Below are 115,343 nucleotides of genomic sequence, written 5' to 3'. Positions count from 1 at the left end.
TTTCAGAATAACAAAATTCATCAGTCCAATGAATATCAATTTGTCTCCATTGATGCATCATTCATTATAATGCATACTCCTTTTAAAATTAGATGATTGTAATTTTAATTAGGTAAAGCGCTGAGGCCTTATTCATATATCTGAAAAACCGTACATTTGCCTGAACTTTATTTTAATTTTTTACGGCTAGGGATTCCCTAAGTTCCGTTATATACCATACTTAATGAAAACTTATTTTCGTTTATTATCATTTGCGAAGCCGATTGAAAAATTTGCAATACCTTATCTGATTACGACATTATTTGCGATTTTTTTTAATACATTCCTTTTTACATTACTCGGCCCGCTTATGCAGGCGCTTTTTTTAGGGAAATGTGATCCGGCTAAAGTTGCAGAACAGAAAAGTAGCTGGGATTTACTAGGCCGCTTTAATGAATATATCAATGGAATTATTGCAGATGATAAAATTCTGGCGCTAAAAGTAATCTGCATAATAATTGTTGGAACCGTATTTCTTGCCAACTTTTTCCGTTATTTTTCGCAGCGTTTTATGGAAGATTTACGTGTGCATACCCTATTAAACATACGTAAAACCGTTTTTAACAATGTAATGAATTTACATGTTGGCTACTTTAATAACGAGCGTAAAGGCGATATTATCTCAAAAGTAGCATCCGATGTGCAGGTTGTTCAGTTTACCGTAACAAACACCTTGCAGGTTGTATTTAAAGAACCTTTACAATTGCTGTTCTTTATCGGCGTGTTGATTTCTATCTCTGCCAAACTAACCTTATTTTCATTATTAGTTATTCCTGTTTCTGGTTTTATCATCAGTAAAATCGTAAAAAGACTAAAACAACAAGCGACTCAGTCACATGAATCTTTTGCAAAAATGATTGGTTTTTTAGATGAATCGCTAAGTGGCATAAAAATTATTAAAGCTTTTAACGCTACTGAACGGGCAAAGGAGAGATTTGATTCTGAAAACAAGTTTTACTCATTTTTAAACAGGAAAATGGCCAGAAGGCAGCAATTAGCCTCTCCGGTATCGCAAACTTTAGGCGTTTTAGTTGTTGTATTTATCCTTTTGTATGGTGGTACGTTAATATTAAGTGGAAAAGGAGATTTGGAAGCTGCAGAATTTGTAGTTTATTTAGCTACCTTTTCTCAGGTACTACAGCCTGTAAAAGCACTAGCTGACTCTTTTAGTGGCATTCACTCGGGTATTGCAGCTGGCGAACGCGTACTAGACTTAATTGATACTGAACCGGCACTTAAAAATAAGACTGGCGCTGAAGTACTGGCTGATTTCAATAATGCATTAATTTTAAAAGATGTTTCATTCTCATACGGAGATAAACAGGTTTTAAAAAACATCAGCATTGATATTGAAAAAGGAAAAACTGTAGCTTTGGTTGGTCCTTCAGGAGGAGGTAAAAGTACTTTAATGGATTTGCTACCACGTTTTCATGATCCAAAATCAGGGAGTATTAAAATAGACGGTCACGATTATAGAGATCTTACTGTAGAAAGTATCCGCTCACAAATGGGAATCGTTAACCAGGAATCTTTTCTATTTAACGACAGCATTTTTAATAACATCGCCTTTGCTAAATCTGATGCTACTGAGGAAGAAGTGATTGCAGCAGCAAAAATTGCCAATGCACACGATTTTATTTTGAATACGGAAAATGGTTATCAAACCAATGTGGGCGATAGGGGCAATAAATTATCTGGCGGACAGAAACAACGGGTTTGTATTGCCCGTGCAGTTTTAGCCAACCCTCCAATTATGCTTTTAGATGAAGCCACATCAGCACTGGATACAGAATCTGAAAAATTGGTACAGGAAGCTTTAAATAATTTAATGAAAAACCGTACTTCAATTGTTATAGCACATCGCTTAAGCACCATACAGCATGCTGATAAAATTGTGGTGATTGATAAAGGTGAAGTTGTAGAAAGTGGAAGCCATAACGAATTAATGAATAAAAATGGTTTATATAGACGTTTAATCGACATGCAGGCCTTTAACGACTAAATATCGGATGAAAAAAGTATTATTCTTTATGCCCGATAACCCGCTTAAAAAAAATGCGGGGAACAGAACCAGGGCTTTAAGCATGTTGGGCTACTTTAAATCAAGAAATTTTGAAATTGATTTTGTAAGTGAATACTACACCGGACGCTGGAATGAAGCAGATATTAAAGCGTTTGAACAAGCTAACCTTACTGATAATACCTACGTAATTAAAAAAAAACCTGCAAAAAAAAATATCCTCTATTACCTGCTTTTTTATAAGCTGCCAAATTTTTTCTATTCAAATAAGGCTTGGTTTTTTCCACTTCAATTCCCAGAGTTGGTTACTTTAAGGTTTAAGCGGGCTTTCAAAAAAATCTTAGAAAAAAACGACTACGATTATATCTTTATTAACTATGCCAGCTGGGCTACTTTGGTAGAGCACAATCCTTTTACAAAAAAAGCAGTAACAGTAATCGATACGCATGATTTTATAACAGCTCAACTTCAAAGAAAGGTTAATATCGGGCAGTCTTTTAAAGAAGAAATCAGAAGAATTTCCTTATTTGATATTGCTTTGGCTATTTCTGTTGAGGAACAGTATGTATTTAGCCAGTTCTGTAAAAATAAGGTTGTGTTAGCTCCAATGATGCTGGATAAACCTAAAAATGTTGGTACTATTGAAGAAAAATCGTTCGATTTGATATATGTTGCGAGTGATAATATCCATAATCAAAAATCGGCCAATTGGTTTTTTAATGAAGTGTATCCTTTGTTACCAACCAATGTGCAGATATGTGTTATTGGGCAGATCAACGAGCATCTTTCTATCAAAGCATCCAATATTACCTCGGTAAACTTTGTTGAAGATCTATCAACTTATTACCTTGATGCTAAAGTTGCATTATGCCCCATGCTAACGGGTACCGGCACTAAAATAAAAGTAGTAGAAGCACTATCTTATGGTATGCCGGTTGTTTGCAATACCAGAGGAATAGATGGATTGATTGACAAAAACAACAATGGTTGTTTAGTGAGTGATGATGCGGTTGAGTTTAAGAATAACATTATGGAACTGTTAACAGATGCAGCTGCATATCAAAAACAGGCAGAAAATGCGTTGGCGACATTTAACATCAGTTACGAGAAGGAAATTTGCTATAAAAATCTTGATAAAATATTTCAGAAATGACCCTATTTTTTACTGTAGTCACTACAAATTATCTGCCTTTCGCCGTATCATTATTAGATTCAGCTAAACATTTTCATCCGGAATTTGAGTTTTACATCTGCCTTGCAGATTACCTAACCAATGAAGAAATTGCATCAAATGATCTGATGCAAAAATATCCAATTATTCAACTTCATGAACTGGGAGTTGAGGAGTTCGACTTCATTACTCATAATTACAATCCAATGCAGTTAGCAAACTGCTCAAAAGTATTATTTGCAAAATATTTTCTTGATCAGAAACAAATCGATCAGGTTATTTTTTGCGATTCAGACACTTACTTTTTTGGGAAACTGCCATCCAGTACAATTAATGAAGGAGAGATTGTTCTCAGTCCACATTTTACACATCCACCAAGTGTTGATATGAAACGCCAGGAACTGGAAGTATTAAACGCGGGATTGTATAATGGTGGTTTTTTTAAATTGAAAAAATCTTCTGAAACCGACCGTTATATTTCTTGGTTAAGGGAACGATCGGTTAAAGAGTGTATATATGATTTTAAAAGAGGTTTTTATGGCGAACAATTGTGGTTAAACCTCGTTCCCTTGTATTTTAAAAATGTAGCTATAGAAAATAATGTAGGCATAAATGTTGCCTACTGGAATCTGCACGAGCGAAATATCTCATGGCATGATGGAACATTTTTCGTTAATGATAATGTACCGCTTTGTTTCTTTCATTATAGCGGATGGGATTATAACAATCCATCAGAAATTTCTAAATGGGCCCTGTTTACATCTAAAATGCGCCCAGACATTAAACCTTTACTACTAAAATATCATGTGGCGCTTCAAGCCAACGAATACGAACACTATACTAACAGGATCAACTATTATACAAGTAAAAACAACTTAAATAAAAAATCTTTTTTTAGCACCTTAAAAAATAAGTATTTTAAACGCTAAATGCTTTAATTAAGCAGTCTTTGAATCGTATTTATAAGTCATTTCATCCAAAATACCTTCTAAAATTGCAACTTGCTTTTTTACTTCGTAGCTAAGTGCCTGTTTCTTAATTTCTTCTTTATTGAAAGCTAAAAAATCATTTTCAATCTCTTTCATTGCATTAGCTAAATCCTCAATTCTCCACGAATTAACAACTCTACCAGTATGCGGCTGTACAAATTCACTAATCCCACCCGAGTTAAATCCTACAATTGGTTTGCCTAACGTAGCTGCCTCTAGCATTACCAATGGGAAAGAATCTTCTCTTGATAGCAGCAAGAAGGCATCGGCTGAGTTAAGATAATTATAATATTCCTCCCTTTGAACACCTAAGAATTTAACCCTATCAGGGAAATTAGTTTGCAAAGCTTTCTCCGCATAGTAATATAAGCCAGTATGTTCATCTCCTCCAATCCATATAAACTTAAAATTTTGAGGAACTACTTTAAGCAAAGCAACTAAAAAATCAATCCCTTTTATTAAAGATGTTTTTCCTGAAATTGCCCATACAAAGTCATCGCTACTAAAGCCAGTAGCTATTTTTACCTCTGGAGCTAATTTTGTATAAGTTATTTTATCAGTATCAACAAAACCATATAATAGTTTCACGTCCGTTCTCCCCATATCCCTTATCTTATTACATACAGCTTCAGAACAGCCAATAAGAATTGATGAATAGTCGATAATTCTTTTTAAATCATTATAGGTAATGAAATTATACGCAATTGTTAATTCGTGTACATGAGTTATAATTTTAACCCCTAATTTTTGTGCTATTTCATAAACCTCAGGAATTATAATGGTATTAACATACCAAAAATCAACTTGATTCTTTTTATGAATTTGTTTTAACTGATATTCTAGTGGATTAACCTTAAAAGCTTTTAAAATTACTCTAAATGCCTTGTGAAATAAATTTTTACTCTTTTTGTATGGTAAAAAATATTTAATGTCTGTGGGTAAAACATCAATAAACTCTCCCCTTTCTTTACAGAATATTAAAGGGGTAAACTTATTTTTATTCAGATGATTTAAGGAATACCACAAAAGCATTTCTGAACCTCCTCTACCTAAATTTTGTGTTATAAATAATATTCTTTTCATCAAAAAATAATCAATTGAATAAAAATAAATCAACTAATCTGTATAGTTCTACTCAAGACGCAAAATAAAGAATAAATAATTTAAAAAATTTTATTTCGCCTTATTTAGGTTATTTTATTTCGCTTTCGTGGTATCTTCGCAACTTAATAAATTCATAGTTCGGATTAAAAAATGGCAATTTTATTCAAAAACACAACTAATACTTATTAATGAAAATTGTAAAATTATTGGGTGGTTTAGGTAATCAAATGTTTCAATATGCTTTCTACAGATCGTTACAAAATAATGGTCTAAAAGTTTATGCAGATTTATCTGATTTTGAAGAATATCCGCTACATAATGGCTACGAACTGGAAAGGATTTTTAATCTAAACCTGAAAACTCCTAGCGAATTTATTTTGAACCTGTTCATACCCAATCAATCAAAATGGATCTTTAGAAAACTGAAAAGAATTTTAAATTTAAAAAACACCTACAGGGCAGAGGAAAATGAATTTACGTTCGATGCATCTTTTTTAAACAATGCCAATAATTATTATTCGGGGTATTGGCAAAATGAAGGTTATTTTCTGAATATAGCAGACAAAATAAGATATGATTTCAAATTTCCAGAAATTAAGGGAGTAGAAAATCAAACTGTAATGCAACAGATTATAAATAATGAAAGTGTAGCAATCCATGTAAGAAGAGGAGATTATTTAAAAGATCCTTTACTCGGTAATATTTGCAATTTAGATTATTATGAACAGGCAATATTGAGCATAAACTCAAAAATTAAAAATGTCCAATTCTTTGTCTTTTCGGATGATATAACTTGGTGCAAACAAAATCTAAAATTAGAAAATGCCACCTATATCGATTGGAATAAAAAAAACAATAGCTATATCGATATGCAGTTAATGAGCAACTGCAAACATAATATTATTGCAAATAGCAGTTTTAGTTGGTGGGGAGCATGGTTAAATAATAATACCGCTAAGATGGTTATTGCGCCAAAAAAATGGGCAAACAACCGCTCTGTTGATGATACTGACATTTGTCCACAAAACTGGATTAAGCTATGAAAAAACCTAAAATAACGGCTTTTATGGCTGCGTACAATGTTTCAGACTACATAGCAGAATCGATATCAAGCGTTTTAAATCAAACATTTAAAGATTTCGAATTTATTATTATCGACGATGGATCAACAGATGATACGGCTTTAGTTGTTAAAAAATTTAACGATAGCCGGATCCACTTTATTCAAAATGACGGCAATAAAGGAATACCTTTTACAAGAAACAGGTTACTGGATTTAGCCCAAGGTGAATACATTGCCATTTTAGATAGTGACGACATTGCCTATCCCGACAGGTTTCAGTTACAGTTGAATTTTTTTTCTTCACATCCAGAAGCTGCATTGTGCGGAGGGCATGGCAAAATCATTAATAAAAATGGGATCGAGACTGATAAAAAAATAATTGTACCAACCGATGATTTGGTAAATATGCGCATGTTATTTGGCAATCCTTTCATAAATTCGAGTACAATGTTTAAAACTGAAATTTTTCGAGAACTTAATGGCTATAGAAATTTTGCATTAGCAGAAGATTTTGACCTTTTTATAAGGATTTCTCAAAAATATAAAGTAGCAAATATTGACACATTTTTGGTTAAGTATAGAATACACGGCGAAAATATAACCATAAAAAGATCGAAAGATCAAGAAAAGCATGAATTGGACATCCTTGAAAACATGCAGGAAAACTTAGGTATTTCGTTTAACAGAAACACCTTAAACCTGCATAAAGAGTTATTTACGAATAATTTAAGTGATATCCACTTCCCCGCATATTTTGAACTATTGGTAGCGATGAAAACTGCAAATATGAAATCTAAAAGATTCGATGTAGCTAAAATGAACCAATTTTTATTTAATAAATGGTATGAAATATTATTATCAAAAAGATCAAACATTAAGGCGTTAAGCTGGTATTTCAAAAAAGAACTATACTGTTGGGAGTATTCTACTTTCAAACAGTTCCGAAAAATGTTTAAAAGCAGTTTTAGAGGATTGATCAATTAATTCCCTACCATCCACTTCATTTTTGTTTTGCCGATAGCTTTAGTCAAGAAAAAACTTACGCTATAAACAACTAAAAATCTAAACAACAGTATTCCGATATTTTGCCACACGCTAAACTCAAGAAAGTTCAACTTTAAGGGTTGAAAAATTAAGGGGAGCCCTCTGCCAATGATGACCACATGGATCAGGTAGATACCGAATGTGGTTTCCCGAGGTCGTAAATTTCGCTGGAGCCAGTTTAAACTACCTACTTTTAACAATAATGCAAACATTACTAAAGAGTATATAATATTACTTAAGCGTAAGGTATTGTATGCATCTTCTATACCAATGCTATTAAGATATGTAGATTCTCCAACGGCAATACAAAAGGTAACAACTGCTAAAAGTATTATTTTAAACCACGAAGTAGCCTTAATTATCGCCATTACCTTATCATAGTACTCATTAAAATAAACACCCAGCCATAAATAAAATACAAATCCAAAAATTGCGGTAGTATGGGTTGTGGCAATCCAGCCTTGATAAATGTTTACGCTATAAAACAGCGAAAATAACGCCAGAACCAAACCGAACCAAAGGTTATATAAATATTTTTTAAATAGCAATAAAATGGTAATACAGATTAGAAAATTAAGAATGAACCAATACGGGCTAATGAGTACAAGCTGTGTAAAGGTTTCATAGAGATATAGGAAAAAATTACTCCCTACCAGGCCCATAGCGCTTCCTCTGCTGTGCGCAATGAAACGATCCAAAATCCCTAACATAATTAAAATAAATATCCAAAATAACCATGGCCCGATGGTTTTCTTAAATCTGTTTTTCAAATATTGAAAAGGTGTATATTCATCAAACTTATGGTTAATTAAAAAACCACCAATTAGAAAAAAAGCTATTGTACTAAATTTAAAAGATTGTATAACACAGCTTTCAATAATGTTTTCGAACTGCCTGCTATACTGGTCTGGAGGAACAACCCCGCAATGCTCAATAACAATACCAATCATAGATATGCATCTAATTGAATCGACAAAAGAAAAATTCTTAGTTTTAGGTTTTGTTACTTTTATTGGCTCGGCGTTCATTGAGTTCTTTTAAATAGTTTGCGAATATCCACAAAAAATGATCTTATATAAAAAATCGATCGTGTTTTAACATCTGTGTATAAAGAATATTACGCGTATATTAAATCATTATCAAACCGGCAAGATCACGAAAACATGCTATAATTTTAAAGAAACTAATTCGGCGCTGTTAAAAGATTCCGTTAAATAATTATCTTATCTTAGTTACTCTAATAATTAAACTTTTGTGATTAAAAAAATAAGAAAAATATTTTCGCGGGAAAATTCCAATATTATAAAATTCAAAACAGAATTTAAGCAACTGCTTGATCTGGAAAAGCGTTCAACAAAACGTTTCTCTTTGGAGGAAGAAAATCTTTATCCATGTTTATCAGATAGTACAGCACAGACAGGCTTTGATAGGCACTATGTTTATCATCCTGCCTGGGCAACAAGAATCATCATAAACAATGCACCTGCCAAGCATATAGATATCTCGTCTACGCTGCATTTCTGTTCTACACTCTCGGCAATTTTACCTGTTGAATTTTACGATTACCGGCCGGCAAAATTAGAGTTACCAAATTTGAAATCGTTGCCTGGCGATCTTATGAATTTACCTTTTGAATCTAATTCGATCGAATCCCTATCATGCATGCATACTGTAGAACATGTAGGCTTAGGCAGATATGGAGATCCAGTGGATTATGATGGCGATATAAAAGCAATAAATGAATTAAAAAGGGTACTTGCTCCTAAAGGAACGTTATTATTTGTAGTGCCTCTTGGATTTAAAGATACAATCTGTTTTAATGCCCATCGAATTTATTCAAAGGATCAAGTTTTGAAATTATTTTCAGATCTGGTGCTTAAAGAATTTACCTTAATACCGGAAGACGAAGCAGATGGTGGACTAGTAGTTAATCCATCAGATGAATTACTTAAAAAACAATTTTACGGGTGCGGGTGCTTTTGGTTTACGAAAGAATAAAACACCGCAATGAGGAGAAAGTGCGTAAGCAAAGTCTTTTTTTATTGCTCTTCACCGAAATCTACTTCATTACCATTCGCGTGAGCTAAAAATGCAAACGACCAGTATCATACAACTGCCTTAACCTAAAGTAAACATAATTCTCGAGCAATTCACCTTTATCTGCTCTATTGTTTAACTTCAAACTTTTAAATGCCCCCAAATATTATCGGATAATTTTAAGATGAACAGAATAGTATTAACAAAAAAGTGGCCTTTGAGGGGCCACTTTTTATTCTATGTTTAAGAAATCTATTACAATTTTCTAGCTACTTCTACTTGTTCGTAAGCTTCTACGATATCGCCAACTTCGATGTTGTTAAAGTTTTGGATGTTTAAACCACACTCGTAACCTTTCGATACCTCTTTCACATCATCTTTAAAGCGTTTTAATGAGGCCAGTTCACCTGTGTATACTACAACACCATCTCTAACGATACGGATCTTGCTGTTACGGGTAATCTTACCGTCTAATACCATACAACCTGCAATGGTACCCACTTTAGTGATTTTGAAAGTCTCACGAATCTCAACGTTAGCCACAATTTTCTCTTCAAATTCTGGATCCAACATACCTTCCATTGCCGATTTAATCTCGTTGATTGCATCGTAAATGATAGAATATAAACGGATATCAATCTGCTCAGCTTCTGCTAGTTTACGTGCACCTGTTGATGGACGAACCTGGAAACCAATAATAATCGCATCTGAAGCCGAAGCTAGCAATACATCAGACTCTGAAATCTGACCAACACCTTTACTGATGATATTGATCTGGATCTGCTCAGTTGATAGTTTCAACAATGAATCGGCTAATGCCTCAATTGAACCATCCACATCACCTTTAACAATGATATTAAGCTCTTTAAAGTTACCGATAGCTAAACGACGACCGATCTCATCCAATGTAATGTGTTTCTGTGTACGTAATCCCTGCTCGCGTTGTAACTGCATCCGTTTGTTTGCAATATCACGTGCTTCGGTTTCACTTTCTAAAGCATTAAATCGGTCACCTGCTGTAGGTGCACCTTGCATACCCAAAACCTGTACCGGTTGTGATGGGCCTGCTGATTCTACTTTAGCACCACGCTCATTGGTTAATGCTTTTACACGCCCGCTATAACTACCTGCTAAGATTGGATCTCCAACTCTTAATGTACCTGCCTGAACCAATACTGTAGTTACAATACCACGTCCTTTATCTAATGCCGACTCAATTACAGTACCTGTAGCTCTCTTATTCGGATTTGCTTTCAGTTCTAATAATTCAGCTTCTAATAATACTTTATCTAAAAGTAAATCAACATTTAAACCGCTTTTGCTTGAGATTTCCTGTGATTGATATTTACCACCCCAATCTTCAACCAGGATGTTCATTACTGATAATTGCTCGCGTACTTTATCTGCATTTGCACCTGGTTTATCTACTTTAGTGAAAGCAAATACCAATGGTACTCCTGCTGCCTGCGCGTGATTAATCGCCTCTTTTGTTTGAGGCATCACTGCATCATCCGCAGCAATAACAATAATGGCAATATCTGCCGCCTTAGCACCACGTGCACGCATCGCAGTAAAGGCTTCGTGACCTGGTGTATCTAAGAAAGTTACTTTTTTACCAGAAGGAGTAGTTACCATATAAGCACCAATGTGCTGGGTAATACCACCCGCCTCGCCAGCTACCACATTCGCTTTACGGATATAATCCAACAATGAGGTTTTACCATGATCTACGTGACCCATGATGGTAACAACCGGAGCTCTTTCGATTAAATCTTCTTCGTTATCTTCTTCCTCAATTACATTATCTTCTTCTTCATCTGGTTTAACGAATTGAATTTCGTAGCCAAACTCATCAGCAACAATGGTTAAGGTTTCAGCATCTAAACGTTGATTAATAGAAACGAACATACCAAGGCTCATACAAGTACCAATAATTTTGGTAACCGGTACATCCATCATGCTCGCTAACTCATTAGCCGTAACAAATTCTGTTACTTTTAATATTTTCGATTGCGATTCAAGCTCATTTGCGGCCTCTTCTGCGTTTGATGCTACATCATCACGTTTCTGACGACGTAATTTAGCACGCTGTGCAAATTTACCCGATTTACCCGCCCCACTTAAACGGGCAAGTGTTGCTTTGATCTGATCTTGAATTTCTTTCTCAGTAGGCTCTTCTTTAGGTCCGCTTGGTGTAGCATTTCTATTTTGGAAACCTGGTCTGTTATTGTTGTTATTCCTATTTCCTTGATAAGGAGTTCCGCCCTGTCCGGCTGGTCTGTTACCTTGGTATGGTGTACCACCAGCTGGTCTGTTACCTTGATAAGGTTGACGAGGTTGTCCTGGTGCACCACCTTGGCCCTGACCTTGACCTGCAGGATTATTCTGTCCTTGCTGGCCTTGACCACCATGTTGGCCTGGTTGACCAGGAGCTCCAGGCGTTTTTTTGCGTTTACGCTTACGTTTAGCCGCTTCACTATCGCTAGATGATGCTACTGGACCGTTTCTTCTATCCGGAGTTGTTGGTAAAACAATTTTACCAATAATATTCGGACCGGTTAATTTAACGGTACGCGCTTTAATAACCTCAGGTTCGTTATTTACCGGTTTTTCTTCAGTTGGTTTTTCTTCCACTTTAGGTTGTTCAACTGGTTTTACTGGCTCAGTTGCTTTAACCACTGGTGTTTCTGCAACTGGTGCAGGCGCAGCAGGTGTTTCTTCCTTTTTAACCTCAACCGGTTTTTCTTCCACTTTAGGTTGTTCAACTGGTTTTACAGGTTCAGTTGCTTTAACCACTGGTGTTTCTGCAACTGGTGCTGGTGCAGCAGGTGTTTCTTCTTTCTTAGCCGGGCGTGTTTTCGAGTTAAGATCATTTAAATCGATCTTCCCTACAATTTTAACTCCTGGTAGTCCGGTCTCTTCAACCTTATCTTCTGCCTTAGTTTCTTTTACTGGCTCTACTGCTGCCGCAGGTGCTGGTGTTGGCGTCTCTGCCTTGGGTGTTTCTACAACCTTTGGTTTCTCTACCGGAGGGGTAAATGATTGAGCATTTTTAATTAAAATCTCTTCATTTTTCTCAAAATCGGTATTTTTCTTCGGCGCTTCTACTGGCTTTTCAGTCTCAGGCTCGTCACGACGTATTTTACCAATCACTATTTGTTTGGCTTCTTCTCTTACGATCTTATCTCCCTGATACTCTTTTAATAAGGCATTATACATGTCTCCCGTAAGTTTAAACATAGGGCTCTTCTCGGCAGAGAATCCCTTTTTGTTTAAAAACTCAACGGCCGTACCCATGCCTATATTAAGTTCTTTAATAGCTTTAATTAAAATGATTGGTTTGTCGTCTGACATTTAGCTCCTGTTATTGTTTTTTATTTAATACAAAAGTAGTGTTTATTTGGCAATTACACCACTTATTCAAATTCTGACTTCAAAATTTGAACCACTTCTTTAATGGTTTCCTCTTCAAGGTCGGTGCGTTTTACCAAATCTTCCACTGTAAGTGCTAATACACTTTTAGCAGTATCGCAACCGATAGCCTTTAATTCATCGATGATCCAGCTATCAATCTCATCTGAGAATTCTTCTAAATCAACGTCCTCATCGCTTTCTTCTCCTGCTTCACGGTATACATCAATTTCGTAACCGGTTAATTTACCAGCCAGTTTAATATTGTGTCCGCCACGTCCAATTGCCAATGAAACCTGATCTGGTTTTAAGTAAACCGATGCATGTTTGGTTTCATCATCCAATTTAATGGAAGTGATTTTTGCCGGGCTCAAAGCACGGGTAATGTATAATGAAATATTATTAGTGAAGTTAATCACATCAATATTTTCGTTTTTCAACTCGCGAACGATACCGTGGATACGTGATCCCTTCATACCCACGCAGGCTCCAACCGGATCGATGCGGTCATCGTACGATTCAACGGCAACTTTAGCACGTTCTCCTGGTTCGCGAACAATTTTCTTAACGGTAATTAAACCGTCGAAAATCTCCGGAACTTCCTGTTCGAACAGGCGCTGCAAAAATTCTGGTGCTGTTCTCGAAATAATAATTTTCGGGTTGGCATTGATCATTTCTACTTTAGAGATTACCGCTCTCACAGAATCTCCTTTTTTGAAATAATCAGCAGGAATCTGCTCTGTTTTAGGCATTAAAAGTTCGTTACCTTCATCATCTAAAACCAAAGTTTCTTTCTTCCAAACCTGATAAACCTCACCTGTTACAATTTCGCCTACCCTGTCTTTATATTTTTTGAAGATTTCGTCTTTCTCTAACTCCAATACTTTAGATACCAAAGTCTGGCGGGCAGCTAAAATTGCCCTACGGCCAAAACTTTCTAAGGTAATCTGTTCAACATAATCATCGCCAACTTCTAAAGTATTATCCAATTTAGAAACTTCAGCAAGCTCGATCTCTAAATCATCATCCTCAGAAAAACCATCCTCCATTACTTTTCTCGTTCTCCAGATCTCCAAATCTCCGTTATCCGGATTCACGATCACGTCACAGTTTTCGTCTGTTCCGTATTTTTTACGCAACATGCTACGAAAAACTTCTTCCAGCACACTGATCACCGTTGGGCGATCTATATTTTTGAAATCTTTAAACTCTTGAAAAGAGTCGATCAAATTAATTGTTGTAGTACTCATTTTTACTTAAATGAAATTAACACACTTGTTTCTAATATATCATTAAACGGAACATCTGTTTGAATTGCTACCGCCTTTTTCCCTTTTTCTTTAACCGATTCTTCAATCAGCAGATTATTTTCTGTAACCGCCAGCAGTTTCCCTTCCTTTTTCAACCCTTCTTTCAGCTTAATGCTTACCGTACGACCAATATTTTTATTGTATTGACGGATTAATTTCAAAGGCTCTCCAACACCAGGCGAAGAAACTTCTAAATTATAGGCCTGCTCTATCACATTTTCTTCTTCGAGATGAAAACCAACATGCCTACTAATGGCTACACAATCCTGTATGCTAATACCTTCGTCGCCATCAACATGGATAATTAGTTTATTGTTTGGTAACATCTTCACCTCTACCAGAAACAGCTCTGGCCGATCTGCTATTTTTTCCTCAACGAGGGCTGCAACTCTCTTTTCTACCTGCATATTTTAACCTGATTTCATAGAAAAAGGGGACACTGTCCCCTTCTCTTTTCTTCGATTACGATGCAAATGTAGTAATTTTTTAGAAAAAATCAAACACCTGTACTAATTATTATGCTGATTATTACCGTTTAAGTGTTTGTCGCTGTGCTTTTAAGTTCTGCTTGCCATTCCCCATAATCAAATCGCCAGCAGTTGCAAATTTTACCCCTATATAACTCTCCACCAGGTATTCTTTGCCTTTAAGAAAAGGCTGACCGGGATTAAATACAACCGAATCGCCTAGTATCTTAACCTTGCCAGGCACTTCCAGTTCATCCTGTATACTGTCCAAATCGCCCGGTTTTATCAAAACAGAAACCAAATTAAGTGTATCCGCATTAGCCTTATAGGCATTTTTAACCTGTAAGAGGCTTGCCTCATCAATATTTTTAATTATTATTGATGAACTATCTCTCGAAAACTTAATTATTGGTCTGTTGTTTGTATTTGAACATGAAAGCGCAAATAAGACAACAATGATTACGACCTGATATTTAAAAAAGCATTTAAACATTTACAAAAATAACAATTATGAGATTTATTATCGAAATCCTTTTAACAGGACTGGCGTTTTTTATAGGCGCAAAACTAGTACCAGGGGTAAATATTGATGGCTTTGGAAATGCCATTATAGCCTCAGTGCTGATTGCACTTGCAAACGCAACCATCGGATTCATCCTAAGGCTGTTAACTTTTCCGATCAATTTCTTAACGCTTGGACTGGTATCATTTATCATTACCGTTTTAATGATTTTATTGGTTGATAACATGATGACCTCTTTTAACACTTCAGGTTTTATCGCTGCTGCATTCCTGGCAATAGTTGTAGCCTTAATTAAAGCCGTGTTTAGCGCTGTAGTTGGGGAGAAGGAATAGTTCAGTTTTCAGTTGGCGGTTTTCAATTCGAACTGCCAACTGAAAATTGATAACCGGAAACTACCGAATTACTTCTCTCGATATCACCATTTTCTGGATCTCAGAAGTTCCTTCGTAAATCTGGGTAATTTTAGCATCGCGCATTAAACGCTCTACATGGTATTCTTTTACAAAACCATAACCGCCATGCACCTGTACAGCTTCAATAGTTACATCCATAGCCACTTTAGAAGCAAACAGTTTGGCCATAGAACCAGCCTGAGTGTAAGGTAATCCCTGATCTTTTAACCATGCTGCCTTATAAACCAATAATCTGGCAGCTTCAATCTGCGTAGCCATATCGGCCAGTTTAAAAGCAATGGCCTGATGTTCGGAAATTGGTTTCCCGAATGACTTACGTTCTTTAGCATACTGTGTAGCTAACTCGAAAGCACCTTGCGCAATACCCAGGGCCTGGGCAGCAATACCTATCCTTCCCCCTTCTAATGTTTTCATGGCAAATTTGAAACCAAAACCATCTTCGCCAATTCTATTTTCTTTCGGCACTTTAACATCATTAAACATCAATGAATGTGTGTCGGAGCCGCGGATACCCAATTTATTTTCTTTTGGTCCAATGGTAAAACCCTCCACTCCCTTCTCTACAATAAAAGCGTTTATACCTTTATGCTTTAATTCAGGGTGAGTTTGTGCAATAACCAGGTAAGTTGATGCAGTACCGCCATTGGTAATCCAGTTTTTTGTACCATTCAGCAAATAATAATCGCCTTTATCTTCTGCGGTTGTGCGTTGCGAGGTAGCATCAGATCCGGCTTCGGGCTCCGACAAACAAAAAGCACCGATTTTTTCTCCTGCAGCCAATGGTTTTAAATATTTTTCTTTTTGGGCTTCACTGCCGTAATTTTCCAATCCGTAGCAAACCAAAGAGTTGTTTACTGAAACCACTACAGAGGCAGAGGCATCGATTTTAGATAGCTCTTCCATTACCAAAACGTAAGAAATAGCATCGAGTCCGCTTCCGTTATATTTTTCGCTCACCATCATCCCCAAGAAACCAAGTTCTCCAAGTTTTTTTACCTGCTCTGCCGGAAATTTCTGATGTTCGTCTCTTTCGATTACGCCAGGTTTTAATTCTTGCTGCGCAAAATCGCGGGCAGCCTGCTGGATCATTAATTGCTCTTCACTTAATTCAAAATGCATAACATTTATGTATAAAAGGTTAGTAAATCAAATGTAGCATTTCTGATCGAAATTACTATGGCTGCATAGTAATTTATTTTATCTCATGGTACTTTTATAATTTATTAAACAATCCTAAAAAATATTATCATATTTAAAATGAAAGTATTAGCTAGAGTACACCCTGTTTAATGTAAGATTATTATTTTTGTTAAATGAACCTAGAGCAACAAATATTATTTTTCTTTAGTGCCCTGGGCGCATTTAATGGTTTTATCATTAGTGCGTATTTGTTATTCTTCAAAAAACCAAAATCCACATCTTCTTTTTTTCTTGGGCTTTTGCTTGTGTCTCTTTGTTTAAAGATCAGCAAGTCGCTTCTTTTTTATTTCTATCCGGCCTTACCTGGCATTTATATTCAAATTGGCATTTTAGGAAGTTCATTGGTTGGTCCATCTCTTTTTTATTTTGTTCAATCGGCTTTGGGGCAAGATTTAAAGTATAAAACTACAATGACGGGAACATATCTCTTTTGGTTTTTTGCAATTGTAATTGCCAGTATCATTGCGCCGTATGACAGTAAATCTGATGTATGGGAAAATTATATCGGAAGAATAATTTCAATACAATTTACCGTTTATATTGTATTATCTGCCTGGTTGCTCAGAAATGTTTTCGGCAAAATTTTCAGCAAAGGGGGCAAGATTTCTACAACAGAGACACTATTGCTATCTGCACTTATTGGAAATATAATAGTTCCTGTGGCATTTAAGTTACCTATCTTATCATTTTTTAATGGTCCTTGCATAAGTGGGGCTTTATTTTTCTCGGCCGTTCTTTACTTAAACACTTTCTTGTTTATTAGCAGAAGAAAAAACAACAATCTTTTTTCGGGCAGCCAGAATTTGGTTCGTTATGCCAACAAGAAGATAACCGAAGAACAGGCCGCGACACTAACTGACAGACTACAGAAGATTATTTTGGAAGAGGAGCTATATAAGAATTCTGATCTTAAGTTAAATGATTTAGCCAAAAAAATTAACATTTCGGGTCACCAGCTTTCGCAATTGCTCAACGACAACTTAGGCAAAAGCTTTGCTGCTTACATCAACGAATTTAGAATAAACGAAGCTTGCGAATTAATTGTTAACGATAGAGGCATTAAGCTCGAAGCCATTGGATATGAAGTGGGATTTAATTCCAAATCTACTTTTTACACCGCTTTTAAAAAACACAAACAAACAACCCCGATGCATTATAAGGAACAACTATTAGTTGTTTCATCAAACTAAATTTGGTCTCGTTTTATAATTCCGAACGCCTAAATCTGAGATTCAAAACCCCTTATCTACCCTTCTCTTCTAGTTTTGGAGCATTCCGCAAAATCCAAATACACGAAGATGAAACCGACATTGTTATTCTGCCTATTCTTATTTATACCTCTATTTCTAAATGCACAAACGATTAAAGGCAAACTGATTGATCACAGAAGCAAACAAGCTATACCCTTAGCCAATTTGGCTTTGGCCGATAAAGACCATCCAACAATGATCAAACATACCAATAGCGATACCACCGGATTTTTCGAATTTAGAGACCTGCCAAATGGAAAATACATTTTATCGGTTACTTTAGTCGGTTACCAAAAAACACAAAAAGAGTTATTGATAAATGCGAACAGCCTGAAAACAATTGATGTGGGCGACATTTTAATAAAAGAAGACACTAACCTACTCCAAGAAGTAACCATAACAGGGGGAGTACCAAATTTTAGCACAAAAAATGGTCAGATTAAAATCGGTATTGCCAACAATGTATTTTTCAAGTCCGCCTCTAATTTGTTAGATGTGTTTAAGAAACTACCTGGCTTGCAGGTTAACGAGGACGGAACAATCTTAATGGCAAGCAGGGCAACTCCAACCTTATTTGTTGATGGCAAGCCGGCAAACATGAACAATAATGAAATCATTTCCTACCTCAGCAGCTTGTCGCCAGATATGGTTGAATCGATTGAAATGATTAACCAGCCTTCATCAAAATATGATGGAGAATATCAGGGAATTATCGACGTAAAACTGAAGCGAAACCAGTCTTTAGGCTTAAGAGGCACCTATAATGCTCGTTTTCAACGAAACAATTACAGTTTATTGGATAATAATTTATCCCTGGTGCTTAAAACAAACCGGTTTGTGTACGACTTAAGGCTAGGCCATACAGGCGGTAGCACGTTTTATCAGTATTATTCCCTGCAGTATTTAGCCAATACAAACGCAATGACTACCGATACCAAAACCATTACCTCCAACCAGAACTTTAATGTGCAGGCAAAAGTAACTTATGAGGTAAAAAAAGGGCATAACCTAGAGGCTTTTTTACGCACTTACCAAATGGACAGAAATGCGGTGTCTGGCAATCAGTTGCTTACCCAAACCATTAACTTAGATCACACAATTGCATTCGTTAAAAGCGATAATAATGCCTTTCCTAAGCAACATAATTATTCAGCCGGGATCAATTATGATGCGCAATTTAAGAATAGCGAACTTCACGTAATTACCTCTTTGGCCCAAATTGACAATCGACAAACCGAAGATATCCGGAACCGTAACGTACTTAACAATCAATTGTTAAATTACTGGAAAACAGGCTCCAGAAATAATATAATGATTCATGCCGCACAAACTGACTACAGCCAAAAAATAGGTAAAGGAAAATTAGAATTCGGCGGAAAATTTGCATATACAACTACGGAGAACGACCTCCGTTATGATACATTAGCCAATGATGTTTTTAACTTAGATCCTAACCGGAGTAACCAGTTCCGCTACCAAGAGTATATTGGCGCAGGCTACATTTCTTATATTGGTCAATGGAGTAAGTTTAGTTACAGTTTAAGTTTAAGAGCAGAACATACGCACACCATAGCCAATTCGATTACTACTGGCAGTATTACAGAAAAAAAGTATATAAAATGGCTCCCGAGTTTGAACATTACTTATGATATTAACGAAAGCGAACAGCTCAATTTCAGTTATACCAGACGATTAACAAGGCCAACCTTTGCCATGTTAAATCCTTTTCGTTTTTATTACAGTCCACGGCATTATTGGATCGGCAATCCCTACCTACAACCCTCTACAACTAGTCTTTTCGCTTTATCTTACAGTAGAAAAAGCCTTAATATTTCGCTAAATGCGGGAAAGGAAACAGATCCAATGGGGCGTTATCCCGAATACAATCCAGTAACTAATGAGTTGATTTTTCTGGGTAGAAACCTACCCTACCGAAAATTTGCAAACCTGCAAATAAGTTCTCCTCTTACTATAAACAAATGGTGGCGAATGAACAACAACATTGCCTTCTATTACAATAAAGAACTAACGCCTTACTTTGGAGCTACCTACGAAATACCCATATATAATTATATAATTAATGGCAGTCAGGTTTTTACCTTAAAAAATTGGATTTTGGATGTAAGTTATACCTATGAATCGAAAAGTGGTAATGGACTTTATATTATGGCTCCAGTGTATGGAATTGATTTTGGTGTGCAAAAAGCCTGGTTAAAAAACAGGATCAATACTAAACTTACGCTTTACGATGCATTTGATAACATTAAAAGAAGGCTTATTTTTAGAGAGAAAAGTATTATCAACAACGATTTCTACCACTATTTCGCTTCGCAAAGACTGGTTTTTAGTTTAACTTTTAATTTCGGAAATTCGACTTACAAGGCTAGGGAAAACAAAAAAAGTGATGAAGAGAATAGAGCCAATTAAAAGAAATCGACTATCCGCTTTGTTTCTTAAACAAAATTAGCATTAGGCTCAAACAGCCCAAAATCAATATAAGCAAAACCTGTGAAGAATGAATAATGGTTGAGTATGCTAACCCATCTTTAAAAGAAATGGAATAAAGTACCAGTGACTGGGCAACCATCCAGTGGAAAACACCAATACCACCCTGAACAGGGGCTGCCATAGCAAACCCGGAGAAAACAATTGCGGTAAATGCAGCGTTAAAATGTAATTCTGAAGTAGCTTGAATGGAAGAAAAAGCGAAATACATGGAAAGTGAATAGAAAAGCCATATTCCTAGTGTATAAGTTAAAAATAATCCTTTTTGTTTTAACTTGCTATATGAGCCAAATCCCTGGCGCAGACTTACAAAAATGCGCAAGAATTTTTTACTGAATTTTTGACGGAGAAAATATATTGCAACAGCAATGATCAACAAAATAATGATACCCAAGCCAACCAACCACAAATAGTTAATCGCACTTAATTTTTTAACAAGATTGAGATATATGGTTTGATAAAGAAAACCGGCTACAATATCATACTGAAAAATTAGCATTGCCAAACTAGTGAGAAAAAGCGTCAGTATATCAAAAAGCCTTTCGGTAATTACAGTGCCTATGGAGGCAAACATCGGTACTTTTTCGGCTTTATGGATTACCGAACATCGGCCAAGCTCGCCAAAACGCGGCAATGCAAGGTTTGCCAGGTAGCCGATCATTACCGCATGATAGGTATTCCAGAAACTTACTTTGTAGTGGATAGACTGATAAAGCATCTGCCAACGCAGTGCCCGTAATACGTGGGCAATCCAAACAGCAAAAGCTGAAATGATTACCCAAAAATAATTTGCGGTTTTAATTTCCTGCCAGATCTTTCCTAAATCCTGACCCCGAAACGCTAAATATAGTACCCCAATCCCGATTAAAAACAGGATGATATACTTTAGCACTGTTTTAAGGTTGAATATCACAAGGTTATTTTAGCAAGTGGTTGTTATCGTCAGGAAAAACAAGAATCGGGTTGTATTTTTTGGCTTCTTCTATAGGTAATGCACCGTACGACATAATGATCAAAATATCGCCAAGTTGTGCCAAACGCGCTGTAGCACCATTTAAACAGATGGTTCCGGTGCCGCGTTCGCCTTTAATTACATAAGTTTCGAAACGTGCACCGTTGTTATTATTTACAATCTGCACCTTTTCATTCGCAATAATGTTAGCTGCATCCATTAAATCTTCATCTATCGTAATACTGCCTACATAATTCAATTCGGCCTGTGTTACCCTAACACGGTGTATTTTCGATTTTAATATTGTGATAACCATTTGGCAAAGTTAGTAATCAGTTTGGAGTTTTGTGTCATCAGTTTGGAGTTTCAAGAAAACTTAAAGGCCAAAGCTTAGGGAGGTAAGAAACTTTAATCTTGATTCTACTTAATAATCATATTATCGATGAGCCTGGTCGTCCCTACTTTTGCAGCAACCAGGGCTACTAAGTTATTTTCGTCTTTTGATTTGGCTGGTTCGAGTGTATTGCCATTAGCAATGGTAAAATAATCGAGTTCAACACCTTCAATATCCTGATAGAATGCTCTTGCCTTATCTATCAATTCTCCGAGTGAGTATTCATTAAAATGATCGACAACAAACTGCAGCGATTTACTCAATACGAGCGAATGGATGCGGTCATCGGCTGATAAATGGACATTCCGGCTGCTCATCGCTAAACCATCATCTTCACGGATAATCGGACAGGTAATAATAGTGATAGGCAGCTTAAAGTAAGCCAACATATTTTTAATCATTAATACCTGTTGGAAATCTTTCTGCCCGAACATGGCCACATCGGGTTCTACGGCATCAAACAGTTTTTTTACAATCTGCGTTACGCCCTGATAATGGCCTTTCCTAAATTCTCCTTCCAATAGAAATTCGGCATTGCCTAAATCAATGTGCCAGGCTTCGTCAGCACCTGTTGGGTACATTTCATCTACATTAGGCATAAACACACCATCACAACCTGCATCGGCCAACATGGCTAAATCGTGTTCTATAGGGCGCGGATATTTGTCTAAATCTTTAGGATCTGTAAACTGCGTTGGATTTACAAAAATGCTACAGATAATGATATCGGCATTCTGTTGAGCCAGTTTTATCAACGATATGTGGCCATTGTGCAAGGCACCCATGGTAGGCACAAGTGCTATTTTTTTACCTGATGCTCTTAAGGGTTTTAAAAAAGCCTTAAGTGCTGCTTTGGTTTTAAATATTTCCAATTTGGACAAACTAAATTAAAGCCGTAAAGGTGTAAATTAATCTAAACGAAACCAAACAAATGCTTGCTATATTGATAAATAGTATTATTATGCTTACCTTTGCAGCTCATTATCTTTTATTTAACTTAATATTTTCTTAGAATATGGAGATGGCAAAAACGAAGCTGCTGATTGTTACACACGAGATGTCGCCTTTCCTCGAGCTTACTAAAATTTCTGAAATCACGCGCCAATTACCACAAGCAATGCAAGAAAAAGGATTCGAAATCCGTATCTTGATGCCTAAATTTGGCAACATCAACGAAAGAAGAAATCGTTTACACGAAGTAATCCGCTTATCAGGAATGAACATCATTATCGATGACAACGATAATCCTTTAATCATTAAAGTAGCCTCCATCCCAGCTGCACGCATGCAAGTTTATTTCTTAGACAACGAAGAATATTTCCAGCGTAAACAAGTATTTAGAGATGCAAGCGGAAAATTCTTCGACGACAATGACGAGCGTACGATTTTCTTCTGTAAAGGCGCATTGGAAACTGTTAAAAAATTAGGCTGGGCACCAGATATCGTTCACTGTCATGGCTGGATGAGCGCATTAGTTCCTGCTTATATTAAAACAACTTATAAAAACGATCCTACTTTTAAAAACTCTAAAGTAGTATATTCTATTTATGAGGATGGCTTTACGGAGAAATTAAATGCTAATTTTTCTAAGAAAGCAGTAATGGCCAATATGACTGAAGATGATACGAAAGCATTCTTACCATCTGATTGCGACAGCATGCACATTGGCGCCATAACACACTCTGACGCAGTAGTTTTAGCAGATGAAAACCTAGATAAAGATGTGTTAAAATTTGTTAAAGATTCCAATAAGCCAACATTAGCTTTTAACTTAACCGAGAATTTCGAAAACTTCTATACTTTTTATGAAGAAATTTCGAATGACGAACTGGTTTCACTTGCTTAATTAAGGTATTATTATTTTAAATATGAAATTTACAAAACAAGACTTATTAACCCTGTTGATAGGTCTTTTTCTTTTTGCATCATGCAAAAACCCTGATGGTGTGGGTTTAGACGTTGATCCGGCTACAACCATTACCGGAACGTTGGTGGTATCTCCGGTTAAGTCTCAACTTGTACTAGAAGATCCTGCCAATACCTATGGATTAAACCGTTATCCGTTGGGATATATGACAGACCCTACCTTTGGAAAAACTGAAGCCGCTTTAGCATTAACGGTTTATCCGGTGAGTACGAGTTACGATTTCGGTACTTCTCCTGTATTAGACTCTGCAGTTTTGGTATTAAAAATTGATACAACTTCTACATTAACCAAGTTTTACGGTGATACCACCAATTCTAAATACAGTATCGATGTTTATCAGTTAGCCAATAAAGTTACAACTTATAAAAGCACCGATGTACAATCGATTAACAACACGCTTTTAGGCAACTTTACAGGTAAGCTGGCGCCAAACACCAAAAGGAAGATACTGGATATTGTTCCTGGCAAAGCTGATACCTTAAAAACCGTACCTGCGCAGATTAGAATTCCTTTAAACAGGGCGTTTATACAAAATGCCATATTAAACTTAGGTACTGCAGGAACAGCAACAGACACTAAATTTATAGAATCGTTTAAAGGTTTATATGCACAGGTTAATAAAACCTCTTCTACAGGTGTTGGAGGGATTGCATTTATTAACTTTTCAGGAGCTGACTCTTACCTTCAACTGGTTTGGAAAAAAACTAACTCATCAAACGGCATAGATACTGCTAGTGTGAATTTCCCTATCGGAAGGATGGTTACGAATGCTACGCAAACGGCAAATGTAATTTCTGGTATTGCTGCGAATATTAAACACGATTATACCGGAACACCAGTACAGGATCAAATTGCAACCCCAAATCCTTCAGCTCCATATAGCGTAACTTATTTACAAGGTTTAGCTGGTGTAAAAACCAAGTTAACGTTCCCTGAATTGACAAATTTTAAGAGTACTTACGGGAAAGCAATTATCAATAAGGCAGAATTAGTAGTAGAGCTTGGCGAAAGCGCACCAGCATATCCTTTTAATGCCGCACAGCGCCTTTCTTTATATCGTTGGGATATTGCCCACCAAGCTGCCGATATACCTGATTATACCACATTTTCGAGTAGTGCTTCAGGTGGTGCAGCACTATTTGGCGGTTATTTCGATTCGTTAAAGAAACGTTATATCTTTATTGTAACCAGCTATGTTCAGAGTTTGATTGATAAAAATGTTGAAGATTATGGCACATTTTTAGCACCTACGTCTTATACCGACTTTCAGAGAGTACCTAGTGCCACATCGGCTGAAAGATCGATTATAGGTGCCAGCGATGCAACTGCAAATAAGATAAAGCTAAATATTTACTATACTAAGATTAATTAGCTATTTTAGTATTGATCAAAAAAACTCCTGCCAACAAAACTGGCAGGAGTTTTTTTTTGCACCTTATTTTAGGACGGGACAGCTGCATAAAAAAAGCCACCTCTCATCAGGCAGCTTTTTTATTCATTTTAAGCCCTTAATTAAAACGGAAGATCTCCATTTTCATCTGATGGGCCGATGGTAAATTCATCATCAATTTTAGTTTCAGCGCTTTGATGCGTTGGCGTTGTAGGACTTTGCTCGAAATCACTTTTTCTACCCAACATGGTAAAGTTTTCTGCTACAATCTCTGTTACATATTTTTTAACCTTTTCTTTATCTTCAAAGGATCTTGTTCTCAGCTTGCCTTCTATATAAACCAACTTTCCTTTCTGCAGGTATTTGGAAGCTACTTCGGCCAATCCACGCCATAACACAATATTGTGCCATTCTGTTTGTTCTACTCTCTTACCGTCTTTGTTGTATGTTTCCGATGTAGCTAATGGAAAGCTGGCTACCGTTACGCCACCGTCTAAATGTCGCACTTCAGGGTCTTTGCCTAAGTGGCCTACTAAAATAACTTTGTTAATCCCAGACATAAATATTTTTGGTTAGTTGTTTCGTTTTGTAAATGCGCACCGAATAAGATGGTTAGTTACTCCATTTTGTCCATATAAAAATATTCCAGAACAAAATCATGGATTACTTTTGGTTGCGGTAACTCATCTAACTTAGTTAAAGAAACCCAATTAAGTTCCTTTTGCTTACTAAAGTTAAATATATAATTTTTTAATGCAAAAAATTGTATATGGATTATTTGGTGTGTTAATATATGTTTTTGGGCTTTTATAAATGCAAAATCGGCCTTATTTCCGAATACAGATTTTACCTGATCGATGAATAATGGATTGCTCCACTCGTATTTTTCTGTTGTTTCTAAGCTAGGGAAATCATATAAATGCTGCCATATATCTCCCGCTTGTCTCTCCCTGATTAATACTTTATCATTTTCAAAACAAATAAAATAATTAAGATGCCGGTGTTTTTGCCCAGCTTTTCGGATTTTAACTGGAAGTACATTTACCAGATTATGGTTATAAGCATAGCACTCCTGACTAAGCGGGCAAATGCTGCAATTGGGCGATTTTGGCTTACACTGCATGGCCCCAAACTCCATAATCGCTTGATTATATAAGGCAGGGTCTTCTTTATAGAGCAAATCATTGGCTAATGCATAAAACTCTTTTTTTCCGGCCGGGGTGTTTATTGGTGTTGCCGAGCCATAAAATCTGGAGAGTACCCGAAATACGTTTCCATCTACCACAGCGCGTGCTTCACCAGATGAAAAAGAAGAGACTGCAGCAGCTGTATATTCACCAATTCCTTTCAATTTTAGGAGTTCATCATGTAGATTTGGGAAGATTCCCTGGTAATCTTTCACTACAATCTGAGCAGTTGCGTGCATATTTCTCCCTCTTGAGTAATAACCCAAGCCCTGCCAAAGCTTTAAAACTTTGGCCTCGGTAGCATTGGCAAAATCTGCAACAGTAGGAAAATTCTCTAAAAACCTATTAAAGTACGGAAGTCCTTGTTCTACCCTTGTTTGTTGCAATATAACCTCTGATAGCCAGATGGTATAAGCATCATTGGTATGCCTCCAGGGCAAATCTCTTTTGTTTACCAGGTACCAATTGATGAGTTCATTTTGAAATGTCATTGCTGCAAATTACGGTCTATTTATCCGATTAAAAAAAAACTTGCAATTGCCTGATAAGTCTAGTGATAAAAAAATCATCTTTTATTTCCCTATCTCATTAAAAAGCAATACTTTTGCAACCCCAAAACAGTAGTAATATTAAAACATAATAATATAATAAATAATAAAATATGACTAAGGCAGATATTATTTCAGAAATATCAACAAAAACCGGAATTGAGAAGGTTGATGTACAGGAAACAGTTGAGGCATTTTTCAAGGTTATCAAAACCAGCATGATTGGCGGTGAAAATGTATACGTTAGAGGCTTCGGAAGCTTTGTTGTTAAAAAGAGAGCGCAAAAAACTGCGAGAAATATCTCAAAAAACACTGCAATAATTATCCCAGAACACTTCGTACCGAGCTTTAAACCAGCAAAAGTATTTGTTGATAAAGTGAAAAGTAATTCAAAAAAAATTAACGTAGAAGCCTAAGTCTTAATATGAGTAGCAACATCAGATCTAAACAAACCATTGTTATTGGAGCGATTATATTGCTTGTTGCATTCTTATTTACAAGAGACATTAAGGGTTTGGTTAAACCAACGGAAGAAAATGGGAAAATGCCTTCAAGTGGCCCAATGGCCGGAGCAGGCTCTCCATCAACAACCTCGGTGCTAAACCTCGAAACTTCGTCTACTGCTGCAAAAAATGTAATCAATAAAAATTTGGCTACAGATATTACAGCTTTAGAAAACAGCTACAAAGGCGCAAATGGCGCAGAAAAGATTGAACTTGCCAAACAACTGGCTCAGAAATGGGACGATGTTGAACAAATTACTCCGTCTGCACTGTATTTAGAAATTGTGGCCGAAGGCGAACCATCATCAAAATCGTGGTTAGCTGCCGGTAATCAATTTATAAAAGCTTTTGAAAGCACACAAGATAGCATTGCGCAGCCTGTTTTATTGCAAAAAGCCAATCTATCTTATAAAAAAGCGTTAGAGAAAGACTCTACAAACATTGAAGCCAAAACAGGCTTAGGTGTAACTATTGTAAACGGCTTAGGCGCACCAATGCAGGGTATTGCAATGTTGTTAGAAGTTGTTGCTAAAGAACCTAAAAATGTAAAGGCAAATATGAACTTAGGGTTATTCTCGATAAAATCAGGTCAGTTTGATAAAGCAATTCCTCGTTTTAATACAGTAATTGCCGCTGCTCCAACCCCTGAAGCCTATTTTTATTTAGGAACAGCTTTAGAAAATTTAGGCAGAAATAAAGAAGCAGTAAATGCTTACCTATCAAGCAAAAAATTAGCGGCTAACTCAACCTTATCTTCATTCATTGATAAGAAGGTGGCTGAACTAAAGAATAAAAATTAATTAACAGATTAATAAAAACATTTAAAACTTAAAACTATGCCAAGCGGTAAAAAAAGAAAAAGACATAAAATGGCTACCCACAAACGTAAAAAACGTTTAAGAAAAAACAGACATAAGAAAAAATAGTTTCTTATTTTGATAAAGCCAGTTAAACCTCATAGTAAACACTATGAGGTTTAAACAATTTATATGATTTTTATTATATATGTTTTTGGCAATATCATTGTTTTTATTTACTATCCATTTGTTAATAGGCGAAAGCCTTAAATCTGTAGCTGTTGGTAAAAGAATTAATTATCAATTCGACTCCTGCCGGAGTTACCATAGCGTTGATTGAAGACAAACAACTTGTTGAGCTTCACAAAGAACAAATCAATACTAACTACGCCGTAGGCGATATTTATTTAGGCCGCATTAAAAAAATTATGCCTGGCCTGAATGCTGCTTTCGTGGATGTTGGTTATGAAAAAGATGCTTTTTTGCATTACTTTGATTTGGGCCCTCAGGTGCAATCTTTAATTAAGCTAACGAAGATCAAGCGTAATGGCTCGGTTACAGGCACATTATTAGATAATTTAAAGCTGGAAGCCGATATTAATAAGGCAGGCAAAATTTCTGATGTGCTTAGTAAAAACATGCTCCTACCTGTACAAATTGCTAAAGAACCAATTTCTACAAAAGGTCCGCGTTTAAGTTCCGACATTTCGATTGCCGGCAGGTATGTGGTACTGGTGCCATTCTCCAATACCATATCTGTATCAAAAAAAATTAAAAGTAATACCGAACGTAATCGTTTAAAAAAGATTATTGAAAGTATTAAACCTCAAAACTTTGGGGTTATTATCAGAACCGTTTCTGAAGGCCGAGGGGTTGCCGAAATGCAAAAAGATCTTTTAGATTTAATTGCTAAGTGGGAAAACTTCGTTAAAAAAGTGCCATCTACCGAACCTTCAAAAAGAGTTTGGGGAGAAATGGACAGATCATCAACGTTAATCCGTGATATTCTGAACCCTGATTTTACAAACGTTTACGTAAGTACGCCAGAGCTGTATGATGATATCCGTTCTTATGTTCACGATATTTCTCCTGAAATGGAAAAAATCGTTAAGCTGTACAAACAGAAAGAACCTATCTTCGATCATTTCGGTGTAGAAAAGCAAATTAAAAATGCTTTCGGAAAAACAGTAAACTTACCAGGTGGTGCTTACCTTGTTGTAGAGCACACTGAAGCACTCCACGTGATAGACGTGAACAGTGGAAACCGTACTGCCAGTAAAGAAAATCAAGAAGAGAATGCTTTACAGGTAAACAAAGAGGCGGCTAAAGAAATTGCCCGTCAACTGCGCTTGCGCGATATGGGCGGTATTGTGGTAATCGATTTTATCGATATGCACAAACCAACAAACCGTAAAATACTATTCGATTATTTGCGTGAGCTGATGTTATTGGATAGAGCCAAACATACTATTTTGCCTCCAAGCAAATTTGGTTTGGTACAAATTACCAGACAACGTGTTCGTCCGGAAATGAATATTGTTACGGTAGAAAAATGCCCGGCCTGCGATGGGACCGGAGAAATTAAAGCGAGTATCGTTTTAATGGATGATATTGAGAACAACCTTAATTATATTTTAAGAGAGCAGAATGAAAAAGGCGTAACGCTTTGCGTACACCCATATATCGAAGCTTACATTACAAAAGGCATTTTCAACCTTCAACGCCGCTGGTTCTTTAAATATGGCCAATGGATTAAAGTTAAGGCACAATCATCATATTATTTAACCGAGTTTCACTTTATCTCCGCAAAAGATGAAGAGATTAAATTATAACTCAAAACTCATTTAACAGAAAGCCTGGATTAAAAAATCCAGGCTTTCTTGTTTTGAGATAAAACCTCACAGGTTTTTGAAACCTGTGAGGTTTATCAAGGAGAAAGGTTAAATTCGTAATCTAAAATTTTAATCAATTGGCAAAATCAAAAACTGCATTTTTCTGTCAGAGCTGCGGCTACGAATCGGCAAAATGGTTGGGTAAATGCCCATCATGTAACCAATGGAATACCTTTGTTGAAGAAATCGTAGAGAAAAGCCCTGCATCGGTACCTACCTGGAAAACCGACAATACCAGCCGAAAACTTAGTAAACCGAGTAAGGTAGACGAGATTCAATCCTCAACAGAACGCCGCATACTAACAGGCGATAAAGAACTCGATCGCGTATTGGGCGGTGGACTGGTAGAAGGGTCACTTGTTTTAATTGGCGGCGAACCGGGCATCGGCAAATCGACCTTAATGTTGCAACTGGCTTTAAACTTAAAAGGCAAAAAGCTGCTCTATATCTCTGGCGAAGAAAGCGAACAACAGATTAAAATGCGGGCCGAGCGGATTAAAGAAAGTCCATCATCTGATTGCTATATCCTAACCGAGACGTCGACCCAAAATATTTTTAAGCAGATCGAGATCCTCGTGCCTGAAATTCTGGTGGTCGATTCAATTCAAACATTGCATTCCGCACATATCGATTCAACTCCGGGCAGTGTATCACAGGTAAGGGAATGTACCGCTGAACTATTGCGTTTTGCAAAAGAAACCGGTGTGCCGGTTTTCTTAATCGGCCATATCACTAAAGATGGCGCCATTGCAGGACCTAAAATACTCGAGCACATGGTTGATACGGTTTTGCAATTTGAAGGCGACAGGCACCACGTTTATCGCATTTTAAGATCTATCAAGAACCGATTTGGTGCAGCAGCAGAATTGGGGATCTACGAAATGCAGGGCAGTGGCTTAAGAGAAGTCTCTAATCCTTCTGAAATTTTGTTGTCACAGCGAGACGAAGAGTTGAGTGGAATTGCTATAGCTGCCACTTTAGAAGGCGCCAGACCGATGTTAATTGAAACACAAGCCTTAGTAAGCTCAGCTGCATATGGAACCCCTCAGCGCTCTGCAACAGGCTTTGATACTAAGAGAATGAATATGCTCCTAGCCGTTTTAGAAAAACGTTGTGGCTTTCGGTTAAGTACACAAGATGTTTTCTTAAATATCGCCGGTGGAATTAGGGTTGAAGATCCTGCAATTGACCTGGCTGTATTAATTGCCATTATATCATCGCATCAGGATATCCCTGTATCTTCAAAAAATTGTTTCGCTGCAGAGGTAGGTCTATCAGGGGAAATAAGAGCAGTAAATAGAATCGAACAACGTATTGCTGAAGCAGATAAATTGGGTTTCGAAACCATTTACATCTCTAAGTACAATTTGAAAGGCATTGCAACAGAAAAATACAACCTTGAGATTAAAGCAGTAAGTAAAATAGAAGAAGTATTTGGTCTCGTTTTTGGATAAAAAAGGTGGGGAAATAACTCAACAACATTCCTCGTAAAAGAGGATAATATTCTACGTTTCTACAACATCATTAATTATTAATAAAACCAGCATAAAAAAATAACTTACTGAATACAAGGATATTAATTACAACCAAAACAAAGATTAAAGTTTTGGTTTTTTGTTTGCCTATAAAATTAATAAGATGTAAATCATAGAATTTGATTTATACAATTATAGGGATGATTTTCCTCGTTAACGGATGTTAACGAGGTTTTTTTTGCCTTCATTATTTAGAAAATTTTTAGATAACTTTGATTAGATCATAACTGGATAATTATAAAATCATGAAAAAAATCATTCTAAGCCTGGGCTTTTGCCTATTTACGGCACTTTCATTTGCTCAAACCGCATATACAGGTCAAAAATTTGGAGAAGAGGTTAAACCTGGCGATGTAAAACCAGCTGCAAAGATGGAAACTGCTATGGATGATAAAAAAACTGTCGATATGAAAATCGAAGGCAAGGTAGTAGATGTATGTAAGAAAAAAGGCTGCTGGATGACGTTAGAAATGCCTAATGGCGATCCAATGCGGGTAACTTTTAAAGATTACGCTTTCTTTATGCCTATGGATATTATTGGCAAAAAAGTAGTTTTGGATGGCTTGGCGAAGAAACAGACCATCTCAGTAGAAACTTTACGCCATTATGCCGAAGACGCCAAAAAATCTCCTGAAGAAGTAGCTAAAATTACCGATCCTAAAAAGGAACTGGCATTCGAAGCCAAAGGCGTGGTAATTTTGGATAAATAAGAATATCCTTTTGCCTCTATTCGTTACCCTGAATTTATTTCAGGGTCTTTATCGCATGAAAGATGCTGACCGCGAAGTAAGCTATTAGACCTTTAAAGACAAAATAATCGGCTAATAAAAAATTCAGCATGACGATAATAAAAAAAAAAGAAACCCCGGTACAGGATCTGCATCGGGGTTCCCTATTTATATAGATTTCTTATTATAAAACCCAGTTCCAACCAAATTCATCAGGCGCTAAGCCGTAACGGATATCGTTCAGTTTTTTAGCAATACCATTAGAAATATGTCTTGTTGATGGATCAGTCAATTTATAGAGCTGACCGTTATAACCCAATTCGCCAACATGAGTTACTGTAGCTGCAGTTCCTGCGGCAAAAGCTTCGGTTAAGCTGCCGTTTTCGATTCCTTCAATTACTTCTTTAACAGAAACCCTACGCTCTTCAACTTCTACTCCAGCATCTTTAGCCAATTTAATAATGGTATCACGCGTTACACCATCTAAAACAGTACTGCGCACCGACGGGGTAACCAATTTACCGTTAATTACAAAAAGTAGGTTAGCTGTTCCAGCTTCTTCAATAAACTCATGTGTTACCGAATCTGTCCAGATCAATTGATCGTAACCTTCTTTTTTAGCTTGCTCGAAAGGATATAACGAGCGTGCATAATTTCCAGCAGTTTTGGCAAAGCCCACACCACCTTCGTCTGCACGTGTAAATTCAGTTTCGATTTTAACTTTTAATGCATTGCTATAATATGGGCCTGTTGGGGTAGTTAACAAAGCAAATTTATAGGTATCAGAGGCTTTAACCCCTAAATATGGATCCATAGCAAACATTACCGGACGAATATATAAAGCATAATCTTCCTGATTAGGCACCCATTTTTCATCAACACTGATTAATGCGGCCAAACCCTGCATAAAAATTTCCTCAGGAATGGTCGGCATCGACATTCTTGCTGCTGATTTGTTAAAACGTCCGAAGTTTTTATCAGCACGGAATACACTAATTTTTCCGTTTGGCTGACGATAAGCTTTTAATCCTTCGAAAATTGCCTGTCCGTAATGAAGCGCAGAAATTGCTGGGCTCATCGGAATTGGGCCATAAGGAAGAATCTGTAAATTTTTCCATTCGCCATCTTCGTAGTCGGCAGTAAACATGTGATCGGTAAAAACCTTACCGAACGGTAATTGCGAAAAATCAGTAACAGTCAAACGTGTTTGATCTGTTTTGGTGATTTTTATATCTAATGTCTCGGTCATTGTATTTGAATTTTGAATGGGTGAATTATCTAATGATTGAGTATTTTTCCCCGCTCATGCTCTAATTCAATAATTCACTCATTCTGTCATTAATTATTTCGCGCAAATTAAGAAAAAACAGGCTTTTTTAATAGCTTTTTGCAATATTAATCTTTGTTTTTGAGTGTTTTAAGTACACTAAGTACCCAGCCTTTGCCCCACTCTTCCATTTGCTCATCGGTCCATAGAAACGGATAAAAGATTCTCTTCTGAAAACGCGGAGGCAGATACTTTTGCCAATTGGTTCCACCTGTTGCAGCAATATCAACAGGATCTTTCTCTAAATAACGTACAGCCGATTTGTAATGCGACAACGGCCATTCTACATTTACATACAGATCCAGCTTACGTAATTCTTCGGCAAGGTCAGAAACATCGGCTCCATTGGCCTGTAATTGATGATATAAAGCCGAGAAATTAGTTAAAGTACGATCTTTGGCCAATTGCAAAAATTGAACTGAATATTTTTTAATAAATTGCTTTAGGGTTAAAGTTTGCTTGCCCGAAGCCAGTTCAGTTGCACCAAATTTCCAATAAATATTTTCGAATTGTTCTTCTATTGTTGCAGTGCTTAATTCTTCACGTTTTGTTTTGTCTACTAATCGGATAAAATCTGTAGCGCAAATCTCGATCATCCTATACTGGCCTGACTGAAATCCACTTGCAGGTAATAACGACATTCGGAATTTCAGAAACTGTTGTTTCTCCATACCATCAACCATCACCTCAAAAGAGCTAGTTAAGGCATTGAAATAAGCATTGATCCGTTTTACCCTTGCAGTAAAAAATTCGACAGTTAAATTTTCATGCTCCGCAATCTGCCTGCATTCGTGCAGTGCAAGTTTAAAATAAAGTTCGGTAATCTGGTGGTACATGATGAAAATCTCTTCATCAGGGATCGATGTTTTAGGATTCTGCAGGCTCAGCAAAGTATCCAAATGAATGTAATCCCAATAGGTTAAGAAATCGGCATATAAAAGCCCATCGAGGTACGATGCCATATCTTGCCCCATTGCTGTATACTTCTCTTGTAGTTGGTGTAGTTTGTCTTTTATTTCGGGTGTAAAATCCATGGTTTAAAGTTAGCTGCACAAAGGTGATAAAGATTTTGCAACAAATAACTAAATTTTATACATTTGGAACAATGGCGATGGAGTGCCGCCAAAACCGCCAAAACAGGCTGATGACTCCTACGATTTTGGTTTAAAATTGATTTCAATGCCTGTTAAAAAACTAACAGAAGGATTTCTTCTGTCTATCAAACACTTTATTAAACTCGACTTCGGATTACTCTTAATTAGCACTTTAAAGTGGCTGTTAATCTCTGCAATATTGGGTGGAATTATTGGCTCTGCCTCTGCCCTGTTTTTAGAAACTTTAAACTGGGCAACTAATTACCGTGAACAACACCTCTGGATTATCGTCTTTTTACCAATTGCAGGTATAATTATTGGTCTTGCCTACCATTATTGGGGGGCAGCAGTTGTAAAGGGCAATAACCTCTTAATTGAGGAATTACAATCGCCCAAGAAGGTGATTCCCCTGATTATGGCGCCGCTTATTTTTGCAGGAACCATTATAACCCATTTATTTGGCGGATCAGCTGGAAGAGAAGGTACAGCTGTGCAAATTGGAGGAGCCTTTGCAGACCAGTTTACGAAACTGTTTAAACTTAAAGCCAGAGATCGAAAAGTGATCCTCATCTGTGGAATCAGTGCTGGCTTCGCTTCTGTTTTTGGAACACCTTTGGCTGGTGCTATATTCGGATTGGAGGTTTTTGTGATTGGAAGTTTAACCTACAGTTCAATTCTTCCTTCATTTATCACGGCAATTATTGCCGATTATGCCTGTAAGGCTTGGGGCGTTGGGCATACGCATTATTCTATAGCTGCTATACCAGAAATGGATTCGATCAATTTATTGTTATCGTTGGGCGCGGGAATATTATTCGGGCTGGTGGCAAGGTCTTTTTCGGCCCTAAACCACAGTTTATCCAGGCTTTTCAGCATTATTAAATACGCGCCATTACGCCCATTTATTGGCGGATTAATTTTAGTTGCCATTATCTATCTGATTGGGAATACACGATATATCGGTTTGGGCATTCCGGTTATTTCAGAATCCTTTGTAAAACAAGAAGCGTATTACACATTTGCAATCAAATTGTTTTTAACTGCATTTACCTTGAGTGCAGGATTTAAGGGTGGAGAGGTTACTCCTCTTTTTTTTATAGGGGCCACCTTAGGAAGCTTTTTGAGTTTTGTTATCCCTTTACCGCTCAGCCTGTTGGCAGGAATGGGTTTTGTAGCTGTTTTTGCAGGGGCAGCGAACACGCCTTTGGCTTGTATTTTTATGGGTGTAGAATTATTTGGCGCTTCATCCGGAATCTATATCGCCTTAGCCTGTGTTACTGCTTACTTATTTTCAGGCCATACGGGAATTTACCGGTCACAAAGCATAGGTGCACCTAAACATTTGCTATTGAAGCGGCATCAGTTTTTGAGGTAGGGCGCGTGGGGCGTACAGAGAAAAATGTTATTGTCATTCTGAACGCAGTGAAGAATCTACAACAAACGAAGCACTAAAAGGCAGCACTCTAAAAAAGATTCCTCGTTGCACTCAGAATGACAGATTTTAACAGGAAGGTGGCCATCTCGACTGAAGCACAGTTCCGAATTTTCGGGAGAGAGATCTTTTAAGATAGACTTCTCGACTGCGCTGCACTCCGCTCGAAATGACGATACTGATTAATACAACACCCTAAACTTTATCGTATGCTCAATCTTTTTAAGCGATTTAAACAATTGTTTATCGTATTCTGTATTGATATCGGTAATGGCATAGCCAATTTCAGGATTGGTCATTAAAAACTGGCTCACAATATTAATATCGTGTTTGGCAAAAACAGTATTGATTTTTGCCATAATACCCGGAACGTTTTTGTGAATATGAATTAAACGATGCGATTTTTCAATCTTTGGCAATTGCAAATTTGGAAAATTATTACTTAAATAAGTTGCGCCAGTATTCATAAAATCGGCAACCCGTTTCGGGATAAAGCTGATGTTACGTGGGTTATTTTTCGGATCATCAAAAACAACAATACCTTGTGTGGTGCATAAACTGAGATCTATTTTATTTTTTGCATTACCTAAATATCCAATAGTTTTTAGCTTAGCTGCACTTTTTAACTGTTCCTTGTTTATTTTTTCTCCGTCAGCTAACAGGATAATTCCCACGTCTTTTACATATTTATCTTCAAAAGAAGTTTTATGTCTAATTGATAGACCATCATTTTTGAGGATAGAAATGGTTATGGGGTCAACCTCACCAATTACCAGGCAAAGGATTCTGTTTTTAGGATAAGAAATTGCACGCGGCAGATCATTTACGTACAAAAACTCGTCGAAACTTGGTGTTACATGGTCAGCTTTCGAAACAATGCTTTCACGGGCTATATTCTCGGTAAATGCAAAAAACTTATTAATGATACCGCTTTCACGCAGCTGGAAATCAGAATAACCATCACCTATACCAAATAGTTCTCCTTCGAGTTTTAAATGCTGCAGTAGTTTTACTTTACCACCTTCTTCACTTAAAGGATTGGCATGATCATAATCTATAATTTTACCATCGCCAGTAGTTACAAAGGTATTGGCATAAATATTTTCCTTTTTAATGTGGTACTGGCTCACTACAGGGGTAATAAACTCTTTAAATCCACCAGATACAATTAAAACTTCATCGGCATGTTTCTTAAAAAACTCGGCATTACGCGAAAAAGAAGTAGATACTTTCTTTTTCAAATGTTTGATGAGTTGTTTTAAATGATCTTCGTTAGCCTCAAGAAGCTTAACACGTTGTGCTAAACTTTCGGAGAAGGAAAGTTTTCCTTCCATGGCAAAATTGGTATAATCTTCAATTTTTTGGAAAATCGCCTCTTTATCTGGGTGGTTCTTTAGCGAAATTCGGGCTAATTCATCAAGTGCTTCTACCTGTGTAAAGGTACTATCAAAATCGATGATGTAGTAGGCTTTCTGTTTGGGCATTATCTTAAATGTTGGGTAATTTCTTTTATGCTTTCGGCAACCGGCTTAAAGGTAATGCCTGTTTCCGCTTTTACTTTATTATTATCGTAATAACTTAAGGTTAAACTGCTCTTAGCTGCATCTTTGGTGATGGAAGGTTGCTTACCAGTAAATATAGATGCGAATTTTAGCGCCCTCCAGGCAATTCCAAGCATCCATGGTTTTGCTTCTTTTGCTGGCGCTTTAACACCAAAACCCTGTGCAATTTCGCTGAACAGCTCTTTGTAATGATAATCATCGGCAGAAATGATATACCGCTCTCCCGACACCTCGGTATCCATTAACAGGATCATTACTCTGGCTACGTCCTCAACATCAACAAAACCCGAAGCTCCATCTGTATAAAATGGAAAACCACCTTTTACCAGTTTAAAAATTGCCCCACTCCCTTCAAAACCAGCATTTTTACCGATAATTACCGACGGATTGACAATAACGGCATCTAAACCTTCAGTAATACCACGCCAAACCTCCATTTCCCCTTCATATTTAGACAAACCGTAGGCATGTGCTTTTGCATCGTACTCCCAAAAGTCTTTTTCGGTAATTTTATGGCCTTTTTTTGCATTACCCAGGGCAGCAACCGAACTCACATGCAATAGCCTGCAATTATTTTCGGCACAAAGGTTTACAATATTCGAAGTACCTTCTATATTTACATGAAAAAGCTGCTTTTTATCTTTCGGGTTAAAGGATACAAATGCAGCACAATGGTAAACTTTTGTAATCCCTATAAAGGCATCTTCTAAAGTAGAAGGCTCATTAATGTCGGCCTCAAACCATTCAATCAAAGGAATATTTTCGATCAACGCGGGGATTTTAGATTTTTCCCGCCTCAGTGCCCGAACAGTTAAACCACTGTTGGTTAACTGCTTAATTAATTCAGATCCTAAAAATCCAGTTCCTCCGGTTACCAGTATCATTTTATTTTTTTCGAGCTATATGTGGAAATACGCATTCAAAAATAGATATTTGAGCCGAGAGTTTTAAATATATGTCATTAACGGATTTCTTTTCCCCTATAAACCCCGATAGTTTTACACCTAAGCAAGGCTTTTTTACAAGCCAGCTGGGGTTAAAAGCGCAGATATACACCGAATCGTTTCCCGATTTTGAGGAACATACTTACGATCTGGCAATTTTTGGGGTACTTGATGGAAGAGGTGCCGTTAATAATGAAGGCACTGCCCTGGCACCCGATTATTTTAGAGAGAAATTCTATAAACTGAATGAAGGCGCTTTTAGCAGCCGAATTGTCGATTTAGGCAATATTAAACACGGCGCAACCATTGCCGACACTTACATTGCCATCAAGATGGTGGTTTCGGAATTGATTAAAAAAGATATTATTCCGATCATTATTGGTGGCGGGCAAGACTTAACCTATGGCCAATACCTTGGTTATGAAGATTTAGAGCAAAAAGTAGACCTGGTTATTATTGATAATCAATTTGACATTGGAGATGATGACCATGAGGGAATTGCTACCCGATCGGATTGTTACTTGAATAAGATTTTCTTACATCAACCCAATTACCTTTTCAATTTTAGCAATGTAGGCTATCAAACTTATTTTGTAAATCAAGAAAGTTTGAGTGTAATGGACAAATTATATTTTGATGTACACCGTTTGGGCGAGTTTGCCCAGGATATTACTTTAACAGAGCCCATTATCCGCAATGCAAACATGATTAGCTTTGATATTGGTGCTATCCGATCTGCCGATGCTGCTGCAAATGCGAATACTACCCCAAATGGTTTTGATGGCGAAGAGGCCTGTCGCATTGCCCGTTATGCAGGCATGAATGATAAGTTAACCTCAATTGGTTTTTACGAGTTTAATCCTGCCTACGATAATAACGGACAAACAGCCTTTTTGCTCGCTCAAATGGTATGGTATTTTGTGGATGGATATTACGCCCGTAAAAAGGATTTTCCGCTTACTCCGAAATCGCAGTTTATGATCTACCGAACCAGTTTAAAAGATGGTTCGGGAGAAATGATGTTCGTAAAAAGCAAAAAATCAGACCGTTGGTGGATGCAGGTTCCTTATCCATCAGGGCAATCTAAAAACGAACGTTACCATCTAGTACCATGCAGATATGATGATTACCAGACTGCTGTTAATGGCGAGATGCCCGATTTGTGGTGGAGAACCTATCAAAAGCTGAATTAAAATTGTGTAATTTCAAAATAGAAGCCGTGTAATTTCAAAGTAGGTATTGTATCTTAATACTTTTTGCCTTTTTTTTAACAGCTAACTATGCAAAGCGTAGCCAACATAAAATATCGAGTTGGAAATCGATAGCATAACAGACTAAAACGGTATAATAATTACGAAAGTGATGTTCTGATACAGAATCTATCATAATTTTACACAGCTATTTACGTTTTAGCCGTACAGATTTCTATATTTGAAAAACGATTAGCTAATTCACATGAAAAAAATATTATTATCTGCAATGGCCCTATTGCCCCTTGCAGCTTTGGCACAAAAGCCATTTACAGTTAGTGGCGACATAAAAGGATTGAAAACCGGAGATAAGGTTTATCTGATCTATCAAGGTGACGGCAAAAATGTCACCGATTCTGCAACAGTGACAAATGGTGCCTTTGCATTTAAAGGATCATTGCTGAGCCCTGCGCAAGGAAGTCTTTTCTTAAACAAAAACCCTTACGTAAACCGTCCTGCACAGGGAGAGAAATTAGATGCTTTATCGCTATATGTAGAACCAGGAAACATAAAGCTGACTGCGCCAGATTCTTTAAAGAAAGCAACAATTACTGGCTCACCAGTTAATGACGATGCAAAGAAATTAAAAGCATTAACTAAACCTGTAGCAGATAAACTTGCCGCAATTAATGCAGAATATGCGGCTTATACGCCACAGCAAAAACAAGACAAGGCCGTTATGGAGGCTTTAGGTGCTCGTTACGACAAAGAAGCTGCAGCGATGCCTCCATTATTGTTACAGTTTGCTAACAGCAACCCAAAATCATTTATCAGCTTAACTTCAATTAGCCAGCTGACTTCAGATCCTGATCAGGCTGCTGCTGCAGAGAAGGCTTTTGTTGCTTTGTCACCAGAATTGAAGGCAACTCCGAACGGTAAAAAAATTGCTCAAATATTTGATGCTGGGAGAAAAACCGCTGTAGGTGTTATGGCTATGGACTTTACTCAAGCTGATACCGCCGGAAAACCTGTTAAATTATCTGATTTTAAAGGTAAATACGTACTGGTAGATTTTTGGGCATCTTGGTGTGGCCCATGCCGTCAGGAAAATCCAAATGTGGTAGCCGCTTACAACAAATTTAAAGATAAAGGCTTTACTGTTTTAGGTGTTTCTTTAGACCGTCCGGGCAAAAAAGATGCTTGGTTAAAAGCAATTGCTGATGACAAGTTAACATGGACACATGTTTCGGACTTAAAATTTTGGGAGAATGAGGTGGCTCAAATGTATGGCATCCAATCAATTCCGGCTAATTTCTTGATTGATCCAACAGGCAAAATCATTGCTAAAGGCTTAAGAGAACAAGCTTTACAAGATAAACTTCAAGAATTATTAGGAAGTAAATCTAAATAAGAAACAAACATTAAAAGAGAAAGTCCCACCTAAAAATTGGGACTTTCTTTATTTTATCGGAAAACGTATTAAGCAGATTTTAAAAAATCCAAAACGTTAATGAAATAATTTTCAAGCCCTTCGTAAGGATCTTCTCCGGGAATCCATGATGCGAATTTCCAGTATTCCCAATCAGCATTTTCACTTATAGGAGGGATTAAAAGGAAATATTGCTCTTCATCTACTCCACCAACAATAATACTTCTGGCAAGTTTAATGGCCACTTCTAGTAACTCATCGCGTTCTGTCCAAATCTCGATCAGCTGTGGATCAACATCTTTTAAAAACGCTACACCACTTACTTTGGAAAACGATGGATCAACGTGTTCATTTGGCGTAGTAAATCCATTGGTAATCAACAGAAATTCTTTATAATCTGTTGGAAGCATTACCCCTAGTCTTGTTTCAGCTTCTTGTATTTCGGCTAAGATGGCGGGTTGGTTACCTAGCCACTTTGCTTCGATCTGTTCGGTTGTAAAACTAAATTCCCCTTGTTTAATTGCGGTTTCGGAAATCTTCTTAAGTACCTTTTTCAACTTATATTCTTTTAAATTAAGTCAAAACCGATGTCTTCCCTGAAATATTTCCCGTCGAAATAAATTCTGCCGGCATCAGCAGTTGCTGATTGTAAGGCAGTAAACAAATCTTTTTGCAAACTGGTAATGGCAATTACCCTTCCACCATTTGTTTTCACCACATCATTTTCTAACAATGTTCCAGCATGGAATGCATTAGAATGACGTAAGTTTTCGATTCCTGTAATGGCTTTACCTTTCAGGTAATCGCCTGGGTAGCCACCTGCCACAATCATTACAGTAGCCGCGGTTTGCTCAGAAATAACCAGATTCACTTGGTTTAATTGTTTGCTGGCTGTAGCCAAAAACAGCTCTACCAAATCATTTTCAATTCTGGGAATTACACTTTCTGTTTCAGGATCGCCCATACGTGCATTGTATTCGATTACAAATGGCTCTTCCCCTACTTTAATCAGTCCGAAAAAGATGAAACCTGTGTAATCGATATTATCTTTCTTTAAACCATCAACTGTTGGTTTAATGATGCGTTCTTCTACTTTAGCCAAAAATTCTGGTGTGGCAAAAGGAACCGGAGAAACCGAGCCCATACCACCAGTATTTAAACCAGTATCGCCGATACCAATCCGTTTATAATCTTTAGCAGAAGGTAGTGTAATATAATTTTCACCATCAGTTAAAATAAATACCGAAAGTTCGATCCCGCTTAAAAATTCTTCGATTACTACTGTTGCACCAGCTGCACCAAATTTACCGCCAAGCATCAGTTTTAATTCCTCCTGGGCTTCTATGGTTTCGGTACAGATTAATACACCTTTACCTGCTGCCAAACCATCTGCTTTTAAAACAACAGGCAAAGCATGGTTTTGCAGATAAGCCAAACCATCTTCCAAAGTTTCGGGTGTGAAAGATTTTGAAGCCGCAGTAGGAATACCATGACGCTCCATAAACTGCTTAGAGAAATCTTTACTTCCTTCCAAAATGGCACCCTCTTTTTTAGGACCAATAACCGGGATATGCGCAATGGCTTTATCGGCAAGGAAAAAATCGTGAATACCATTTACTAAAGGTTCTTCGGGGCCTACTACAACGAGTTCGATGTTTTCGGTAAGCACTACTTTTTTAATGGCATCAAAATCGTTCACATTGATGTTGATGTTTGTACCATAAGCCCCTGTACCACCGTTACCCGGAGCAATAATTAGTTTATCACAGTGCGAAGACTGGCTTATTTTCCAAGCGAATGCGCTTTCTCTGCCGCCTGAACCTAAAAGTAAGATATTCATATGGGCAAAGATAATATTTTAGTAGGAAGTAGCAGGCATCAAGTAATAAGTAGTGTGTATCAGGTAATGGCTTTATTTAGCGCTCCGTGTCATTTGCTCGAGCATATCCCACATTTCGTTCGGGATAGCTTCCAAGCCGTTCATCTGGCCCGCGCCCTGCAACCATTCACCGCCATCAATAGTAATTACTTCGCCGTTAATATAGCCTGAAAAATCGCTCACCAGAAATGCAGCTAAATTGGCGAGTTCCTGGTGATCGCCAACTCTTTTCAGGGGTACACGGTTTTTAAAATCGAATTTTTTGGCTAAATCGCCAGGTAGTAAACGCTCCCATGCGCCTTTTGTTGGAAACGGACCTGGAGCAATCGCGTTGGTACGAATACCATATTTACCCCATTCTACAGCTAAAGATCTTGTTAGCGCTAAAACACCACCTTTTGCACAAGCTGAGGGTACAACATAAGCTGAGCCCGTAAAAGCATAAGTGGTAATTATATTTAAAACTGTTGCCGCTTGTTTTTCCTTAATCCAATGTTTACCAAAGGTAAGCGTGCAGTTAACCGTTCCTTTTAAAACAATATCGATAATGGATGAAAATGCATTGGCTGATAAGCGTTCTGTTGGCGAGATAAAATTACCGGCAGCATTGTTCAATAATACATCAACCGAGCCAAATTTTTCTAAAGTTTTGGCCAATACGTTCTCTACCTGTGCTACTTCTCTAACATCACAGGCAACGGCCAGTACTTTGCCACCTGTTTTTTCTTCCATTTCATCGGCAGTTTTTTGCAGTACATCCTGCTTCCTGCTTGTAATTACCAGGTTGGTTCCTAATTTCAAAAAATATACGCCCATTGCTTTCCCCAACCCCGTTCCACCACCTGTAATTACAATGGTTTTTCCTTTTAAAGCGTCTTCTCTGAGCATTGGTGAGTTATAGTTGAACATAATTAATTTGGTTAATGGGTATCGGTTAATTGCTAAACGGGTTAAATGTTGATATTGTTATATTGCCAAATTGTTCGGAATAGTTAACTGTTCAAGTAGGTTAATTGCGAAGCAATTACCAGAAACTGAAAGCTACTTCCGCTGCAGGTTGGCTAAAATTGTTTTTAAGATATGGCGCGTTGCGGGCGACCACCACTGTGCTAACATTTTTTCTAAAGTAGCAGATTGATCTGCAGTTACGGCAGCAATTAATTCCTCGCGGATATTTAATTTACTTTGCGACCATGTATTACTTTCCAGCTCCATGTATTTTTTAATCTTGCGTTCGGCTGCTGTTAACAAACTTTCGTTCTTTACCAACTCATCTACCAAACCAACCTTTAAAGCTTCTTCTGGATTATACAACTTACCAGAAAGTAAACTGCGGGTAGCCTCGGCTCTACCAATCCAGAAGGCATACAACTGAAAAATGCTATTGGGTACGATAATACCTACCGGAACCTCGTTTAAGCCAATAATGTATTGGCCTTCTGCCATTACCCGATAATCGCAGGCTAAAGCCATTACGCACCCACCCGCTGGGCTATGGCCACTAATTGCGGCTACTATTGGTTTTTTAAACGAAACCATATTGGCTGTAAAACCCAGAAACAACTGCCAGAAAGATTTAGCTTCTTCTTCGTTATAGTTATAAAGTTCTACCAAATCCAATCCTGCAGAAAAGAAAGGTGCTGTTCCGGTTAAAATTACACCACCAATGTTATCATCGGCGGTAATATTTTTAAGTATATCATCAAGCTCGGTAATCAGCTCGCGGTTTAAGGCATTCGATTTCCCTCTATCTAACGTGATGGTTGCCAAGCGATCTTTAACACTTACTTTTATTGTATTCATATGTTAAATGGTATCAAGATTAAAGTATTTAGTATCAAGATATAAAATATACCTAAGCATAAGCTATGCATGCATACTAATTCAAATTTATCTATTTTTCTCTATTTAACATCATAAGTGTAAACTTTTCTTGCCAAATGCCCTAATGCATCTATTCCTTCTATTACTACGCGATAGGTTCCAGGCTCATCTGCATTATAAAATTCGAATTGTGCTTTTCCATCTTTATCTGTAACAACCTGTGGGTTCCAATAAATAGTAGTTCTTAAATCAGTCCGGCTACTTGAGCTTGCCGCATCATATTTTGGAGAATAAAACTCTCTTGAAATCGTAAATCCTTTTGGATTAAAGGTTACAATACCTGGTGCATAACGAGCAGTACTTCTTCCCCCGTCGCCACGTTTAGTGGTGATAATAATTACACCTCCACTGCCTTGCAAACCATAAATTGCCGTATTACCGATACTTTTTAACAGCTCGATAGACTCTACATCCATAGGGGTAACATTATCCAGAAAATCGGCCTCCATCTGCATCCCGTCAACAACAATACGAATTGGTGTGTCTTGGCTACGCATCAGATATGGCACATTTCCCCTAAATATTACACCTGGTAAACGGCCCTGCAAACATTGAGATAAGGTAACACAAGTGGATAACTGATCAGCTGTCATAATAAAATCGGCCCTACCGGCACCATTTAAGTTGGATGAATTTTTCGCAGGGTTTTTCTTTTCGGTAATCGTAACTTCGTCGAGTTTAATGGTCCGCTCCAGCAAGCCCAAACGGGTCATCTCGTTAAAATAGTTATCACTTTCTTTAATATACTTCATCAAAGTATTATTCACATTGATATCGATATCGGCTCCATTTTTATTCTTGGTTACAATCTGGCCAGGAACAATATCAAGATTAATATCTACAAATTTTCTTTCTGTTTTTGTTCTTGCCTGAACCACAAATTTTGTACTATCGCCAAAACTTAAATTATCGAAAACAAATTTTCCTTCAGCATTTGTTACCGTATCCAAAATGTACATGGTTCCTTTCGTAGCCATTAGCATTACCTTACCACCAGGCACAGGCTTGTTGCCCTTTGTTACTGTTCCGCTAATGGTAATAGACTGTTCGGGCTTGTAGGTAATATTTGGCCCAACATTATTGATGATGTTTTTCCAAAGAAATCTTCTCCAGCCCTGGGTAAGCATTAGGTTATCGAGTTCTTTTTGTGTTTGTAGATCATCCTTTAAAAAATAATGATTGGGTTTTTCTACGTAGCCAGCCAGATCAGACGTAAGTAACAAGGAGGTGAGCATATTCGACTCATTATCCTCATCAGGCATAACTTTTGCGGCATTGGTAACTGCTACCGAAAAACTGCCTAAAACGGGTTTATTATCATTAGTTGCATTAAAAGTAAAAGCTGCCTTTCCTCTTTTAGAGGTAGAAACTTCGGATGCACTAAGTGATACGTCAATTAATTCGGCCTTGTTATTTATAAAAACCAAACGTTCTGCTAAAGGCTGGTTGCTGCTCGAAAACAAAGTAAACTGAACAATACCGGTTGGCAGATTCTTTTTCGGAATATTGGCCACTAGTACTTGTTTATCCATTTTAGCCTTAGAGCCGTAGTATACATTGCCCCCATGCTGCGCAACAACTTTTAGTTCATCGCTATTCACAAGATCGGCACTAGCCATAATTTTAACCACCACTTTACCTGTATCTAAAGCATTTACAGAAAGTGCATAACCGCTTTTAGCGGCTACCGGAAGTTTAATTGTCTTTTCAGACCCATCTTTAAACTTAACTTTTGCGGAGTACGATTTGCCTACCTGATTATTAAACACGAAATTCCCCATGCCCAGATAATTGGTAGAAAAAGAAGTAATTTCATTTCCCGTATCGTCTAAAATGCTGCCTTCAACATCCTCGCCCCGCCCATCAGCGTTAACCGCTTTAATGGCAATTTTTTGCGGCAATTCTTCAACAAGCGTTCCTCCCTCTGGCATAAACTGTACATCAACATTGTTAGATGTGGAAGTAATTGGAATAGATTTGATTACTTTTTGTTTATTATCAAGTGTTATGGTCGCAATAATCTTCCCTGATTTACTTTGAAAAGATTGGTTATTCGTGAAACTAATTACGGCGTCGCCTGTTAAACTGGTTTTAACCTTACCCTTTGTAACGGTACGATAATCTAACTGAACTTCATAACTTACTTCATTTTCACTATAAGCAACACCATTTTTATCTTCAAAATGAACGGTTGCAGTCACTTTATCTGCATTATTCTCTTTGGTAAAGTTGTAAGAAGTTTTTGTAAAAACTTTGTTAGCCCAGCTATTCCCGATCTTAATTGTCTTATCGTAAAAGAATTCGGTGCCAAAATTACGCATGTAATTGGTATATGCCCTAATTCTATAGTTACCCTCACCAAGCGAATCTGTTAGCTTAAAATCGCCCCAGGTAATCCCTCCCATAATGGGTAATTTAACCAGTTTTTTTAGCGAATCTTTTTCATTGATGAGCTCTACATACAGGATCTTGCTAATGCCCGAGGGAGCCGAAGTCTTAGTGTTTACAACATAGGCTTTAAACCAAATATCATCTCCAATGGCATAATAGGGCTTATCTAAATGCAAATGGACCTTTTCTTGAGGATATTTACTAGTGTAATCTTCGAGTTTTTGTAAGAGTTGGCTAAACGGATCATCATCCATTTTAAATGCACCAAAAACAATAAGCAGAGATAGAAAACTGATTGCGAGAGTAATTTTGAGTTTCATGTGGTTAGGTAACAAATAAATACGCGTCAAGGTACAAAACCTAAGGCATACTTTTATGAAGTTACCATGAAATTTAGTTTGACTTCTAAGTTTTTAGTTAACCGTTACAAATTTGCTTTATTTATTAAATGGCAGAGCTATGAAGGTCATTATAAGCCAACTTTCATGATGAAAAATTGTTGTTATATGTTAATTGGTTTGGAAATGAACGGCATGCGCTTCAACTGATGTTAGTATTTTAGGATTAGGAAATGAGTGGCCTATGGTGCTTGGAGGTTGGCAGCCCTGCTCGCTTTATCCCGATGAAAAAATCGGGATGTTCGCCGCAATACGAGTTTAGGAACAAAGTGTAGTGCCAAGAGAACAAAACTGCCAATTATAAGCCCGACAACAACATCGGCTCCCGATTTACATGCTGGTTTCCATTTTCAAAAAAGAAAAAGATATCAGCTTTCTATTAGCTGTTGGCGACTAACCGATTAAGCAAATTGTTAAAACCTATTCTTCCACATCATACTTTCTACCGGCCTGGTGGTTTTATTGTTGTACTTGGCGTTACCTTTTGAATTGTACATTGTTTCAATCTTACCTTCAACAACAAAATAAATGAGTTGGCCAATTGGCATTCCGGCATAAACTTTTACAGGTTGCGCTACCGAAATTTCTAATGTCCAGGTGTTACAAAAACCAACATCGCCTTTACCTGCCGTTGCGTGGATATCGATACCTAAACGGCCGGTGCTGCTTTTACCTTCTAAAAAAGGCACATGTCCGTGTGTTTCGGTGTATTCTACAGTAACACCAAGATAGAGGGTACCAGGGTAAAGGACATAACCATCTTTAGGAATTTCGAAATGCTCGATTTCGTTGTGTGCCTTCGCATCAAGCACACGACTTTTATATGTAGCCAGGTATTTACCTAAATGAACATCATATGAGTTGGTTCCTAAACATTCGCGTTTAAAAGGCTCTATGATGATTGTTCCCTTCTCAATTTCTTCTAATATCCTGCTATCAGATAATATCATTTTTATACGTATTTTTGGCCTAAATTATCATTTATTTAAGATAATTTTGCATGTAATCTCCAATTTAATCAATGCCAATAATTTACAACAAAAATATTGATCAGCATTCTGTTTTAGCAATTTGGAAAATTGAGGAAACAGAAGAAGAGTTATTGGCCGGACTGCAGCTTAAACAGCATGAACATGATATTATTTCGTCGTTAAACAGCGGTAAGCGGTTATTGCATTGGCTAAGTACGAGGTTGTTATTGAGAACAATGCTGAATACTACTGAGTATATCGACTGCCAGTTTGATGAACACGGCAAGCCCTACCTGGTGAATTTCGATTACCATATTTCGTTAAGCCATTCTTATGATTATGCTGCCGTAATGATTAGTAAAGAGCATGCTGTGGGGGTTGATATTGAAATGATTAAGCATAAAATAAAAAGCATTAAACATAAGTTTTTAAGCGATGTAGAGCTTGCCCAAAAACAGATCGGAGATAATACTGATGGCCTATACGTGGCGTGGTGTGCTAAAGAGGCCATTTATAAATGGCACGGAAAAAAAGGTTTAGAATTTAAACAGCATATCCATATTAAACCTTTTAAGTTAAAAAACGAAGGCTCATTAAATGCATTGGTAGAACTGCCAACAGGTACGCGGGAGCTCACCGTTAATTACTTTAAAACAAAAGACAGTTACATGTTAGGCTATGTTGCCAGCAATTCTTAAAATAAATGGAGATGAACGATACAGCGGAAAAAGCAATTGCAACAGATTTAGTGCCAACTACTTTTGCAGACTGGGGCTTAACAGACTACCAGGAAGCCTGGGATAAACAGGAAGATTTGCTCAATAAAACGGTAGCCATTAAAACAGAAAATCGTGTAAACAATAGCAATAAGCCTACCCCAAACCATCTTGTATTTTGCGAGCACCCACATGTTTACACTTTGGGTAAAAGCGGGCATCCGGAAAATTTATTATTAGATGATCAGGGATTAAAGGATAAACATGCGACTTACTATAAAATAAACCGTGGTGGCGACATTACCTATCATGGCCCAGGACAAATTGTGGGCTACCCGATTCTTGATCTTGATAATTTCTTTACTGATATCCATTTATATTTACGCACCCTAGAGGAAGCCGTTATTCTTACCCTAAAGGATTATGGAATAGAAGCAGGCCGTTATCCTGGTTTTACAGGAGTGTGGTTAGATGCTGATAACGAAAAGGCACGTAAAATATGCGCTATGGGCGTTCGCTGCAGCCGTTGGGTTACCATGCATGGTTTTGCTTTTAATGTAAATGTAGATTTAGATTATTTTAAAAATATAGTGCCCTGTGGCATTGATAATAAAGCGGTAACTTCTTTAGCAAAAGAACTCGGTTATAAACTTGATATGGAAGAGGTAAAAGGAAAATTAAAGAATCATATTGCCGAACTCTTTAAAATGAAACTTATTTAATGACCAGACTTATTTCTATCTTTATTTTAGTGCTAATTGCAACCCATGTTTCTGCACAAAACTTAGATGAAATAATCAAATTTATTAAAGACAATCCCCAAAGAGCATCAATTGTACTTATTGAGAATAACAAAGAAGTTCTCAATTTTAGCGGCAATCAACTAATGCCAGTAGCTAGCGTAGCTAAAACCATTATTGCCATTGAGTTTGCGAATCAAGTAACTGATAAAAAGATAGATGCAGATCAAAATATCGCAATAAGCGAATTAAATAAATACTACATTCCATTTACCGATGGCGGCGCCCAAACAGAATGGATGAAATCAATAAAAAAGAAAAAAGAAGATAGCGTTTCTCTATTACAGATTGCCCAGGGTATGATTAGATTTAGTTCTAATGCCAACACCGAATATCTCGAAGATCTATTAGGTTTAGCCAACATCAATCGTAACATCAAAACACTAAAACTTCAAAAACATAATCCTTATTACTATTTTACTGCAGGCGCATTAATGACGTGCCTTAAGCCAGAAAACATCGATGAAGAAGAATGGGCTGTTCGGCTGGGGGCCATGCCAATGGACGAATACAGAAAACGTTGCAAAACCAATCATATCAAATTAAAAACAGATTCAGCATTCATCAAAACTTTCAGTTTCAAAAAACTATCGTTGAGATTACAGAAAATCTGGTCAGATAGATTGGTAGCTTCAACTGCGGCTGATTATGTGAAGATCATGCAGAAGATTAACAGCAGAACTTACTTCAAATCCAGGACTCAAGGCGTATTAGATCAGATTATGGAATGGCCTATGGTTTACCCAGGTAACCAGGCAGCTTTTAAACATTTGGGACAAAAAGGTGGGTCGACAGCTTTCATTGCAACAGATGCATTCTATGTAACAGATAAAAGTGAGGCGAAATTATCGTGTGCATTTTTCTTTAATAATTTAACTGAAAAAGAGAATGAGATGATTAAACGCAATTTTGGAAATTTTGAAGCCAGCATTATTACCGATTCTGTTTTTAGACAGCGGCTAATTACTTTATTGAAATAAAACTAAGCTTAACACTACTTCGTAAATTAGGTTATGAAGATTTTATTAAGCGCCGTTTTATTTTCTTTCTTAACTTCGGGCTGCACAAAAAAAGCCCCCATGATTAGCGAACCGACGATCAATCAAGCTACAAATACACCAAAAACAACTGGGAATTTCACCTATTTAGCCCTTGGCGATTCTTATACCATCGGCGAATCGGTTAAACAGGCAGAATCTTTTCCTTATCAGCTTCAAGCTTTATTAAAAAATCAAGGCATCGGCATAGCAGATCCAAAAATTATTGCAGTAACCGGCTGGACTACAGACGAACTACAGGCGGGCATTAAAAAAGAAAACTTAACCGGCACCTTTAGTTTTGTAACGCTTTTAATTGGCGTAAACAATCAATACCGCGGTTACCCAATAAATATCTACAAAAAGGAGTTCACAGAATTGTTACAAACTGCAATCGTTTTTGCCGGAGGTAATAAAAATAAGGTTTTCGTAGTTTCTATACCCGATTGGGGAACTACCCCCTTTGGTAAAAACTCAGGAAGGAATCAAGCGTCCATTGCTGCCGAAATTGATAGTTTTAACACAGCAAATCAAGAAATAGCGTCTGCAACTGGTGTGAGCTACACAAATATCACACCTGCATCGAGAAATGCGGCAACCGACCCATCGTTAGTGGCTAGCGATGGATTGCATCCAAGCGCTAAAATGTACACTGAATGGGCAACTGCTTTATTACCAAAAGTGACTACTGTGTTGAAATAATTTAACGTCTTGTTTATTCTGTTTTTAAATTAAAAAAATTACTTTAGTTTAACTATTTAAATTAATCACCTTTAAAAACAGTAAATTATGAATGAGTATGAATCAAGCGGAGCAGCCGCAGGGATTGGTATTGTAGGCGGAATTGTTTACCTGGCAGTAATTGTTATTGCAATTGTTGGCATGTGGAAAACCTTCGAAAAAGCTGGCAAACCGGGCTGGGCTGCAATTATTCCTATCTATAACGTAATCGTTTTGATTGAGATTATTGGTAAACCGATGATCTGGGTATTATGGCTACTTATCCCTTGTGTTAATTTTGTATTTGGAATCTGGGCAATAAACTTACTAAGCAAAAGCTTTGGTAAATCAGAAGGTTTTACAGTGGGTCTGATTATTTTCCCTTATATATTTTGGCCAATTTTAGGTTTTGGCGATGCCAAATATTTAGGTCCATCGGCAGCAGAAGCACAAAACGGCGGTTTTGGAAACAATCCTTTCAATAATCCAAATAACCCTTTTAACAGCCCAAACAATCCTTTTAGCAAACCTTCTGATAATCAGGGCACTCCAAACGACACCCCTCCCCCTGTAGTTTAATTCAAGAATGTTTATCATATCTATATTTTGCAGCTTAATCAACTTTGTTGATTGGCTGCAAAATCATTTAATCGCCTGCCCATTTAAAGCTTTAACAGGCATAGATTGTCCGGGTTGTGGCTTTCAAAGATCTTTTATCGCCCTTGTTCAAGGCGATTTATCAAAAAGCTGGTCGCTTTATCCGCCTACTATTCCCTTGTTGATTTTGTTTGCCTCAGCTGGTTTATTGTATAAACTTCAAATCAAACAACGTTCTTTTATCTTTAGAATATTGGTTATTGCAATTGGTAATTTTGTAATGATCAGCTATGTGCACAAAATGTTTTTTAGCTAAACGCCCATATTGGCTGTAAGGTGATTATAATCCTTTAATACGGTCTCTAAAAACTGTAACTCGTTCATTCCACTCGGAATCGTCACAAAAATATGTGCTTTGGTTTTGCTGGCCATAGCATAAATTAAATCGGCATTTCCTGTTTGGTAATAACCTGTTAACACTTCATGAATAAGCTCTATATCCCTATCATTTAAGTGCAAAACTTCCTTAAACTGCGGTTCATATTCTTCAGGTAAATTAAAACTGAAAGCTACATTAGAAAATTCGGTTCTTGGTTTAGTTTTAATTAGCGTTGTCTTGGCCAATATATCGCCCAATCGTTGATGATTTTTAGTTACCGCGACCGAAACCAGTGCAACAACGCCCCAGCCAAAAGGAAAGCCAAAATCAATCATCCGAAATAACCACCTAAAAATATACTGCCCTATAGTTGGCTGTGTACCATCAATGCTGATTACCTTTATCTTTAACACCTTCTTGCCCAAAGTTTGACCATCCATGGTGATTTCGCAAACCAGATCGTAGAAAGCAAAAATTGCGAGGAAAATAAAGAAAATAACTATTGCAGCACTTCCAGACATTGCCATTTGTGCAGCTCCCATTATCACCAGGGTAATTACAGCAAGAATTATAAATCCAGCCAGGTCGATACATCTTGCGGCTATCCGTTCCCCAAGGCCGGCAATTTCGTAATCAATATCAATATTTTGAGCTGTGCTAATTCTGATGCTATCCATATTCAAACATAATTTTTTTTAAAGATAATAGCTGCAGATTGATGTTTATTTTTTTAAACTAAAGTTTTCTTATATTTTCATATTTAGATTGTTCATCTATGTATATTTGTTCAGGTGGGTGAAGCGATTTGAAACCAATGTTGGTTTCATTTCCATAAAAAATTAGCTATTTTAACCCAAGATTTGGTAAGGCCTATAAATGAGAGAAGCATTATTTGTTAAACAGAATTCGAAGAAGTGGCAACATTATGATTCTATGCAACAGGCAAACCCTGATGAAGTGGCCAATCAGTTTATCGAAATCACTAACGATTTAGCTTACTCAAAAACGTTTTATCCAAATTCGAAAACAACAGCTTATCTCAATGGTTTAGCCTCTAAATTACATCAATCCGTTTACAAAAACAAAAAGGAAAAATCGAACCGGTTTATCCATTTCTGGAAAACAGAACTTCCCTTAATATTTCTACAACACAGAAAACAGGTATTTTATGCGTTGGCCTTTTTCTTGGTTTCTTGTGCCATTGGTGCTTTATCGGCCAAATACGATGATACCTTTGTACGATTGATTATGGGCGATGGTTATGTAAACATGACAAATGAAAACATTGCCAAAGGTGATCCATTTGGGGTTTATAAACAAAGTAATGAGTTTATGATGTTTATGCAAATTGGGGTTAATAATATTTATGTTGCACTATATACCTTTGTTTTGGGTATTATATTTTCATTTGGGTCTATCGTTTCGCTATTTAGAAATGGAGTAATGCTGGGCTCCTTCCAGTATTTCTTTTTTAGCAAGGGATTAGGCTTTCAATCGGTTCTGGTTATCTGGATTCACGGAACATTAGAAATATCCGCAATTGTTTTGGCAGGTGCGGCTGGTTTAATTTTAGGCAATAGCCTTTTATTCCCCAAAACCTATACCCGAATGGCATCTGTATTAAAAGGTGCAAAGGATGGATTAAAGATTGTGATCGGCCTGATACCAATTTTTATAGTGGCAGCTTTTTTTGAAAGTTTTGTTACACGACATACTGAAATGCCTGTGTGGTTAAGTATGTTTATATTATTATCTTCTGCAGCTTTCATTATTTGGTATGTATTTATATACCCCATAAAAATCTACAATAAACAAGCAACACTAAATTAACATGCTAGGGAAAATTGAATTTAAGAAAAGAAGAGATTTCGGGCAGGTGATCAACGACACCTTTACCTTCATGCGTCAAAATTTTAAGCCCCTCATTAAAATATATTTCACATTTTGCGGTCTATTTGTACTTGCTAGTATGTTAACCATGTTATTGCAACAATACAAAATGGTTAACATCATCAATACCATCGGTAATGGAAGAAATACCAAAGGCTTAGGTTTTTCGGCTTTATATGGGTTAGAGTATTTCTTATCTATTTTATTCTCTTTAGCAACATATGCCAGTATGAGTGTCGCCATACTATCATATATCGCTATATACGTACAGAAAGGGAACCAAACACCAACCACCGATGAGGTATGGGGATACTTTAAATATTATTTTTTCAGGATTTTTGGTAGTTCTATCCTATTAATTATCCTGTTATGTTTTGCCTTTATGTTTTGCCTCGTACCTGGCTTCTGGCTATTCCCATATATAGCCATGATGTTCCCGATAATGGTAATCGAAAATGGTTCATTAGGTTATTCATTTAACAGGAGTTTCAAAATTATTAAAGATAATTTCTGGATTACTTTCGGTACGCTGATCGTAGTATGGATTATTGTTTATGCCTGTATGAGCATGATTGTTTTACCTACAAGTTTATTTAATATGATTGGCATGTTTACACATAAAACCCCACACATGTCTTTAACACTTACCATGATTACAACTGTTTTACAGTCGTTATGCCAGGTATTTACCATCATCCCCATCATTACCATTTCATTGGCCTATTTCAGTTTGGTTGAACAAAAAGAAAGCATCGGCCTAATGGAACGGATTTCTAATTTTGGCAATACCGAAAAACCTATAGATACCAGACCTGAAGAATATTAAAATGCAGCGTGCACTATTCCGATATCTTCTTGTTTGTATTTTGTTTTTTATTCCAGTAATCAACAAGGCGCAGACTGTTAAACCCAAGCCTGTAACTGCTGTAATTAAAACAGATAGCAGTAAGGTTGTGGTATCAAAATTTGATAAGGATGCCATAAGCAATTATAAAGCGCAAAAAGAGTTTCAATACGACGAAATTGGTCAACAACAGCTATCACTTTGGGATAAATTTTGGTTATGGTTTTGGAATGTAATTGGACAGTTGTTTCAGGGAGCCGCAACTAACATTTTTTCCCGGTATATTTTTATCGGACTCGGTATTGCGCTGATCTTATTCATTGTAATCAAAGTGATCGGTGCCGAAAAAATCTTTACTAAAAAATCGAAAGAAACAATCCTTCCATATGATGTAATTACAGAAAACATCCACGAGATAGATTATGAACAAGAATTACAAAGGTTAGTTGCCGAAAGAAAATTCCGTTTGGCTGTTAGGCTTTTGTACCTGAGGGCACTAAAAAAATTGAGCGATGCTGAAATTATCCAATGGCAGCCCGATAAAACCAATTATAATTATTTAATGGAAATCAGTAAGCCAGAGCTGAGAGACGATTTTAGCCAGCTTACCCTGCAGTTCGATTATATCTGGTATGGCGATTTCCCTATTGATGAGGTAAAATTCGACCCCATTAACCAATTGTTTAACCAGTTTAACAAGCAGATTAAATGAAAGGGTACAAAATATATCTCATTATCGGCTCCATTCTAATCTTGGGTTATTTAATTGCGCAGTATAACAAGCCTACACCAACAAATTGGGCACCAACATATGCCACTAAAGATAAAATCCCTTATGGTACTTATATACTATACAATAGAATCAAAGATATTTTGCCATCAGCACGTATTCAACGGTCAAAAACTGCTGTTTATACCACTTTAAAATCTAAAAAATTCAATAAAACCGCATATATAATTGTTGCGCTAAAGACAGACATTAGTAAAACTGATCTTGAGCAGTTGATAAAATATATGCACACGGGTAATGACGTATTTATTGCTACTTACGATTTAGGAAAAATAAGTAAGGAACTTAAAATACAAACTTCTACCGCAATGTCTCCTGAGGGAAGCACCTTAAATTTTACCAATCCAGAATTAAAAACGGATGCAAACTACGGTTTTGAAAGAGGGATTGGCAGCCAGTATTTTAGTAAAGTTGATACCAGTAAAACCACAATACTTGGTGTAAATGCCGATAACAAGCCTAATTTTATCTGCTATACCTACGGTAAGGGTAATCTTTACCTGATTGCCGAGCCAGGTTTTTACACTAATTTTAACCTGCTGAATAAATATGGTGCAGAATATGCCGCCAAAACCTTAAGTTACTTGCACGGAAATAAGCAGCTCATTTTTGATGAATATTTTTCTACGCAAAAGAACACGACCACCGATATGCTCAGGGTATTCTTTAAACACCCTGAGCTGAAGTTCGCCTATTATCTGTCCATATTTAGCTTAATAATTTTTGTGTTGTACGATATTAAGCGCAGGCAAAGAATTATTCCAATTGCCGATCCCCTTACCAATTCCTCATTGGCTTTTGTTAATGTAGTGGGCAGCGTTTATTATCACGAACGCAACAACCTCGATATAGCCCTAAAAAAGATCAATTATTTTTTAGAATATTTAAGGACAAGATATTATCTAAAGACCAATGATATCGACAGCAAATTTGCGCAGGTACTCATGGAGAAAACAGGTATTAACGAAGCCCTGGCTATAACCCTAACCAAACATTTTATGCAAACGCCAACAATGGGCGACTTAAGTGATACACAATTGATTAATTTAAACGAAAGTATAGAACAGTTTTATAAAAATACGCAAAGCAATGGAACAAGAACAATTTAACCCACGTACCGATTTAAGCGCCTTAAATGAAGCGGTAAATCAGATCAGAAATGTACTTGGAAATATCATTATTGGCCAAAAACAGGTTATTGATTTCTTAATTGTTGGTTTGCTTGCCGACGGACACATCTTAATTGAAGGTGTACCCGGAGTAGCTAAAACGCTAAGTGCAAAACTGCTAGCTAAATCTATTGATGCGCAATTTTCGAGGGTACAGTTTACCCCCGATTTAATGCCTTCAGATGTCTTAGGAACCCCAATATTTAATACCAAAACAGGGGATTTCGAATTTAGAAAAGGGCCAATTTTTGGCAATATTATTCTGGTTGATGAGATTAACCGTGCGCCTGCAAAAACCCAATCGGCTTTGTTCGAAGTAATGGAAGAGCGCCAGATAACTATTGATGGGCATACTTATATTATGGATGAGCCTTTTATGGTATTGGCCACACAAAATCCGATTGAGCAGGAAGGAACCTATCGCCTGCCTGAGGCGCAGCTGGATAGATTTTTATTCAAAATAGAGGTTAAATACCCTTCGCTAGAGGAGGAAACTGCAATTTTGCTGGCTCAACACACTGTAGTTAATAAAACATTATTAAACGAAGTAAAACCAGTATTGTCTGTTCAACAGATAAAGGAGGCTAGGGCAATCATCAGGAATTTATTTGTAGAACCAAAATTATTGGAGTTTATTGCTAAAATCGTAAACGAAACCCGTAACAATTCATCACTTTATCTGGGTGCTTCGCCAAGGGCATCACTTGCGATTGCACATAGTGCAAAAGCTTTTGCTGCTATTCAAAACCGCGATTTTGTTACACCTGAAGATATTATTGCTGTTGCAGCCCCAGTACTGGCTCACCGGATTTTATTATCACCAGAAAAAGAAATGGAAGGGTTAACCACAAGTGATATTGTACATCAGATCATTAAAAAAATTGAAGTGCCAAGGTAGTTCGAAGTCAGGGGTCCGGAGTGATACGAGCCAGAGCAGTTAACCAGTTTAAACAATTAACCGATTAAGCAACATTGAAAAAATTCTTTCAGCAATATTATAACAATCTATTCCTAACCGATCGTTTATTCGCGGTTTTAGGCTGCTGTATTGTACTTTTCTTGTTGAAATTCTTTTTTGCATGGATCGGCGATATCCCTGAAATTGCCACTGGTGCTGTTTTCGTTCTATTTTTTATCGATATTTTTATTCTATACCGAAATACTCAAGGGGTTAATGCTAAAAGAATTACTTCAAAACGTTTGAGTAATGGCGATGAAAATCCGATACAGATCGAAATCAAGAACAGTTATGGTTTTGGGATAAATGCCAGGGTGATTGATGAGGTGCCTTTTCAGTTTCAACTCCGGGATAAAGATTTTAAACTTCACTTAAAATCTACTGAAGTGAAATCGATCCACTACAACCTGCGCCCAACAAAGCGTGGCGAATATGATTTTGGCTTTATTAGGGCCTACGTTAGCTCGCCCCTGGGTTTGATTTGCCGACGATACAATTTCGACGGCGCTAAGATACTACCTGTTTTTCCTTCGTTTATTAATCTCGGCCAATATGAATTGATGGCCGCTTCACGCTATTTAACAGAATTCGGGATTAAAAAGATCAGGAAAGTTGGACAAAGCAGTGAATTTGACCAGATTAAAAATTATGTGGGTGGCGACGATATCCGAACCATTAACTGGAAAGCTACGGCCAGAAAAGGCAGTTTAATGGTCAATACCTATACAGACGAGAAATCGCAGAATGTTTATTGCGTTATTGATAAATCGCGTGTAATGCGTATGCCTTTTGAAGGATTAAGCCTACTCGATTATGCTATCAATGCCACTGTTGCGCTCTCGAAAGTGGCCATGCTTAAGGAAGATAAGGCTGGTTTAATTACGATATCTGAAAATATAGGATCTATTGTACCTGCAGATCGTAAGGCTTCGCAGCTCGGCAGTATGGTAAACGTACTTTATAAAGAAAAAACAAGATACCTTGAAAGTAATCTCGAGGCATTATATTCAGCAATACGTTCCGTAGTAAAACAACGCAGCCTTTTGGTTTTCTTTACCAATTTCGAAAGCTTATCTGCTCTGCAAAGACAGTTACCATATTTAAAAAGAATCGCCAAATACCACTTACTGGTGGTTGTATTTTTCGAAAACACCGAACTAAAAGAATTAAGTACAGAACCCGCTAAGGACGTAGAAGGAATTTACCACAAAACCATCGCGGAGAAATTTATTTACGAGAAAAAACTAATGGTTAAAGAGCTTAACAAACATGGCATTTTAGCCATCCTTACTCCACCACAAAAGCTTACAGTTAACGTAATTAATCAGTACTTGGCGTTAAAGGCACAACAGAGGATTTAGTTTGGAGTGGCGACTTTGGACTCATGACTGAAGACCCAATCCTCGGTCTGTGTCCCCACAGGCCGAAACGCTATAAAACGTCCCTATAATCCGTTAAGAACCCAAAATTATCTATTCCTTTTTCATAAAACCTAGCAGATGACCATTCATGATCTTCAGGTTTTTCGCATAACTGCCATCTTTCCTGTAATGGATTGAAGTGGGTGTAATTTATTTTTTGTTCAAGTTTATCCTGCGTATCCATAAGAATAGCTAACGGATCTCTTTGCCATAGACGAAAATTTCTTTCTGCATCTGATACTTTAAAATGCGGCAATATATCTGGATGATGAACCTTCAAATCTTGAAAAATCTGGTGGGAAGTAAATTTATTAAAACTTGCATGAGGCATTTCTTTTCCATTAGTTTCAATCATTTGCCATATTAAATGTAAATGATTTGGCATAATTACAAAAGCATAAACGATAATCTTTTTTCTATTAACTAATTCCCTTAAAGTATCAATTACTACTATTTTATACCTGTCTGATAAAAATATCTTCTTCCAATCTTTAACCGTATCCGTCCAAAAATAGACTTCATCCAAAAGCATCATTGAATTACGATCTTGTCTAAAGATGTCTTTTCCCATTATTAAAAATAGAAAATTAACTTCAATTCCTTTCAAGAAGAATATACACTTATCCTTGGTCAGCATCCTCACAGCACAATAACCAATAAGAAATGAAGTTAGAATCTGTTAAATAAAGATTGTTTCGGTCTGTGGGGACACAGACCGAGGGATTAAAGTCGGACTCATGACTGAAGACTATGGACTACAGCCTAAAACCTACTCCTCTTCCCTAAAATACACTTTATAAAAGTTCATCGATTTATCATCATCGTAACCTTTCTCGATCATATCTTTATTACCATGGATATAGATGTGGAAGTTCTTATCCAGTTTTAACACACTTTTATAAGCACGGGCCTGTTTTTTTACAGCAGATTCGGCAATTTCAAAATGATCTGCTATCGGGCTTTCGAACTCCTGCTCATAGTTTTTCTTATAGTTTTTGAACGATTCTATCCCTTCGGCGTTGCCAATTACCTCATTACCGAATTCTTCAATATCAAAGGTTTCTTTCTCTTTGAAATACTTCATAGAGCGATTTAAGAGATCGATTTTGTCCGCTTTGCTGATTTCATAGTCATCATCCAGCTTCTGTGTGACGAAATTTTTGTAAACCCCCAGCACATTATTGGTTTGGTTATAACTATCGTTCCTGATTTTCAGTTTCAAGAATTCATCTTTCCAATAAACGGCAGAATCGTTGCTGCTTTTCGATTGATCCAATACCACAACTTTGTAGCCTTCTTCCCTGTCTACATTAAAAATCAAGCAGCCTTTATCCAACTTATTAATGCTAATAGCTTCTTGCTCATAACTTACATTAAAGCCATCCTGTTCAGGATAAACTTTTAAGTAGGTATCTTTTGTTTCTGATTTAAAAATTCCAATCACATCCAACTGTTCGCCTTCTATCTGCACTTTTTCGAAATAAGCCACGTACAATTCTCCCGATTTAATTTTTGGGTGGTTGGCTACATCGTATAAATGCTTGGCGAGTTGCTGCGAATCTTCGTGAAAAAGCGCGTTGTTTTCGAAAATTTCGTGAGCAAAATGGAATACTTCGTTCAGTTCTAAATTATCATTAGGGTGATAAAAACGGTAGACTTCATTTACCTTTTCAAAAGGTTTTAAGAAATACTGCATCAGCAGGTTTCCCAATATTTCATCCTCAATTTTTAAAGGTGCATCAGATAATTTATAATACTCCTCAAGCAATTTATTGCCTGTATGGTGGATAGAAAGTTGCTTAAGTGAAGCCTCGAAAAATGAAATCATGGGGGCAAAAATAGCAAAATCATTGGTTAACCCCACTCAAATTCACTCACTCAATCGTTCTATCATTTTTTAATATAAAGCTCTGCCCGCTGTAGAAAGCTTTTTTCCTTTAATGCTGCTTCAACCTCGTTTATAGCTTTCATTAAGTTATTTTGAGTGTTTGTAATTTCTGCTGTAGCTTTAATAATTACGTCCCAAACAGGTTCCATGGTAGAAAGAAGTGTTATACCCTTTTCTGTAAGTTCAACCAACCGTTTCCGGGTATCAACCTTATCCTTTTTAGAGCGGATTAGTTTCTCTTTCTCCAGCTCTTTTAATAAACTGATGGTAGATGGATGTGCATAACCAATTTCGTCAGATAAGGAAACCACGCTCATGGTCGATTTTTTATACAAAGTATACAGTACTGGAAACCATTTCGGCTGAAAATCGATCCCGAATGCTTTATAAATCAACAAACCATCTTTACGGATCTGGTCGCTCAGCCTTTGCAAACGCGTAGAAATAGCCAATAAACCAGAAGCATCAATTACATTTTGTTCCATTAAATTTATTTTAAATCCAAGCTATAAAACACATTGTCTACAGCCATCCGGGGAAAATAAACCGGAAGATCTTTCATATCCACTTGTTTAAACCCGTTTCGCTCGTAAAAGCGACAGGCGGCTTGTAGTATGTCTTTGGTGCCCAAATATACTTTATTCAGGTTGTTATTTACGCAGTAGGCTAAAAGCGTTTTCAGCAAAGCCTGTGCAACACCCAAATCTTTCCCGCGGAATTCCTTTTTAACAAACATTTTTCTGATTGCTCCTGACTGATGCTCGGGTACAGCAATTAAAGCAATAGTCCCAATCAATTCGCCATTTAATTTGGCACCCCAGAAAGCACCACCCGTAGCATCATAGTGTTTTTCGATATCCAAGAGATCAGGCTGTGCAGCCAGATCGATATCTACATTAAATTCTATTTGTTGGATGGGAAGAATCAACCCGATAATCGCTTCACAGAATTGATTATCTAACCGTTCAATTTTAAATTCGTTTTGCATCGCTGATCATTATAAACACAAATATATGTAGTTAACTACATATATTGCAAATGCAAATATCATTTCAGCATCAAATTCGATCCTTAAAAAACCTGAAAAGTCTTAATAGTGATGGAGGCTAAAGGCTACCTTTTAATTTATTGATGAAATCAACAATCTTTTGGTCTGCATAATTGGCTACTCCTTCATGCCGGAAGGATAACCGACCTTGTTTATCAAAAATGACAGTTGTAGGTAAAGTGCCCGCAAATACTTTTTCCGGAATATCACTTTCAACTTTATAAACTGGCATTGCATATTTACGGTCGTACATAAATTTACCTGATTTTGAAAAGTCTCCATCGGCATCAGCAAAAATGAAAATGATACCTTTATCATCTTTAAATTTGGCGTAAAGCTTATTGATGGAAGGCATTTCAGCCCTGCATGGTGGGCACCAGGTTGCCCAAAAGTTGAGAAAAATAACTTTACCCTTTAAATCGCCAAGATCAATCACATTTCCTTTGGCATCTTTAAAGCGAATCCCGTTAAGACCTGGAATATTTTCCTTTGGTGTTTCGACATTGGGTTTATAAAAACCGATTTCCATTAACCCCTTAATAAAAAATGCTTTCACATCTGGTACGAAAACAATTACCAAAAGAAAGACAACAAATAAAGTGTTAAATATATTTTTCCTGATAAATTTCATTAATTGTTGGTTCATCATGTTAAACCATTGATAAAATATTAGGTCACAACACTTATAAAAGCAATGTTACTTTGTAAATATATATAATTGCTTAGGAATTACTACTTTTGCTCCGTTGAAAAAGCATAGACAAAACATTAAAAAATATTTATCAGCAATTATGCTGATCGTGTTTGCTATTGCCTTAACTCCATGGAGTGTACTCCACCACCACAATCCTATTCCGGTTGTACAAAAAGAATTGCATTGTAAACACTTAAGTCACGTGCAGGCACATGGCGATACCTGTTTGATCTGTAATGCCAGCTTTGAAAAAAATTATGTGCAAACGCACCATATTTACAGAATCTTCCTATCAGCCAAAATTTTCAATCGCACTGAACCTACATTAAGGAATGCCTTTACCCAAATAAAGCGCACCTGCTTACGTGGTCCTCCTTTAGCTTAATTTTTTCTTTTCAAGCGCATTCGCGCTTAATTAAATTATTTATTTGAAAAACTAAAACTAGCCTCATCAGTTAATGTTTTGGCTTTTCGATCATTTTTATTTACACACAACAAATGAAAAAATTACAGCTTATTGGCTTGGTAATTCTATATACATTATTAGGCAATACCGCTTTCGCCGCCCTACTAAAAGATATAAAAGGTAAGGTTATTGATGCCACTACAAAACAAACATTACCAGGTGCTACCATTTTTATCCCTGATTTAAAGGTTACTGCGGCAACAAATACTGATGGCGAATTTACCATAAACAATCTTCCATCGAAAGGAAGTTATTTAGTTGAGGTACATTACGTAGGTTATAAAACAGCTACACAAATAGTAAACCTGGCTACTGTAGCCAGACTGGAATTTTCTTTACAACCTACCGCAATAGAAACAAAAGAAATTGTGATTACAGGGAGTTTAATTAGCAGTACCAGCAAAAGAAATAGTGCTTCATCTGCGGTAGTTGGCAAGGATCAGTTATTGCAGCCCTCGACAAATTTAATCGATGCATTAACTAAAATTCCCGGTGTATCGCAGATCACTACCGGCCCTTCTATTTCCAAACCTGTAATCAGGGGTTTAGGTTACAACCGCATTGTAACTTTAGATGACGGGATTAAACAACAGGGCCAGCAATGGGGCGATGAACATGGCATCGAAATCGATCAGTTTAAATCGGATCGTGTGGAGGTATTACGTGGCGCTGCATCATTAATGTACGGCTCTGATGCACTTGGAGGTGTAATTAACTTATTAGAACCTAGTTCGGCACCAGAGGGACAGGTAAAGGGGGAATTTATTACCAATTACTCAACCAACAACGGGCTTACTGCCAATTCGTTAATGTTGAACGGTAACGAAAACGGCTTTGTTTGGAGGGCCCGTGGAACCTATAAAAATGCCTATTCTTTTAAAACACCAACAGGGTATTTCCCTAATTCGGGCTTTAACGAAACCGATTTAAGCGGTATGGTGGGTTTAAATAAAAGCTGGGGTTATACCCATTTAAATGTTTCTAATTTTCATAACAATATTGGTTTCTACGATCCGACTTTGGATGCGAACGGAAATTTCGTGAAAGAAGATGGTAGTCCTTTTACTAACGACGATAATAAAAGCCGTACTTTAGAATATCCACGTCAGGATATCAGGCACTTTAAAATTGCGCTGAACAACAATTTCATTGTCGGTAATGGCAATTTAAAAGCTGATTTTGGCTATCAACAAAACCAGCGTCGTGAATTAGATGGACCAGACCCAACTTTATTCTTCGATCTTAAAACCTACAATGCAGACCTGAAATACTATATCCACGAAACCAATGGGTGGCAGCCGGTTTTTGGCGTAAGTGTAGATGATGCACATAGCCAGAACAAAGGAACAGAATTTTTAATCCCAGCTTATAATACTTTTGGCTTAGGTGTTTTTGCTTATGCAAAGAAAAACTGGGAGAACAGCACTTTTAGTATTGGCGCCCGTTACGATTTCAGGAAAAATAACGGAAAGCAACTTTTTGAAGGGGATGAAGAAAGATTTGCACCGTTTAAAAATCAGTTTTCCAATGTGAGCGGTGCCTTAGGTTTCACCCATCAATTTAACGAAGAATGGAACTTTAAAGCCAACGCAGGTTCTGCTTTTCGCGCGCCAAACCCTGCTGAGTTAGGCTCTAATGGTGTACATGAAGGAACATTTAGATACGAGATTGGTAACTCTACTTTAAACCCTGAACGCAGTTACCAGGTAGATGCTGCCTTAGAATATGAAGGAAAAATTGTGAGCGCCAGCGCCAGTGTATACAACAACTATATCCACAACTATATCTATGCATCGAATAACGGCGAACAAAGGGTAGCAGACGGCACCCTTTACGATGTTTTCCGTTACGGACAGGTAAATGCAAACCTTTATGGCGCAGAGGCCAGCTTAACTATCCACCCGGTTCCGTTTATCCACTTCGAAAATACATTTGGATACGTTCATGCACAGAACATTACCTTAAACAGACCGCTTTCATTTATTCCTGCCGGAACATTGAGGAATGAATTACGTTTCGAACCTAAACTTAAAGGCACAAATGATGCTTACCTTTCTGTAGGCATCAACTCGGCATTTAAACAAACCCGCGTTGATGATGTTTTCGAAACACCAACCAGCGGTTATACTTTATTAAATGCAGGTATTGGTGCTACCTTTAATTTGGGTAAACAACCGGTTAAATTATCGGTATCGGCTAACAACCTGTTAAACCAGAAATATTACGATGCTTTAAGCAGGTTTAAACCAGGCCGTTTTGACCAGGAAAACCTAAATTTAGGTGTTTACAATCCAGGTAGAAATATCACTTTCGGATTATATATTCCTTTTACGGTGGTTAAATAAATTACCGAGACCACTTAAACAAAAAGCGGAGCTGATCAATAAAATCACTCCGCTTTTTGTTTTTTTAATTACAGTCATCTCCGGAACTCAGTGCAGCGGAGAGATCTATCACGCATGTAAGAAGAGCGGATCATAAATATAGAATCCTGAGCTTGTCGAAGGAACTGCCACAACACCTTTTAAGGCGTTTCGACAGACTCAACGTGACCAATTTTTAGAGGAACTAGGTTGATGATACAACGTAGACCATTTGATTACCAAAACTACTTCTTAAACGTCTATCTTTTAGCCCTTACATACTGATTTGGCCATTCGGTATCATCGCCAAGCATTTGTGCTGCATGTGTAGGGAAATAAGCATCACGTAACGATTCGCGGGCAATAAAAATCAAATCAGCTTTACCTTGTTCTAAAATTTCTTCCGCCTGCTGAGCCTCTACAATCACGCCTACTGCACCTGTATAAATGCCAATTTCATTTCTGATCTTATCAGCAAAAGGAACCTGGTAATTTGGTCCTGCAGGGATAAATGCATCAGGCACATTACCACCCGAAGAGGTATCAATTAAATCTACACCGCGATCTTTTAACACCGCTGCCAATTGTAGCGAGTCATTCTCGTTCCAGCCACCTTCCGTCCAATCCGTTGCAGAAATGCGAACAAATAAAGGCAAGTTTTCTGGCCATACCGATTGTACGGCTTCAACCACATCGATCACCAAACGAATACGGTTTTCGAAACTTCCGCCGTAAACATCTGTACGTTTATTGCTCAATGGACTAAAAAACTGATGCAGCAGATAACCATGTGCAGCATGTATTTCTACTACTTTATAGCCTGCAGCCAATGCACGTTTAGCAGCTGCCCGAAAAGCAAAAACAATATCCTGAATCTCTGATATCGTTAATTCATGTGGATCAACCTGCCCTGGCTTAAAAGAAATTGGAGATGGTGCAACTGGTTTCCAGCTATTTTCACCTGCAGCTAGCTGTTCACCGCCATTCCAAGGCACTTCACAGCTGGCTTTTCTACCTGCATGTGCCAGTTGAATGCCTGCTATTGCTCCATTATCATGGATAAACGAAACAATCTGTTTTAATTTAGCTACATGTTCATCTTTCCAGATGCCCAAATCGGCATAGGTAATTCTTCCATCGGCAGTTACTGCAGAAGCTTCCTGGATAATTAAACCTGCACCACCAATGGCACGGCTTCCTAAATGCACCAAATGCCAATCGCTTGCAAAACCATCAATAGCCGAATACTGGCACATTGGGGAAATAACAATTCTATTTTTTAAGGTTACATCCTTTATGGTAAAAGGAGAAAATAATTTAGACATATCTTTTTAATATTTTAACCACGAAGGGCACAGAGAAATACACAGAGCACACCGAATGCTTTTCTCTGTGAAAAACTCCGTTTGCGCTGTGGTTAATATTACAATTAAAAACCAGCTTTCTTTAATTCGGTATTGATGAACTGAATCTCTTCAGCATTTAATTTTACATTTATAGCTTCAGCATTCTGAACGGCTTGCTTTTCATTCCTTGCGCCAACCAAAGCAATGGTAATGCCTGGGCGTTCAACCGTCCAACGCAAAACCAATTGGGATAGGGTAGCATTTTTCTCGTCGGCCAACGGTTTTATTTTAGCCAAAAATGCATTTGTTTTTTCGATACTTTCTGGCGAGAAAAATTTATTCCCTTGACGGTGATCACCTTCTTCAAACTTATAATCTGCGGTCATTTTTCCGGTTAACAAACCGCGCTCCATCGGACTATAAGCCAGAACCGATTTATTTTTTTCAATGCAATATGGAACCGTTTCCTCCTCAACACCGCGGTTTACCATGCTAAATGGAATCTGGTTAGAAATAATTTCTAAAGTTTGATCTGCCTCTTTTAATTGTGCTATGTTATAATTGCATACGCCGGCATAACGCACTTTACCCTGCTCAATTAACTTATTAACCGCTTCGAAAGTTTCACTGATCGGTGTGGTTACATCTGGCCAGTGGATCTGGTAAAGGTCAATATAATCGGTACCCAGACGTTTTAAAGATTGTTCACATTCATAAATCACACTTTCTTTTCCAGCATATTTATAAATATCGATCTCCTTTCCGTCGTTGTTTTTACTCTTAAAGCCGAAATCGCCTTTGGCCAGATCCCAACGCATCCCGAATTTGGTTACCAGTTGTAATTTATCGCGTGAGATACCTTTTATCGCATCGCCCACAATTTCTTCACTATCGCCCTGACCATATATTGGAGCGGTATCGATTGATGTAACCCCTAAATCGTAACCTGCTTTAATTGCGTTAATCGCATCGTTTCTATCTGTGCTTCCCCACATCCATCCGCCGGCTGCCCAAGCACCAAAAGTGATTACCGAAAGTTCTAATTCTGAATTTCCAATTTTTCTGTATTCCATAATTATTTTTTAATGATTTTATCAATCGCATAACTGTTATGTGGCAAGTAAGCGAGTAGTACCGATAAAAATGCCACATGGATGAGTTGAGAAGGCAGTGCCTCCCAATTCTCAATTACTGTTGTTCCGAAAATAAGCGCTAAAGAAATTACTCCCGCAAATAATAATCCTTGCCTTGTAAATAATCCCAATATAATCATTAGCCCGGCTATAAATTCGGCAAATGGCAAAATATAACTGAAGGGGATGACCAATGCATCCGGTAAATACGATTTAGAAAATTGCCCTACCATCCAATGGCTAAAACCTGAAAGTTTTGGTAAACGTACCAAACCATGTCCGAAAAAACTTAAACCAATTGCCAAGCGGCTAAGTAAATATGCCCATTTTGTATCCATACTATATCGATATACTACAAACATACAATCTCCACATTAAGGATGTTTTAATGCAACAATTATTAGACTGATATTTTACCTTCCTGTGGCGTAGCGAGCGGAATGATGGGCGTGAAAATGCTAAGCCCTATTCGCTCAGCGCTAAACTTTTTTCAAAATAATTTGGAGATCATCAAACAACACCATATATTAGTGTATTATTTAACTAATACAGTAGATATGATAAACATTAACAATCTTAATTTTGGCTACAGCAAGCATAAGCCATTATTTAAAAATATGAGCATGCGGTTAAGCAATGGTCATATTTACGGTTTGCTTGGAAAAAATGGAGCCGGTAAATCGAGCTTATTAAAAAACCTGGCCGGTTTGGTATATGCACAGAGCGGCACATTAGATGTAATGGGCTTTAATCCTGCAAAAAGACAACCTGCACTACTAGAGCAGATCTGTTTTATACCAGAAGAATTTTATTTGCCATCGGTAAAAATTGATGCGTACATAAAAGCCAACGCTCCTTTCTATAAAAACTTCGACCATAATTATTTCACCGATCTGATCAAAGAATTTGATATTCCGGTTGAACAGAAACTCATCAATATGAGTTACGGTCAGAAGAAAAAATTTATTATTGCTTTTGGACTCGCCACCCAGGCGAAGCTGGTGATTATGGATGAGCCGACAAACGGATTGGATATCCCATCAAAGGCACAGTTCAGGAAAATTATGGCTTCAGCCATGACGGATGATCGCTGCATTATCATTTCTACCCATCAGGTAAGAGATCTGGATAACCTGATCGATACCGTAATTATGCTTGATGAAAATGATATCGCCCTTAAAGCCTCGGTAGAAGAAATTACGACAAAATTAACCTTCAAAAAAGTTAAAGAAGTAGACGATAGCATTTTTTATGCAGAGCCATCATTATCGGGCTATAATGCGGTAATGCCCAACTATCACCAGGAAGAAAGCAAACTAGATATGGAATTGTTATTCAACGCCATCCTTGCCGAGAAAACCAAATTTAAACCTTTATTCAGCTAAACCATGAACAACACCTTTAATATGAATCGATTTGGCTTATTGCTTAAAAGACAATGGCTGGAGTTTGGAAAAATTTATTTGATGAGTTTGATAGTGCTTACCATAATTGTAGTGGGCTTCTATCTCTTTAATATCCCTCGCTTCAACCAATCAAATTTTATATGGAATGATAACGGCCATGCTCAATTAGCTTTTCGTATGCCTGTTTTTCTTTCTATCGGCATTTTGTTTTTAACAATTGAGGCCAGCACCTATTTTAGTGCGTTAGGCCAAAAACCGAAAGCAATTATGGAATTAATGACACCAGCCTCCGTTACCGAGAAATTCTTTTGTGCAATCCTTTTCTCTGTAATTCTCAGCTTAGTAAGTTACCTACTTATTTTTTATATAGTTGATTCTATATTTCTTAACTACATCAACGAACTATGGAAAAATCAAAAAGCGCTCGATTATAACACCAATAAACTGACATTAGTGAGTTTTAGCTCTTTTTATGATGATTTAACGGTTGATAGCAGGTCTAAATTCCTGTTTGTTTTTCCACTTTTCTTTTCCAGTGTTTTTCTTCTGGGATCTGTTTATTTTAATCGCTTTCATTACATTAAAACCGCCCTGTCGTTAACAGCTATATTCACTCTTGTGATTTTTTTAGGCTTTAAAACCGCGAAATGGTTACTGGAAGGTAAGTATAATGCGGGTGCAAATGAAAGAGACTTTGTGTTCATAATACTGTTTGTGGCTAGCATCTTAGTCACCTTATTTATCTGGATAATTACTTACGTCCGCTTAAAAGAAAAAGAAATTTAGTTTAAAAGGTATAGATATGGAATTTAGAGACAATAAGGCAATATACCTTCAAATAGCAGAGTATGTTTGTGAGCATATTTTGTTAGGAAAATGGAAAGCCGAAGAAAAAGTACCCTCAGTAAGGGAACTGGCTGTAGAAATGGAAGTAAACCCCAATACAGTAATGCGTACCTACGAGTTGCTGCAAAATAAAAACATCATCAACAACAAAAGGGGAATAGGTTTTTTTGTAGATGAAGCAGCAGCTGAGCATGTAAAAAACTACCGCAAACAACAATTTATAACCGATGAGTTGCCAACAGTTTTCAGGAATATTTACCTGCTTAACATTGGTTTTGATGAACTGGAAAACCAATATAAAACGTTTGTAAAAGAAAACTTTAACGCCTAAAACAATGAAAACAAGCAATAAATTACTAATCACCCTTGCTGCACTGCTCATTATTGTTCCAATAATTGTTGTGGCCATAAATGCCAAAATAAATTATAAGCCATCAAAAAGTGGTGGCTTTGTTGAAGAACAAGAAATAAATACGGAGCCATTTGCTAAAGAAAGTCCAGGCAGAACTGCTGTACCTATAAAAAATCCCTTTACCAGCATTAATATTCCAGATGCTAGAGGTAATGCGCTGCAGATACATTTTATTAAAAGTGATGTATTCGGGGTAAAAGTACCTATTGAGATGAAAGACGCCATCAATTTTAGCGTAAACAATATGGGCGTATTACAAATCTATTTTGATGATAAAGCACAGCCGTCACACCATCATAGATCCGATATAACAATACTGATATATTGTCAGAATGTTAGCGAGCTCAATCTAACTAATTCTTCGGAACTGGTTTTAACTGCTAAAACAGATTCTTTAAATATTAACATGAAAAGCGCTGGCCAGCTCAGTTTTAGCTCACCCATTACATTATTTACAAGTAATGGGAAGTCTAGCAAAGTAATTAATCAGACTGACATTAAACAGTTAAATATCAATTTGGATAGTGCAACTTTTTATTCGGAAAGTAACTCTTATAAAAGGTTAAATATAAGATGTAAGAATTCAACAGTTGATCTCGGAGGAGAGAATAAAAGCAATATTGACTACTTAACGATTAACACTTTAGAAAAATCAGAAATTAAGATTAACAAAGTTAATATCAACAAAATTTCAGGCAGTCTATCGGATGAAACAACCATTGCGATGCCCGTAAAATATTTAAAACAGATGCTCAAAGATTAATTCAAATCGTCATAGCACTTACATCTAATTGCTGATGATGTAAAAAAGGGCATGATTTTTAAGCTAACTAATTGGCAAAAGTATAATTTGTGCCAATTAGTTAGCTTTTTTAGTTTTATGTCATTACCCATTATGAAGAGATATTTCCTTGTACTTACTTTGTTCGTTTTTAGCCATGCACAAGCACAAAAGATAGACACGCTATCCATTACCCTCGATAACGTAAAATATCCCTACCCCGTAAAATATTTCCCGATCAATACCGAAGGCCAGGATATTAAAATGGCCTATATGGATATTCAGCCTACGCAGGCTGCCAACGGTAAAACAGCGATCCTTTTTCATGGAAAAAACTTTGGCGGTTATTATTGGACCAACGTAATTAAAGCCTTAACCCAAATTGGTTACCGCGTTATTGTACCCGACCAGATTGGTTTTGGTAAATCGTCAAAGCCGTTTATTCATTACAGTTTCCATCAAATGGCCGCGTGGAACAGCAGATTGCTCGATAGCTTAGGCGTTCAGAAAACAGTTGTTTTGGGGCACAGCATGGGTGGTATGCTGGCCACACGCTTTGCATTAATGTTTCCTGAAAAAACAGAAAAACTCTTACTCGAAAATCCGATTGGACTTGAAGATTATAAAACTTTTGTGCCTTACGTAACTACCGAACAACAATATAAAACCGAACTTAAAACCACTGCAGAAAGTATACGTAAATACTACCAAGGCTCTTATTTTACCTATTGGAAACCAGAATATGAATACCTGGTGAACATTGCCGGAGGGGTAACCAATAGTTCCGACTACCCACGCTGGGCTAAAGTTGCCGCGCTAACTTATACCATGATTTATGAACAACCTATAGTATACGAATTTCAGAATTTAAAGGTACCTACCATTTTATTCATCGGTAAGGAAGACAAAACCATTGTTGGCAAGGGACTGCTTACACCTGATCAGCAGGCTTTACACGGACAATATAAACTTTTAGGAAAGCAAACTGCAGCCAAAATTATTGGTGCTAAAATTATTGAGTTTGATGCTTGTGGTCACATTCCGCATATCGAAATTCCGACTGAATTTTTGGTAGCCTTAACAGGAAGTCTGTAAGCTTATATCAGACCTTCTAGGTTTTTTAAACCTAGAAGGTCTCAATTAATTTCTTTCCCTACAATTTTATTAATGCCTTGCATTTCAAAATCGATATCCTGTCCCATCGATTTCATTTTGCCGTAAAGTTCAACGCGCAAGTGGCTGTTCAATACTATGCCCGTTTTTAAATCGACAGCTATTTCTCCGGAGTTTGTACCTTTTAAATCGGTTTCCATGTGGTTGCTCATCACTTCAAAATTTCCTTTCGAGATTAAGCTTCCCTTTACACTCAAAATGGCAACACCATCCTTTACTTCTTTTAACGTATATTGCGTAATCGTTTCAATGGGCATGCTCATTTGCATTTTGGTATCAACGGTCCAGCTATCGCCTATTTTAATCAATTTTTCAGGATAAATTTTAAAAGACGATTCCATGGTTTGTTTAACCATATCGGCGCTAAATTGCTTTCCTAAAGCACTTTTGATGGCCCTTAACTTAGCGGTATCGGTAGTCATTTTTGCTGCTACGCGATCTAGCATCCCATCAATGCCAGCTACGGTTTTAATTCCACCGTTTGAAGCTACTGTCATATAAAAAGATGCGCCTTTAAAACCTGCAAACGGACCTTTTTTGGTACTGTCTGCCTCATCCGAGTCCAGGTTCATGGTATTCCCCATTGCGGTCGATTTCATAAACAACCTGTTGTAGGTTACCTTTATATCTTTATCACCATTGTGCCCTTCTGTAATCTCAAAAGTATAATCGGTACCGATGGCTTGCGTTGAATTAATACTCCTGCCACTAATTTTCTGGTTAATAATCTGATCTGAAATAAACGAGAAGTTATACCTATTCCCTGTTGGGTAATTTTGCCTTAGCACATATGTTTTCTGCGCAAAGGCGCTGATGGCTATCAAACTACAGATAACTGTTGCAAATATTTTCATTTGTAATTTATCATTTTTAACCTGCGGGCTGTTGCGCAAAAATACGGCTTAACTGAAAATACAATTCAGGGTGCTTATCTTTAAGCTGTTCGGGCTTTTCGAAAAAGTATTCTGAAACTACGGCAAAAAATTCGGCCTCATTCGTAATGGCATAAGGATTAATATCCGATTTATTGTCTTCAATCTTTTCAATTTCTTCACGCATCATTTTAATCCAGGGCAGGGTATATTCATGTGCCATTAAATTTTCGGGTACTCCATCTGTTGCACCGTCTGATTTATCTAAAAGATGCACAAACTCGTGTATTGCGGTATTTTCTTTCCCTGCACTTTTAGAAAAACCATGGCGTAGCGCCGATCGCGATAAAATCATTTGTCCGTTCATATAACCTGTGCCTACCATCCCCATAATATTCCTTTCGCCACCTTCAAACTGAAAATCCTTGTTAAAAGCATCGGGATATAATAAAACGCTGGTTAAGTTTTTGTATTGCCAATCGTCGAAACCAAAAATCGGGATTACTGCACTAGAGGCAATCAGCAGTTCGTCTAACGTGGTCATTTCTAAACCCACCGGCTCAATTTTAACCGTACTGAAAAATGCAGCTACTTTCTCTTCAAACCTCAGTTTATCCGTCGAATCTAGATTATGGTAATAGTCTACATAGTCGTCGAGTATTTTTTTGTCAACATCGGTTAAAGGCTCTATCGCAATTTTCTTTTTCTTCAGGATTAAATAAAGCGCAATCAGAAAAATTGGAATCAGGTATACAAATGGAAGAGAATTCATGATCAGGGTTATGCAGTTATGGGGCTTTCTATAATTTCCATTTGTGTTAAAACATCTTCGCGGGTTACCGGATAGGGCTTATTGTTAACAATGCCCTGATAAACGGCTTCGAAAAGTGGCAGATAGCTACCCACTTCTGAGGGAATAGTTTCCTCCGTTTTATTGCCATCTGCGTCAATAGTGGTTAATACACCATCTTTGCTTTCAGATTCGATGCCATAAGCCGGATCGCTTAATTTCATACCCGCCAAAAGTTGCTCTTCCTGGATATCGGTTCTCTGTTTAATATAACTTCCGTTCATGCCATGTAAAACAAATCCTGCCTGCGGGCTTACCACCAACATACTCGAAGTAACAAAAACATTCAAACTATCCGGATAATTTAGCTGGATCGAAAAGTAATCGTCTACCAAAGTACCTACCCTATTTTTACCTAAAATTTTGTGGTACCTTAAAGGTTTGCCAAATAAACAGATCACCTGATCTAACAGGTGCGGACCTAAATCGTATAAAAGTCCGCTAGCCTCTACCGGATTTTCTTTAAATACCTTTGGCCCGATTACATTGCGGTAACGATCGTAACGTAAATGAACCTCAACCAGCTTCCCCAGCTTGCCACTTTCAATAACCTTTTTCACTGAGGTAAAGTCGCTGTCCCAACGGCGGTTCTGATAGAAAAAGATTTGTTTTCCTACACTATCTGCAAGTTCAAAAAGTTCTTTTGCTTGTGCAACCGTTGCCGTAAATGGTTTTTCAACCAGAATATGTTTATGTGCATTTAATGCAGCTTTCGAATGTTCATAATGCAGGTTATTAGGGGTGTTAATTACCACTAAATCTATTTCCTCATCACCAAGGAGTTCATCTATACTATTATAACTTGTAATATTTGGATAATCATTCACTGCGTTTTTATGGCTGCGTTCTACTATTGCCTTTAAATTAAATCCATTGTGTGCCTGCAAAAAAGGAGCATGAAAAACTTTCCCTGACATGCCATAAGCTAATAAACCCGCATTAATTGTTTTATTGATATTCGTATCCATAGGTTATAAATGTAGTTAAAAATACAATTACCAATCAAGCTTTAATGTTAAAACCGCAAAGCTTTTACTTAGGCCTTACACCTTTTACCTATCTTTGTCAGATATGAAGCCTTCGGAGATTAATGCCAAGTGGAAAGTTTTACAGGAAAGAATTTCAAAGGAATTTGAATCCGATTTTCCTGATTTAAAAGTAATGCTTTTTTTAATTGGTGTTCAGGAGCTGGGCAAGGGGCCAAAGAAATACAGCAAACGCCAAAAAGAAGAGTTGATGCATATTGCTACCTGCCGTTTATTGAGCGAAATGGGATTCTATGAGCTAGAGGGTCTAGATCAGGACGGATGGCCACATTGGAAATTAATTAAAGCCATTCCACCTTATACCATGCTTGAGCAGGAAATGCTGATGAAATCGCTAGTGGTAAGTTATTTCGAAGATATTTATTCGTAGGCACAATTTTTAGTCGCTTTTGCCTGACGCGATCGTCATGCTGAATTTGATTCAGCGTCTTCCTGTTTAGATAGACCCTGAAATAAATTCAGGGTGACGAATGATGAAAGAGACCCTATACAAGATCTTTTATTTTTTGGAAAGCAAGGCCATTTACATTTTTTAATGTCAGTCGGGCTTTCTGCTATATCTCCGATTCTGATGAAAAATCAGATCGGAGGATGCCGCTTCAATCCCGTTTAAATTGAGAGGCAAGTGCAACCTATTGAGGGTTGCAGAGCGGTTTAACCTCCGGTCCCTATGCTAAGTTAACTAAACCCGACAGCAGCGGGCACTGAACGCAGAGAGGTAAAGCGAATGGCGGGACTTTCGGAACCGATTTACACAGGAACCTGCTCTTCAAAAAACAATAGGAATATAGCCTTTCGCAGCGTAACAGATCAGGTCGAAAAATGATGAAAGACATCTGATATAAGTTTTTTTGGAAAGCAAGGCTATTTACACTTTTTAATGTCAGTCGGGCTTTCTGCTATATCTCCGATTCTGATGAAAAATCAGATCGGAGGATGCCGCTTCAATCCCGTTCAAATTCAGAGGCAAGTGCAACTATTTAGGGTTGCAGGGCGGTTTAACCTCCGGGCCCTACGCTAAGTTAACTAAACCCGACAGCAGCGGGCACCGAACGCAGAGAGGTAAAGCGAATGGCGGGGCTTTCGGAACCGATTTACACAGGAACCTGCTTTTCAAAAAACAATAGGAATATACAACCTCGTGTTAGACAATAATGTGCTCGTAACCGTTTATGCAATTTGTCGCACAACAGTTGCAACATCACAAAACATAAAAAAACCCCGGTGGATGTACACCGGGGCTGCATTTATAATGACCTCATAGGTAGAGGGAATTTGCGGTATTATCCTTGTTTCTGTGCCGTTGCTTTTAATGCATCGTTGGCAACGATTACAATCTCCACACGACGGTTAGCTGCACGACCAGCATCAGTTTCATTATCTGCAATTGGTTCAGAAAAACCTTTACCAATAGTAACTAAACGGTTTGAAGGAACGCCTTGCGAAACAGCATAGGCTTTAACTGCTGCTGCTCTTCTTTCTGATAGGCCCATGTTATATTGTTCGGTACCACGGCTATCGGTATGGCCAATAATTTTAATATCAGTATCAGGATATTGATTTAACGAAGAAGCTAAACTCTGTATGTTTGTTTTAGCTGCATCTTTCAAAGCCGTTTTATCAAAATCGAATAAAATACCGCTATCGAATTTTACAATAATTCCTTCTCCTTCACGAATAACTTCTGCATTAGGAATAGCTTTCTGGATTTCAGCTGCCTGTCTGTCCATTCTACGGCCGATAAAAGCTCCCGCTGTACCGCCAATAGCACCACCAATTAAGGCGCCTACTGCTGTATTACCGGCTTTTTTACCAATTAAGGCACCAATAACACCACCAGCTGCAGCACCGATACCAGCTCCTTTTTGTGTTTTAGTTAAACTATCACAACTTTGGAATGCCATCGAACCTACTGCTAATCCTATACTTAATGTCGCTATTCTTACTTTTGAAATACTCATAATAATCTAGATTTATAATTTCTACCCGTTACATTCAAACACAATGCCAAAAAGTAAGCAAACTGTATTTTCTGTTCATTTTGGCCCAATTTCACCAAAAATATGAACGATACACATAAAAAAAGAGTCCCAATAAATGGAGACTCTTCTATAATGTATCATTCTTAGTACAAAAACTAGGCAGAGAAATAATTCTCTAATTCCTTTAATGTATTTTCGTCTGTTTTAAAATCTTTAATTACCCTACCTTTTTCAACTAAGATAATACGGTTACAAACGTCGGTCACATGATTTAAATCGTGACTGGAGATAAAGGTAGTCATGTTGCCTGTTTGCTCTTTCAGCAGTTTTTTTAAACGGATCTGTGTGGTTGGATCTAGGTTGGCAAAAGGTTCATCTAAAATTAAAATTTCTGGCTTTTGCATCAGCGCAGCTGCAATACCAACTTTATTTTGATTCCCTTTACTAAAATCGCGGATGTATTTTCCACTGTTTAATATTTCTCCATTAAAGAACTCGCCATATTGGCTCAGGTAAGCCGAAACATCAGCTACACTTAAATTATTTAAACTTCCAATAAAAATGAAATATTCTTCAGGCGTTAAATAATCAATCAGAAAACCTTCGTCTAAAAACGATGCTGTATAGTTTTTCCAATTATCGTTATGCATTACGTTTTCGCCTTTCGATAAAACCTCGCCATTAGTAGGGCGGATCAAGTCTAAAAGCATTCGGAAGAAAGTGGTTTTACCTGCGCCATTATTTCCAACTAAGCCAACGGTTTCGCCAGCAGCAATCTGCAAATCTTCTATGTTTACAACGATTTTATCGCCATAAACTTTTTGTAAATTCTTAACTTCTAAAATCATAATTATTCTCTAAAGCCTTCGGCTATTTTATAACGTTGTAACTCTAATCTTTTTGCAATATAATTAACCCAAAAGCCCCGTAACAATAGCATGGCTAACCCGAATGTGCCCACTACGGCTAATCCCCAATAGGGTTTATTCAATATGCCGAACGGTACATACATTAAAATTGGTGTAAGTGCATAAGGGAACATTAAAAGCCATTGGGTAGCACCGGTTCCCTGATAGTTAAAGCTTGCGGCTTTGGTAATATCCAGGCGTTTATAGTTTAAGGTAGCAAGGTAAAGTACTACTACCGTTCCAAAACCAATGTTATATAAATAGGCAGCCAGATGTAAGAGCAACAGCTTCGGACTCAAAAATCCGTAAAAACTCGCCAATAAGGTAATAATGGTACAGCCAATGGTAAAGAGTAAAAACTTAGCCCTGATGTAATCTTTAAAATTGATTTTATTGGCTAATATCCCATCAAAATGGGCGCTTTGCCAGGCAAACATAAATTGTCCATAAATAATGATCGAAACACCTGTCATAAAAATAGCACCAAACATCATTTGTCCGAAAGCATCGGTATTGATTGCTTTTTCCTTATAAAAGATGAACCCATAGAAAAGGAAAAAGAAGCCAAGGATGACGGCGGAACGGGGCCTTTTGTGGCGGAGAATTAATTTTAATTCCAGAGCAGCCAATTCGCCTACTTTACCAAAACGGTTAAGAAAAGCATAATCGGTACTTCCTTTCTTCTCCTGTTTGCTGCTTAATTCTTCTACATATAGATTTTTACGCAAAAAACTGGAGTTGAAATAAAATATAGCGATAGCAGCCAAAGTAAATGCAAAAGCATAATAAGGGTGGGCAGCAATGGCACGGAACACGAAATCGGAACCGGCCATGATTGAAATAATCTTATAATATTCTAAAGCAGCAAAGGCAGCAATAACAACCAGGCCTAAAAAGGTATAAAGTGTATTCGTGATCGATTTCCGCTTGATATACAACACCATATAGTTATTAAAGATCATGATCGAAAATATCGAAACAATATACATGATGGTGGTAACAGCACCAAGGCTTGGGGCAATTTTGATGAAACAGAAGGGAAGGAAAATAAAAAAAGGCCAAAGGTTAAATGCCGAGAACAATGCCTTAACATTTAAAAATTTAATGATCTTACTCTTCTGGATTTTGAGATGCAGGTAAGGGATGATACTTAATGTTGGCAATTCCTGAAACTGCATGCGCATGATAAAATCGAATGCAAAATAATAGAGGATAATGCCGTTGAAGCTTTTAATTACATCTTGATTGGGGAAAAAGTAGGTCAGTAAATGAGACATACCAAATCCGGCACCAAGCGCCAATATGAAAAAATATAGCATAAAAAAGCCCAAAACAATTTGGCCAGCAATGCTACTGCCCCTGTTTCGCGAACGCCAGAAAGATTTTCTTTGATGGCTTAAAAAAGTACTCAGCATATTTTAGTTTAGGTGTTTGATTTTAGTCAATATATCTATTAGTATGCATTTGAGAGAAAATGTTACACTAATACTTGTATTTGTCTTTCCAGTTCTGCCTTAGCTTTTCGCGCAATTTCTCTTCTGCGGGATTTTTACCTGGGTCGTAAAGTTTAGTGCCGCTTAATTCTTCAGGAAAATATTCTTGTGGCGAAAAATTGCCTTCATATCCGTGCGAGTATTGATAATCTTTTCCGTAACCAATATTTTTCATCAGTTTGGTGGGTGCATTGCGGATATGCAACGGTACGGGCAAGTTACCTGTTTGTTTAACCAAGGCCTGCGCTTTGTTTATGGCCTCATAAGATGCGTTGCTTTTAGGCGAGCTGGCCAGATAGGTTACGCACTGCGATAAGATGATGCGCGCCTCCGGATAACCGATTACATTTACCGCAGTAAAACAGTTATTGGCCAAAAGTAAGGCATTAGGATTGGCATTGCCAATATCTTCTGAAGACAAAATCAATAATCTCCGGGCAATGAATAGCGGATCTTCGCCTCCTTCTATCATCCGTGCCAACCAATAAACGGCTGCATTGGGATCGCTGCCACGGATGGATTTAATAAAGGCCGAAATAATATCATAATGTTGCTCTCCTGCTTTATCATACAGCGCAAGATTTTGCTGTGCATGTGCCAATACGTTTTCATTAGTGAGTACGATTTTATCCCCACCAATGCCATTAATGGCAATTTCGAGCACATTTAATAATTTCCTTGCATCACCACCAGACAAACGGATTAAGGCCTCATGTTCTTTGATCGAAATCTTTTTCTCTGCAAGAACTGCATCTTTTTTAATGGCTGTTTGCAACAACCCAACCAACTCCTCTTCCGTTAACGATTTTAAAATATAAACCTGACAACGGGAAAGCAAAGCGGAAATAACCTCGAAAGATGGATTTTCTGTTGTAGCGCCAATCAAGGTAACCAAGCCCCGCTCTACAGCGCCTAATAAACTGTCTTGCTGCGATTTGCTAAAACGGTGAATCTCATCAATAAACAAAATAGGTAAACCTAAAAAGCTATCTTTTAGCTGTGCCGCCCTATCAATTACCTCGCGAATATCTTTTACTCCGCTGTTAATGGCACTCAAATTAAAAAATGGCCGGTCTAATGCCTGCGAAATGATATAGGCCAATGTAGTTTTACCAACTCCCGGAGGTCCCCAAAAAATCATTGAGGGAAACTGACCGCTCTCTATTGCCTTTCGTAATACCGCACCTTCTCCAACCAGATGTTGTTGACCAACATATTCATCTAGGTTTTGAGGGCGCATACGTTCGGCTAAAGGAGGCAGGTTTTGCATAATGGTAAATATATAAAAATTGAGTATTTTGTTTGTCGATAATTTACTAACCAAATATTGCAAGCATATCCTAAATATTGGTTTACCTAAAACAAAAGGACAAATGCTTTAGTTCTAATTTAATTATTATGGACATTAAAAATTTAGATCACCTTGTACTAACGGTTGCCAATTTAGAAAGTACCTGCAGGTTTTACAGCCTTGCCTTAGGGATGGAAATTGTTGAATTTGGCGAAAACAGAAAAGCCCTCAAATTTGGCAATCAAAAAATCAATCTTCACCAATATGGATCAGAATCTGAGCCAAAAGCCTTTAAACCCATGCCTGGAACGGCCGATCTATGTTTTATTACCGATTTTCCGCTACATGAAGTGATGCAGGAACTTAAAGAAAAATGCATCGAAATTGAGGAAGGACCTATAGAACGCACTGGCGCCAATGGGAAAATTATCTCTATTTACCTCCGCGATCCGGACATGAATTTAATTGAGGTGAGTAATTATTTGTAGATTTCATTTATTTTTTGCCACGGAAAATCTCTCATAACAAAGGCAAATTTCAAAATCGATCGTCATTTCGACTGTATCTTACCAATTTTTCATCGGTAGCGAAATGGAGAAATCTTTCTAGTTAGATTTAGCTTAGCTGAGCCTTTGGGTTCTCGGCTGCGTTGCACTCCGCTCGAAATGACGAAAGATGCACAAAAATCTAATCCTCTATCTTCGAGTGGTGTTTGGTATCTTTCATAGTAGTATATAAAATCAGGGAGATTAAAATACATCCGGTTACGTACCAGTAGAAATAGTTTTCGTGACCTATATTTTTAAACCATAGGGCAAAATATTCTGCTGTTCCGCCAAAAATGGCAACCGTTAAGGCGTAAGGTAAACCTACACCCAAAGCTCTGATTTCGGCGGGGAACAGCTCTGCCTTAACTACTGCGTTAATGCTCGTATACCCGCTCACAATGATCAAAGCAGCAATCATCATCAGGAATATTATTGTGGTATTGGTTTCTCCTGCCAAGCCTGTTAAAATTGGATAGGTACATATACTGCCTAATACGCCAAAACCGATTAATAAAGGTTTACGCCCGATTTTATCAGATAACAGCCCGAACAGTGGCTGCATAACTGCAAAAACCAATAACGAAATAAACGACAAAGTTGTAGAGGTTTCTTTGCTGAGGTGTACGGTATTAACCAGGAATTTCTGCATATAAGTGCTAAACGTATAAAAGGCAATCGTTCCGCCCAAGGTTAAGCCTACAACGGTAAAAACCTCCTTTGGATATTTCATCAGTATAGCAATACCTCCCTTTTTGTCTGTTGATTTTTTGCTTTTAAAAGCCGAGGTTTCATCGATATGCCTCCGCAGGTATAGCGCGATGAAAGAAAGTACAGCGCCAACAAAAAATGGAATCCGCCAGCCCCACTCGTGTAGTTCAGCAGGTGTAAGCAACCAGTTCTGTAAGATTAACTGGATGCCCAAAGCCAACAGCTGTCCACCGATCAAGGTTACATATTGAAAGCTTGAATAAAATCCACGATGCTTTTTGGTGGCCATTTCGCTGAGGTAAGTGGCAGAAGTTCCATATTCGCCACCAGTACTCAAACCTTGAATTAATCTGGCAAAAACGAGCAATAATGGTGCTGCAATTCCAATCTGTTTGTAACCTGGGGTTAAACCGATAATTAATGATCCTATTGCCATGATCAGTACAGAAAGTGTCATCGAGCGTTTTCGACCAAGTTTATCGGCAATACTGCCAAACAGCCAGCCACCAATAGGCCGCATTAAAAAACCAACTGCAAAAATACCTGCGGTATCTAATAATTGGGCAGTAGGATTACTATTCGGGAAAAAGACTGGAGAAAAATAAAGTGCAAAAGCAGAATAGGTATACCAATCGTACCACTCCACAAGATTACCAACCGAACCGCCAAATATAGATTTTAGTCGATATTCTACATCCTTAATTCTGTCCTGTTGTAATGCTTTTTCCATATTAGAGAATGATTATGTTGAATATTGAATGAATAAAACTTAAATCAACAGCAGTTGTTAGTCAAAAATATAATAATTTTATAAAGAAAGAGCGAAGTTGTTCCTCATCTTGATGCCATTCTCTCCTTCCAACATTCAAAATTTCATCATTACAACAATGAAAGATAACTTTTCTGCCCAATCTGCCGATTACGCCATATACAGACCAACTTACCCAAAGGAATTATACGATTATCTGCTTAATCTGGTAAAAAACAAGGGAAATGCCTGGGATTGTGCCACCGGGAATGGACAGGTAGCCCGGGTATTGGCTCAGCATTTCGATCAGGTTTATGCAACGGATATCAGCGAGAATCAATTAAAGAATGCTTTACAGCTGCCTAATATTAAGTATAAGGTTGAATCTGCAGAAAAGACTTCCGGTGAGGATAAAAGTTTCGATTTAATTACGGTGGCACAGGCCATCCATTGGTTTAATTTTGAAGCATTTTACGCCGAAGTAAAAAGAACACTAAAGCCCGATGGACTTTTCGCGGTGATTGGTTATGGCCTAATGTTTATCGATAAAAAAGTAGATAAGGCTGTACATAAACTTTACGAAGATATTTTGGGTAAATACTGGGATAGTGAACGCCACTACATCGAAGAAGGATATAAAACCATACCTTTTCCTTTTGAAGAAATTACTGCGCCTCATTTCCAGATTAAAACTACCTGGAATTTTAACCAATTAATTGGCTATTTGAATACCTGGTCTGCATTACAGCACTACAAAAAGGCCAATGAACGTAATCCGCTCGAATATATGTTTACAGAATTAAAAGAAGCCTGGGGTGATGCCGCAGAGAAGGATGTTCATTTCCCGGTTTTACTGCGGGTCGGGAGGTAAAGGTGTACGTCATTGCTTCGTCGGCTGAAAAAGCCTTCTCGCAATGACGAAATTTCTTAGTGTTCTTTGTGTCTTCGTGGTAAATAACCTATTTCAACAACTCCAATATACCTAAAACCGTTAGCTTTTTCTGTTCTCCACTCTCCATGTCTTTTAATGTAAGTTCTCCGCTGGCAATTTCATCTCCACCAATTAAAATTACATAAGGGATTTTTTTTGCATCAGCATAGGCCATTTGTTTTTTTAGTTTTGCCGAACTTGGGTACAGCTCTGCTGAAATCCCCGCATTTCTAAACTGCTGAACAATCGGCAAGGCATATTTTTCCGCTTCTGCATCGAAATTACTGATCAATACTTTTGTTCCAACTTCTGCTGAAGCAGGGAAAAGATTAAGCTCTTCCAGTACGTCATAAATGCGATCGGCGCCGAAAGAAATACCCACACCGGTTAAATCTTTTAGGCCGAACATACCAGTTAAATCATCGTAACGGCCACCGCCACCAATACTTCCCATAGCCACTTCGTTGGTTTTAACTTCGAAAATACAGCCGGTATAATAATTTAAGCCGCGTGCTAAAGTGATATCTAGCTCTAATTTGGCCGTTAATGGCAAACCATAAGCAATCAGGCTATCTACATATCCAAAAACCTGTTCTATTTCTGCAATACCTTTTAAACCGGTTTCAGATTGAGCTAAAACCTCTTTCAAACTGGCCAGTTTTTCTTCGTTGGTTCCTTCTAGTAAAATTACCGGGCGGAGCTTTTCTAAATCCTGTTCAGTAAAGCCACGCTCCAGCAGTTCTTTACTTACACCATCCAAACCAATTTTATCGAGTTTATCGATGGCTACCGTCATATCGATAATTAAATCAGGTTTACCAATAATTTCGGCAATACCCGATAAAATTTTACGGTTATTAATTTTGATGCTGAAATCTTTTAGTCCCAATTTGCTCAAAGCTTCGTTGTAGATTAAAATAAATTCGGCTTCGTTCAATAAACTTTCCGAACCCACCACATCCACGTCGCACTGATAAAATTCACGGTAACGGCCTTTCTGAGGGCGATCGGCTCGCCAAACCGGCTGCACCTGAAAACGCTTAAAAGGTAAGGTAATATCATTCTGGTGCATCACCACGTAACGGGCAAAAGGCACGGTTAAATCGTAACGGAGTGCTTTTTCAGAAATTAAAGGAATCAGTTTATTACTGTTATCTTCCGCAGCAAAATCGAATGATTTCTTTTTCGGATCTTTAAGATAATCTCCGCTGTTTAATATTTTAAAAATCAGCTTATCGCCCTCATCGCCATACTTTCCGGTTAAGGTAGAAAGGTTTTCGAAACTTGGGGTCTGAATTTCGGCGTAGCCATATTTTCTGAAAACTGTTTTAATGGTATCGTAAATAAAGTTGCGTTTTACCATTTCAACCGGAGAAAAATCGCGGGTACCTTTTGCTAATGAGGGTTTAATAACTGACATAGCCGCAAAAGTACAAAAATGTAATGTTTAATTGACCACAAAGGCAATAAGACACAAAGAGATTTTATTTGATATAGGCGAATATCGTTAAGTGCGAGTTAATCATTTGTCTCGTGTTCTTTGTGTTTTAACTATTTCCCCAACACCTCTTTTACCAATTCTCTATTGGGTTTACTCACCGGAATTTTATCGCCACTATCCATTAAAAGCGTTCCACCATCTTCTTTTAACCAGCTTTTTACAAATTTCGGGTTAACCAGGTGGCTTTGATGTGCCCGCACAAAACCGTGGGGTTTAAGCAAATCTGAGTATTCTTTTAATGATTTTGAAATCAATAGCTGATCGCCATCGTTAAAAAAGAAATTGGTATAGTTGTTATCCGCTTCACATCTTACAATTTCTTCGATACCAACATATCTAATTTCATGCTGTTGAGGTAGCGCTATCCTAACGTTTCCTTTACCGATTTCTTTTTTGTCGGTTGTTTCCTCAATTGTGGAATTTGGATATGTAAGTGGTGGCGCAAAGTTTATGGCAACTGTATTCGGAGCTGGGTTTGATGATGTAGTCTGGTTTTTTTTAATTAAAAAGTAGATCAGCATAAAAATACCACCAAAAAAGCCGAAAAAGACAAGGCCTGCTACCAAAAGCATTATTATTTCGGGTGCACCTAACATAGCGGCATGAGCAACCTGTATGCCATACGCAACAATAAAAGTTAACCCAAAAACTATCTTATTTCTCATTTTCTACCCGCTTAGATCTTTTGAATAAATATAGACATAAGAAAACAAAACCGATCATTACAGCTATTGAGATTAAGCCAACCATAATGAGGAGAATTACTTCGGGCCCGCCAATAGCTGCAGCATGGGCAATTTGAAGGCCTATAAAAATGATAAAAAAGAGTAAAAATAATAACTGTTTCATGTTAATTGATTTAAATGTTCAACGAAAGTAGTCTCGCGTTATCCATTTAAAAATCAACATTGAGTATCCACTGGTTTGCAATTAGTATTAGTGAGTAAACTTTTAGTATTTTACAAGGGACTAGCCTCCGGCTTTCTTTACTTTATACCCATCTTTCTGCAGGATGCCCATCACTTTATCGCGCACGTCGCCCTGGATCATGATTTCTCCGTCTTTAACCGAGCCGCCTACACCACATTTGGTTTTAAGCATTTTGCCCAATACCTCTAAATCTTCAGTACGGCCCTTAAAACCTGTAATCAAGGTTACCGCCTTACCGCCACGGTTCTTTTTATCGAGCATTACCCTTAAATCTTGCTGGTTGTTTGGCGAGGTAACGGTATCGTCAACTTCTTCTTCGTATTCGAATTCGGGATTGGTAGAATACATAATTCCGCCTAAATCACTTAAACTGTTTTTCTTTGGTTTCATGTTTTATAAAAGGTTCATTGGCCAGTGGTTAATTAGTCAATAGTCCATGGTTGATTGTTTATTCGCCAGCTCTGCTCCAAACTCCAAGCGCTCAGCTCCAAACTCAACTAAGGCACGATCACCCTGAGCGAGAGTGGGTTCACCACCGCTTCTATCTCTGTCCCCATCTGTAAAGGCTCACCATCAACGTGCACTGCGCCCGCCATTTCTCTTGTAATTTTAATATTCTTCCCTTTAATAATCTCAATCATATCAGAGCTTTCTGCCTTGCCCCTCAACATTACATAACCCAATATTGGCAATTTTATTATCGGGAAAGGTTTAATAATGCATACATCAAGCCATCCATCCTTTACCGAGGCATTTGGCGAGATATAAACGTCATTTCCATACTGAGACGAATTGGCAATGCTGATCGCAAAAGCTTTTCTGGTGTATTCAGTCCCGTCGATATTAAGCTGATAGGTTTGAGGCTTGTAATTAAAAACCTCCTGGAAACCCAATTTTACATAGCCCGAAAGTCCGCGTTTTTTATCTTTTGAAAAAACAGCGCTCAAATGGGCATCAAACCCCATACCGGCCAGATTAAAAAAACATTTGTTATTAAATTCGGCAGTATCAATCTCATCAACCTTAAAATTATTGATCAATGAAAGTGCATATCTTAAATTTTTCGATATCCTTAAAAATCTGGCAAGGCCGTTTCCCGATCCAAGCGGCAAAATCCCTAAAATTTTATGGTGTTTTAACACTTTACTGGCTACCTCGTTAATGGTACCATCGCCTCCAGCAGCTACAATTACATCGAAATTTTTAGTTGCCGCTTCATCTGCAAGTTCGCCCGCATGACCAACATATTCGCTAAAAACAAAGTTTGGGCTAAACTTTTCCTTATCCAAATATTGATCAATAAAACCGGGGATGCGCAACTTCCCTCTCCCACCAGAGATAGGGTTTATAATAAAAAGGATATTGATCTTTGTGTGCAAAGTGTAAGAATGAGTGCACAAAATAATCTATAATTTTTGAAATAAAGAAAATATGCTAATTTTGCACCAGTAAAAAAGTGGATTGATTTGCTATCCCGACACCTCGGGACCGGATTGCAACCACTTAAAAAAATTGCTAATGCCTCCTTTCAATCATTTAAACACCTGTTTCCAAGGGGTTTGGCAAGTATTAATTTGTTTATTTACCATTAATTTATTTAATAAATGTCATATTTATTTACATCAGAATCTGTTTCTGAAGGCCACCCAGATAAAATCGCCGATCAAATTTCGGATGCATTAATTGATAACTTTTTAGCTTTCGATCCAGAATCAAAAGTTGCTTGCGAAACTTTGGTAACTACTGGTCAGGTTATTTTGGCTGGTGAGGTAAAATCTAAAACATATTTAGATGTACAACAAATTGCCCGCGATGTAATTAAGAAAATTGGTTACACCAAAAGCGAGTATATGTTTGAGGCCAACTCTTGCGGAATTTTATCAGCAATACACGAGCAATCTCAAGATATTAACCAGGGTGTAGACAGAAGCAACAAGGAAGAACAAGGTGCTGGCGATCAGGGTATGATGTTTGGTTATGCTACCAACGAAACTGAAGATTATATGCCTTTGGCATTAAATCTTTCTCATAAGTTATTGCAGGAACTGGCTGTTTTACGCCGCGAAAATAACGAAATTACTTATTTACGCCCAGATGCGAAAAGCCAGGTTACTTTGGAATACGACGATAACAACAAACCGGTGCGTATCGATGCGATTGTAATTTCTACACAACACGATGATTTTGATGAAGAGGCCGCAATGTTGGCTAAAATCAAAACTGACTTAGTGAATATTCTGATTCCAAGAATTATAAAAGCCAACCCTGCTTACGCACATTTATTTAATGATAAAATTGAATACCACATTAACCCAACCGGTAAATTTGTAATTGGTGGTCCGCATGGCGATACGGGTTTAACAGGAAGGAAAATTATTGTTGATACTTATGGCGGTAAAGGTGCACATGGTGGCGGTGCTTTCTCTGGAAAAGATCCAAGTAAGGTAGATAGAAGTGCGGCTTATGCAACCCGTCATATCGCTAAAAACTTAGTAGCAGCTGGTGTAGCTGATGAGATTTTGGTGCAGGTATCATACGCAATCGGTGTAGCTAAACCTATGGGTATCTACATCAACACTTACGGTACAGGTAAAGTAGGTAAAACAGATGGCGAGATTGCTAAAATTGTAGAATCGATTTTTGATATGCGTCCTTATTTTATTGAACAACGTTTAAAATTAAGAAACCCAATTTATAGCGAAACAGCCGCTTATGGGCACATGGGCCGTACGCCAGAAACCGTTAGCAAAACTTTCAAAACACCAAACGGTGAAGAAAAAACAGTTACTGTTGATTTGTTTACCTGGGAAAAATTAGATTACGTAGATCAGGTTAAAGCTGCTTTCGGCATTTAATTAACGAAATATTATTACATAAGGCGTTTTGCAGCAGTGCAGAACGCCTTTTTTGTTTCCGCGCAGTATGGCTAAATGCTGCTCCTTCCGTGCTTGGCCTAGCAAAACAGCAGAAAAATCATGGATAAGTTTTTGGAAAGCAGGGGCCTGCGTGCATCGATTACGAAAGTCCCGCCATCCGCTTTACCTCACTACGTTCGGTGCTCGCTCCTGTCAGGTTTAGTTAACTTTGGCCGGTGGTTCTATGATCAGAAATCCTCCTAAGAAAAAATAATCTTCTCGAAAATCGTCATTGTGAGAAAGAACGACGAAGCAATCTTTCATGTCGATTCCCTGCTTGGCGGCTCAGCAAATAGCGAAAAAACCATTGATAGGTTTTTGGAAAGCAGGGTTCTGCACACATCGGTTACGAAAGTCCCGCCATCCGCTTTACCTCCCTGCGTTCGGTGCTCGCTTCTGTCAGGTTTATTTAACCTGGGCAGGTGGTTCTTGAGAAAGGTAATGCGCTTAAAAATAAATATTTTGGAACTGTGCAGAATTCGTTAATAGTAGCAAATGCCTAACCTATCCAAACCTGATTGAAATGGAAAGCCCGTAAGCCCGATCTTTCATCGGGTGCGGACTTGTAATGAAAAGCAGGGCGAACATTAAAAAAGCTACTGCAATTGCTTTACAAAAAACAATATAAAATATTTAGGCTTTCTCCCTCCGCTAAACTTACGAAGTTTGCACACAGTCGTACCCTAATAAACTTCTTGAGTCTAGGCCAAATGGTACTTCAGTTCCTGGTGGCTGCCTTGCTCTACCACTACACCTTTATCCAATACAATAATCTTATCGGCATTATTCAGTGTACTCGAGCGGTGGGTTATTACAATTACCGTTTTGTGCTCTTCTTTTAAAAACTCGATCATGCGTTGTACATGTTGTTCCGAAACCGAATCGAGCGATGAGGTGGCCTCGTCTAAAATCAGAATTTCCGGATCGCGGTATAAAGCCCTTGCAATGGCAATACGCTGCCTTTGTCCGCCCGATAAAGATGTACCATTTTCACCCAAATAAGTTTGAAAGCCTTTAGGTAAAGCCTCAATAAAGCCAATTAAACCCAATTTATTGGCAATATCAATAATCCTTTGCATATCGGGTTCTTCTTCTCCAATGGCAATATTATCGATTACATTGCCTGCAAATAAATCAATCTGCTGCGGCACTACCGATACCATTCTGCGGAGCGACGAATTGGTAATGTATTTCAGATCATACTTGCCAATACGCACATTACCCGCCTGTATAGGATAAATGTTTTGTAGTATCGACATTAAAGTTGATTTTCCTGACCCGCTCTCGCCCACTATGGCCGTAAATTTACCTTGTGGAATGGTTAAATTTAGATTTTCGAAAACGGGCAACCTTGCCCCATAGCGGAAAGAAACGTTTTCGAAGTGGATATCGCCAACTTTATCAGTACTTAATTCAATCTGGTTCTCATCACTTTCACGCTCCAGATCCATAATTTCGAACAGCCTATCGGCTGCAATAACGGCATCCTGTACGGTTTTATTCATGCCGATTAAAGATGAAACGGGCCCTGTAAAATAACCGATCAATGTATAAAACGACAGTAATTCTCCAGGTGTAATCGAATTGCTTAACACGTAACCCGCGCCAACCCAAAGCAATACAATTGTAATCATGCGCGAAATAAATTCGGTAGAAGTACCCGATACAACAGCATTAATATTCGATTTAAAGCCAGCCTGAAGCAATTTGATGAAACGGGTTTCGGTTTTGTCGTTGGCGTGATCTTCTAAGCCGAAACGTTTAATGGTACCTACGGCATTTAAGCTTTCTACCAATTGCGATTCGAGCTCGGCAGCATCTTCCATCAACCTCCGTTGCGTACGTTTGTTAAATTTATCGGTAATTGCATAAATAATCAGATACAACGGGATAACGGTAAGCGTAATGAGCGCCAGTTTCCAGTAGTATGTAAACATCATGATGAATGAGAAGAAAACAATAAAAATGTTGACTACAAAATTTACGCATACATCATTTAAAAATGTTCTGATTTTTACGGCATCGTTAATCCTCGAAATAATTTCGCCCACCCGCATGGTATCAAAAAATTGCTGTGGCAAACGGAGCAGGTGTTTGTAGTAGCCTAAAATAAGCTGCGAATCGATTAGCTGACCGGTTTTTAAGGTAAAAATTGTTTTTACCGAGCCAATAAACAGCTGTACCACAAGAATAACCATCATGGCTATACTCATGAGGTTTAGCAGGTTATGGTTACCATCTACCAGTACAAAATCGACTAGCTTCTGAACAAAAATAGAGGTTGATAAACCCAGTACAGTATAAACAATAGCACCAAATAAAACTTGCGTCAGAATGCCTTTGTGCGGTTTAATCAAGCTCCAAAATCTACCCTGGATTGATTTTTTCTCATTGCCGATCTGAAAATCTTCTGATGGCAACAATAAGACTAAAGCACCAGTCCACTCCTTTTTGAATTCATCATGTGTTTTACGGTGCACTTTCCCATCTATAGGGTCCATCACCTCTATAAACTTACCATTTACTTTATAAATCACTACATAATGCTGAAGGATATCATTCACAATGATATGTGCAATAGCGGGCGTAGGTATTTTAAATAAACTATCGAAAGGTGCTTTTACACCCTTCGCCTCAAACCCTAGTTTTTGGGCCGCTTCTACAAGTCCTAAAACGGTTGTACCTTTTTTATCGGTTCCGGCCAGCTGCCTAATGCGGGCAACAGCCAAATCTAGTTTATAATGAGCCGCAATTGAAGCCAGACAAGCCGCACCACAATCTGTTATATCTCGTTGCTTAACCTTTGTACTCATTGCCTTTATGTTTTTTGGATTAAGTTTGGATTAACCCAATCATCTACCTTATCGTAAAGTAACTGATATAAACTACGGTCTGTTACTTTAAAACGGGCGGTAAAATTCATTCCTTTTTTGAGGTATCCTTTATAACCATTCTTCAGCATCAGAAAATTTTTATCCATTAAACACTTTACTTTAAAAGCAGGCTGGTTACCATTTAAAATAACAATATCGTCTGAAATATCAATCACTTTCCCTATTGCTAAACCCCACTGATTATAGTTATAAGCATTAATCTGGAAGTGCACTTCCTGTCCTTTTTTAATGAGGCCAATATCTGAAGGGTTGATATAACAATAAGCTGCCAAACCGGCATCTGGTGAAACCTCTCCTATTTTTTGGTTCGCAAATACGTATGCACCATTCTGCAAGCCGATTAAACTCTGCACAGAACCATCAATCGGCGCACGCAGTACATATTGTTTTTTCTGTTCGTTAAGTTCTGCCTGCTGCCCAGAAAGCTGGCGCAGCTCATTGCGGTAACCATTGGCTTCGGTTTGCCATTGCGTTTTATATTTGGTACGCACCATTAAGTAAACCGATTCGGCCTGCTCAAGTTCGTATTTGTATTTTTCATATTCTGATTGCGTTAGCACTTTATTCTGATAAAGTTTATTGTAACGCGCAAAGATACTGGCGGCCTGTCTTTTCGCAATTCCTGCGTTTTTTAACTCTTGCACATATTGCTGCCACGATGCTACATACTGCCCCGTTTGCAGGCTCGATGAGCCGCCATTAAACGAGAGTAACGTACGTATATCCTGTAAAAATTGGGCAATCTGATTTTTGCGTGTTTCTACCAAGGCATCCTGCTGCCTGGGTAAACCGGCATCAATAGCTAAAAGCGTATCACCTTGTTTAAGCCTTTTATTATCCGAGAGGCGGTATTGTATTAACCGGCCATTAACCGGTACAATAAGTTCTGTTTTTTCGATAGTAGATTGTAAAATACCTGTACCATTTATACTAATAGGTATTTTAATAAGGGGAAGCGCAACCAAAACAATTAAAATGGCTGCCACGGCAACGATATAAATTAACTGGCTTGATTTACTAATTTTAGAACGGTAAACGAGAGCGGTATTTGAAATTCTTTCTGTAGAGTAGCTGGTTAGCGCCATAGTATTGAAATCGTAAAGCATCCGCTATTCTGAAAACCAGAACAGCGGATGCAATAATTGCTTATAGACTCCAAACAAGTTTCAAAACATTGGTTACTGTTTTGCTTAAAAATGCTGAAGTATCTGCACCAACTGCATTTAAAGTTCCTGCAAGAGAAGTTAAAAGTTCGTTTAATGTATTGTTAATAATACCACCACCTTCAACTTGAGACATTTCAGTTGTGTTCATTTCTTTAACACCAAGATTTTTTAATTCTAAACTTTTCATACTAGATTTTTTTTTGAGTTTTAAGATCCCTACTCTTTTGAAGGCTTTTCGGGATGCGCCTGATGCTTGGCCAAACACTTCGACGAATGTAATAATATTAGCTATACAGATGTAGTATTAAACATCTAACACAAACCTAACATTTATATAATATTGTTAAAAAAACACCCTTAAAGCAGTCAAAAACCAAGTGTTTAGCAAAAGCATAGTGTATAATTTACGCTATTCAATTTATTCATTAACATTAAAACACTTTATATTCTTTTTATTCGCTCTATTTTAAGTACAGTTACGATAAGAACCGCCCATTTAAAGACCATTTATTTTCATAAATGCGATCTCTTTTTCTACAATATGATCGTCGTCAATAGCGTATGATTTAATATTGGCAATCTTCATTTCGTCAATTACATCTACAAAATTCTGGAACTTGGCGGTTTTGCTAGGTTTGATAATCACGATCATATACTTTGATGGATTATTGTGATGTGTCTTAGCCACAAGTTTCTCATTTGCAAAGATCTCTTTCTGAATGTTAGCTACCGAGGCAACTTTCATATCCGCCTTTTCTATTGTTCCCATGTAACAAACAGCCTTATTGTTTTTACCAAGCAGGATGGTCATGGTGCGCGATTCGGGATAATTTTCTACAATATTGATATCCGTTTTATTGGGCTTAGCAATATCTGCCGCATTTAAAGAACCCAATGAAGTGGTGAGCATAAAAAATGTAGTCAATAAAAACATCAGATCTACCATTGCCGTAAGATCTACCTTCGGTGTTGATTTTTTGGTTCTTCCTTTTGCAGCCTTGCCGCTTTGAGATTCGTTTAGCGTTGCCATAATAATTTAGGTTTTTTAATGATGATGACAACCTTTATCAAATTGCATAAAAAAAGCGATTAAAAATTTAACCGCTTAAAGGCTCTAACAGAAAATCGTCATCTCGACTGAAACGCAGTGAAATGGAGAGATCTTTAATAGATTTCTCGACTGCGTTGCACTCCACTCGAAATGACGATCAAACTAATATACAAAACATTATTTCACCGCTTCAATTACACCACAGCCCACCCGCGGACCTGAGTTACCGGTTGGTTGTGTAGTATAATCATCAGTACCGCCATGTACAATAATTCCACGACCGATAATATTTTTAACATCGCCATCTTTAATGCTCCATCTATCGGTAGTAACAGAAAGGGTTGCATGGCCTTTATGATTTAACATAATGTTACCAATATCTCCGCTGTGGTAAGCGGCAGACCCCCATTTGCCATGAGCCTCTTTTGTTGGGTTCCAGTGGCCATGTGTATTTTCGCCCATATTACCACAATCGCCATGTTCGTGAAAGTGGACAGCAACATTACTATCTGCACGTGCTGCAAAATTCATCTCTATATCCATCTTAATTTTTCCATCACTCAGTTCGTAAAACTTTGCTGTTCCAATGGTTTTGGTATTATCAGCCGTTTCGGTCAATGTAGCCTGGGCAACTTCTTTGTCGGTTTTAGCGCAAGCACTTATAAGCGCTGCGCCTGCTATAACTAAGCTAAAAAGATATTTTTTCATTTTACAAAAATTAGTTCACATAAGAAACAGATTGACAATCATTTAGTTTGTTTTAAAAAGAAAGATGGGCAAAACCATTTCGAATGCCACTTGTTTAATCAATATAAAATGTTACAACTATGGAACAGCCAATTGCAATGAACACTTTAAGTCAAATTTTGGAGAAATTGAGGCTGAAAGGAAAAGATAACGAACTAAAAATTTCTGATCACGGTAAGATGCAAAGTAAATCGTTGGGAAAAATTTATAAACCCGAAGATTTAACTATTGTAAAAACCTATCGTTTTGAGGGAGATTCAGACCCAGCAGACAACTCAGTATTATATTTGGTTGAAGATGAGGAAAAAAATATTGGGTACATATTAGATGCTTATGGCATATATTCTGATAATGAAGGGCCGGCATTTGATGACTTCTTAAAGAAAATTCCGACTGAAAACAGAGATGAACAGGAACTGTTTTCTTAATAACTAAAAACCTTGGTAAAAGGGAGAATTAGCGTAATCTGATTCTCCCTTTTTTTATTTTAAAATATTAGCAAATCATAATTCCTTAATTTTGCGCTTCATTTACGAGCCCAAGATGAAAAGCAAAATCAATATCCCGCCTATACCTGCTGTTTTATTATCAATTATCAGTGTGCAATGTGGTGCGGCAATTGCAAAAGGTCTTTTTCCGCAAATTGGCGCCGCCGCAACGGCATCATTACGCATCGGCTTATCTGCATTAATCTTACTAATTGCCTTTAGACCAAACCTATTTAAACTAAATGCGAAACAATGGAAATACGTTATCCTGTATGGCGTTTGTTTAGGTGTAATGAATATGGTTTTTTACATGGCTATTGCCCGCATCCCGATCGGCTTAGGGGTAACTTTAGAATTCGCCGGGCCACTAGGACTTGCCATTTTCGGGTCGAAAAAACCTATTGATTTTCTTTGGGTGGTACTTGCTGCTATCGGTATTGTATTGATTACACCATGGACAGGTACAGGGCTAAATTTAGCCGGCGTACTCCTGGCACTTTTGGCCGGCGTTTTCTGGGCTGGTTATATTATTTTAGGAGGTAGAATTTCAAAAATAATGAAAGGTGGCGATGCCGTTGCCATAGGGATGTTATTTGCTACAATAGTAATTATACCCTTTGGTATTTATGGTGGAGGTTTAAACACGTTGAACCCTAAATTAATAGGGTTAGGAGCAGCACTTGCTCTACTATCAAGCGCTATTCCCTTTACCCTAGAAATGAGGGCCCTTAAGCAGCTTCCTGCCCGGACTTTCAGTATTTTAATGAGCCTCGAACCTGCTATGGCCTCATTGGCCGCACTCTTTTTTCTACAAGAATACCTCACTTTAAAAGAGTGTTTTGCTGTAGCTTTTGTTGTAATTGCTTCTGCAGGTTCTTCGTTAACAGCCAGGCGTGCGAAACTGTAATCAGACCAGTTTTTCTGTTTTATAGATGATAATATTGTCTGTCAGCTGATCAGCTTGTGCTACAAAGGCTAAAATATATGACTGCTTATCGTGCAGATCTAAACCTGCCTGATCTTTCCATTCCTCCTGAAAAATAAAAGTATTATCAACTGCAGATTCATGCAGATCGTATTGGATACAGGCTTCTTCTTTACGAGAATTTGCAACCATATCCAGCAGCATGGTTCTTAATGCCACTGTAGTTTCTTTTTTGCTTTTAACTATTGCTGTTAAATAAATGCTCATATACTTCTGTATTTAAAAATTTTTGGGTTAAATGTTCCTGATGCAATTTAAGTGCACTCCTAATATCTGCATTCTTTTCTACATCATGAAAATGGATGCCATCTACCCGTTCCATCCCGGTAAAAGCATTCATTCTGTGGAAACCGAACAATACGCCATCATCTACACTGGTTTCCATAAAAAATTCTTCTGGTAAAGTAAAAGCCTCTTTTGGTGCATTCCATGATGATGTTACCATATATTTCCGTCCGTGCAACATACCACCTGTACCGTAATTTCGGGTTGGATTATCAGCCTTACGGCCGTCGCTAACGTAAATTCCTTTTTTATGGCCTTCTGTAAATACCACATCAATGTATTTTTTAAACCCATGTGGCAGCTGAAACCACCAGATTGGGGTATGGTAAATCACCACATCAGCCCAAACATATTTCTCCACTTCTTCCTTAGGGTCGTAATCGTGGTTGATATTGGTTGTTTTTACTTCAAATTCTTCCAATGAAGAAAAGAAATCAGCAGTAGCATTAGCTATCGTCTCGTTAAACCTGCCACCGGAATGACCAAATTTTTGCCCTCCGTTAATAATGAATATTTTTGTCATTTCGTTTTTCTATTTTGATAACACAAAATTACAGCGCCTATATCTATTATTAAAACAAGTTAATTCATAGCTTTGTATCAGAATTATAATACTATAAATGATGGTTAATTTAGAATGGTATAGAAGTTTTAAAGCAATTTATAAAACAGGGACCTTAACCGGTGCGGCAGAAAATCTGTTTATTTCGCAGCCTGGGGTGAGCTTGCATTTAAGTTCTTTAGAAAGTTATGTCGGTTACAAGTTGTTCGAGCGTACAGGAAGGAAGATGATTCCTACTGAAAAAGGAAAAGTATTGTATAATTTTATTGTGGAGCCGCTAACCAAACTCGAGGATGCCGAAAAACATTTTCAAAAAAGTACGGAGAAACATACACCAACCATTAGCGTAGGCATGTGTTTTGAAACTTTTCAGATTACACTCGAACAATATATTTCAACCTTACCTTTTAATGTAATTATCCGTTTTGGAGAATACCCTGAAATGCTCGATCAATTGGATAAAGGTATTTTAGACCTGATTATTACCCCGCAAAAAGGTAATTCTCCTAATGTAGAACATGAGGCCTTTTCTTCCGAAACCATCGTTTTAGTAGGTGGAATAGAAACGGATGGAGAAACTTTTGATTCGTTGGTTAAAGAGAACGATTTAGCCGGAATGGAAGCATGGCTAAAACAGCAGAAATGGTACGGAACCGCCGGCGATATGGAACACCTTTTACGTTTCTGGCAGCTTAACTTTGGCAAGCATGCAGATTTCCGTCCAAACTATATTGTACCTAACCTTAATTCGATTGTCCGTTGCTTATCTGGTGGAAAAGGCTTGGCTATTATACCCGATTTTCTTTGCAAAAAAGAAGTTGAAGAAGAAAAAGTAAAGGTAATTTGGGAAGGTACTTCAAAACTGACCAACACCTTATATTTTGGCTGTAGAAAAAATACACAGTATGCATCAGAAATTCACGTTATTAAAAACCTGTTTAAGGAAGTTATGGCCAGTATATAGTTGAGGTACTGAAGAAACACTTCTTCAGTTCTCCAAGACTACTCTTTAAAAATTGCTTCAACTCCGCTCATTGAGACAACAACAGGGAATACGCTGGGTCTTTCTTATTTTCTTTATGGTTAAATAAGAAAAATCTACCCTATCCCCAAGCCATCCAACAAATCATCATCAACCAGATTGGGTAACGTAATCTTCAAGGTATTGGTACGTGCCATTTCGCGTTCGATAGCAAAGCGGGCTTCTTTATTACGTGCCCAGCTTCTTCTGGCAATTCCATTGTTTACATCGTAAAAAAGCATATTTTGCAGTTTTTCGGCTGCCTGTTCGCTTCCATCCAACACCATTCCGAAACCGCCGTTTATAACTTCTCCCCAGCCAACTCCCCCGCCATTATGGATTGAAACCCATGTTGCGCCTCTAAAACTATCACCAATTACATTGTGGATAGCCATATCTGCAGTAAATCTGCTTCCATCATAAATATTGCTGGTTTCTCTAAAAGGAGAATCCGTTCCGCTTACATCGTGATGATCTCTACCCAGGATAACTGGGGCAGATAATTGGCCGGCATTAATCGCTTCGTTAAACCTCATCGCAATCTTTGCCCTACCTTCGGCATCCGCATATAAAATCCGTGCTTTTGAGCCTACCACAAGTTTATTTTCTTTTGCTGCACCGATCCAATTGATATTGTCCTGCAATTGTTGCTGTATTTCTTTCGGAGCAGTAAGCTTAATTTCTTCCATTACCGCTCTAGCCATTTGATCGGTTAAATCGAGATCCTTTTCGTTTCCTGAGGCACAAACCCACCTAAACGGACCAAAACCATAATCGAAACACAATGGCCCTAAAATATCCTCTACATAGGATGGGTATTTAAAATCTATCCCCCTTGCCGACATTACATCGGCACCTGCCCTACTGCACTCCAATAAAAAAGCATTTCCATAATCGAAAAAATAAGTTCCCTTGGCAGTATGTTTGTTAATGCTTGTTGCTTGCCTTTTTAATGAATTCTGAACATACTCTTTAAACTGACCAGGTGCATTGGCCATCATTTCATTCGCTTCAGCAAAACTTAAACCAACAGGATAATAACCACCTGCGTATGGATTATGCAGTGAAGTTTGATCAGAACCAATGGCAACTTCAATATCTTCCTGATCAAATCGCTCCCAAACATCAACAACATTACCAATATATGCCAGGGATACCGTTTCCTTCCCTTTTTGGGCAAGTAGCACACGGTTAACCAGTTCATCTAAGTTATCGATCAGCTCGTCTACCCAACCCTGTTGATGCCTTTTGGTTGCGGCCTGGGAATTTACCTCTGCACACACGGTAATACAACCTACAATATTGCCCGCCTTAGTTTGTGCACCACTCATGCCACCTAAACCCGCGGTAAGGAATATTTTCCCTGCCGTATCTGGCCCATAAAAACCTTTTTTACGGAAAGCATTCATTAAGGTAATGGCAGTGCCATGAACAATGCCCTGAGGCCCTATGTACATGTACGAACCTGCCGTCATCTGGCCGTATTGGGTTACACCTAAAGCGTTAAACTTTTCAAGATCTTCAGGTGAAGAATAATTCGGCACCATCATCCCATTGGTTACCACTACCCGAGGCGCAGCGATACTTGATGGAAATAATCCCTGTGGATGCCCGCTATAAATATTCAGCGTTTGCTGATCGGTCATCGTGGCAAGATATTGCATGGTTAAAAGATATTGCGCCCAATTTTGGAATACGCTTCCGTTTCCGCCATAAGTAATAAGCTCTTCAGGGTGCTGTGCAATTGCCGGATCTAGATTATTTTGAATCATGAGCATAATTGCCGCAGCATGGATAGTACGGCATGGATATGCAATTATATCTCTCGCATAAATGGTATAATCGGGCATAAAACGGTACATATAAATGTGTCCGTAATTTTCCAATTCAGCTAAAAATTCTTGTGCAAGCTCTTGGTGCCAAGTTTTTGGGAAATAACGTAAAGCATTTTTAATGCTTAGCTTTTTTTCAGCTGTGGTTAACACATTCTTCCTTACCGGTGCGTGGCTTAATGCGGTATTCCTGTTTTTTTTTGCCGGTAATGTTGAAGGAATACCGGCCAATATCTGTGCTTTAAAATCCATGTTTTGTAATTTTAAATGCTTAATTTAATGTTGATTCGGCCTTGCTTGCAACGGCAACAATTTTACCTTGTTGTACCATTTGAATGGCATTTTCCATCTTATCGTACATAATCTGATCTTCTTCGAAATGATCAATTTCAGTACGTACAAAATCGTGTACCGCAGCCAGTATTTTGCCTGGTTTTAATGGATGATGATAATCAATAGCTTGTGCAGCACAGAACAGTTCAATTCCCAGGATTTTCTCTACATTTTCGATTACCTGCAGGGCTTTACGTCCACTGATCGACCCCATGCTCACATGATCCTCCTGACCTAAAGAAGTGGGAATACTATCGGCACTGGCCGGGAAACAAAGTCCCTTATTTTCGCTGGCCAAGGCCGCCGAGGTATATTGAACGATCATAAAACCAGAATTTAATCCGGTTTCTTGCATCAGGAGTTTAGGCACACCTGTCGTATTTCCTTCTAAGGAAAGATAAATCCGGCGGTCGCTGATGTTTCCGATTTCTGATGCCGCTAAACAGGCATAATCAAGCGGTAAGGCCAATGGCTGGCCATGAAAATTACCCCCGCTGATCGTTAAGTCGTCATTAAATATGACTGGGTTATCGGTTACAGAATTGAGTTCGATTTCTAAAGTTTCTTTTAAGTGCATCCATGCCGTTCTGGAAGCGCCATGTACCTGCGGAATACATCTTAACGAATATGGATCCTGTACTTTGGCACAATCGGCATGCGATTTCATAATTTCTGAACCCTGTAACAGTTTACGTATCTGTTCTGCCACCGCTATATTTGCCGGATAAGGCCTAAGCTGGTGAAGTTGTGTATGAAAAGGCTTTTCAGAACCTTGTAGTCCTTCAATCATCATTGCCGAAATAATATCAGCCGAAGCCAGTACATTTTCTAATCGCTGTACCACTTTAACGGCATGTGCCGCGATAAACTGGGTGCCGTTAATTAGCGCCAGGCCTTCTTTTGGCCCCAATTGCAGTGGACTCATCTGATATTCTTGTAAGAGCTGCGCGGTGGCAATAATTTCGCCTTTGTAGTGAACCTTCCCTAAACCAATTAAAGGCAAAAAAAGATGAGATAAAGGGGCAAGATCGCCAGAGGCGCCAACAGACCCCTGTTTGGGCACTACTGGTGTAGCACCGATCTCTAAAAACCAGATCATTCGATCGAGTGTTTCGATTTTAATACCTGAGTATCCCTGAGCTAAAGCCTGTAGTTTTAATACCAACATCAGTTTTGATATTTCACTATCTATTGGTTCACCTACACCAACTGCATGGCTTCTCAGAATATTTTCTTGTAATTTACGGGTATCAACCGCAGAAATCATGGAGGTGCACAGTGGTCCGAAACCCGTATTGATACCGTAAACGGCTTTACCCGAAACCGCTATCCGCTCAACTACCTTACTACTTTCCAATACTTTCTCGCGGGTACGCAGACTCAATACTCCCTTTATTTGGCCGTTGCTGATAGCTAGCGCTAATTTAGCGGTTAAATGATCTGTTCCGTAATTAAAAATCTGTTGCTCACTCATATCAAAAAGGTTTTAAACAAAAATAAGCCCTATATTTGATACCTATAAATACTAATTACATCATCATGTAATAACCATGGGTTATCAGATAGAGCTTAGGCACTTAAAATATTTTCAGGTTTTGGCAGAGGAACTGAAGTTTAGAAAGGCTGCCGACCGCCTGTTTATTTCGCAACCGGGACTAAGCCGGCAGATTAAACAGATGGAAGAAATTTTTAATGCTCCATTATTCGATCGTAATAAGAAAAAGGTAACGCTTACCGAAGCAGGCGTTTACCTGAAAGAAGAGGTTGATTTTTTGTTCGGACATATTGAAAACATTAAAAAGCAGATCAGCAATATTAACGAGGGCAAACAAGGCGAACTCCGCATTGGCTTTTTAGGCTCTGCGGCTCAAAAAATTGTACCCGAAGTTATATTTAAGCTGAACAAAGATTTTCCTGAAATTAGAACCAATTTGGATGAAATGCCTAATAAACTACAAATCGAGTTATTAGAAAAAGATATGCTCGACGTAGGCTTTGTGAGAATTCAGCAGTTTAAACCTGGTATTTCTAAACACATGATCCATCAGGATACCTTTTCGCTAGTATTGCCTAAAAGTAACCCGATGGAAAAAGCAAGTTTTGAAGCGGTAAAAAAGCTCGGTGATGAGCCTTTCATTTTTTTCTCGAGTGATGACAGCCCTTTCTATTACGACCTGATGATGAGTATCTGTGAAGATCATGGTTTTAAACCCAAAACATACCACAAATCAGTCAATGCGCTCACCATTTACAAACTGGTAGAAGAAGGTTTGGGTATTGCAATTGTGCCCACCGCCCTGCAATATGGCTATCAGGAAAATGTGAAGTTTGTAGAGCTTACCCATATTCCGCAAAGAACGGAACTGTATATGATCTGGAAAGAATCTAACCGAAACCCGGCATTAAAGAACGTGATTAAATTATTGCTAAAGGATAAGGTTTAGCTTACGCTCTTTAGCAACTTTTAACATCATTTCTATTTTTCCAAAATCCGTTTTTCCAGTTTTTGGGTCGTTTCATCCAATGGAATAGGAAGTGTCTGTGCTATAAAAGGCAGAAAATCTTTTAATAAAGGATGTGTAATAAAATCAATCGGCAAACCCTGTTGTGAACGCAATTGCAGGAGCGTTATAATTTCTATTGGGAAGTACTGCCAGTGTTCGCGATTAAATGCTAATGTTAAATCATCTTTACTATTGGCCATGTGAAATTTGCACATACCATTTATCCATTCGTTTATAGAATCAGTATTAGTGGTATATAGCTCACTAACAGCCATTTTATAATCTGTAATGGGAGGTTTACAATAGCTCAGAATTTTAGAAGAAATATCAGCATGCCCTAATTGCCCTAATAAACAAGAGGTTAAGTACAATGTGCTACTATAACCAAATTCCAAATTGTCCGGGTAAATTTTAAATCGTTCTTCAGTAGCAATTAGAAAATCAAGAAGATGCTTTGCCAAATATTTAGCTTTTTCAGGAAAATAAGCTATAGTTACTAACGTTGCTAAAGCTAAATCTGTATGTAACATCCCACTAATAAACGTATTCTGGTGAGATGCTTTAATCAGGAGCAATGAATTTTGATAATATGCAGTAATCAAACTTATATAATTCGATTTATCGGCCACTTGAGCAAATTTCACAATAGATTCAGGAATGGTAAAACCATGAACCTTTTTCTCTATAACAGAAAGGGAGTCAAACATAATTTCCTCCTCCTCTCCAAATACAATTAACTTCTTTTTAAACTCGATAGTTCCTTTTTGTATATAGTCAAGAAAAAAATCATTAATAAATTCTTCTTCATCAAACGATATATCTAACACATACTCAAAATGCTTAATCAACTTTTTTTTATTATCTATCATTTTTCTTTTCTTCTTAGTGACATGAACTCTTAGCTTTTTGTACTCTGGACACCTCATCCCAATCAGACACTAAAGCACTTTTTACTTTAAATCTTCCTTTTGGACCACGACCAACAAAAACATCTACCACTCTTCTATCCCCAATATTAGCTAATATCCTATCAGACTCAGCCCGGCTTAGACCAAATTTTTTGATATCTGATTTTTTTAAAATATCATCTATAAATGCTCTTGAATTTAATTGCCTGTCAGACAAATTACCTACATTTCCTGAAATGTTAGTTTTTACTTCAAAAATATCAAATTTTCCATCATGGCGCATACCCACCACATCAATACCGTGGCCAGAGGCATTTTGAACCTGGAATACACGGGAATATTTGTTCGAATTTTGCAAAGCTTCTTTCACCCATTTTTCGCCGTAATCACCCAATGCCTGCTGAAAGGTCTTTAAGCCAAATACATCTACTTCATCATTACTATTAAATACATAACCATAAATTGAAGGATTACCGCCCCACAAACCAATCGGATCCTGAGAAATGTAATTTCCCTGCTCCGGATCATAATACCTAAACCTATTATAATACAAGCCCGTTTCTACATCCTCATACTGCCCCTGATATCTGAACGGTACAAACTCCCGGTTACCACTCAGTTTACGGATTTTCCCGTAAATATCGAGTTCGCAATCCCATACTTTTTTCCCCTTATCATCATAAGCCTGTACAGGAGTACCCATATAATCGCTGATAATAGAATAATACTGCCCGTTAACGATTTTGGCACTTGGCGTAAATTTAACCTGATCGTACACCCAGGTAATCAGATCGTTGCTAACTGGTTCCGTTTTATCGTAACTAAGCAATCCATCTTCATTAACCACCAGGTTTGGCCGTTCGCTTAAAGGGTAATGCCATTCGTGGAGCAATAAATTCCCATCCCATACATAACGATATACCGTTTTTTCAACAATTTTAGCTTTCCTTCTGCCTAAGGCATCGTATTCGAAACTGATGACTTTGCCATGTGGATTTTTAACAGCCTTCATCATTCCATTAGTGGCCCAGGCATAAGCCCAGTCGCCTTCTTTCCATTCTGGCAAATCGGGTTCAGAATCTGCTAAGATATCCAACGCTTCAGCTTCGGGAAGGTCGGGGTTGGCCATTCCCCAATTTAATTTTTTATCAAATAAACCATTATCTTCTGGTTTAGCAGCTTCTTGCTTTTTCAGGCCAATAATGTTACGCTTGCTTTTTTGTACGAGGTTGCCTTTTGCATCGTAACGATAATACCATTGATCATCTTTAAGCAACTTGCCACCTTTATCGTATCGCCTGTCGCTCCGGTCGGCGGTTTTATATAAACTCCCTACTTCATCTGGATTTTTATAGATCACCTTACCATCATCAGTATAACTTGCTGATGACAGGCTGCCGAAAGTATCATACCTGTAATTGATACTTCCACCAGTAATGCTGTTTAAACAGCTGTTGAGTTTATCGTTTGGTCCCCAGCCATACTGTTTAAAAGCGGTGATGGAACGATTGGCTTCAACCTTTTGACTAACGGGATGACCTTCGTGATCATAATCGAATGTAGCCCTAATCCCTCCGCTTAAACTGCGGCTGGTTTCCTGTCCGTTTTTATTGCGACCAATACTTGCCGCCCACTGGGCTGATCCGCCACTCTTAGCCGCAATACCATTCAGATAACCAATGTCGTCATAATCATATTTAATATCGGCTCCTAATGAGCTTTTTAAACTGGTCAGGTTGCCAAAAACATCGTATTGATAATTGATCTGGTAGCCATCCTGTATTTCCTGGGTAACCATACCCAGTGGGTTCCGTTTAAAATTAACCGAAGAAAGTTCGTTCTCTGCAGCAATAAGCAAACCTAGTTTATTATATTGAAAGGCCTCGTAAGTACCATCTTCATAGCTACTATATACCAATCGGCCACTCAGGTCATAATTATGGTAAATGGCCTTACCATCGGCCTGTATGGTTTTAATAATCTGTCCGTCTTGGTTACGGATATATTGTTGCGCTTGCCCATCAAAGCCGATTTCTTTCACCACATTATCATTCGCATCCCTTAAAAAGATATATTCTTCGCCTTTTTCGTTGGTAATGGCTTTTAAGTTTTCCCACTGATCATAGGTAAAATGAAGTGTCTGAATATTTTGATGGGATAAATGGCCACTTCTTTTTTGCGTTTTTAGGCTACCCATGGGGGTATAGGCCATGTGCCACTCCTCTCGGCCATCAGTAGCGTAAACTGGAAGATCGTAGGCATCGTATTCGAAACGTAAGGCTTCCTCTCCAAAATCTTTTACCAGCGTTACGCGGCCCATATCATCACGTTCCCAAATGGTGGTTTGATCACCATCCGGACTAAAACGGATCAACCGGCCATAATCATCATAAACCCAGTTGCGGTGGTTACCATCACTCGAAACCGACTCGATCAATTGGTTTAGCGCGTTGTAAGTCCAATGGATTTCATGTCCATCATTATCGCGGCAAAATACCGGTAATTGCTGCCCTTCGGTATAATAAAAATCGATTATACGATCGTCTTTTTGAACATGTTTAAGCAATTGGTTCTGTTCATTGTACAACCAGGTTTCATTTGATCCAGCAGGATCGCTACGCAGAATCAGGTTATTGTTTTCATCGTATGCATATTGATACTGCTCACCATCTGTGGTATGGTATGTAACAATGTTTCCACGATCGTCGTATTCATAGCCGATAACCCTACCCTCAGGACTGGAAATCATTTTTTCTTCGTTGTAACGGTTGTGCTCAAACCAGGTTTCGCCGCCCATGCCGTCAACCTTTTTGTAAACCAGATCGTTTTCATCATAGTAATAACGCTCTACTTTACCATCGCGATAGTATACTTCATTATACCCTTCCTCAGAAAAATAACGTAACGATCCGCTCATCACGCCATCTCTACCTTCGGTATGGGTTACCCGGCCCTCTTCATCATACCGCCAGAAATAAACCATTCCGTTCCGGTTGGTTCTTTTTACCACGCGGTTAAACTCATCGTATTCAAAGCTGATGGCTTTACCAGCTTGATCATACACTTTGATGATATTGCCACGCTGGTCGTAATCGTAGCTCACCAACAGGTCGCTGGTATTTTTATATTGATAGTAAACTGCTTTAATCGCCGTACCAGCCTCGTTATGGTGCATTTCGAGTACACGACCTGAGTTTTCTACAATCCTTGTTAAAAGCTGTTTTTGATAATAAAATATGAGGCTGGTACCGTTTGTATACCCGATCTGGTTTATACGATAGATATCGCCATCCGGCCCACCGCTAAAAAGTGTATAAGTATAAATATCCCGACCGATGGTAAGTATCCAGGTATTTTCGTCAGGTCTTTCCATCCAGAGTTTCTGGGCACGGTCGTACCGTTTACCTGAATATGCTTCAATATAAGGCAGAGGCATCACCATATTTTCGGTAGGGTGGCTAAAACCTACAATTCCAGCTTCAGGATCAGGGTAAATATAAAGGTCGTAATTATTGTATACCTGATTGCCCAACATGCCCGTATATGGCTTATCGCTACGCCATACATTATTCCAGGCCAGTGTTTGGCCACCAGGAAGTTCAAAATCGGTCCATTCGAAAAACATAGCCCCGGTAACAAAATTAACCGGTTCTAAACCCCAATGGCAAAGTTTTTTTGATAATGGGTTTGTCTTACCCAACATTCGCTGGAGTAGTTTATTTACACCTTTTAAGGCCCCTTTTGCTAGAGCTCCTCCCAATTTGGTCAGTCCCCTCATAATACCAATGGCTGCAAAACGCATTAAATATTCTTTCAGCGTATAATTATGTGGTGCAAATGTACCGCCAACCAACACAGGTTTACCGGTATTAATTTGTACGTACATGCTTAGTAAATCGCTATAAAAGGCGAAATAGGCCAATGGATTTTTCTTAAGTTTTCCTGGTACAGTTGGCAGTGGTTTTAAACCCATTGGTGGGCACCAGCAGGTAAGTACCTGCCCTGGATTAGATCCACTCATTTCGGATCCCTGCCCTTTCACTGTAGTAGAGCCCCAATACACCTCTCCTTCATGTGGTGAGCCGGGTATATTTACAATAAAATATACTGGAAGAGAACTGATATGTCTAAAAGGCAACAAAACACCCATTACCGTCGTGGTTGTGGTAGCTTTATGCCTGCCATGAACATAAATGGATCCTCCCATGGGAATACTGGCCGCGCCGATTAAACCTTGTGCAAATTTTGGAATGGGAATGCTAAAATGCAGGTAATCCATCGGATCGAACACCATACCAATAAACGGATGGGGTAAAGGCAAGGGAATAAAGCCGAAAGATGGCGGGATGGGAATAGTTGTCCAGTGAAAATCGATCGCCAATACCACATCAAAGTGTTTGCTTACATGCTGTACTGCTGTATTAGCCATTGCAGGCTTTTTGGCCTTTACAAGCTTTAAGCTGCTTTTTGCCGCAGGAGGGTTACTCCCCGTGGCGACACTTCCGCCACCACTAACTGCTTTTGGTTCGGCTTTGGTTAAGCTTGCAGACAAGCTGATCGACCTATCGGTAGACATATTCGGTTTACTCGCTTTTACTTTTTTCATCCGTATATTTTTTACGATAAAGGATTGGCGTGGTTTTTTGGTACTTCTGCCATCGACTTCCAGTCTTCTCCATAATCCTGCTGCATATCCCTATCTAGTTTTTTACCCTCTGGACTTTCTTCTCCATATTTTTTTAACATGATCGATGCGGTATAAGCCATCGAACTTTGTCGCCGTTTTTCAATCGGCATTTTCCGGGCAATTTCTAAACACTTCAAATAATAACCCATTGCTTTTGCCGAACCTGTTATTTTACTTTCAGAAAGCTGTCCGAGCAATCGGGTACATTCCATTGCTATAAAATCATTCTCTATAATTTCTGCTATTTTAATTGCCTTTTCAAAATACTTTTTAGCCTCATCTTTACCCGAATGTGCCAGTAAGAAACTCCCAAAGCTCATGTGGATGTGTGCACTTAACAGCGTGTTTTCTCCGGCACGGGCCAAAGCCAGTTCGTATTGTTGGCGTGCTTCGTTTTTTTTGTTTTTTACCGCTAAACTCTGTGCCAGCATAATCCTAGCGGCCACTACTGCTTCGTGCAGCCCTTGTTTTTGAGCGATAACAATTGCCCGTTCCAGAACCGCATTGGCCTGCTCGTGTTTGCCTTTGCTCAAATAATTACTGGCAGTTAGTATCTGCTGCTGGTAATCGGCTTCAGGATCATTCTTCTCTCGGTTAGTGTGTGCCGCGGCATTCTGCATCAACTGGCTAACATCAATATTGATCCTAAATTCGGTTCCCTGTTTTAATTTTTTTAAAGTACGGTGTATATGGTGCTCGGTATAAACCAGTTTAATATTAGGGTTATCAAATGCTTTAACACAGCTACACCATTCATTAATCCATTCAGATAGCCCAGCTACATCGTTAATGGAAGTTGGTGCCAGTTGAACATATATCTTCTTTAATTTTAAATCGGGGTAGAGGTTGCACAACCGTACTAAAGCCCTAACAGGGAAATAAGCATCGGTTTTATAATTTTTATGCCCTTCGCCCGTTTCAACATCCCAAACAACACCAGCCTTTGTATCTTTCTGCCATAAGTCAAAAATCTCTTTCCATTCTTTAACCAAATTTTTACCGTAATCATTTTTGTTCTGGAATTCCTGATAATGGAGCAGGAACATATCATTGGTTCTGCTTTCTTCTGTTAATTGGTATTTAAAATATGATTCGAATAAGTTTACCTCATGCCGCTCTCCAAGGCATAAAAACAGGGTTTCTGATGGATGTTGCCTTACTACTTGTTGCCATTGTTTATCTATTTTAAACAGTTCCAGTTGTATCGGATTCATTGAACTTTAGGATCGAAATTAGTTTAGATTAATCTTTCCACTGCTGATATTTGTCTCGCTTTCGCCTCCCACATTAATCTTTTTAGAAGCCAGATTGGCCTCTGTTTCACCACTCATAGAAAGCGTTTTAGTGCCAATATCCAGGGTTTGTGATTCTATCCCAATACCAGAGGTTGGTGTTCCATCTTCTGGCCCCACACCTATGCCAATACTGGTTGTAGCAGAATTTCCGATGTTTTCTCCAAGTGTTAAAATATCCTTCCCTTTAATGATGATCTTTCCTGTTTTATCCATAAAAATGCTGCTCTCCCCACATTTAATCAGGATCGATTCTTTGGTTTCGAAAACGGCTTTACCAGCCCCATCAAGCTCGATAAAATTGCTGTCTTTATCTTTCATAACCATACCAGCACCATCATCCATGGTTAGGGTATGCCCACTTTTAGAAGTTAAACTTTTGCTGTTATTGCTGGCACTGCCGCCACTGCCACTTTTACCATGAAATACCGAGCCCAATACAATTGGCCTGGCAATATTGCCTTCTTCGAAAGTTAAAGCCACTTGATCTCCGATTTCGGGGATAAATACAAAACCCCTGTTTTTGCTCACTTTATCACTGCTTCCGGCATCTGGCGTAATTACCCGCAGCCACTCCGTTACATCATTGGTTTTACATTCCCATTTAAATTTCACTTTGATCCGGCCCTGTCCCTGCGGATCTGCATTGTCTATTACATCTGCCAATTGCATATCCGGGCTTGGTTTACTGTAGTTTTTTACCAAAAGGCGCTCTGTTGTAGCGACCACTCCTTCAAAAGTGTTATAATATTTACCTGTACCATCTATATCATGATTGATACTGGTAATTAGAAACTTACCCATGCTTTCTGTAGAGAACGATAGCTCTTTTCTCACACTCATCGTAATTTCGGCAATACTGCCAATACTCAAAGCAGCGTTGTCTCCACTTGCATTTACCTTCAATAAATTGCTGATATGTGCCTTTTCTTCATTCTGAACATGGTTTTTAATATCATTGCTATTGTCTACCCGGATAAGAGATGGTTGATTGAAAGTTTTGCTATATGTCGCGTTAGAAACTTGTATGGCGTGTGCCAGATCAGGCGATCCATTGCTCTGCCCGCTACTTTCGCTCTGTAACATCTCATCCTGTTTTGGGTTATAGGCAAAACGTTTATTCTTGATCGGCGCAATTTCCATGGCATATTGTAGATTCTGCACATCGCGACCGTAAATCAGGGCAACTTCTTTCTGGTCATCCGGTTTCCCAAAATTAAGTTGTTTACCATCATAGTAAAACCACTCATGGTATTCGCCTGAAAGTCTGTTCAGAAAATCAAAATCACTTTCCCGGTATTGGATCAAATAATCAATAGGCTCTTTTCTGGTGGCGTTGGCCACAATTTTAATATCGTTTGAAGGTACATCTGAGGTAGCAAGATTTACAATTGTATTCAAATCCTTATCGAGATAAGAACCTAAATCAGGACCGCGATCGATCAGAATAGTTGGGCTATAACCACTTACAATCAACACGCCATGATACCCATGGCTTTGCGCGAGTTCTACTTTAGTTACCAGGCCAGCAAAGCCCTGCAAGCTACCAGTATCGTAGCCAAATGACGCGGTTAAGGTTTTACCTACAAAATCACGACTATCATTTAGGCTGATCATCCCCGGCGAACCTATTTGATCGTGGTTAAACCGCAGCTCGAAATAATGATGTGCATTAAAAGCCTGCTTTAAACTAAATGAGGCAAAGTGGGTAATTGCCTTATTTTCTATGTTAATTTCGGTGATTAATTTCTTTTCCATGCGGATTAAATAATAGTTGTACTACTTGAACATTCCATCCCGAAATGTTAAAACGTTTCTTTTTCCACTGAAAACAGATCCGTTTTTGGTTTCGTTAACCTCTGGATAACTAATGGTTTTATCCTGAGGATTATAAATCATTGCTAGTTGCGCCCTAAGTTTTTCCTTACTTTGCCCTTCCTTGAGATCTGCAGAAGCAAATAATTGGGTTTTAAGCGTTTTTTCCAATTTAAACAGCGGTTTATTAATACTGAATTTTGAATGATCGATTACTAAAGTATGGCTAACCCCGTAAGGTTCGGTCCCGCTCATTTGCCCATAACCTGTAAGTAAATACGTTTTCTGGGGTGATGTATTTAAGTTATATATGTGTCCAAAAAAAGGTGTAGGACTACCTTCGTCATCTTTATCCTCATAAAGCTGATTAAATGAAGCTGCGGTTACGATATTATTTTCATCTTGGTATTGAATAATGTTCTGCACATGCCACATCGTTCCGGAATAGGGAGAAAGCCAGTAAAATACCCTAAGTTTATGGTCATCAGCATTTAAAACATTAATCTCATATTTCTTAAGATTGGCAAAGTCTGTCTTAAAAGTCTTTGGTTGTTTTAACGAGTCAACAAATGCTTTTATAAATGCTTCTTCCGCCTCCGCCTCGGTTTTCCCATCATTTAGGTAACTTTCTCTAGAGGCTACCATATTAGCAGCCAGTTTCTCGAGTGAACCTACCTCAACAGAAATAGCATCTACTTTCTCCTCCACAGTATCGGTATTGCTGGTTTTATCCGGTTGCCGCTCATCATGCTTTGCCCCGCAAGAAAAAAGCAAGAATATTACAGAAAAATACAGTATGCCACTTGTTTTCATATTACTGCCTGGGAATATTGATTAAACCCCTGTTTTCCATCACCTTCAAAATAACGGCCGTTCCAATTTGCTTATTTACATAATCGAGACTAAAAAAATGATCTCGAGGAAAGCCACCCTTAGTATAAAGATTAGAACTGCCCCACAGGTAAGGCGAGTTAATATTATTATTCTGATAGGCCTTGGCTATACCGTTATATTGCTCCAAACGCAGCAAAACTTTTGGCAAAGACCAAACTGTTTCTTTATCAAGGCCGCGTATTTTTAAGGCATCAACGGCACTTTCTTCAAAAGTAAATGGTGGTCCGTGATTAATTTTTGGCCTGTTGGCTGGATGTTGCCTGGTAAAACCACTAAGCGGATCGCCATTATGCAGGTGCTTGGTAAAATCAGCATTACTTTCCCTATAATGTACACAGGCAATAAAATACCAGGGAATGCCTGTATTTTCGGAAAAAACACTATGATCTAAAAATGATCTGCTAAAAAAGCTATTGCCAATTTTAGGATTCCGCTTAAGGAATAAATCATCCGGTTCGGTTACAAAACAGGTATTGCGATAGGTATATTCTTTTAAGTTGAGTAATTTATTCCTTACAGACTGATATCTTGATTTATTGCTTATGATTTTATCATCAATAATTCGATTAATCTCAACCGATTTCATCGGAGATACTATACAGGAATTAAACAGCTTAATGTATTCTAAATCAGTAGCCATAACTAGCGCCTTATATCACACCTCTAAAGCCAAAAACCGTTACCAGCTCTAGCCTTTTGGCCCGTAACTGGTAACGGTTTTAATGAAATTAAGCTTTAGGCCAATCGTTTTCGTGTTCTGCGTTGCCCAGCTTTAGCTTACGGGCAGATACCACAAAACTTAATGTCATTGGGGTATTGTCGTTTACCGCAATACCTTCGTTATACTGGATGATGTAGCCATCTTCGAAAGAAAGTTCCTTCATTTTCGCATCTTCTTCCCCTTTTTTGAAAACCAATGTTCCCGAGAGTGGCTTGTACTGGTTGTTAACCATTGATTCGATTACAGAAGTATCTTCCGTTGATTCGATTTCGATGTGGATGGTACCTCCATAAACACCTGATGATGGACGGCCTTTTGCGTCAACATCTCTATTTAATGAAAAGCTGCACTGTAGTACATCAAATTCTTTTGATCCTAAGTTTAAACGGGTTTTGAATGCCATTGTAGTAAAGTTTTAATGTTTTTGAAAAATGAAATGAGTTTAGAGCTGAGCGTAGGGCGGTTGGTGCTTCACTTACCTAAACACTAAACCCTCTTCACTAAACTGTTTAGAGGTAGTGGTTAGCGTTCACCTTACGCCTTCAACCTCTCTTTAGGCTTTCGGCCAGTCGTTAAGGTGCTCGGCATTGCCTAATTTAAGCTTTCTTGCTGAAATCTGGAACTTAAGCGTCATCGGGTGGTCGCCCACAATGTTGAT

Annotated in this window: 107 protein-coding genes and 1 riboswitch; of the genes, 46 read left to right on the top strand and 61 right to left on the bottom strand. The window is 37.9% G+C overall.

Going from position 1 to position 115,343, the window contains the following annotated elements; translation table 11 throughout:
* Positions 1-223: 223 nt before the first annotated feature.
* From HDC90_RS06265 to HDC90_RS06255, 3 genes are read left to right on the top strand one after another with little or no spacing between them, the layout of a single operon-like run.
* Positions 224-2,041, top strand: coding sequence for an ABC transporter ATP-binding protein (locus tag HDC90_RS06265; RefSeq protein ID WP_184464965.1), 1,818 nt, complete (start codon positions 224-226; stop codon positions 2,039-2,041).
* A gap of 7 nt (positions 2,042-2,048) precedes the next feature.
* Positions 2,049-3,212 carry a glycosyltransferase gene (locus HDC90_RS06260; RefSeq protein ID WP_184464962.1) on the top strand — a complete coding sequence of 388 codons (1,164 nt, stop codon included), beginning with the start codon at positions 2,049-2,051 and terminating at the stop codon, positions 3,210-3,212.
* The gene (locus HDC90_RS06255) at positions 3,209-4,159 is read left to right on the top strand and encodes a hypothetical protein (protein WP_184464959.1); all 951 of its coding nucleotides are present in this window, start codon (positions 3,209-3,211) and stop codon (positions 4,157-4,159) included. The genes HDC90_RS06260 and HDC90_RS06255 overlap by 4 nt, the downstream gene beginning before the upstream one ends.
* A 9-nt stretch (positions 4,160-4,168) precedes the next feature.
* Here the strand turns inward: HDC90_RS06255 and HDC90_RS06250 are convergent, their stop codons facing one another.
* Positions 4,169-5,302: a glycosyltransferase family 4 protein gene (locus HDC90_RS06250; protein WP_184464957.1), complete on the bottom strand. Its 1,134-nt coding sequence runs from the start codon at positions 5,300-5,302 to the stop codon at positions 4,169-4,171.
* 209 nt (positions 5,303-5,511) lie between these two features.
* On the opposite strand from HDC90_RS06250, the gene HDC90_RS06245 reads away from it, so the two are divergent.
* Positions 5,512-6,366: an alpha-1,2-fucosyltransferase gene (locus HDC90_RS06245; protein WP_184464955.1), complete on the top strand. Its 855-nt coding sequence runs from the start codon at positions 5,512-5,514 to the stop codon at positions 6,364-6,366.
* On the top strand, positions 6,363-7,370 hold the full coding sequence (locus tag HDC90_RS06240; RefSeq protein WP_184464953.1) for a glycosyltransferase: 1,008 nt from the start codon (positions 6,363-6,365) through the stop codon (positions 7,368-7,370). The genes HDC90_RS06245 and HDC90_RS06240 overlap by 4 nt, the downstream gene beginning before the upstream one ends.
* On the opposite strand, the gene HDC90_RS06235 is transcribed toward HDC90_RS06240, so the two are convergent.
* The gene (locus HDC90_RS06235; protein WP_255497511.1) at positions 7,367-8,458 is read right to left on the bottom strand and encodes an acyltransferase; all 1,092 of its coding nucleotides are present in this window, start codon (positions 8,456-8,458) and stop codon (positions 7,367-7,369) included. The genes HDC90_RS06240 and HDC90_RS06235 overlap by 4 nt on opposite strands.
* 226 nt (positions 8,459-8,684) lie before the next feature.
* Here HDC90_RS06235 and HDC90_RS25685 point away from each other — a divergent pair, with 226 nt between their 5' ends.
* Positions 8,685-9,428, top strand: a complete 744-nt coding sequence (locus HDC90_RS25685; RefSeq protein WP_184464949.1) for a DUF268 domain-containing protein — start codon at positions 8,685-8,687, stop codon at positions 9,426-9,428.
* Between the two features lie 294 nt (positions 9,429-9,722).
* On the opposite strand, the gene infB is transcribed toward HDC90_RS25685, so the two are convergent.
* The 4 genes from infB to HDC90_RS06210 all read right to left on the bottom strand — a co-directional run bounded on the left by infB (position 9,723) and on the right by HDC90_RS06210 (position 15,148).
* Entirely contained in the window at positions 9,723-12,821 is a 3,099-nt protein-coding gene (gene infB, locus HDC90_RS06225; protein WP_184464946.1) for a translation initiation factor IF-2, read from the bottom strand.
* A gap of 62 nt (positions 12,822-12,883) precedes the next feature.
* Positions 12,884-14,128, bottom strand: coding sequence for a transcription termination factor NusA (gene nusA, locus HDC90_RS06220; protein WP_167296166.1), 1,245 nt, complete (start codon positions 14,126-14,128; stop codon positions 12,884-12,886).
* Between the two features lie 2 nt (positions 14,129-14,130).
* Positions 14,131-14,595, bottom strand: a complete 465-nt coding sequence (gene rimP, locus HDC90_RS06215) for a ribosome assembly cofactor RimP (RefSeq protein ID WP_167296165.1) — start codon at positions 14,593-14,595, stop codon at positions 14,131-14,133.
* A 121-nt stretch (positions 14,596-14,716) separates the two neighbouring features.
* Positions 14,717-15,148 (bottom strand): hypothetical protein, encoded by a 432-nt coding sequence (locus HDC90_RS06210; RefSeq protein ID WP_184464944.1) that lies wholly within the window; start codon positions 15,146-15,148, stop codon positions 14,717-14,719.
* 17 nt (positions 15,149-15,165) lie between these two features.
* Between HDC90_RS06210 and HDC90_RS06205 the strand changes: the two genes are divergently transcribed.
* Positions 15,166-15,510: a phage holin family protein gene (locus tag HDC90_RS06205; RefSeq protein WP_184464942.1), complete on the top strand. Its 345-nt coding sequence runs from the start codon at positions 15,166-15,168 to the stop codon at positions 15,508-15,510.
* Between the two features lie 60 nt (positions 15,511-15,570).
* Here HDC90_RS06205 and HDC90_RS06200 read toward each other — a convergent pair whose 3' ends face one another.
* Complete coding sequence (locus HDC90_RS06200; RefSeq protein ID WP_184464940.1) at positions 15,571-16,710, bottom strand: acyl-CoA dehydrogenase; 1,140 nt, start codon at positions 16,708-16,710, stop codon at positions 15,571-15,573.
* A 194-nt stretch (positions 16,711-16,904) separates the two neighbouring features.
* Between HDC90_RS06200 and HDC90_RS06195 the strand changes: the two genes are divergently transcribed.
* Positions 16,905-17,981, top strand: coding sequence for an AraC family transcriptional regulator (locus HDC90_RS06195; protein WP_184464938.1), 1,077 nt, complete (start codon positions 16,905-16,907; stop codon positions 17,979-17,981).
* 108 nt (positions 17,982-18,089) lie between these two features.
* Positions 18,090-20,468 carry an outer membrane beta-barrel protein gene (locus tag HDC90_RS06190; protein ID WP_184464936.1) on the top strand — a complete coding sequence of 793 codons (2,379 nt, stop codon included), beginning with the start codon at positions 18,090-18,092 and terminating at the stop codon, positions 20,466-20,468.
* 10 nt (positions 20,469-20,478) lie between these two features.
* On the opposite strand, the gene HDC90_RS06185 is transcribed toward HDC90_RS06190, so the two are convergent.
* From HDC90_RS06185 to panC, 3 genes are all read right to left on the bottom strand, one after another.
* Positions 20,479-21,459, bottom strand: a complete 981-nt coding sequence (locus tag HDC90_RS06185; RefSeq protein WP_184464934.1) for a lysylphosphatidylglycerol synthase transmembrane domain-containing protein — start codon at positions 21,457-21,459, stop codon at positions 20,479-20,481.
* Positions 21,460-21,463: 4 nt separating this feature from the next.
* A complete protein-coding gene (panD, locus tag HDC90_RS06180) occupies positions 21,464-21,814 on the bottom strand; it encodes an aspartate 1-decarboxylase (RefSeq protein ID WP_090769374.1) in 351 nt (116 codons plus the stop codon).
* A gap of 104 nt (positions 21,815-21,918) precedes the next feature.
* Positions 21,919-22,764, bottom strand: a complete 846-nt coding sequence (panC, locus tag HDC90_RS06175; RefSeq protein WP_184464932.1) for a pantoate--beta-alanine ligase — start codon at positions 22,762-22,764, stop codon at positions 21,919-21,921.
* 149 nt (positions 22,765-22,913) lie between these two features.
* Here panC and HDC90_RS06170 point away from each other — a divergent pair, with 149 nt between their 5' ends.
* Together HDC90_RS06170 and HDC90_RS06165 are read left to right on the top strand one after the other, a co-directional pair.
* Entirely contained in the window at positions 22,914-23,738 is an 825-nt protein-coding gene (locus HDC90_RS06170) for a glycogen/starch synthase (RefSeq protein WP_223833471.1), read from the top strand.
* Positions 23,739-23,760: 22 nt separating this feature from the next.
* Positions 23,761-25,191: a DUF4270 domain-containing protein gene (locus HDC90_RS06165; RefSeq protein ID WP_184464931.1), complete on the top strand. Its 1,431-nt coding sequence runs from the start codon at positions 23,761-23,763 to the stop codon at positions 25,189-25,191.
* Between the two features lie 140 nt (positions 25,192-25,331).
* On the opposite strand, the gene HDC90_RS06160 is transcribed toward HDC90_RS06165, so the two are convergent.
* Complete coding sequence (locus HDC90_RS06160; protein ID WP_167296155.1) at positions 25,332-25,769, bottom strand: single-stranded DNA-binding protein; 438 nt, start codon at positions 25,767-25,769, stop codon at positions 25,332-25,334.
* 56 nt (positions 25,770-25,825) lie between these two features.
* A complete protein-coding gene (mutY, locus tag HDC90_RS06155; protein WP_184464928.1) occupies positions 25,826-26,887 on the bottom strand; it encodes an A/G-specific adenine glycosylase in 1,062 nt (353 codons plus the stop codon).
* Between the two features lie 170 nt (positions 26,888-27,057).
* Here mutY and HDC90_RS06150 point away from each other — a divergent pair, with 170 nt between their 5' ends.
* The 5 genes from HDC90_RS06150 (at position 27,058) to HDC90_RS06130 (ending at position 32,381) form a co-directional block, all read left to right on the top strand.
* Positions 27,058-27,360 carry an HU family DNA-binding protein gene (locus tag HDC90_RS06150; protein ID WP_025143406.1) on the top strand — a complete coding sequence of 101 codons (303 nt, stop codon included), beginning with the start codon at positions 27,058-27,060 and terminating at the stop codon, positions 27,358-27,360.
* Positions 27,361-27,368: 8 nt separating this feature from the next.
* Complete coding sequence (locus HDC90_RS06145; protein WP_184464926.1) at positions 27,369-28,247, top strand: M48 family metallopeptidase; 879 nt, start codon at positions 27,369-27,371, stop codon at positions 28,245-28,247.
* A 278-nt stretch (positions 28,248-28,525) separates the two neighbouring features.
* A complete protein-coding gene (locus HDC90_RS06140; RefSeq protein WP_184464924.1) occupies positions 28,526-30,076 on the top strand; it encodes an Rne/Rng family ribonuclease in 1,551 nt (516 codons plus the stop codon).
* Positions 30,077-30,213: 137 nt separating this feature from the next.
* Positions 30,214-31,590, top strand: a complete 1,377-nt coding sequence (gene radA, locus HDC90_RS06135; RefSeq protein ID WP_184464922.1) for a DNA repair protein RadA — start codon at positions 30,214-30,216, stop codon at positions 31,588-31,590.
* Positions 31,591-31,916: 326 nt separating this feature from the next.
* A complete protein-coding gene (locus HDC90_RS06130) occupies positions 31,917-32,381 on the top strand; it encodes a DUF4920 domain-containing protein (RefSeq protein WP_184464920.1) in 465 nt (154 codons plus the stop codon).
* Positions 32,382-32,583: 202 nt separating this feature from the next.
* On the opposite strand, the gene HDC90_RS06125 is transcribed toward HDC90_RS06130, so the two are convergent.
* Together HDC90_RS06125 and HDC90_RS06120 are read right to left on the bottom strand one after the other, a co-directional pair.
* Positions 32,584-33,648 (bottom strand): branched-chain amino acid aminotransferase, encoded by a 1,065-nt coding sequence (locus HDC90_RS06125; protein ID WP_184464918.1) that lies wholly within the window; start codon positions 33,646-33,648, stop codon positions 32,584-32,586.
* Between the two features lie 146 nt (positions 33,649-33,794).
* Positions 33,795-34,760 carry a tryptophan 2,3-dioxygenase family protein gene (locus HDC90_RS06120; RefSeq protein WP_184464916.1) on the bottom strand — a complete coding sequence of 322 codons (966 nt, stop codon included), beginning with the start codon at positions 34,758-34,760 and terminating at the stop codon, positions 33,795-33,797.
* 64 nt (positions 34,761-34,824) lie between these two features.
* Positions 34,825-34,887: riboswitch (Fluoride riboswitch) on the top strand.
* Positions 34,888-34,905: 18 nt separating this feature from the next.
* Between HDC90_RS06120 and HDC90_RS06115 the strand changes: the two genes are divergently transcribed.
* Positions 34,906-36,195 carry a voltage-gated chloride channel family protein gene (locus HDC90_RS06115; protein ID WP_184464914.1) on the top strand — a complete coding sequence of 430 codons (1,290 nt, stop codon included), beginning with the start codon at positions 34,906-34,908 and terminating at the stop codon, positions 36,193-36,195.
* A 239-nt stretch (positions 36,196-36,434) separates the two neighbouring features.
* Here HDC90_RS06115 and HDC90_RS06110 read toward each other — a convergent pair whose 3' ends face one another.
* On the bottom strand, positions 36,435-37,736 hold the full coding sequence (locus HDC90_RS06110; RefSeq protein ID WP_184464912.1) for an HAD-IB family phosphatase: 1,302 nt from the start codon (positions 37,734-37,736) through the stop codon (positions 36,435-36,437).
* Positions 37,736-38,698: an NAD-dependent epimerase/dehydratase family protein gene (locus HDC90_RS06105; protein WP_184464910.1), complete on the bottom strand. Its 963-nt coding sequence runs from the start codon at positions 38,696-38,698 to the stop codon at positions 37,736-37,738. Before HDC90_RS06105 ends, HDC90_RS06110 begins: the two co-directional genes overlap by 1 nt.
* Positions 38,699-38,769: 71 nt before the next feature.
* Here HDC90_RS06105 and HDC90_RS06100 point away from each other — a divergent pair, with 71 nt between their 5' ends.
* Positions 38,770-39,951 carry a formimidoylglutamase gene (locus HDC90_RS06100; RefSeq protein WP_184464908.1) on the top strand — a complete coding sequence of 394 codons (1,182 nt, stop codon included), beginning with the start codon at positions 38,770-38,772 and terminating at the stop codon, positions 39,949-39,951.
* A 262-nt stretch (positions 39,952-40,213) separates the two neighbouring features.
* A complete protein-coding gene (locus tag HDC90_RS06095) occupies positions 40,214-41,359 on the top strand; it encodes a TlpA disulfide reductase family protein (protein WP_184464906.1) in 1,146 nt (381 codons plus the stop codon).
* Positions 41,360-41,427: 68 nt separating this feature from the next.
* On the opposite strand, the gene HDC90_RS06090 is transcribed toward HDC90_RS06095, so the two are convergent.
* From HDC90_RS06090 to dcd, 6 genes are all read right to left on the bottom strand, one after another.
* Positions 41,428-41,934: an SMI1/KNR4 family protein gene (locus HDC90_RS06090; RefSeq protein ID WP_184464904.1), complete on the bottom strand. Its 507-nt coding sequence runs from the start codon at positions 41,932-41,934 to the stop codon at positions 41,428-41,430.
* Between the two features lie 11 nt (positions 41,935-41,945).
* Positions 41,946-43,217 carry a phosphoribosylamine--glycine ligase gene (gene purD / locus HDC90_RS06085; protein ID WP_184464902.1) on the bottom strand — a complete coding sequence of 424 codons (1,272 nt, stop codon included), beginning with the start codon at positions 43,215-43,217 and terminating at the stop codon, positions 41,946-41,948.
* Between the two features lie 72 nt (positions 43,218-43,289).
* Positions 43,290-44,165 carry an SDR family oxidoreductase gene (locus tag HDC90_RS06080; RefSeq protein WP_184464900.1) on the bottom strand — a complete coding sequence of 292 codons (876 nt, stop codon included), beginning with the start codon at positions 44,163-44,165 and terminating at the stop codon, positions 43,290-43,292.
* Positions 44,166-44,297: 132 nt separating this feature from the next.
* Positions 44,298-45,059, bottom strand: a complete 762-nt coding sequence (locus HDC90_RS06075; protein ID WP_184464898.1) for an enoyl-CoA hydratase/isomerase family protein — start codon at positions 45,057-45,059, stop codon at positions 44,298-44,300.
* A gap of 101 nt (positions 45,060-45,160) precedes the next feature.
* Positions 45,161-47,851, bottom strand: coding sequence for a carboxypeptidase-like regulatory domain-containing protein (locus tag HDC90_RS06070; RefSeq protein WP_255497507.1), 2,691 nt, complete (start codon positions 47,849-47,851; stop codon positions 45,161-45,163).
* A gap of 491 nt (positions 47,852-48,342) precedes the next feature.
* Positions 48,343-48,879, bottom strand: a complete 537-nt coding sequence (gene dcd, locus HDC90_RS06065) for a dCTP deaminase (protein ID WP_184464896.1) — start codon at positions 48,877-48,879, stop codon at positions 48,343-48,345.
* A gap of 71 nt (positions 48,880-48,950) precedes the next feature.
* Between dcd and HDC90_RS06060 the strand changes: the two genes are divergently transcribed.
* The 6 genes from HDC90_RS06060 to HDC90_RS06035 all read left to right on the top strand — a co-directional run bounded on the left by HDC90_RS06060 (position 48,951) and on the right by HDC90_RS06035 (position 53,086).
* Positions 48,951-49,598, top strand: coding sequence for a 4'-phosphopantetheinyl transferase superfamily protein (locus HDC90_RS06060; protein WP_184464894.1), 648 nt, complete (start codon positions 48,951-48,953; stop codon positions 49,596-49,598).
* A gap of 11 nt (positions 49,599-49,609) precedes the next feature.
* Entirely contained in the window at positions 49,610-50,338 is a 729-nt protein-coding gene (lipB, locus tag HDC90_RS06055; RefSeq protein ID WP_184464892.1) for a lipoyl(octanoyl) transferase LipB, read from the top strand.
* On the top strand, positions 50,338-51,396 hold the full coding sequence (locus HDC90_RS06050; protein ID WP_184464890.1) for a serine hydrolase: 1,059 nt from the start codon (positions 50,338-50,340) through the stop codon (positions 51,394-51,396). The genes lipB and HDC90_RS06050 overlap by 1 nt, the downstream gene beginning before the upstream one ends.
* 33 nt (positions 51,397-51,429) lie before the next feature.
* Positions 51,430-52,155, top strand: a complete 726-nt coding sequence (locus HDC90_RS06045) for an SGNH/GDSL hydrolase family protein (protein ID WP_184464889.1) — start codon at positions 51,430-51,432, stop codon at positions 52,153-52,155.
* Positions 52,156-52,242: 87 nt separating this feature from the next.
* Positions 52,243-52,752 carry a DUF5684 domain-containing protein gene (locus HDC90_RS06040; protein WP_184464887.1) on the top strand — a complete coding sequence of 170 codons (510 nt, stop codon included), beginning with the start codon at positions 52,243-52,245 and terminating at the stop codon, positions 52,750-52,752.
* 7 nt (positions 52,753-52,759) lie between these two features.
* Positions 52,760-53,086 (top strand): DUF2752 domain-containing protein, encoded by a 327-nt coding sequence (locus HDC90_RS06035; RefSeq protein ID WP_184464885.1) that lies wholly within the window; start codon positions 52,760-52,762, stop codon positions 53,084-53,086.
* Here HDC90_RS06035 and HDC90_RS06030 read toward each other — a convergent pair.
* On the bottom strand, positions 53,083-53,826 hold the full coding sequence (locus HDC90_RS06030; RefSeq protein WP_184464883.1) for an RDD family protein: 744 nt from the start codon (positions 53,824-53,826) through the stop codon (positions 53,083-53,085). The two genes, HDC90_RS06035 and HDC90_RS06030, sit on opposite strands and share 4 nt — an antisense overlap.
* Before the next feature lie 199 nt (positions 53,827-54,025).
* On the opposite strand from HDC90_RS06030, the gene HDC90_RS06025 reads away from it, so the two are divergent.
* The 6 genes from HDC90_RS06025 to HDC90_RS06000 all read left to right on the top strand — a co-directional run bounded on the left by HDC90_RS06025 (position 54,026) and on the right by HDC90_RS06000 (position 60,161).
* Positions 54,026-54,979, top strand: coding sequence for a stage II sporulation protein M (locus HDC90_RS06025; protein WP_184464881.1), 954 nt, complete (start codon positions 54,026-54,028; stop codon positions 54,977-54,979).
* 1 nt (position 54,980) lies between these two features.
* Positions 54,981-55,865, top strand: a complete 885-nt coding sequence (locus HDC90_RS06020) for a hypothetical protein (protein WP_184464879.1) — start codon at positions 54,981-54,983, stop codon at positions 55,863-55,865.
* Position 55,866: 1 nt separating this feature from the next.
* Positions 55,867-56,595: a DUF4129 domain-containing protein gene (locus HDC90_RS06015; protein ID WP_184464877.1), complete on the top strand. Its 729-nt coding sequence runs from the start codon at positions 55,867-55,869 to the stop codon at positions 56,593-56,595.
* Entirely contained in the window at positions 56,592-57,782 is a 1,191-nt protein-coding gene (locus HDC90_RS06010; protein ID WP_184464875.1) for a DUF4350 domain-containing protein, read from the top strand. Before HDC90_RS06015 ends, HDC90_RS06010 begins: the two co-directional genes overlap by 4 nt.
* Positions 57,763-58,740 (top strand): MoxR family ATPase, encoded by a 978-nt coding sequence (locus HDC90_RS06005; RefSeq protein ID WP_184464873.1) that lies wholly within the window; start codon positions 57,763-57,765, stop codon positions 58,738-58,740. The genes HDC90_RS06010 and HDC90_RS06005 overlap by 20 nt, the downstream gene beginning before the upstream one ends.
* A 74-nt stretch (positions 58,741-58,814) precedes the next feature.
* Positions 58,815-60,161, top strand: coding sequence for a DUF58 domain-containing protein (locus HDC90_RS06000; RefSeq protein WP_184464871.1), 1,347 nt, complete (start codon positions 58,815-58,817; stop codon positions 60,159-60,161).
* 70 nt (positions 60,162-60,231) lie between these two features.
* Here HDC90_RS06000 and HDC90_RS05995 read toward each other — a convergent pair whose 3' ends face one another.
* The 5 genes from HDC90_RS05995 to HDC90_RS05975 all read right to left on the bottom strand — a co-directional run bounded on the left by HDC90_RS05995 (position 60,232) and on the right by HDC90_RS05975 (position 63,806).
* Positions 60,232-60,792, bottom strand: coding sequence for a transposase (locus HDC90_RS05995; RefSeq protein WP_221451801.1), 561 nt, complete (start codon positions 60,790-60,792; stop codon positions 60,232-60,234).
* Between the two features lie 198 nt (positions 60,793-60,990).
* Entirely contained in the window at positions 60,991-62,049 is a 1,059-nt protein-coding gene (locus HDC90_RS05990) for a nucleoid-associated protein (RefSeq protein WP_184464869.1), read from the bottom strand.
* Positions 62,050-62,111: 62 nt separating this feature from the next.
* Positions 62,112-62,594: a MarR family winged helix-turn-helix transcriptional regulator gene (locus HDC90_RS05985; protein WP_184464867.1), complete on the bottom strand. Its 483-nt coding sequence runs from the start codon at positions 62,592-62,594 to the stop codon at positions 62,112-62,114.
* A 5-nt stretch (positions 62,595-62,599) separates the two neighbouring features.
* Positions 62,600-63,097, bottom strand: coding sequence for a GNAT family N-acetyltransferase (locus HDC90_RS05980; protein WP_184464865.1), 498 nt, complete (start codon positions 63,095-63,097; stop codon positions 62,600-62,602).
* 118 nt (positions 63,098-63,215) lie between these two features.
* Positions 63,216-63,806, bottom strand: a complete 591-nt coding sequence (locus HDC90_RS05975) for a TlpA disulfide reductase family protein (protein ID WP_255497505.1) — start codon at positions 63,804-63,806, stop codon at positions 63,216-63,218.
* 97 nt (positions 63,807-63,903) lie between these two features.
* On the opposite strand from HDC90_RS05975, the gene HDC90_RS05970 reads away from it, so the two are divergent.
* A complete protein-coding gene (locus HDC90_RS05970; protein ID WP_184464863.1) occupies positions 63,904-64,236 on the top strand; it encodes a hypothetical protein in 333 nt (110 codons plus the stop codon).
* Between the two features lie 113 nt (positions 64,237-64,349).
* Positions 64,350-66,662 (top strand): TonB-dependent receptor, encoded by a 2,313-nt coding sequence (locus HDC90_RS05965; RefSeq protein WP_184464861.1) that lies wholly within the window; start codon positions 64,350-64,352, stop codon positions 66,660-66,662.
* Positions 66,663-66,940: 278 nt separating this feature from the next.
* On the opposite strand, the gene HDC90_RS05960 is transcribed toward HDC90_RS05965, so the two are convergent.
* The 3 genes from HDC90_RS05960 to HDC90_RS05950 all read right to left on the bottom strand — a co-directional run bounded on the left by HDC90_RS05960 (position 66,941) and on the right by HDC90_RS05950 (position 69,497).
* Positions 66,941-68,005: an NADH:flavin oxidoreductase/NADH oxidase gene (locus HDC90_RS05960; protein WP_184464859.1), complete on the bottom strand. Its 1,065-nt coding sequence runs from the start codon at positions 68,003-68,005 to the stop codon at positions 66,941-66,943.
* 104 nt (positions 68,006-68,109) lie between these two features.
* Entirely contained in the window at positions 68,110-69,099 is a 990-nt protein-coding gene (locus tag HDC90_RS05955) for an aldo/keto reductase (protein WP_184464857.1), read from the bottom strand.
* A 2-nt stretch (positions 69,100-69,101) separates the two neighbouring features.
* Positions 69,102-69,497: a DoxX family protein gene (locus HDC90_RS05950; RefSeq protein WP_184464855.1), complete on the bottom strand. Its 396-nt coding sequence runs from the start codon at positions 69,495-69,497 to the stop codon at positions 69,102-69,104.
* A 219-nt stretch (positions 69,498-69,716) separates the two neighbouring features.
* Between HDC90_RS05950 and HDC90_RS05945 the strand changes: the two genes are divergently transcribed.
* From HDC90_RS05945 to HDC90_RS05925, 5 genes are all read left to right on the top strand, one after another.
* Positions 69,717-70,544, top strand: a complete 828-nt coding sequence (locus HDC90_RS05945; protein ID WP_184464853.1) for an ATP-binding cassette domain-containing protein — start codon at positions 69,717-69,719, stop codon at positions 70,542-70,544.
* Between the two features lie 3 nt (positions 70,545-70,547).
* The gene (locus HDC90_RS05940) at positions 70,548-71,351 is read left to right on the top strand and encodes a hypothetical protein (protein WP_184464851.1); all 804 of its coding nucleotides are present in this window, start codon (positions 70,548-70,550) and stop codon (positions 71,349-71,351) included.
* A 16-nt stretch (positions 71,352-71,367) separates the two neighbouring features.
* Positions 71,368-71,742: a GntR family transcriptional regulator gene (locus HDC90_RS05935; RefSeq protein WP_184464849.1), complete on the top strand. Its 375-nt coding sequence runs from the start codon at positions 71,368-71,370 to the stop codon at positions 71,740-71,742.
* Between the two features lie 4 nt (positions 71,743-71,746).
* Positions 71,747-72,586: a GIN domain-containing protein gene (locus HDC90_RS05930; RefSeq protein ID WP_184464847.1), complete on the top strand. Its 840-nt coding sequence runs from the start codon at positions 71,747-71,749 to the stop codon at positions 72,584-72,586.
* A gap of 132 nt (positions 72,587-72,718) precedes the next feature.
* Positions 72,719-73,699, top strand: coding sequence for an alpha/beta fold hydrolase (locus HDC90_RS05925; RefSeq protein ID WP_184464844.1), 981 nt, complete (start codon positions 72,719-72,721; stop codon positions 73,697-73,699).
* A gap of 41 nt (positions 73,700-73,740) precedes the next feature.
* Here the strand turns inward: HDC90_RS05925 and HDC90_RS05920 are convergent, their stop codons facing one another.
* From HDC90_RS05920 to HDC90_RS05910, 3 genes are read right to left on the bottom strand one after another with little or no spacing between them, the layout of a single operon-like run.
* On the bottom strand, positions 73,741-74,631 hold the full coding sequence (locus HDC90_RS05920) for a DUF6263 family protein (protein WP_184464842.1): 891 nt from the start codon (positions 74,629-74,631) through the stop codon (positions 73,741-73,743).
* A gap of 16 nt (positions 74,632-74,647) precedes the next feature.
* Positions 74,648-75,421: a zinc-dependent peptidase gene (locus HDC90_RS05915; protein ID WP_184464840.1), complete on the bottom strand. Its 774-nt coding sequence runs from the start codon at positions 75,419-75,421 to the stop codon at positions 74,648-74,650.
* A gap of 8 nt (positions 75,422-75,429) precedes the next feature.
* On the bottom strand, positions 75,430-76,467 hold the full coding sequence (locus HDC90_RS05910; protein ID WP_184464838.1) for a Gfo/Idh/MocA family oxidoreductase: 1,038 nt from the start codon (positions 76,465-76,467) through the stop codon (positions 75,430-75,432).
* Between the two features lie 103 nt (positions 76,468-76,570).
* On the opposite strand from HDC90_RS05910, the gene HDC90_RS05905 reads away from it, so the two are divergent.
* A complete protein-coding gene (locus HDC90_RS05905; RefSeq protein WP_167296109.1) occupies positions 76,571-76,915 on the top strand; it encodes a hypothetical protein in 345 nt (114 codons plus the stop codon).
* Positions 76,916-77,828: 913 nt separating this feature from the next.
* Here HDC90_RS05905 and HDC90_RS05900 read toward each other — a convergent pair.
* The 4 genes from HDC90_RS05900 to HDC90_RS05885 form a co-directional block, all read right to left on the bottom strand.
* Positions 77,829-78,506, bottom strand: coding sequence for an OmpA family protein (locus tag HDC90_RS05900; RefSeq protein ID WP_184464836.1), 678 nt, complete (start codon positions 78,504-78,506; stop codon positions 77,829-77,831).
* Positions 78,507-78,682: 176 nt separating this feature from the next.
* Positions 78,683-79,375 carry an ABC transporter ATP-binding protein gene (locus tag HDC90_RS05895; RefSeq protein ID WP_184464834.1) on the bottom strand — a complete coding sequence of 231 codons (693 nt, stop codon included), beginning with the start codon at positions 79,373-79,375 and terminating at the stop codon, positions 78,683-78,685.
* Between the two features lie 2 nt (positions 79,376-79,377).
* Positions 79,378-80,850 (bottom strand): DUF5687 family protein, encoded by a 1,473-nt coding sequence (locus HDC90_RS05890; protein WP_184464832.1) that lies wholly within the window; start codon positions 80,848-80,850, stop codon positions 79,378-79,380.
* 67 nt (positions 80,851-80,917) lie between these two features.
* The gene (locus HDC90_RS05885) at positions 80,918-82,198 is read right to left on the bottom strand and encodes a replication-associated recombination protein A (RefSeq protein WP_184464830.1); all 1,281 of its coding nucleotides are present in this window, start codon (positions 82,196-82,198) and stop codon (positions 80,918-80,920) included.
* A 128-nt stretch (positions 82,199-82,326) separates the two neighbouring features.
* Between HDC90_RS05885 and HDC90_RS05880 the strand changes: the two genes are divergently transcribed.
* Positions 82,327-82,707, top strand: a complete 381-nt coding sequence (locus HDC90_RS05880) for a VOC family protein (RefSeq protein WP_184464827.1) — start codon at positions 82,327-82,329, stop codon at positions 82,705-82,707.
* 199 nt (positions 82,708-82,906) lie between these two features.
* On the opposite strand, the gene HDC90_RS05875 is transcribed toward HDC90_RS05880, so the two are convergent.
* Positions 82,907-84,205 carry an MFS transporter gene (locus HDC90_RS05875; protein WP_184464825.1) on the bottom strand — a complete coding sequence of 433 codons (1,299 nt, stop codon included), beginning with the start codon at positions 84,203-84,205 and terminating at the stop codon, positions 82,907-82,909.
* 157 nt (positions 84,206-84,362) lie between these two features.
* Here HDC90_RS05875 and HDC90_RS05870 point away from each other — a divergent pair, with 157 nt between their 5' ends.
* Complete coding sequence (locus HDC90_RS05870; RefSeq protein WP_184464823.1) at positions 84,363-85,094, top strand: class I SAM-dependent methyltransferase; 732 nt, start codon at positions 84,363-84,365, stop codon at positions 85,092-85,094.
* Between the two features lie 88 nt (positions 85,095-85,182).
* Here HDC90_RS05870 and hisS read toward each other — a convergent pair whose 3' ends face one another.
* The 5 genes from hisS to HDC90_RS05845 form a co-directional block, all read right to left on the bottom strand.
* Positions 85,183-86,574, bottom strand: a complete 1,392-nt coding sequence (hisS, locus tag HDC90_RS05865; protein WP_184464821.1) for a histidine--tRNA ligase — start codon at positions 86,572-86,574, stop codon at positions 85,183-85,185.
* A gap of 131 nt (positions 86,575-86,705) precedes the next feature.
* Positions 86,706-87,320, bottom strand: a complete 615-nt coding sequence (locus HDC90_RS05860) for a LytTR family DNA-binding domain-containing protein (RefSeq protein WP_184464819.1) — start codon at positions 87,318-87,320, stop codon at positions 86,706-86,708.
* On the bottom strand, positions 87,310-87,504 hold the full coding sequence (locus tag HDC90_RS05855) for a hypothetical protein (protein ID WP_184464817.1): 195 nt from the start codon (positions 87,502-87,504) through the stop codon (positions 87,310-87,312). Before HDC90_RS05855 ends, HDC90_RS05860 begins: the two co-directional genes overlap by 11 nt.
* A 120-nt stretch (positions 87,505-87,624) precedes the next feature.
* The gene (locus HDC90_RS05850; protein ID WP_184464815.1) at positions 87,625-87,975 is read right to left on the bottom strand and encodes a translation initiation factor; all 351 of its coding nucleotides are present in this window, start codon (positions 87,973-87,975) and stop codon (positions 87,625-87,627) included.
* A gap of 107 nt (positions 87,976-88,082) precedes the next feature.
* Complete coding sequence (locus tag HDC90_RS05845) at positions 88,083-88,964, bottom strand: diacylglycerol kinase family protein (protein WP_255497503.1); 882 nt, start codon at positions 88,962-88,964, stop codon at positions 88,083-88,085.
* Between the two features lie 225 nt (positions 88,965-89,189).
* Here HDC90_RS05845 and metK point away from each other — a divergent pair, with 225 nt between their 5' ends.
* Complete coding sequence (gene metK / locus HDC90_RS05840) at positions 89,190-90,440, top strand: methionine adenosyltransferase (protein ID WP_184464811.1); 1,251 nt, start codon at positions 89,190-89,192, stop codon at positions 90,438-90,440.
* 761 nt (positions 90,441-91,201) lie between these two features.
* Here the strand turns inward: metK and HDC90_RS05835 are convergent.
* From HDC90_RS05835 to HDC90_RS05815, 5 genes are all read right to left on the bottom strand, one after another.
* Positions 91,202-93,313 (bottom strand): peptidase domain-containing ABC transporter, encoded by a 2,112-nt coding sequence (locus HDC90_RS05835; RefSeq protein ID WP_184464809.1) that lies wholly within the window; start codon positions 93,311-93,313, stop codon positions 91,202-91,204.
* 5 nt (positions 93,314-93,318) lie between these two features.
* The gene (locus tag HDC90_RS05830) at positions 93,319-94,500 is read right to left on the bottom strand and encodes an HlyD family secretion protein (RefSeq protein ID WP_255497502.1); all 1,182 of its coding nucleotides are present in this window, start codon (positions 94,498-94,500) and stop codon (positions 93,319-93,321) included.
* Between the two features lie 40 nt (positions 94,501-94,540).
* Positions 94,541-94,747 (bottom strand): bacteriocin, encoded by a 207-nt coding sequence (locus HDC90_RS05825; RefSeq protein ID WP_057931632.1) that lies wholly within the window; start codon positions 94,745-94,747, stop codon positions 94,541-94,543.
* Positions 94,748-95,056: 309 nt separating this feature from the next.
* Complete coding sequence (locus HDC90_RS05820; RefSeq protein WP_184464807.1) at positions 95,057-95,590, bottom strand: biopolymer transporter ExbD; 534 nt, start codon at positions 95,588-95,590, stop codon at positions 95,057-95,059.
* A gap of 198 nt (positions 95,591-95,788) precedes the next feature.
* Positions 95,789-96,319 (bottom strand): superoxide dismutase family protein, encoded by a 531-nt coding sequence (locus HDC90_RS05815; protein WP_184464805.1) that lies wholly within the window; start codon positions 96,317-96,319, stop codon positions 95,789-95,791.
* A gap of 119 nt (positions 96,320-96,438) precedes the next feature.
* Here HDC90_RS05815 and HDC90_RS05810 point away from each other — a divergent pair, with 119 nt between their 5' ends.
* On the top strand, positions 96,439-96,786 hold the full coding sequence (locus HDC90_RS05810) for a hypothetical protein (RefSeq protein ID WP_184464803.1): 348 nt from the start codon (positions 96,439-96,441) through the stop codon (positions 96,784-96,786).
* 115 nt (positions 96,787-96,901) lie between these two features.
* On the top strand, positions 96,902-97,753 hold the full coding sequence (locus HDC90_RS05805; protein ID WP_184464801.1) for a DMT family transporter: 852 nt from the start codon (positions 96,902-96,904) through the stop codon (positions 97,751-97,753).
* Here the strand turns inward: HDC90_RS05805 and HDC90_RS05800 are convergent, their stop codons facing one another.
* Entirely contained in the window at positions 97,754-98,038 is a 285-nt protein-coding gene (locus HDC90_RS05800; protein WP_184464799.1) for a putative quinol monooxygenase, read from the bottom strand. It abuts the gene before it with no gap.
* Positions 98,010-98,639: an NAD(P)H-dependent oxidoreductase gene (locus tag HDC90_RS05795; RefSeq protein WP_184464797.1), complete on the bottom strand. Its 630-nt coding sequence runs from the start codon at positions 98,637-98,639 to the stop codon at positions 98,010-98,012. Before HDC90_RS05795 ends, HDC90_RS05800 begins: the two co-directional genes overlap by 29 nt.
* Before the next feature lie 97 nt (positions 98,640-98,736).
* Between HDC90_RS05795 and HDC90_RS05790 the strand changes: the two genes are divergently transcribed.
* On the top strand, positions 98,737-99,642 hold the full coding sequence (locus tag HDC90_RS05790; RefSeq protein ID WP_370576571.1) for a LysR family transcriptional regulator: 906 nt from the start codon (positions 98,737-98,739) through the stop codon (positions 99,640-99,642).
* Positions 99,643-99,776: 134 nt separating this feature from the next.
* Here the strand turns inward: HDC90_RS05790 and HDC90_RS05785 are convergent, their stop codons facing one another.
* Positions 99,777-101,783, bottom strand: coding sequence for a urocanate hydratase (locus HDC90_RS05785; protein WP_184464794.1), 2,007 nt, complete (start codon positions 101,781-101,783; stop codon positions 99,777-99,779).
* A 19-nt stretch (positions 101,784-101,802) separates the two neighbouring features.
* On the bottom strand, positions 101,803-103,338 hold the full coding sequence (gene hutH / locus HDC90_RS05780; protein WP_184464792.1) for a histidine ammonia-lyase: 1,536 nt from the start codon (positions 103,336-103,338) through the stop codon (positions 101,803-101,805).
* Between the two features lie 76 nt (positions 103,339-103,414).
* Here hutH and HDC90_RS05775 point away from each other — a divergent pair, with 76 nt between their 5' ends.
* Positions 103,415-104,308, top strand: coding sequence for a LysR family transcriptional regulator (locus HDC90_RS05775; protein WP_184464790.1), 894 nt, complete (start codon positions 103,415-103,417; stop codon positions 104,306-104,308).
* A 32-nt stretch (positions 104,309-104,340) separates the two neighbouring features.
* Here HDC90_RS05775 and HDC90_RS05770 read toward each other — a convergent pair whose 3' ends face one another.
* The 8 genes from HDC90_RS05770 to tssD (HDC90_RS05735) form a co-directional block, all read right to left on the bottom strand.
* Positions 104,341-105,237, bottom strand: coding sequence for a hypothetical protein (locus tag HDC90_RS05770; RefSeq protein WP_184464788.1), 897 nt, complete (start codon positions 105,235-105,237; stop codon positions 104,341-104,343).
* A gap of 13 nt (positions 105,238-105,250) precedes the next feature.
* Entirely contained in the window at positions 105,251-109,882 is a 4,632-nt protein-coding gene (locus HDC90_RS05765; protein ID WP_184464786.1) for an RHS repeat-associated core domain-containing protein, read from the bottom strand.
* Between the two features lie 11 nt (positions 109,883-109,893).
* Positions 109,894-111,177 carry a hypothetical protein gene (locus tag HDC90_RS05760; protein ID WP_184464784.1) on the bottom strand — a complete coding sequence of 428 codons (1,284 nt, stop codon included), beginning with the start codon at positions 111,175-111,177 and terminating at the stop codon, positions 109,894-109,896.
* 18 nt (positions 111,178-111,195) lie between these two features.
* A complete protein-coding gene (locus HDC90_RS05755; RefSeq protein WP_184464782.1) occupies positions 111,196-113,013 on the bottom strand; it encodes a type VI secretion system Vgr family protein in 1,818 nt (605 codons plus the stop codon).
* Positions 113,014-113,034: 21 nt separating this feature from the next.
* Positions 113,035-113,883 carry a hypothetical protein gene (locus HDC90_RS05750; RefSeq protein WP_184464780.1) on the bottom strand — a complete coding sequence of 283 codons (849 nt, stop codon included), beginning with the start codon at positions 113,881-113,883 and terminating at the stop codon, positions 113,035-113,037.
* A gap of 1 nt (position 113,884) precedes the next feature.
* Positions 113,885-114,604, bottom strand: coding sequence for a hypothetical protein (locus tag HDC90_RS05745; protein WP_184464778.1), 720 nt, complete (start codon positions 114,602-114,604; stop codon positions 113,885-113,887).
* Positions 114,605-114,692: 88 nt separating this feature from the next.
* Positions 114,693-115,088, bottom strand: coding sequence for a type VI secretion system tube protein TssD (tssD, locus tag HDC90_RS05740; RefSeq protein ID WP_025141860.1), 396 nt, complete (start codon positions 115,086-115,088; stop codon positions 114,693-114,695).
* 150 nt (positions 115,089-115,238) lie between these two features.
* Positions 115,239-115,334 carry a type VI secretion system tube protein TssD gene (tssD, locus tag HDC90_RS05735; protein WP_370576572.1) on the bottom strand — a complete coding sequence of 32 codons (96 nt, stop codon included), beginning with the start codon at positions 115,332-115,334 and terminating at the stop codon, positions 115,239-115,241.
* Positions 115,335-115,343 lie beyond the last annotated feature (9 nt).

It is taken from the genome of Pedobacter sp. AK013 (assembly GCF_014205835.1).
Classification (GTDB): Bacteria; Bacteroidota; Bacteroidia; order Sphingobacteriales; family Sphingobacteriaceae; genus Pedobacter.
Note: the sequence above shows the minus strand (reverse complement) of the source record. Positions and strands in the feature narration are given on the sequence as shown.

What these genes read in the sequence shown, in the direction of transcription:
- HDC90_RS06265 (WP_184464965.1), top strand. Translation starts at nt 224, where the DNA reads ATGAAAACTTATTTTCGTTTATTATCATTTGCGAAGCCGATTGAAAAA.
- HDC90_RS06260 (WP_184464962.1), top strand. Translation starts at nt 2,049, where the DNA reads ATGAAAAAAGTATTATTCTTTATGCCCGATAACCCGCTTAAAAAAAAT.
- HDC90_RS06255 (WP_184464959.1), top strand. Translation starts at nt 3,209, where the DNA reads ATGACCCTATTTTTTACTGTAGTCACTACAAATTATCTGCCTTTCGCC.
- HDC90_RS06250 (WP_184464957.1), bottom strand. Translation starts at nt 5,302, where the DNA reads ATGAAAAGAATATTATTTATAACACAAAATTTAGGTAGAGGAGGTTCA.
- HDC90_RS06245 (WP_184464955.1), top strand. Translation starts at nt 5,512, where the DNA reads ATGAAAATTGTAAAATTATTGGGTGGTTTAGGTAATCAAATGTTTCAA.
- HDC90_RS06240 (WP_184464953.1), top strand. Translation starts at nt 6,363, where the DNA reads ATGAAAAAACCTAAAATAACGGCTTTTATGGCTGCGTACAATGTTTCA.
- HDC90_RS06235 (WP_255497511.1), bottom strand. Translation starts at nt 8,458, where the DNA reads ATGAACGCCGAGCCAATAAAAGTAACAAAACCTAAAACTAAGAATTTT.
- infB (WP_184464946.1), bottom strand. Translation starts at nt 12,821, where the DNA reads ATGTCAGACGACAAACCAATCATTTTAATTAAAGCTATTAAAGAACTT.
- nusA (WP_167296166.1), bottom strand. Translation starts at nt 14,128, where the DNA reads ATGAGTACTACAACAATTAATTTGATCGACTCTTTTCAAGAGTTTAAA.
- rimP (WP_167296165.1), bottom strand. Translation starts at nt 14,595, where the DNA reads ATGCAGGTAGAAAAGAGAGTTGCAGCCCTCGTTGAGGAAAAAATAGCA.
- HDC90_RS06210 (WP_184464944.1), bottom strand. Translation starts at nt 15,148, where the DNA reads ATGTTTAAATGCTTTTTTAAATATCAGGTCGTAATCATTGTTGTCTTA.
- HDC90_RS06205 (WP_184464942.1), top strand. Translation starts at nt 15,166, where the DNA reads ATGAGATTTATTATCGAAATCCTTTTAACAGGACTGGCGTTTTTTATA.
- HDC90_RS06200 (WP_184464940.1), bottom strand. Translation starts at nt 16,710, where the DNA reads ATGCATTTTGAATTAAGTGAAGAGCAATTAATGATCCAGCAGGCTGCC.
- HDC90_RS06195 (WP_184464938.1), top strand. Translation starts at nt 16,905, where the DNA reads ATGAACCTAGAGCAACAAATATTATTTTTCTTTAGTGCCCTGGGCGCA.
- HDC90_RS06190 (WP_184464936.1), top strand. Translation starts at nt 18,090, where the DNA reads ATGAAACCGACATTGTTATTCTGCCTATTCTTATTTATACCTCTATTT.
- panD (WP_090769374.1), bottom strand. Translation starts at nt 21,814, where the DNA reads ATGGTTATCACAATATTAAAATCGAAAATACACCGTGTTAGGGTAACA.
- HDC90_RS06170 (WP_223833471.1), top strand. Translation starts at nt 22,914, where the DNA reads ATGGCAAAAACGAAGCTGCTGATTGTTACACACGAGATGTCGCCTTTC.
- HDC90_RS06165 (WP_184464931.1), top strand. Translation starts at nt 23,761, where the DNA reads ATGAAATTTACAAAACAAGACTTATTAACCCTGTTGATAGGTCTTTTT.
- HDC90_RS06160 (WP_167296155.1), bottom strand. Translation starts at nt 25,769, where the DNA reads ATGTCTGGGATTAACAAAGTTATTTTAGTAGGCCACTTAGGCAAAGAC.
- mutY (WP_184464928.1), bottom strand. Translation starts at nt 26,887, where the DNA reads ATGACATTTCAAAATGAACTCATCAATTGGTACCTGGTAAACAAAAGA.
- HDC90_RS06150 (WP_025143406.1), top strand. Translation starts at nt 27,058, where the DNA reads ATGACTAAGGCAGATATTATTTCAGAAATATCAACAAAAACCGGAATT.
- HDC90_RS06145 (WP_184464926.1), top strand. Translation starts at nt 27,369, where the DNA reads ATGAGTAGCAACATCAGATCTAAACAAACCATTGTTATTGGAGCGATT.
- HDC90_RS06130 (WP_184464920.1), top strand. Translation starts at nt 31,917, where the DNA reads ATGAAAAAAATCATTCTAAGCCTGGGCTTTTGCCTATTTACGGCACTT.
- HDC90_RS06125 (WP_184464918.1), bottom strand. Translation starts at nt 33,648, where the DNA reads ATGACCGAGACATTAGATATAAAAATCACCAAAACAGATCAAACACGT.
- HDC90_RS06120 (WP_184464916.1), bottom strand. Translation starts at nt 34,760, where the DNA reads ATGGATTTTACACCCGAAATAAAAGACAAACTACACCAACTACAAGAG.
- HDC90_RS06115 (WP_184464914.1), top strand. Translation starts at nt 34,906, where the DNA reads ATGCCTGTTAAAAAACTAACAGAAGGATTTCTTCTGTCTATCAAACAC.
- HDC90_RS06110 (WP_184464912.1), bottom strand. Translation starts at nt 37,736, where the DNA reads ATGCCCAAACAGAAAGCCTACTACATCATCGATTTTGATAGTACCTTT.
- HDC90_RS06105 (WP_184464910.1), bottom strand. Translation starts at nt 38,698, where the DNA reads ATGATACTGGTAACCGGAGGAACTGGATTTTTAGGATCTGAATTAATT.
- HDC90_RS06100 (WP_184464908.1), top strand. Translation starts at nt 38,770, where the DNA reads ATGTCATTAACGGATTTCTTTTCCCCTATAAACCCCGATAGTTTTACA.
- HDC90_RS06095 (WP_184464906.1), top strand. Translation starts at nt 40,214, where the DNA reads ATGAAAAAAATATTATTATCTGCAATGGCCCTATTGCCCCTTGCAGCT.
- purD (WP_184464902.1), bottom strand. Translation starts at nt 43,217, where the DNA reads ATGAATATCTTACTTTTAGGTTCAGGCGGCAGAGAAAGCGCATTCGCT.
- HDC90_RS06080 (WP_184464900.1), bottom strand. Translation starts at nt 44,165, where the DNA reads ATGTTCAACTATAACTCACCAATGCTCAGAGAAGACGCTTTAAAAGGA.
- HDC90_RS06075 (WP_184464898.1), bottom strand. Translation starts at nt 45,059, where the DNA reads ATGAATACAATAAAAGTAAGTGTTAAAGATCGCTTGGCAACCATCACG.
- HDC90_RS06070 (WP_255497507.1), bottom strand. Translation starts at nt 47,851, where the DNA reads ATGAAACTCAAAATTACTCTCGCAATCAGTTTTCTATCTCTGCTTATT.
- dcd (WP_184464896.1), bottom strand. Translation starts at nt 48,879, where the DNA reads ATGATATTATCTGATAGCAGGATATTAGAAGAAATTGAGAAGGGAACA.
- HDC90_RS06060 (WP_184464894.1), top strand. Translation starts at nt 48,951, where the DNA reads ATGCCAATAATTTACAACAAAAATATTGATCAGCATTCTGTTTTAGCA.
- lipB (WP_184464892.1), top strand. Translation starts at nt 49,610, where the DNA reads ATGAACGATACAGCGGAAAAAGCAATTGCAACAGATTTAGTGCCAACT.
- HDC90_RS06050 (WP_184464890.1), top strand. Translation starts at nt 50,338, where the DNA reads ATGACCAGACTTATTTCTATCTTTATTTTAGTGCTAATTGCAACCCAT.
- HDC90_RS06045 (WP_184464889.1), top strand. Translation starts at nt 51,430, where the DNA reads ATGAAGATTTTATTAAGCGCCGTTTTATTTTCTTTCTTAACTTCGGGC.
- HDC90_RS06040 (WP_184464887.1), top strand. Translation starts at nt 52,243, where the DNA reads ATGAATGAGTATGAATCAAGCGGAGCAGCCGCAGGGATTGGTATTGTA.
- HDC90_RS06035 (WP_184464885.1), top strand. Translation starts at nt 52,760, where the DNA reads ATGTTTATCATATCTATATTTTGCAGCTTAATCAACTTTGTTGATTGG.
- HDC90_RS06030 (WP_184464883.1), bottom strand. Translation starts at nt 53,826, where the DNA reads ATGGATAGCATCAGAATTAGCACAGCTCAAAATATTGATATTGATTAC.
- HDC90_RS06025 (WP_184464881.1), top strand. Translation starts at nt 54,026, where the DNA reads ATGAGAGAAGCATTATTTGTTAAACAGAATTCGAAGAAGTGGCAACAT.
- HDC90_RS06020 (WP_184464879.1), top strand. Translation starts at nt 54,981, where the DNA reads ATGCTAGGGAAAATTGAATTTAAGAAAAGAAGAGATTTCGGGCAGGTG.
- HDC90_RS06015 (WP_184464877.1), top strand. Translation starts at nt 55,867, where the DNA reads ATGCAGCGTGCACTATTCCGATATCTTCTTGTTTGTATTTTGTTTTTT.
- HDC90_RS06010 (WP_184464875.1), top strand. Translation starts at nt 56,592, where the DNA reads ATGAAAGGGTACAAAATATATCTCATTATCGGCTCCATTCTAATCTTG.
- HDC90_RS06005 (WP_184464873.1), top strand. Translation starts at nt 57,763, where the DNA reads ATGGAACAAGAACAATTTAACCCACGTACCGATTTAAGCGCCTTAAAT.
- HDC90_RS05995 (WP_221451801.1), bottom strand. Translation starts at nt 60,792, where the DNA reads ATGGGAAAAGACATCTTTAGACAAGATCGTAATTCAATGATGCTTTTG.
- HDC90_RS05990 (WP_184464869.1), bottom strand. Translation starts at nt 62,049, where the DNA reads ATGATTTCATTTTTCGAGGCTTCACTTAAGCAACTTTCTATCCACCAT.
- HDC90_RS05985 (WP_184464867.1), bottom strand. Translation starts at nt 62,594, where the DNA reads ATGGAACAAAATGTAATTGATGCTTCTGGTTTATTGGCTATTTCTACG.
- HDC90_RS05980 (WP_184464865.1), bottom strand. Translation starts at nt 63,097, where the DNA reads ATGCAAAACGAATTTAAAATTGAACGGTTAGATAATCAATTCTGTGAA.
- HDC90_RS05975 (WP_255497505.1), bottom strand. Translation starts at nt 63,806, where the DNA reads ATGATGAACCAACAATTAATGAAATTTATCAGGAAAAATATATTTAAC.
- HDC90_RS05965 (WP_184464861.1), top strand. Translation starts at nt 64,350, where the DNA reads ATGAAAAAATTACAGCTTATTGGCTTGGTAATTCTATATACATTATTA.
- HDC90_RS05960 (WP_184464859.1), bottom strand. Translation starts at nt 68,005, where the DNA reads ATGTCTAAATTATTTTCTCCTTTTACCATAAAGGATGTAACCTTAAAA.
- HDC90_RS05955 (WP_184464857.1), bottom strand. Translation starts at nt 69,099, where the DNA reads ATGGAATACAGAAAAATTGGAAATTCAGAATTAGAACTTTCGGTAATC.
- HDC90_RS05950 (WP_184464855.1), bottom strand. Translation starts at nt 69,497, where the DNA reads ATGGATACAAAATGGGCATATTTACTTAGCCGCTTGGCAATTGGTTTA.
- HDC90_RS05945 (WP_184464853.1), top strand. Translation starts at nt 69,717, where the DNA reads ATGATAAACATTAACAATCTTAATTTTGGCTACAGCAAGCATAAGCCA.
- HDC90_RS05940 (WP_184464851.1), top strand. Translation starts at nt 70,548, where the DNA reads ATGAACAACACCTTTAATATGAATCGATTTGGCTTATTGCTTAAAAGA.
- HDC90_RS05935 (WP_184464849.1), top strand. Translation starts at nt 71,368, where the DNA reads ATGGAATTTAGAGACAATAAGGCAATATACCTTCAAATAGCAGAGTAT.
- HDC90_RS05930 (WP_184464847.1), top strand. Translation starts at nt 71,747, where the DNA reads ATGAAAACAAGCAATAAATTACTAATCACCCTTGCTGCACTGCTCATT.
- HDC90_RS05925 (WP_184464844.1), top strand. Translation starts at nt 72,719, where the DNA reads ATGAAGAGATATTTCCTTGTACTTACTTTGTTCGTTTTTAGCCATGCA.
- HDC90_RS05920 (WP_184464842.1), bottom strand. Translation starts at nt 74,631, where the DNA reads ATGAAAATATTTGCAACAGTTATCTGTAGTTTGATAGCCATCAGCGCC.
- HDC90_RS05915 (WP_184464840.1), bottom strand. Translation starts at nt 75,421, where the DNA reads ATGAATTCTCTTCCATTTGTATACCTGATTCCAATTTTTCTGATTGCG.
- HDC90_RS05910 (WP_184464838.1), bottom strand. Translation starts at nt 76,467, where the DNA reads ATGGATACGAATATCAATAAAACAATTAATGCGGGTTTATTAGCTTAT.
- HDC90_RS05905 (WP_167296109.1), top strand. Translation starts at nt 76,571, where the DNA reads ATGAAGCCTTCGGAGATTAATGCCAAGTGGAAAGTTTTACAGGAAAGA.
- HDC90_RS05900 (WP_184464836.1), bottom strand. Translation starts at nt 78,506, where the DNA reads ATGAGTATTTCAAAAGTAAGAATAGCGACATTAAGTATAGGATTAGCA.
- HDC90_RS05895 (WP_184464834.1), bottom strand. Translation starts at nt 79,375, where the DNA reads ATGATTTTAGAAGTTAAGAATTTACAAAAAGTTTATGGCGATAAAATC.
- HDC90_RS05890 (WP_184464832.1), bottom strand. Translation starts at nt 80,850, where the DNA reads ATGCTGAGTACTTTTTTAAGCCATCAAAGAAAATCTTTCTGGCGTTCG.
- HDC90_RS05885 (WP_184464830.1), bottom strand. Translation starts at nt 82,198, where the DNA reads ATGCAAAACCTGCCTCCTTTAGCCGAACGTATGCGCCCTCAAAACCTA.
- HDC90_RS05880 (WP_184464827.1), top strand. Translation starts at nt 82,327, where the DNA reads ATGGACATTAAAAATTTAGATCACCTTGTACTAACGGTTGCCAATTTA.
- HDC90_RS05875 (WP_184464825.1), bottom strand. Translation starts at nt 84,205, where the DNA reads ATGGAAAAAGCATTACAACAGGACAGAATTAAGGATGTAGAATATCGA.
- HDC90_RS05870 (WP_184464823.1), top strand. Translation starts at nt 84,363, where the DNA reads ATGAAAGATAACTTTTCTGCCCAATCTGCCGATTACGCCATATACAGA.
- hisS (WP_184464821.1), bottom strand. Translation starts at nt 86,574, where the DNA reads ATGTCAGTTATTAAACCCTCATTAGCAAAAGGTACCCGCGATTTTTCT.
- HDC90_RS05860 (WP_184464819.1), bottom strand. Translation starts at nt 87,320, where the DNA reads ATGAGAAATAAGATAGTTTTTGGGTTAACTTTTATTGTTGCGTATGGC.
- HDC90_RS05855 (WP_184464817.1), bottom strand. Translation starts at nt 87,504, where the DNA reads ATGAAACAGTTATTATTTTTACTCTTTTTTATCATTTTTATAGGCCTT.
- HDC90_RS05850 (WP_184464815.1), bottom strand. Translation starts at nt 87,975, where the DNA reads ATGAAACCAAAGAAAAACAGTTTAAGTGATTTAGGCGGAATTATGTAT.
- metK (WP_184464811.1), top strand. Translation starts at nt 89,190, where the DNA reads ATGTCATATTTATTTACATCAGAATCTGTTTCTGAAGGCCACCCAGAT.
- HDC90_RS05835 (WP_184464809.1), bottom strand. Translation starts at nt 93,313, where the DNA reads ATGAGTACAAAGGTTAAGCAACGAGATATAACAGATTGTGGTGCGGCT.
- HDC90_RS05830 (WP_255497502.1), bottom strand. Translation starts at nt 94,500, where the DNA reads ATGCTTTACGATTTCAATACTATGGCGCTAACCAGCTACTCTACAGAA.
- HDC90_RS05825 (WP_057931632.1), bottom strand. Translation starts at nt 94,747, where the DNA reads ATGAAAAGTTTAGAATTAAAAAATCTTGGTGTTAAAGAAATGAACACA.
- HDC90_RS05820 (WP_184464807.1), bottom strand. Translation starts at nt 95,590, where the DNA reads ATGGCAACGCTAAACGAATCTCAAAGCGGCAAGGCTGCAAAAGGAAGA.
- HDC90_RS05815 (WP_184464805.1), bottom strand. Translation starts at nt 96,319, where the DNA reads ATGAAAAAATATCTTTTTAGCTTAGTTATAGCAGGCGCAGCGCTTATA.
- HDC90_RS05810 (WP_184464803.1), top strand. Translation starts at nt 96,439, where the DNA reads ATGGAACAGCCAATTGCAATGAACACTTTAAGTCAAATTTTGGAGAAA.
- HDC90_RS05805 (WP_184464801.1), top strand. Translation starts at nt 96,902, where the DNA reads ATGAAAAGCAAAATCAATATCCCGCCTATACCTGCTGTTTTATTATCA.
- HDC90_RS05800 (WP_184464799.1), bottom strand. Translation starts at nt 98,038, where the DNA reads ATGAGCATTTATTTAACAGCAATAGTTAAAAGCAAAAAAGAAACTACA.
- HDC90_RS05795 (WP_184464797.1), bottom strand. Translation starts at nt 98,639, where the DNA reads ATGACAAAAATATTCATTATTAACGGAGGGCAAAAATTTGGTCATTCC.
- HDC90_RS05790 (WP_370576571.1), top strand. Translation starts at nt 98,737, where the DNA reads ATGATGGTTAATTTAGAATGGTATAGAAGTTTTAAAGCAATTTATAAA.
- HDC90_RS05785 (WP_184464794.1), bottom strand. Translation starts at nt 101,783, where the DNA reads ATGGATTTTAAAGCACAGATATTGGCCGGTATTCCTTCAACATTACCG.
- hutH (WP_184464792.1), bottom strand. Translation starts at nt 103,338, where the DNA reads ATGAGTGAGCAACAGATTTTTAATTACGGAACAGATCATTTAACCGCT.
- HDC90_RS05775 (WP_184464790.1), top strand. Translation starts at nt 103,415, where the DNA reads ATGGGTTATCAGATAGAGCTTAGGCACTTAAAATATTTTCAGGTTTTG.
- HDC90_RS05770 (WP_184464788.1), bottom strand. Translation starts at nt 105,237, where the DNA reads ATGATAGATAATAAAAAAAAGTTGATTAAGCATTTTGAGTATGTGTTA.
- HDC90_RS05765 (WP_184464786.1), bottom strand. Translation starts at nt 109,882, where the DNA reads ATGAAAAAAGTAAAAGCGAGTAAACCGAATATGTCTACCGATAGGTCG.
- HDC90_RS05760 (WP_184464784.1), bottom strand. Translation starts at nt 111,177, where the DNA reads ATGAATCCGATACAACTGGAACTGTTTAAAATAGATAAACAATGGCAA.
- HDC90_RS05755 (WP_184464782.1), bottom strand. Translation starts at nt 113,013, where the DNA reads ATGGAAAAGAAATTAATCACCGAAATTAACATAGAAAATAAGGCAATT.
- HDC90_RS05750 (WP_184464780.1), bottom strand. Translation starts at nt 113,883, where the DNA reads ATGAAAACAAGTGGCATACTGTATTTTTCTGTAATATTCTTGCTTTTT.
- HDC90_RS05745 (WP_184464778.1), bottom strand. Translation starts at nt 114,604, where the DNA reads ATGGCTACTGATTTAGAATACATTAAGCTGTTTAATTCCTGTATAGTA.
- tssD (WP_025141860.1), bottom strand. Translation starts at nt 115,088, where the DNA reads ATGGCATTCAAAACCCGTTTAAACTTAGGATCAAAAGAATTTGATGTA.